This is a genomic window from Thiorhodovibrio frisius (assembly GCF_033954835.1).
Lineage (GTDB): Bacteria > Pseudomonadota > Gammaproteobacteria > Chromatiales > Chromatiaceae > Thiorhodovibrio > Thiorhodovibrio frisius.
This window is the reverse complement of sequence record NZ_CP121471.1, coordinates 4,063,374-4,174,516: the sequence shown is the minus strand read 5'-3', so window position 1 is coordinate 4,174,516 and position 111,143 is coordinate 4,063,374. Positions and strand designations below refer to the sequence as shown.

At 61.1% G+C, this 111,143-nt stretch carries 110 protein-coding genes, 2 tRNA genes and 2 pseudogenes (2 of these 114 cut by a window edge); 51 read left to right on the top strand and 63 right to left on the bottom strand.

Annotated elements, in window-relative coordinates:
- The 4 genes from Thiofri_RS19005 to Thiofri_RS18990 all read right to left on the bottom strand — a co-directional run.
- On the bottom strand, positions 1-395 hold the 5' portion of the coding sequence (locus Thiofri_RS19005; protein ID WP_009147303.1) for a DUF2878 domain-containing protein. Its footprint begins 181 nt before the window's first position; 395 of the gene's 576 nt are visible here — the first part of the coding sequence; its start codon is at positions 393-395; its stop codon lies off the left edge, out of view.
- A gap of 322 nt (positions 396-717) precedes the next feature.
- Positions 718-1,077 carry a hypothetical protein gene (locus tag Thiofri_RS19000; protein WP_040854630.1) on the bottom strand — a complete coding sequence of 120 codons (360 nt, stop codon included), beginning with the start codon at positions 1,075-1,077 and terminating at the stop codon, positions 718-720.
- A gap of 218 nt (positions 1,078-1,295) precedes the next feature.
- Entirely contained in the window at positions 1,296-1,748 is a 453-nt protein-coding gene (locus Thiofri_RS18995; protein ID WP_009147306.1) for a tetratricopeptide repeat protein, read from the bottom strand.
- Between the two features lie 55 nt (positions 1,749-1,803).
- On the bottom strand, positions 1,804-2,052 hold the full coding sequence (locus tag Thiofri_RS18990) for a toxin-antitoxin system HicB family antitoxin (protein ID WP_009147307.1): 249 nt from the start codon (positions 2,050-2,052) through the stop codon (positions 1,804-1,806).
- A 255-nt stretch (positions 2,053-2,307) separates the two neighbouring features.
- Here Thiofri_RS18990 and Thiofri_RS18985 point away from each other — a divergent pair, with 255 nt between their 5' ends.
- The 9 genes from Thiofri_RS18985 to Thiofri_RS18945 all read left to right on the top strand — a co-directional run bounded on the left by Thiofri_RS18985 (position 2,308) and on the right by Thiofri_RS18945 (position 8,083).
- Positions 2,308-2,763, top strand: a complete 456-nt coding sequence (locus Thiofri_RS18985) for a putative toxin-antitoxin system toxin component, PIN family (protein ID WP_009147308.1) — start codon at positions 2,308-2,310, stop codon at positions 2,761-2,763.
- Positions 2,756-3,001, top strand: coding sequence for a hypothetical protein (locus Thiofri_RS18980; protein ID WP_009147309.1), 246 nt, complete (start codon positions 2,756-2,758; stop codon positions 2,999-3,001). The genes Thiofri_RS18985 and Thiofri_RS18980 overlap by 8 nt, the downstream gene beginning before the upstream one ends.
- An 842-nt stretch (positions 3,002-3,843) precedes the next feature.
- Positions 3,844-5,193: a group II intron reverse transcriptase/maturase gene (gene ltrA, locus Thiofri_RS18975; protein WP_323705578.1), complete on the top strand. Its 1,350-nt coding sequence runs from the start codon at positions 3,844-3,846 to the stop codon at positions 5,191-5,193.
- Between the two features lie 451 nt (positions 5,194-5,644).
- The gene (locus tag Thiofri_RS18970) at positions 5,645-5,971 is read left to right on the top strand and encodes an XRE family transcriptional regulator (protein ID WP_009147312.1); all 327 of its coding nucleotides are present in this window, start codon (positions 5,645-5,647) and stop codon (positions 5,969-5,971) included.
- Between the two features lie 141 nt (positions 5,972-6,112).
- Positions 6,113-6,391, top strand: coding sequence for a type II toxin-antitoxin system RelE/ParE family toxin (locus Thiofri_RS18965; protein WP_009147313.1), 279 nt, complete (start codon positions 6,113-6,115; stop codon positions 6,389-6,391).
- Positions 6,392-6,407: 16 nt separating this feature from the next.
- Positions 6,408-6,704 (top strand): HigA family addiction module antitoxin, encoded by a 297-nt coding sequence (locus tag Thiofri_RS18960; RefSeq protein ID WP_009147314.1) that lies wholly within the window; start codon positions 6,408-6,410, stop codon positions 6,702-6,704.
- Positions 6,705-6,846: 142 nt separating this feature from the next.
- Complete coding sequence (locus Thiofri_RS18955; RefSeq protein WP_009147315.1) at positions 6,847-7,428, top strand: hypothetical protein; 582 nt, start codon at positions 6,847-6,849, stop codon at positions 7,426-7,428.
- A gap of 156 nt (positions 7,429-7,584) precedes the next feature.
- Positions 7,585-7,857 (top strand): BrnT family toxin, encoded by a 273-nt coding sequence (locus Thiofri_RS18950; protein WP_009147316.1) that lies wholly within the window; start codon positions 7,585-7,587, stop codon positions 7,855-7,857.
- Positions 7,817-8,083 carry a BrnA antitoxin family protein gene (locus Thiofri_RS18945; protein WP_009147317.1) on the top strand — a complete coding sequence of 89 codons (267 nt, stop codon included), beginning with the start codon at positions 7,817-7,819 and terminating at the stop codon, positions 8,081-8,083. The genes Thiofri_RS18950 and Thiofri_RS18945 overlap by 41 nt, the downstream gene beginning before the upstream one ends.
- A 140-nt stretch (positions 8,084-8,223) precedes the next feature.
- Here Thiofri_RS18945 and Thiofri_RS18940 read toward each other — a convergent pair whose 3' ends face one another.
- The gene (locus tag Thiofri_RS18940; protein ID WP_086014213.1) at positions 8,224-8,649 is read right to left on the bottom strand and encodes a putative toxin-antitoxin system toxin component, PIN family; all 426 of its coding nucleotides are present in this window, start codon (positions 8,647-8,649) and stop codon (positions 8,224-8,226) included.
- Positions 8,646-8,870 (bottom strand): AbrB/MazE/SpoVT family DNA-binding domain-containing protein, encoded by a 225-nt coding sequence (locus tag Thiofri_RS18935; RefSeq protein WP_009147319.1) that lies wholly within the window; start codon positions 8,868-8,870, stop codon positions 8,646-8,648. The genes Thiofri_RS18940 and Thiofri_RS18935 overlap by 4 nt, the downstream gene beginning before the upstream one ends.
- 864 nt (positions 8,871-9,734) lie before the next feature.
- Here Thiofri_RS18935 and Thiofri_RS18930 point away from each other — a divergent pair.
- A complete protein-coding gene (locus Thiofri_RS18930) occupies positions 9,735-10,433 on the top strand; it encodes an OmpA family protein (RefSeq protein ID WP_009147320.1) in 699 nt (232 codons plus the stop codon).
- Between the two features lie 65 nt (positions 10,434-10,498).
- On the opposite strand, the gene Thiofri_RS18925 is transcribed toward Thiofri_RS18930, so the two are convergent.
- From Thiofri_RS18925 to Thiofri_RS18895, 7 genes are all read right to left on the bottom strand, one after another.
- A complete protein-coding gene (locus tag Thiofri_RS18925) occupies positions 10,499-11,485 on the bottom strand; it encodes a tyrosine recombinase XerC (RefSeq protein ID WP_009147321.1) in 987 nt (328 codons plus the stop codon).
- A complete protein-coding gene (locus tag Thiofri_RS18920) occupies positions 11,478-12,206 on the bottom strand; it encodes a DUF484 family protein (RefSeq protein WP_009147322.1) in 729 nt (242 codons plus the stop codon). The genes Thiofri_RS18925 and Thiofri_RS18920 overlap by 8 nt, the downstream gene beginning before the upstream one ends.
- The gene (gene dapF, locus Thiofri_RS18915; RefSeq protein WP_009147323.1) at positions 12,203-13,033 is read right to left on the bottom strand and encodes a diaminopimelate epimerase; all 831 of its coding nucleotides are present in this window, start codon (positions 13,031-13,033) and stop codon (positions 12,203-12,205) included. The genes Thiofri_RS18920 and dapF overlap by 4 nt, the downstream gene beginning before the upstream one ends.
- 10 nt (positions 13,034-13,043) lie before the next feature.
- On the bottom strand, positions 13,044-13,730 hold the full coding sequence (locus Thiofri_RS18910; RefSeq protein WP_009147324.1) for a class I SAM-dependent methyltransferase: 687 nt from the start codon (positions 13,728-13,730) through the stop codon (positions 13,044-13,046).
- Positions 13,731-13,815: 85 nt separating this feature from the next.
- A complete protein-coding gene (gene lysA / locus Thiofri_RS18905; RefSeq protein ID WP_009147325.1) occupies positions 13,816-15,084 on the bottom strand; it encodes a diaminopimelate decarboxylase in 1,269 nt (422 codons plus the stop codon).
- A gap of 23 nt (positions 15,085-15,107) precedes the next feature.
- The gene (lptM, locus tag Thiofri_RS24880; protein WP_009147326.1) at positions 15,108-15,413 is read right to left on the bottom strand and encodes an LPS translocon maturation chaperone LptM; all 306 of its coding nucleotides are present in this window, start codon (positions 15,411-15,413) and stop codon (positions 15,108-15,110) included.
- An 80-nt stretch (positions 15,414-15,493) separates the two neighbouring features.
- The gene (locus Thiofri_RS18895; protein WP_009147327.1) at positions 15,494-15,679 is read right to left on the bottom strand and encodes a hypothetical protein; all 186 of its coding nucleotides are present in this window, start codon (positions 15,677-15,679) and stop codon (positions 15,494-15,496) included.
- Positions 15,680-15,965: 286 nt separating this feature from the next.
- Between Thiofri_RS18895 and coq7 the strand changes: the two genes are divergently transcribed.
- On the top strand, positions 15,966-16,622 hold the full coding sequence (coq7, locus tag Thiofri_RS18890) for a 2-polyprenyl-3-methyl-6-methoxy-1,4-benzoquinone monooxygenase (protein WP_009147328.1): 657 nt from the start codon (positions 15,966-15,968) through the stop codon (positions 16,620-16,622).
- A gap of 69 nt (positions 16,623-16,691) precedes the next feature.
- Here coq7 and speD read toward each other — a convergent pair whose 3' ends face one another.
- Together speD and Thiofri_RS18880 are read right to left on the bottom strand one after the other, a co-directional pair.
- On the bottom strand, positions 16,692-17,543 hold the full coding sequence (gene speD, locus Thiofri_RS18885; RefSeq protein ID WP_009147329.1) for an adenosylmethionine decarboxylase: 852 nt from the start codon (positions 17,541-17,543) through the stop codon (positions 16,692-16,694).
- Positions 17,544-17,615: 72 nt separating this feature from the next.
- Entirely contained in the window at positions 17,616-18,032 is a 417-nt protein-coding gene (locus Thiofri_RS18880; RefSeq protein WP_009147330.1) for an OsmC family protein, read from the bottom strand.
- Positions 18,033-18,247: 215 nt separating this feature from the next.
- On the opposite strand from Thiofri_RS18880, the gene crp reads away from it, so the two are divergent.
- Positions 18,248-18,910, top strand: a complete 663-nt coding sequence (gene crp / locus Thiofri_RS18875; RefSeq protein WP_009147332.1) for a cAMP-activated global transcriptional regulator CRP — start codon at positions 18,248-18,250, stop codon at positions 18,908-18,910.
- A gap of 29 nt (positions 18,911-18,939) precedes the next feature.
- On the opposite strand, the gene trpC is transcribed toward crp, so the two are convergent.
- Genes trpC through Thiofri_RS18860 form a run of 3 tightly spaced genes read right to left on the bottom strand, consistent with a single transcriptional unit; the run spans position 18,940 to position 21,424 of the window.
- Positions 18,940-19,740 (bottom strand): indole-3-glycerol phosphate synthase TrpC, encoded by an 801-nt coding sequence (gene trpC, locus Thiofri_RS18870; RefSeq protein ID WP_009147333.1) that lies wholly within the window; start codon positions 19,738-19,740, stop codon positions 18,940-18,942.
- 48 nt (positions 19,741-19,788) lie between these two features.
- Positions 19,789-20,808, bottom strand: coding sequence for an anthranilate phosphoribosyltransferase (gene trpD, locus Thiofri_RS18865; RefSeq protein WP_009147334.1), 1,020 nt, complete (start codon positions 20,806-20,808; stop codon positions 19,789-19,791).
- Between the two features lie 37 nt (positions 20,809-20,845).
- Positions 20,846-21,424, bottom strand: a complete 579-nt coding sequence (locus tag Thiofri_RS18860) for an anthranilate synthase component II (protein ID WP_009147335.1) — start codon at positions 21,422-21,424, stop codon at positions 20,846-20,848.
- 254 nt (positions 21,425-21,678) lie between these two features.
- On the opposite strand from Thiofri_RS18860, the gene Thiofri_RS18855 reads away from it, so the two are divergent.
- Together Thiofri_RS18855 and Thiofri_RS18850 are read left to right on the top strand one after the other, a co-directional pair.
- A complete protein-coding gene (locus Thiofri_RS18855; protein ID WP_009147336.1) occupies positions 21,679-25,806 on the top strand; it encodes a PAS domain-containing hybrid sensor histidine kinase/response regulator in 4,128 nt (1,375 codons plus the stop codon).
- 37 nt (positions 25,807-25,843) lie between these two features.
- Positions 25,844-26,761, top strand: coding sequence for a diguanylate cyclase (locus tag Thiofri_RS18850; RefSeq protein WP_009147337.1), 918 nt, complete (start codon positions 25,844-25,846; stop codon positions 26,759-26,761).
- Positions 26,762-26,863: 102 nt separating this feature from the next.
- Here the strand turns inward: Thiofri_RS18850 and dnaJ are convergent, their stop codons facing one another.
- From dnaJ to hrcA, 4 genes are all read right to left on the bottom strand, one after another.
- Entirely contained in the window at positions 26,864-28,012 is a 1,149-nt protein-coding gene (gene dnaJ, locus Thiofri_RS18845; protein WP_009147338.1) for a molecular chaperone DnaJ, read from the bottom strand.
- 19 nt (positions 28,013-28,031) lie between these two features.
- Positions 28,032-29,954 carry a molecular chaperone DnaK gene (dnaK, locus tag Thiofri_RS18840; RefSeq protein WP_009147339.1) on the bottom strand — a complete coding sequence of 641 codons (1,923 nt, stop codon included), beginning with the start codon at positions 29,952-29,954 and terminating at the stop codon, positions 28,032-28,034.
- A gap of 249 nt (positions 29,955-30,203) precedes the next feature.
- Positions 30,204-30,836: a nucleotide exchange factor GrpE gene (gene grpE / locus Thiofri_RS18835; RefSeq protein ID WP_009147340.1), complete on the bottom strand. Its 633-nt coding sequence runs from the start codon at positions 30,834-30,836 to the stop codon at positions 30,204-30,206.
- 80 nt (positions 30,837-30,916) lie between these two features.
- Positions 30,917-31,975 carry a heat-inducible transcriptional repressor HrcA gene (hrcA, locus tag Thiofri_RS18830; protein WP_009147341.1) on the bottom strand — a complete coding sequence of 353 codons (1,059 nt, stop codon included), beginning with the start codon at positions 31,973-31,975 and terminating at the stop codon, positions 30,917-30,919.
- Positions 31,976-32,275: 300 nt separating this feature from the next.
- Between hrcA and Thiofri_RS18825 the strand changes: the two genes are divergently transcribed.
- Both Thiofri_RS18825 and recN read left to right on the top strand, forming a co-directional pair.
- Entirely contained in the window at positions 32,276-33,325 is a 1,050-nt protein-coding gene (locus Thiofri_RS18825; RefSeq protein WP_009147342.1) for an NAD(+)/NADH kinase, read from the top strand.
- Positions 33,319-34,983, top strand: a complete 1,665-nt coding sequence (gene recN / locus Thiofri_RS18820) for a DNA repair protein RecN (RefSeq protein WP_009147343.1) — start codon at positions 33,319-33,321, stop codon at positions 34,981-34,983. Before Thiofri_RS18825 ends, recN begins: the two co-directional genes overlap by 7 nt.
- A 62-nt stretch (positions 34,984-35,045) precedes the next feature.
- Here the strand turns inward: recN and Thiofri_RS18815 are convergent, their stop codons facing one another.
- From Thiofri_RS18815 to Thiofri_RS18805, 3 genes are all read right to left on the bottom strand, one after another.
- Positions 35,046-35,333, bottom strand: coding sequence for a hypothetical protein (locus Thiofri_RS18815; RefSeq protein ID WP_143741787.1), 288 nt, complete (start codon positions 35,331-35,333; stop codon positions 35,046-35,048).
- Between the two features lie 93 nt (positions 35,334-35,426).
- Positions 35,427-36,524 carry an ACR3 family arsenite efflux transporter gene (gene arsB, locus Thiofri_RS18810; RefSeq protein ID WP_009147345.1) on the bottom strand — a complete coding sequence of 366 codons (1,098 nt, stop codon included), beginning with the start codon at positions 36,522-36,524 and terminating at the stop codon, positions 35,427-35,429.
- Positions 36,521-36,769, bottom strand: coding sequence for a thioredoxin family protein (locus tag Thiofri_RS18805; RefSeq protein ID WP_009147346.1), 249 nt, complete (start codon positions 36,767-36,769; stop codon positions 36,521-36,523). Before Thiofri_RS18805 ends, arsB begins: the two co-directional genes overlap by 4 nt.
- Positions 36,770-36,900: 131 nt before the next feature.
- Here Thiofri_RS18805 and Thiofri_RS18800 point away from each other — a divergent pair, with 131 nt between their 5' ends.
- The 6 genes from Thiofri_RS18800 (at position 36,901) to Thiofri_RS18775 (ending at position 42,497) form a co-directional block, all read left to right on the top strand.
- Complete coding sequence (locus tag Thiofri_RS18800) at positions 36,901-37,299, top strand: ArsR/SmtB family transcription factor (RefSeq protein WP_009147347.1); 399 nt, start codon at positions 36,901-36,903, stop codon at positions 37,297-37,299.
- Positions 37,300-37,438: 139 nt separating this feature from the next.
- Positions 37,439-37,990, top strand: a complete 552-nt coding sequence (locus tag Thiofri_RS18795) for an arsenate reductase ArsC (RefSeq protein WP_009147348.1) — start codon at positions 37,439-37,441, stop codon at positions 37,988-37,990.
- A 43-nt stretch (positions 37,991-38,033) separates the two neighbouring features.
- On the top strand, positions 38,034-39,113 hold the full coding sequence (pstS, locus tag Thiofri_RS18790) for a phosphate ABC transporter substrate-binding protein PstS (protein ID WP_009147349.1): 1,080 nt from the start codon (positions 38,034-38,036) through the stop codon (positions 39,111-39,113).
- Between the two features lie 13 nt (positions 39,114-39,126).
- A complete protein-coding gene (locus Thiofri_RS18785) occupies positions 39,127-40,146 on the top strand; it encodes an ArsJ-associated glyceraldehyde-3-phosphate dehydrogenase (protein ID WP_009147350.1) in 1,020 nt (339 codons plus the stop codon).
- A 16-nt stretch (positions 40,147-40,162) separates the two neighbouring features.
- The gene (gene arsJ, locus Thiofri_RS18780; protein ID WP_009147351.1) at positions 40,163-41,536 is read left to right on the top strand and encodes an organoarsenical effux MFS transporter ArsJ; all 1,374 of its coding nucleotides are present in this window, start codon (positions 40,163-40,165) and stop codon (positions 41,534-41,536) included.
- Entirely contained in the window at positions 41,529-42,497 is a 969-nt protein-coding gene (locus Thiofri_RS18775; RefSeq protein WP_009147352.1) for a permease, read from the top strand. Before arsJ ends, Thiofri_RS18775 begins: the two co-directional genes overlap by 8 nt.
- A 30-nt stretch (positions 42,498-42,527) precedes the next feature.
- On the opposite strand, the gene Thiofri_RS18770 is transcribed toward Thiofri_RS18775, so the two are convergent.
- Both Thiofri_RS18770 and Thiofri_RS18765 read right to left on the bottom strand, forming a co-directional pair.
- The gene (locus tag Thiofri_RS18770) at positions 42,528-43,400 is read right to left on the bottom strand and encodes a damage-control phosphatase ARMT1 family protein (RefSeq protein ID WP_009147353.1); all 873 of its coding nucleotides are present in this window, start codon (positions 43,398-43,400) and stop codon (positions 42,528-42,530) included.
- A 12-nt stretch (positions 43,401-43,412) separates the two neighbouring features.
- Positions 43,413-43,598 (bottom strand): hypothetical protein, encoded by a 186-nt coding sequence (locus Thiofri_RS18765; RefSeq protein WP_009147354.1) that lies wholly within the window; start codon positions 43,596-43,598, stop codon positions 43,413-43,415.
- Positions 43,599-44,929: 1,331 nt separating this feature from the next.
- Between Thiofri_RS18765 and Thiofri_RS18760 the strand changes: the two genes are divergently transcribed.
- Entirely contained in the window at positions 44,930-45,931 is a 1,002-nt protein-coding gene (locus tag Thiofri_RS18760) for a hypothetical protein (protein WP_009147355.1), read from the top strand.
- Between the two features lie 854 nt (positions 45,932-46,785).
- Here Thiofri_RS18760 and istB read toward each other — a convergent pair.
- Positions 46,786-47,649, bottom strand: a complete 864-nt coding sequence (gene istB, locus Thiofri_RS18755; protein WP_323705563.1) for an IS21-like element helper ATPase IstB — start codon at positions 47,647-47,649, stop codon at positions 46,786-46,788.
- 1 nt (position 47,650) lies between these two features.
- Complete coding sequence (gene istA, locus Thiofri_RS18750; protein ID WP_407702915.1) at positions 47,651-49,180, bottom strand: IS21 family transposase; 1,530 nt, start codon at positions 49,178-49,180, stop codon at positions 47,651-47,653.
- Positions 49,181-49,323: 143 nt separating this feature from the next.
- On the opposite strand from istA, the gene ltrA (Thiofri_RS18745) reads away from it, so the two are divergent.
- The 3 genes from ltrA (Thiofri_RS18745) to Thiofri_RS18735 all read left to right on the top strand — a co-directional run bounded on the left by ltrA (Thiofri_RS18745) (position 49,324) and on the right by Thiofri_RS18735 (position 51,597).
- The gene (gene ltrA / locus Thiofri_RS18745; RefSeq protein WP_223296674.1) at positions 49,324-50,604 is read left to right on the top strand and encodes a group II intron reverse transcriptase/maturase; all 1,281 of its coding nucleotides are present in this window, start codon (positions 49,324-49,326) and stop codon (positions 50,602-50,604) included.
- Positions 50,605-50,962: 358 nt separating this feature from the next.
- A complete protein-coding gene (locus Thiofri_RS18740) occupies positions 50,963-51,199 on the top strand; it encodes a hypothetical protein (RefSeq protein ID WP_009147358.1) in 237 nt (78 codons plus the stop codon).
- Positions 51,196-51,597 (top strand): type II toxin-antitoxin system VapC family toxin, encoded by a 402-nt coding sequence (locus Thiofri_RS18735; RefSeq protein ID WP_009147359.1) that lies wholly within the window; start codon positions 51,196-51,198, stop codon positions 51,595-51,597. The genes Thiofri_RS18740 and Thiofri_RS18735 overlap by 4 nt, the downstream gene beginning before the upstream one ends.
- Positions 51,598-52,239: 642 nt before the next feature.
- On the opposite strand, the gene Thiofri_RS18730 is transcribed toward Thiofri_RS18735, so the two are convergent.
- The 15 genes from Thiofri_RS18730 to Thiofri_RS18660 all read right to left on the bottom strand — a co-directional run bounded on the left by Thiofri_RS18730 (position 52,240) and on the right by Thiofri_RS18660 (position 63,556).
- Entirely contained in the window at positions 52,240-52,785 is a 546-nt protein-coding gene (locus Thiofri_RS18730; protein ID WP_190275769.1) for a transcriptional regulator, read from the bottom strand.
- Between the two features lie 673 nt (positions 52,786-53,458).
- Positions 53,459-53,917 (bottom strand): DUF1441 family protein, encoded by a 459-nt coding sequence (locus Thiofri_RS18725; protein ID WP_009147361.1) that lies wholly within the window; start codon positions 53,915-53,917, stop codon positions 53,459-53,461.
- Between the two features lie 199 nt (positions 53,918-54,116).
- Positions 54,117-55,034, bottom strand: a complete 918-nt coding sequence (locus Thiofri_RS18720) for a head maturation protease, ClpP-related (RefSeq protein WP_009147362.1) — start codon at positions 55,032-55,034, stop codon at positions 54,117-54,119.
- Between the two features lie 47 nt (positions 55,035-55,081).
- Positions 55,082-56,110: a major capsid protein gene (locus Thiofri_RS18715; RefSeq protein ID WP_009147363.1), complete on the bottom strand. Its 1,029-nt coding sequence runs from the start codon at positions 56,108-56,110 to the stop codon at positions 55,082-55,084.
- An 11-nt stretch (positions 56,111-56,121) separates the two neighbouring features.
- Positions 56,122-56,508: a head decoration protein gene (locus Thiofri_RS18710; RefSeq protein WP_009147364.1), complete on the bottom strand. Its 387-nt coding sequence runs from the start codon at positions 56,506-56,508 to the stop codon at positions 56,122-56,124.
- On the bottom strand, positions 56,505-56,927 hold the full coding sequence (locus Thiofri_RS18705) for a hypothetical protein (protein ID WP_143741788.1): 423 nt from the start codon (positions 56,925-56,927) through the stop codon (positions 56,505-56,507). Before Thiofri_RS18705 ends, Thiofri_RS18710 begins: the two co-directional genes overlap by 4 nt.
- 77 nt (positions 56,928-57,004) lie before the next feature.
- A complete protein-coding gene (locus tag Thiofri_RS18700; RefSeq protein WP_009147366.1) occupies positions 57,005-57,385 on the bottom strand; it encodes a hypothetical protein in 381 nt (126 codons plus the stop codon).
- A gap of 82 nt (positions 57,386-57,467) precedes the next feature.
- Positions 57,468-57,698 carry a sigma factor-like helix-turn-helix DNA-binding protein gene (locus tag Thiofri_RS18695; RefSeq protein ID WP_040854643.1) on the bottom strand — a complete coding sequence of 77 codons (231 nt, stop codon included), beginning with the start codon at positions 57,696-57,698 and terminating at the stop codon, positions 57,468-57,470.
- Positions 57,698-59,170 (bottom strand): DEAD/DEAH box helicase family protein, encoded by a 1,473-nt coding sequence (locus Thiofri_RS18690; RefSeq protein WP_009147367.1) that lies wholly within the window; start codon positions 59,168-59,170, stop codon positions 57,698-57,700. Before Thiofri_RS18690 ends, Thiofri_RS18695 begins: the two co-directional genes overlap by 1 nt.
- Positions 59,167-60,189 carry a hypothetical protein gene (locus Thiofri_RS18685; protein WP_009147368.1) on the bottom strand — a complete coding sequence of 341 codons (1,023 nt, stop codon included), beginning with the start codon at positions 60,187-60,189 and terminating at the stop codon, positions 59,167-59,169. Before Thiofri_RS18685 ends, Thiofri_RS18690 begins: the two co-directional genes overlap by 4 nt.
- Positions 60,186-60,746 carry a hypothetical protein gene (locus Thiofri_RS18680; RefSeq protein WP_009147369.1) on the bottom strand — a complete coding sequence of 187 codons (561 nt, stop codon included), beginning with the start codon at positions 60,744-60,746 and terminating at the stop codon, positions 60,186-60,188. The genes Thiofri_RS18685 and Thiofri_RS18680 overlap by 4 nt, the downstream gene beginning before the upstream one ends.
- Positions 60,739-61,248 carry a polysaccharide deacetylase family protein gene (locus Thiofri_RS18675; protein WP_009147370.1) on the bottom strand — a complete coding sequence of 170 codons (510 nt, stop codon included), beginning with the start codon at positions 61,246-61,248 and terminating at the stop codon, positions 60,739-60,741. The genes Thiofri_RS18680 and Thiofri_RS18675 overlap by 8 nt, the downstream gene beginning before the upstream one ends.
- On the bottom strand, positions 61,248-61,436 hold the full coding sequence (locus Thiofri_RS18670) for a MerR family transcriptional regulator (protein ID WP_040854645.1): 189 nt from the start codon (positions 61,434-61,436) through the stop codon (positions 61,248-61,250). Before Thiofri_RS18670 ends, Thiofri_RS18675 begins: the two co-directional genes overlap by 1 nt.
- Positions 61,437-61,661: 225 nt before the next feature.
- The gene (locus tag Thiofri_RS18665) at positions 61,662-62,240 is read right to left on the bottom strand and encodes a hypothetical protein (protein WP_009147372.1); all 579 of its coding nucleotides are present in this window, start codon (positions 62,238-62,240) and stop codon (positions 61,662-61,664) included.
- Positions 62,237-63,556 carry a tyrosine-type recombinase/integrase gene (locus Thiofri_RS18660; RefSeq protein WP_009147373.1) on the bottom strand — a complete coding sequence of 440 codons (1,320 nt, stop codon included), beginning with the start codon at positions 63,554-63,556 and terminating at the stop codon, positions 62,237-62,239. The genes Thiofri_RS18665 and Thiofri_RS18660 overlap by 4 nt, the downstream gene beginning before the upstream one ends.
- 946 nt (positions 63,557-64,502) lie before the next feature.
- Between Thiofri_RS18660 and Thiofri_RS18655 the strand changes: the two genes are divergently transcribed.
- The 11 genes and pseudogenes from Thiofri_RS18655 (at position 64,503) to Thiofri_RS18605 (ending at position 76,981) form a co-directional block, all read left to right on the top strand.
- On the top strand, positions 64,503-65,468 hold the full coding sequence (locus Thiofri_RS18655) for an RpnC/YadD family protein (RefSeq protein ID WP_009147374.1): 966 nt from the start codon (positions 64,503-64,505) through the stop codon (positions 65,466-65,468).
- Positions 65,469-65,617: 149 nt separating this feature from the next.
- Positions 65,618-66,052 (top strand): hypothetical protein, encoded by a 435-nt coding sequence (locus Thiofri_RS18650; RefSeq protein WP_143741790.1) that lies wholly within the window; start codon positions 65,618-65,620, stop codon positions 66,050-66,052.
- Positions 66,053-66,223: 171 nt separating this feature from the next.
- Positions 66,224-67,058, top strand: a pseudogene (locus Thiofri_RS18645) (hypothetical protein).
- Between the two features lie 629 nt (positions 67,059-67,687).
- Positions 67,688-67,831 (top strand): hypothetical protein, encoded by a 144-nt coding sequence (locus tag Thiofri_RS18640; RefSeq protein WP_009147377.1) that lies wholly within the window; start codon positions 67,688-67,690, stop codon positions 67,829-67,831.
- 202 nt (positions 67,832-68,033) lie between these two features.
- Positions 68,034-68,588: pseudogene (locus Thiofri_RS18635) on the top strand (hypothetical protein); the annotation flags it as partial.
- A 440-nt stretch (positions 68,589-69,028) separates the two neighbouring features.
- A tRNA-Arg gene (locus Thiofri_RS18630) sits at positions 69,029-69,105 on the top strand.
- Positions 69,106-69,262: 157 nt separating this feature from the next.
- On the top strand, positions 69,263-70,564 hold the full coding sequence (locus Thiofri_RS18625; RefSeq protein WP_009147378.1) for an MFS transporter: 1,302 nt from the start codon (positions 69,263-69,265) through the stop codon (positions 70,562-70,564).
- A 215-nt stretch (positions 70,565-70,779) separates the two neighbouring features.
- The gene (locus Thiofri_RS18620; RefSeq protein ID WP_009147379.1) at positions 70,780-71,934 is read left to right on the top strand and encodes a serine/threonine protein kinase; all 1,155 of its coding nucleotides are present in this window, start codon (positions 70,780-70,782) and stop codon (positions 71,932-71,934) included.
- A 173-nt stretch (positions 71,935-72,107) separates the two neighbouring features.
- On the top strand, positions 72,108-75,014 hold the full coding sequence (soeA, locus tag Thiofri_RS18615) for a sulfite dehydrogenase subunit SoeA (RefSeq protein ID WP_009147380.1): 2,907 nt from the start codon (positions 72,108-72,110) through the stop codon (positions 75,012-75,014).
- A 122-nt stretch (positions 75,015-75,136) separates the two neighbouring features.
- Positions 75,137-75,859 (top strand): sulfite dehydrogenase subunit SoeB, encoded by a 723-nt coding sequence (gene soeB / locus Thiofri_RS18610; protein ID WP_009147381.1) that lies wholly within the window; start codon positions 75,137-75,139, stop codon positions 75,857-75,859.
- 141 nt (positions 75,860-76,000) lie between these two features.
- Complete coding sequence (locus Thiofri_RS18605; RefSeq protein WP_009147382.1) at positions 76,001-76,981, top strand: dimethyl sulfoxide reductase anchor subunit family protein; 981 nt, start codon at positions 76,001-76,003, stop codon at positions 76,979-76,981.
- A 43-nt stretch (positions 76,982-77,024) separates the two neighbouring features.
- Here the strand turns inward: Thiofri_RS18605 and Thiofri_RS18600 are convergent, their stop codons facing one another.
- Both Thiofri_RS18600 and Thiofri_RS18595 read right to left on the bottom strand, forming a co-directional pair.
- Positions 77,025-78,107: a GGDEF domain-containing protein gene (locus Thiofri_RS18600; RefSeq protein ID WP_009147383.1), complete on the bottom strand. Its 1,083-nt coding sequence runs from the start codon at positions 78,105-78,107 to the stop codon at positions 77,025-77,027.
- A 75-nt stretch (positions 78,108-78,182) separates the two neighbouring features.
- A complete protein-coding gene (locus Thiofri_RS18595; protein ID WP_009147384.1) occupies positions 78,183-81,071 on the bottom strand; it encodes a valine--tRNA ligase in 2,889 nt (962 codons plus the stop codon).
- A 282-nt stretch (positions 81,072-81,353) separates the two neighbouring features.
- Here Thiofri_RS18595 and Thiofri_RS18590 point away from each other — a divergent pair, with 282 nt between their 5' ends.
- The 8 genes from Thiofri_RS18590 (at position 81,354) to Thiofri_RS18555 (ending at position 88,089) form a co-directional block, all read left to right on the top strand.
- Complete coding sequence (locus Thiofri_RS18590; protein WP_143741791.1) at positions 81,354-81,659, top strand: hypothetical protein; 306 nt, start codon at positions 81,354-81,356, stop codon at positions 81,657-81,659.
- A gap of 232 nt (positions 81,660-81,891) precedes the next feature.
- The gene (sat, locus tag Thiofri_RS18585) at positions 81,892-83,079 is read left to right on the top strand and encodes a sulfate adenylyltransferase (RefSeq protein WP_009147386.1); all 1,188 of its coding nucleotides are present in this window, start codon (positions 81,892-81,894) and stop codon (positions 83,077-83,079) included.
- A gap of 128 nt (positions 83,080-83,207) precedes the next feature.
- Positions 83,208-84,053, top strand: coding sequence for an adenylyl-sulfate reductase (locus Thiofri_RS18580; protein WP_009147387.1), 846 nt, complete (start codon positions 83,208-83,210; stop codon positions 84,051-84,053).
- Between the two features lie 24 nt (positions 84,054-84,077).
- A complete protein-coding gene (gene aprB / locus Thiofri_RS18575; RefSeq protein ID WP_009147388.1) occupies positions 84,078-84,560 on the top strand; it encodes an adenylyl-sulfate reductase subunit beta in 483 nt (160 codons plus the stop codon).
- Positions 84,560-86,422 (top strand): adenylyl-sulfate reductase subunit alpha, encoded by a 1,863-nt coding sequence (gene aprA, locus Thiofri_RS18570; protein WP_009147389.1) that lies wholly within the window; start codon positions 84,560-84,562, stop codon positions 86,420-86,422. The genes aprB and aprA overlap by 1 nt, the downstream gene beginning before the upstream one ends.
- Before the next feature lie 229 nt (positions 86,423-86,651).
- Positions 86,652-87,002 carry a hypothetical protein gene (locus Thiofri_RS18565; RefSeq protein ID WP_009147390.1) on the top strand — a complete coding sequence of 117 codons (351 nt, stop codon included), beginning with the start codon at positions 86,652-86,654 and terminating at the stop codon, positions 87,000-87,002.
- Positions 87,003-87,032: 30 nt separating this feature from the next.
- Positions 87,033-87,542: an FKBP-type peptidyl-prolyl cis-trans isomerase gene (locus Thiofri_RS18560; protein ID WP_009147391.1), complete on the top strand. Its 510-nt coding sequence runs from the start codon at positions 87,033-87,035 to the stop codon at positions 87,540-87,542.
- A gap of 124 nt (positions 87,543-87,666) precedes the next feature.
- Complete coding sequence (locus Thiofri_RS18555) at positions 87,667-88,089, top strand: HIT family protein (protein WP_009147392.1); 423 nt, start codon at positions 87,667-87,669, stop codon at positions 88,087-88,089.
- A 30-nt stretch (positions 88,090-88,119) separates the two neighbouring features.
- Here Thiofri_RS18555 and Thiofri_RS18550 read toward each other — a convergent pair whose 3' ends face one another.
- The 4 genes from Thiofri_RS18550 to Thiofri_RS18535 form a co-directional block, all read right to left on the bottom strand.
- Positions 88,120-88,431 (bottom strand): hypothetical protein, encoded by a 312-nt coding sequence (locus Thiofri_RS18550; RefSeq protein ID WP_009147393.1) that lies wholly within the window; start codon positions 88,429-88,431, stop codon positions 88,120-88,122.
- Positions 88,432-88,857: 426 nt separating this feature from the next.
- The gene (locus Thiofri_RS18545) at positions 88,858-89,373 is read right to left on the bottom strand and encodes a metallophosphoesterase family protein (protein WP_009147395.1); all 516 of its coding nucleotides are present in this window, start codon (positions 89,371-89,373) and stop codon (positions 88,858-88,860) included.
- A gap of 54 nt (positions 89,374-89,427) precedes the next feature.
- Positions 89,428-90,093, bottom strand: coding sequence for an adenylyl-sulfate kinase (cysC, locus tag Thiofri_RS18540; protein WP_040854652.1), 666 nt, complete (start codon positions 90,091-90,093; stop codon positions 89,428-89,430).
- A 123-nt stretch (positions 90,094-90,216) separates the two neighbouring features.
- Positions 90,217-90,303 (bottom strand) — tRNA-Leu (locus Thiofri_RS18535).
- Positions 90,304-90,537: 234 nt separating this feature from the next.
- Here Thiofri_RS18535 and recD2 point away from each other — a divergent pair.
- The 3 genes from recD2 to Thiofri_RS18520 all read left to right on the top strand — a co-directional run bounded on the left by recD2 (position 90,538) and on the right by Thiofri_RS18520 (position 94,949).
- On the top strand, positions 90,538-92,811 hold the full coding sequence (gene recD2 / locus Thiofri_RS18530) for an SF1B family DNA helicase RecD2 (RefSeq protein ID WP_040855175.1): 2,274 nt from the start codon (positions 90,538-90,540) through the stop codon (positions 92,809-92,811).
- 104 nt (positions 92,812-92,915) lie between these two features.
- Positions 92,916-93,944 (top strand): tRNA preQ1(34) S-adenosylmethionine ribosyltransferase-isomerase QueA, encoded by a 1,029-nt coding sequence (gene queA, locus Thiofri_RS18525; protein WP_040855179.1) that lies wholly within the window; start codon positions 92,916-92,918, stop codon positions 93,942-93,944.
- Positions 93,945-94,160: 216 nt separating this feature from the next.
- The gene (locus Thiofri_RS18520) at positions 94,161-94,949 is read left to right on the top strand and encodes a tellurite resistance TerB family protein (RefSeq protein ID WP_009147399.1); all 789 of its coding nucleotides are present in this window, start codon (positions 94,161-94,163) and stop codon (positions 94,947-94,949) included.
- A gap of 88 nt (positions 94,950-95,037) precedes the next feature.
- Here the strand turns inward: Thiofri_RS18520 and bioD are convergent, their stop codons facing one another.
- Genes bioD through bioB form a run of 5 tightly spaced genes read right to left on the bottom strand, consistent with a single transcriptional unit; the run spans position 95,038 to position 99,880 of the window.
- Positions 95,038-95,754 (bottom strand): dethiobiotin synthase, encoded by a 717-nt coding sequence (gene bioD / locus Thiofri_RS18515; protein WP_009147400.1) that lies wholly within the window; start codon positions 95,752-95,754, stop codon positions 95,038-95,040.
- A gap of 7 nt (positions 95,755-95,761) precedes the next feature.
- Entirely contained in the window at positions 95,762-96,643 is an 882-nt protein-coding gene (bioC, locus tag Thiofri_RS18510; protein WP_040855182.1) for a malonyl-ACP O-methyltransferase BioC, read from the bottom strand.
- A gap of 29 nt (positions 96,644-96,672) precedes the next feature.
- Positions 96,673-97,425: a pimeloyl-ACP methyl ester esterase BioH gene (bioH, locus tag Thiofri_RS18505; protein WP_009147402.1), complete on the bottom strand. Its 753-nt coding sequence runs from the start codon at positions 97,423-97,425 to the stop codon at positions 96,673-96,675.
- The gene (locus Thiofri_RS18500) at positions 97,422-98,864 is read right to left on the bottom strand and encodes an aminotransferase class I/II-fold pyridoxal phosphate-dependent enzyme (RefSeq protein WP_009147403.1); all 1,443 of its coding nucleotides are present in this window, start codon (positions 98,862-98,864) and stop codon (positions 97,422-97,424) included. The genes bioH and Thiofri_RS18500 overlap by 4 nt, the downstream gene beginning before the upstream one ends.
- Positions 98,861-99,880 carry a biotin synthase BioB gene (bioB, locus tag Thiofri_RS18495; protein ID WP_040854654.1) on the bottom strand — a complete coding sequence of 340 codons (1,020 nt, stop codon included), beginning with the start codon at positions 99,878-99,880 and terminating at the stop codon, positions 98,861-98,863. Before bioB ends, Thiofri_RS18500 begins: the two co-directional genes overlap by 4 nt.
- A 12-nt stretch (positions 99,881-99,892) precedes the next feature.
- Between bioB and Thiofri_RS18490 the strand changes: the two genes are divergently transcribed.
- Entirely contained in the window at positions 99,893-100,741 is an 849-nt protein-coding gene (locus Thiofri_RS18490; protein WP_223296676.1) for a ComF family protein, read from the top strand.
- A 14-nt stretch (positions 100,742-100,755) separates the two neighbouring features.
- Here Thiofri_RS18490 and dapB read toward each other — a convergent pair whose 3' ends face one another.
- The 3 genes from dapB to pyk form a co-directional block, all read right to left on the bottom strand.
- A complete protein-coding gene (gene dapB / locus Thiofri_RS18485) occupies positions 100,756-101,580 on the bottom strand; it encodes a 4-hydroxy-tetrahydrodipicolinate reductase (RefSeq protein WP_009147406.1) in 825 nt (274 codons plus the stop codon).
- 82 nt (positions 101,581-101,662) lie between these two features.
- Positions 101,663-102,544 (bottom strand): alpha/beta fold hydrolase, encoded by an 882-nt coding sequence (locus tag Thiofri_RS18480; protein WP_009147407.1) that lies wholly within the window; start codon positions 102,542-102,544, stop codon positions 101,663-101,665.
- Positions 102,531-103,979 carry a pyruvate kinase gene (pyk, locus tag Thiofri_RS18475; protein WP_009147408.1) on the bottom strand — a complete coding sequence of 483 codons (1,449 nt, stop codon included), beginning with the start codon at positions 103,977-103,979 and terminating at the stop codon, positions 102,531-102,533. The genes Thiofri_RS18480 and pyk overlap by 14 nt, the downstream gene beginning before the upstream one ends.
- Positions 103,980-104,518: 539 nt before the next feature.
- Between pyk and Thiofri_RS18470 the strand changes: the two genes are divergently transcribed.
- Positions 104,519-104,803, top strand: a complete 285-nt coding sequence (locus Thiofri_RS18470; protein ID WP_009147409.1) for an RNA recognition motif domain-containing protein — start codon at positions 104,519-104,521, stop codon at positions 104,801-104,803.
- Positions 104,804-105,112: 309 nt separating this feature from the next.
- Here the strand turns inward: Thiofri_RS18470 and Thiofri_RS18465 are convergent, their stop codons facing one another.
- From Thiofri_RS18465 to Thiofri_RS18450, 4 genes are all read right to left on the bottom strand, one after another.
- Positions 105,113-105,604 (bottom strand): hypothetical protein, encoded by a 492-nt coding sequence (locus Thiofri_RS18465; RefSeq protein WP_009147410.1) that lies wholly within the window; start codon positions 105,602-105,604, stop codon positions 105,113-105,115.
- Positions 105,605-105,610: 6 nt separating this feature from the next.
- Positions 105,611-106,687 carry a phytoene/squalene synthase family protein gene (locus tag Thiofri_RS18460; protein WP_009147411.1) on the bottom strand — a complete coding sequence of 359 codons (1,077 nt, stop codon included), beginning with the start codon at positions 106,685-106,687 and terminating at the stop codon, positions 105,611-105,613.
- A complete protein-coding gene (locus Thiofri_RS18455) occupies positions 106,668-108,206 on the bottom strand; it encodes a phytoene desaturase (protein WP_009147412.1) in 1,539 nt (512 codons plus the stop codon). Before Thiofri_RS18455 ends, Thiofri_RS18460 begins: the two co-directional genes overlap by 20 nt.
- 171 nt (positions 108,207-108,377) lie before the next feature.
- Entirely contained in the window at positions 108,378-109,694 is a 1,317-nt protein-coding gene (locus Thiofri_RS18450; protein ID WP_009147413.1) for a TRZ/ATZ family hydrolase, read from the bottom strand.
- A 307-nt stretch (positions 109,695-110,001) separates the two neighbouring features.
- Here Thiofri_RS18450 and mtnA point away from each other — a divergent pair, with 307 nt between their 5' ends.
- Positions 110,002-111,072 carry an S-methyl-5-thioribose-1-phosphate isomerase gene (gene mtnA / locus Thiofri_RS18445; RefSeq protein ID WP_009147414.1) on the top strand — a complete coding sequence of 357 codons (1,071 nt, stop codon included), beginning with the start codon at positions 110,002-110,004 and terminating at the stop codon, positions 111,070-111,072.
- Between the two features lie 24 nt (positions 111,073-111,096).
- On the opposite strand, the gene Thiofri_RS18440 is transcribed toward mtnA, so the two are convergent.
- Positions 111,097-111,143, bottom strand: the final stretch of a protein-coding gene (locus Thiofri_RS18440; protein ID WP_009147415.1) for a hypothetical protein. The gene runs 400 nt beyond the window's last position; 47 of the gene's 447 nt are visible here — the last part of the coding sequence; its start codon lies off the right edge, out of view — the gene reads right to left on this strand; it ends in the stop codon at positions 111,097-111,099.

Sequence of the window (111,143 nt, the reverse complement as noted above, 5' to 3'; positions counted from 1 at the left end):
GCGAGGAAGGCCAGCGGACCGCCAATGGCGCCAAGACCGGCGGCCAGCGCATAGCGGCCCTTCAGCCAACGCAGGGAGATATTCAGCAAGGTGGCGAACAGCACCCAAAGCCCGATCAGCCAGTGGGGTGCCAGCCAGGTTGCGAATTGCCCGGACGGGTAAGTTAGCCAGCCGAAGCCGGCCAAGGTGCCATCCCAGAGGGCACCGAACCAGCCCGTCAGCACCATGAGCAGTAACTCTGGCAAGGGGCGCGGCGCACGCACCAGATGCACGCCCACGGCGGTGGTCATTGCCAGCAGTGCCAGCATGGGCTGATCTTGAGCGCCGGCCATGACACACAGCAGCCAGGCGATCTGAAAAAGGACAAAATTGATGGCAATATCGGTCAGTCGCACGTTCGCACTCCGTAAAAACCTCGCGCGCCCAGATGGGCAGGCGGTTGTTTGCATCAGATGCTGCCCGAGGCCGCAGATGCAACCCCGCGCGCGCTCGTGTTGTCCCTGCCAGTGGGCCGCTGCGCTACCGCACGCACACCGCCAGCGCGCAAAAAAGGCCGCGCCGGCGAAAGCCACCCTCGACTCCGTCTCGAACGCCGTTCACCAGCAACACGGTCATCTCGGTGACCGGCAGGTCTGCGAAGCCCTCGGGCCCCGTCGCCAGCACCGCGCAGCCGTCACCAAGGCCGTTGAGTCATCAGTCGAGCCATCAACTGAGCGATCAATTGACTTGCTCTTCGGGCACCGCTGGCACAGTCATCCGCCGCATGACCACCGGCACCGTTACCGTCTCCCCAGCATAGCGGGCGATGTACTCGCGCAGCGCTTGCTTGATATGCACTGCAAGATCCTCGCTCGGCACCAATTTGACCCAAGCCTGGAGGTCGGCCTCTCGCTCGCGGTGCAATGAGATCGTCACTTGATCCCCATCCTCTTGGGATTCGGTTTCGTCTTGTTCGCCGCCTCCGCGATGCACCAGACACTCGGCCAGTCGCTCCTTGGCCTCAGCATGACCTTGCTTGGCGGCCTCCTCCAGCCAGGCAATGGCGTTTTGTGGGTGGCCGAGTTCAAACAACCGCAAGCCCAAACCATATTGAGCGCCGGCGTGCCCAAGCGGTTCCAGGCCAAGGCGCTGTCAACGTCGATGCGCGTGCGCATCTGGCTCTTGGTCGGGCCGACGGTTTTACTGGAGCCCGGGTGTTCGCGAATGCGACGCCACAGGCTTGAGCGACTCAGGCCGGTGATGGCCTTGGCTGTATCGAAGTGGATGGTCGGCATCCGAAACTCCCGGCGCTGGGGCTAAAGCCCAAGCCCCGTCATCTGCCCCTGCGCGATCAGATGGCCATGCGCGGCAGCCTGTTTGAGCCACGCAACGGCCTGGGCTTCATCTTGCTCCACGCCCTGACCGCGCGCATACAGCTGGCTAAGCCACTGCATGGCATCGGCCACGCCCCCGTGCGCTGCGCGTTGCAACCACTCCACGGCCAGCGTCTCGCGCCTATTTTCCAGCAGCCACAGGCCAAACTCGCATTCTGCCGCCGGCGTGCCCGCATCCGCGTCCAGGATCATTGCATAATTATCCGTAGGAAATTCCAGCTCCGCGATCCGCAGCACGCTGTCGAAATCCACCAGGGTTTTCACCTCGCTCTCTCGCTTTTCTGTGTTTAATTTGCCGTTTTCGATGTAGCGCCACAGGGTTCTCTTGGTCAATCCTGTCACGGCAGCCGCTGTTTTCAGACAGATAGCAGGCATTGATTCGCTCCTCACGCGGGTTTGGTATGGTCGAACATCCCCTTGCAACAGCAGGCTATGAACTCGCCGGCCACTCATCCCCCGCGAGCGGCGGGGCGTCTGGAGCCTGATCGAGCAGGTGCAGGAAATCCTCGCGCCGGCCTTTGGCTGCCTCGGTGCGCAAATAATCGAGGGTCAGCATCGCGGCCATTTTCTCGGCGGCGGCGCTGGCGATGAATTGGTTGACGGAGATCTCATCCCGAGCCGCCAGCTCTTTGATGGTTTGATGGAGGGAATCGGGCAAACGGACGGTCAGTGCGCTCATGGAAATGGATCCTCAAGAAACTCGAGAAGCTGCGCCGGTGTGACGAACCTGGATGCTGAATGAGTCGGCCCGTCGGAAGTCGCTCAGATTGTGCGTGACGATGAAACGGCTAATTTTAAGCCCAACCCGGCGCGGCTGACCCATCGGGCACGGATGCCCAGAGCCCAAGACAACCCCGCTCCTGAGTCATCGGGGCGGGTTTTTTTCTGTGTTCCCTTGCTTAATTCCTGAAGCAAAAGATGGGTATTGCTTGACATGCGCTGCATTTCTCATATGCTATGGCATATGATCGTCGTGCTGGATACAGATGTCGTCGTTTCGGCTGTTGTCAGTCCGACTGGAGCCTCCCGTTTTTTGCTGCATGAAATCGGTGTCGGTCGCTTGCCAGCGGCGGCGTCCGTGCCGCTGCTGCTGGAATACGAAGCCGTGCTCAAACGCCCTGAAACACTCGATCGTGCGGGAGGCACGCCGGGTGACATGGATGTCATTCTCGATCAGTTGGCCGCCGTCATGCAGCGGGTGCCAATCTGGTACTTGTGGCGTCCGCTGTTGCGTGATGCGAACGACGACATGGTGCTGGAGGCGGCTGCAAATGCGGCAGCGACGCATTTGGTCACCTTCAATGTCCGCGACTTCGGAATAGCACCGAGCCGATTCGGGATTGAGCTGTGCCGCCCGGCTGAGATTGCGAGGATTTTGCGCAATGAGTAAGAGTAACTACGCATTGAGCGCGCCACGGAGCATTCTGGAGGCGGCACGCCGCGCTGCCAAGCGTGATGGCGTAAGCTTGAACCAGTTCATCAATACCGCCCTGGCTGAGAAGGTCGCCACACTGGAGACTGAGACAGTCTTTACGCGCCGCGCAGCAAGGGCTGACCGAGCGCGTTTCTTGGATGTATTAGAGCGTCTGGGTCGAGACCCACCTCAACCGGGGGACGAACTCAGCTAGACGCAGTTCTAATTAATGGGCTAATGGGGCTCGAATTAATTTGAAATGCCACCTCGTGCCGCAGCCATGCCTCAATCCCATTGGGTGTAGAGCGGCTGAGTGACCTGAAATGCGCTGGCCTCTTTGATCTCATCCGGCGGCAGGCCTCGGCGTTTGCGCATTCAATCCAGCAACGCCGCCTCGGGAATCTGCAAATCCGCCACGAACGCCTCGGCATAGCCCCGAAGGTTACCGCCGAGCACGTCCCCCAGCGCGAGAATCACCGCCGTGGCGATTGGCCCGATAAAACCCCCGGCATTCCATGCAGCAGCAGGAATAAATGGGGCCAGTGCGGCCTGGCAAGGCCGCGTGTTCTAGCGGGTTAGAGTCCCGCCTGGGTAATCGTGAGCCGCGAGCCCGGTATCGAGCCTTACGGCGCGAAGGGCAACTGACGCGTCGGTGCGTAGGCACGAAAACAGGCGAGGTGCAAAGGTAACGGGTGAAGCCGACCCTGAAGGCGTAGAGCCCCGAAAATTACGTTGGAGAGTGCCGACGGGTTTGGCCCCCCGGCAGGCAACAATGCATGTCGCGTCATGGTCAGTGGCATGGATACTCCCCGGGGTCCGAGGCCGTGTCGAGCCTTATATTGAGAGCACGTGGTAACCAGGGAGATCCGTGCGTCGGTCTGCTGGAGGCAGGCACCTGCAAACAAGTGTAAAAGCGAGGACGCGGGTGGTGGTGTACGGAAGTCGGAGCCATCCATAGTAGCGATGAAGCTGGGTAATTCCGGTGGAGCAAAGGGGTGGCGGTTTTGAGATAACGTAAGAGGGAGACACGCCCCTACCCAGAGAGGACTGAAGAGCGTGACAACACGACTTGAACGTTTCACACTGAAGGCGCGCGAAGAGCCGCGAACGCGGTTCACCTCCCTGATGGGTCTATTATTCGATCCTGACGGATTGCGCGAAAGTTTCGGACGCCAAGACGGACGCAAGGCGGCTGGAATTGATGGGATAAAGAAAGAGGACTATGCCCAGGGTGTGCAAGCGCGCCTAGAGGACTTATCGGCACGGATACGCCGACTGGGCTATCGGCCGCAACCGGCACGGCGGACTTACATTCCGAAAGGGGATGGACGCATGCGTCCATTGGGCGTTCCGAGTTTCGAGGATCGTCTGGTGCAAGATCGCCTCAGCCAAATCTTGCAGGCCATCTGGGAGCCGGAGTTCTTGGAGTGCTCCTATGGCTTCCGCCCTGGGCGCAGTGCGCACGATGCGCTGCGTCGTGTGGCGGAGGTCATCACCAACGAACGGACGCAATGGGTGGTCGAGGCCGACATCAAAGGCTTCTTCGACCACGTCTCCCATGCCCACCTGCTGCGCTTTCTGGAGCACCGCATCGGCGATCCAAACCTACTGCGGATCATCCAGCGGTTTCTGAAGGCAGGCATCATGGAAGATGGCGTGTTCGCAGCCAGCGTCGAAGGGACGCCACAGGGCGGATTGGTCTCACCCGTGCTGAGTAATATCTACCTGCACTACGCCCTTGACCTCTGGTTTGAGAAGCGTTTTGCACGACAATGTGCGGGCAAGGCCTACCTGATCCGCTACGCCGATGACTTTGTGGCCTGTTTCGAGCGCGAAGCCGACGCCCGCGCCTTTCTCAGCGAGATGCGCGAGCGGTTGGCCGAGTTCGACCTGGAGATCGAGCCGAGCAAGACGGCGTTGTTGGAATTCGGCAGCGCCCTGTTGACCCCAAGAGGGCTCGGACGCCAGCGGGCGCAAGGCCAGGGAGCGCGCACCTTCAGCTTCCTCGGCTTCACTCACTACGTAGGGCGGAGCCGGACGGGGCGTTTTGTCGTTGGCCGAAAAACCGACGGCAAGCGCCTGCGCAAAAAGCTCAAGGCCCTCAACGCACGCCTGCGGGAGTTGCGTGGGGAGGGAGGGAACGCCATGGTGGCATTCCTTGCGCGGCATCTGCAAGGACACATTCAGTACTACGGTGTGAGTGGCAACAGTCGCGGGCTGTCGAGCTACGTCTACTTTGCCCAACGGCTGCTCTTTAAGTGGCTCAACCGGCGAAGTCAAAAGCGCTCGCTCAATTGGAAGCAATTCGCGGCGTACATCCGCCGCATGCTGCCCAAGGCTCGAATACTCCATAACCTTTATCCCGTCCGTTGGTGGATGCCTCAGACTGGGAGCCGGATGGTGTAACACTCCAAGTCCGGTTCTGCGAGGAGCCGGGAGTCAAGCTGCGCATGGTCAAGATATTGTGGCACCGCCGGGAAACTAGGCGGAAAACAGAGAAAACAAACGTTGACCTAAACACGGTGAGACCCCGGCTTACTCTCCGGTTCGGATTAATTTCTGAGCCACCCCAGCCGGGCGCAGCCTAAGCGCAACCCGGCGCGGCTGACCCCTCGGTCACGGACGCCCACCGCCCCAGACAACCCCGCTCCCGAGTCATCGGGGCGGGTTTTTTGCTGTGGTGGGGTGGTATTGTTGATGCGGACCAAAATTGATACAATACGCGCATGTCCGGACCCATACTCACCGTCCGTTTCTTCGCCACCGAAAGCGACAGCGAACCAGTGCGCGATTGGCTGAAGTCTTTGCCCGCCAATGAACGCCGCTTGATTGGTGAAGACATCATTAGGAACCTTCAATGAACCCGCATATTGGCAGTCGCTTCGATGATTTTCTTGCGGATGAAGCCATACTCAATGAAACGACAGCAGTGGCCGTCAAGCGCGTCATTGCATGGCAGATTGCTCAAGAAATGAAGTCTCAGCATCTGACGAAAACCGCTTTGGCAGAGAAAATGCACACCAGTCGAGCAGCGCTGAATCGTTTACTCGATGAAACCGATACCAGTTTGACGCTGACCACATTGAGCAGTGCCGCGAAGGCACTCGGACAACAATTGCGGATTGAACTGACACCTCTTTGTAATCCTTCAGGGAATTCTGGGAGCCTAACCCGGCGCGGCTGACCCTTCGGGCACGGATGCCCACAGCCCCAGACTACCCCGCTCCCGAGTTATCGGGGCGGGGTTGTGTTTTGCGCCCTTTGTAGGCCGTTCCTTGTTCACGACCCCGTTGTGAATTGTAGTGCATGACGCTACAATTCAGGCATGATTAAACACTTCCGGCACAAAGGTCTTCAAGCCTTCTTCGAGACTGGAAACAAGTCGGGTATCCGACCGGATCACGCGCCCCGTCTGGCAAGGCAATTACGGCAATTGAACGATGCCACGAGCCCGCGTGATATGAACATGCCCGGCTGGAGACTGCATCCGCTTTCAGGCGATCAGACCGGGCATTGGTCAGTGACCGTCAATAGCAACTGGCGGATGACCTTTGTGTTTGAGGGTGAAGACGCGATCCTGGTCGATTACCGGGATTATCACTGAGAAAAGGATCCCCGATATGGCAAGAATGCACAACCCACCGCACCCCGGTGAAACGCTGCGCGAGGATGTTTTGCCCGCACTAGAATTGACGGTGACCAAGGCGGCACAAGAACTTGGCATCAACCGAGTGACGCTTTCCCGCATACTCAACGGCAAGGCGGGTATCAGCGTCGATCTTGCCTTGCGTCTGGAGGCGTGGCTCGATGGCCCGAGCGCAGAAAGCTGGTTGAAAGGTCAGCTTGCTTATGATCTTTGGCAAGCCGAGCAGCGCGACCAAGCCAAAGTGGCCGTCCGTCACGCAGTAACGGCCTAAACACAACCCGGCGTGGCCGACCCCTCGGGCACGGATGCCCACAGCCCCAGACAACCCCGCTCCCGAGTCATCGGGGCGGGGTTTTTGCGTTATCATCAGCGTATTCCACTGATTGCGGTATAAACAAAAAGGAGCCAGTCCCATGACCGATGATGAACTCAAAGCACTGGTTGCCAGCCTCGCGGTTGCCCAGGCCAAAACCGATGACCAAATGGCAAAAACCGAAGCCCAAATGGCCAAAACTGACCGTAAGCTTGAAAAAATCGGCGAAATGATCGGCACCTTTGGTCGCAACCTGGGCGAGATCACCGAAGAGTTTTTCTTTAACTCCCTTAAAGACACCCAAGAACTGGGCGGGATTAGCTATGATTTTATTGATAAAAACCTAACCCGCAGCGCAGGAAAAATCGAAGACGAATTCGATATCTTGATGGTCAATGGCGAAGATGTCGCCATCATCGAAGTCAAATACAAAGCCCATGAAGCGGATTTAAACAAACTGCTCACCAAAAAATATGCCAACTTTCAAACCCTGTTCCCCATGTATCAAGCGTATCGACATCACCTCGTGCTAGCGACCTTCTCAATCTATGACGAGCTAAAACAACAGGCACTCTCCCAAGGCGTGACCGTCTTGCAACGCAAGGGCAAGATCATCGAAACCTTTGTACCGAGAGCGAACTTCGCCTCGATGTCCGCACCACCCCAGCCGCGTCCAGCCTAAGCCCAATCCGGGCGCGGCTGACCCCTCGGGCACGGATGCCCACAGCCCCAGACAACCCCGCTCCCGAGTCATCGGGGCGGGGGTTTTTCGTGTTTTCTTGACGTGGCCGACGCTCACTGGCTTGATTCCCAAAACGGAGGCAGCTAATCTCACTCCATGGACATCGAATTTGATGCGGGAAAACGCTCTAAAACCCTCATGGAGCGAGGTTTGGATTTCGCTCATGCCAATGAGATCTTTGCTGGACGGCATTTCACCGCTGAAGATGCCCACGAGAATTACAGTGAGTTGCGCTACATCACCGCCGGCAAATTGAATGACCGAATGGTTATCATAGTCTGGACACCTCGTGGAAAGACTCGGCGCATTATCAGTATGAGGAAAGCAAATGAACGCGAAAGAAAACGCTATAGCGAGCGGTTGGATTGATCCAGATGACGCACCTGAGTTGACGGACGATTTTTTTGCTCAAGCCGATGAGTATGTCGGTGATAAGCTGATTCATCGAGGTCGCTTCCAGACAAAAAACAAGACACAGGCATTAACGATCCGTTACGATATTGATGTGATTGAAGCATTCAAGGCGAGCGGCGAAGGCTGGCAGGTGCGGATGAATATCGCATTGCGCGATTGGCTTAATTCACATGTATTTTGACATCCTCGCCCCAACCCGGCGCGGCTGACCCCTCGGGCACGGACGCCCACCGCCCGAGACAACCCCGCTCCCGAGTCATCGGGCAGGGTTTCTGCTGTGGTGGGGATGGCGGCCAACATCACGAGCTTGATTCCGGGAGTTTATTGAGCCTGCAGCCAGTCGGCGAATTCTGCGACGGTCAGGATGGGAATTTGAAATTGCGCCTTGACTGCCTGAATATCGCCGTCGCCACTGACCAGTGCATCGGCCTTGGCTACAGCTGCGAGCACCAGAAAGATCACATCCTCGGCATCACGAATCTCCGGTAGACCTCCAGGCGTTGTCTCGATACTGACGGTTTCTACGAACGGCAGGAATTCGGCCAGCAGCGTTTCTTGCTCATCGTGACTCAGCTTGAACTTGGGATAGGCGAGAACGCGCAGCAGTTCGCTCACCGTGTCGCGACTGGCCAAGGCGACGAAACGTTTAGCCTGCCAGGCTTCCCGTAGCCACGCAAATTGGTCTCGCGAGAAAATTAGGGCAGAAACCAGGCAGTTGGTGTCGATGACGACCCGAGGCTTGCTCATGCGCGCTTTCTTGCCCAAGAGATTGCCTCACCCACATCATCTTGCGTGATGCCCAGTTCTTCCAGCTTGGCCCTTACTGCGTCTGCCTGCCGCAGTCGAACCGGCGATAGTACGATCTTGCCGTCCTGAACCGTGACATCGTAGTAGTCGGCCTCACCCACCGTCTGGACGATGGCTTTGGGCAAGGTGACCTGGTTCTTGCTCGTGCGCTTGGTGAGCATGACGACCTCAAAAAGTAATGAAGTAAGAAATGCAATTTTAGCGAGTTTTCAGGCCAATGCAACCAAGAGTTAATTGTCAAGTCCCGGGAGATTGTTAGGACGTTTTACGAATAGATCCGGCTGCTTTTCACTCCAAGCGAAAGCGGACAGACACAGCGGGAAATAATCGGCTGACGTCGATAGCAATCCCGATCCCGATTAGCTCCAGCCCTGCCTGGTGCGCCTGCTGAATCATTCGCTCGGCACTGAGGTTAATGGGACCAGGGTCGGCTTAATTCCCAGCATAGCCGGAAAACAATTCGACCCAGGCCGTTCGCAGTAACAACAGTAAGTCTAGCGGTTTAAAGTCCCGTCCGGGGAGTTGTCCGTACGCCTCGGTAGTATGAGGAAGCGGCGTCTTGGTAACAAGGGGTCGTGAGTTTCCACACAGCAAGAGTGCAGGCCGTAACGCAAGTGAACCTAGACGTAGCCTCGTAAACATAGGTTGGAGACGCCGACCCTGTGGTCAGAAGGGGAAGGCCGTTGGGTGGCCACTGGAAGAACGGAAGTGGTGGTCATCGTCTCTCGGGGTAGCAGGGGCGGCATGTGCTTGAAGACTTATCTGTCCAGTGCTGGAGATCCATGACGGCGGCATTTGCGCAGCCGTTGTCGAGTTCTTTTCTAAGGTGAAGAAAGATGTCTAAGGTGAAGAAAGATGTCTAAGGTGAAGAAAGATGTCTAAGGTGAAGAAAGAGGCCCACCGGGAAAAGGGCTCGCCGCAGCGCGCGTGGACGTGGCAGAATCTTGCAGTGAAAGAACTTGGCCGCCGGCAGCTCCAAGCGCTGGCGCGACCATCTGAAACAGGCTACCAAGGAGATTATCCCGATGCCCAAATTAATGAACAGCAAAACACTGATTGCTGCCACTGCCGTGGTGGCCCTGACAGGTTGTGCCACGACCGACCCCTATGATCCCTACAGCCGCTCAGAACCCACAGGTGCCGCCAAAGGGGCTGGCATGGGCGGATTGGCCGGGGCCGCAGCAGGTGCAGCCCTGGGCTCGCTCAGTGCCAACGCCGGGCGCGGTGCTTTGATCGGCCTGGTTGGCGGCGCCCTGGTTGGAGCCGCAGTGGGGGATTACATGGAGCAGCAGCGGCTCGATTTTGAGCGGGAGCTGGCCGATGAAATCCGTCGCGGCGACATTCGCGTGCGTAAACTCTCAGATGATCGTTTGATCGTCGGTATGACCAGCGCAACCACCTTCGACGTGGATTCCGCCCAGGTCAAGCCCGGATTCTACAGCACCATGGATAAGATCGCGTCCATCGTGAACCAATACGGCAAGACCCAACTCGCGGTGGCCGGCTTCACCGATGACACCGGCAGCGCGGAATACAACATGAAGCTATCTGAGCGTCGCGCCGATGCCGTGCGCAGCCGCCTGATGGGCGATGGCGTCACGCCGCAGCGGGTTAGTGCCTACGGCTATGGTAAGAACAATCCCATTGCCTCCAATGCCAGCGAGGTCGGCCGGAGCCTGAATCGTCGGGTGGAGATCACCATTATCCCGATTGTGGCCAGCTAAGGTTCCGGGGGGGCATCGCCCCGGCCACGCCGGAGGATGAATCAGCTGTTTCACGGGAAAGACGCCTATTTCTTGCGTTTGGCGCGCGGATGCGCCTGGTCGTAAACGCGTGCCAGATGCTGGAAGTCGAGATGGGTGTAGATCTGGGTGGTGCTGATGTCGGCATGGCCGAGCAGTTCCTGCACCCCGCGCAGGTCGCCGGAGGATTCCAGCAGATGGCTGGCGAAGGAGTGGCGCAGCATGTGCGGGTGCAGTGGGATGTCCGAGGTGCGGGCAATGGCCCACAGGCGCAGGCGCTGCTGGACAGTGCGCGGATGAATGCGTCGACCGCGGGAGCTGACAAAGAGCGCGGGTTCATCGCTGCTCGCAAATTGACCGCGCACGGCAAGCCAAAGCTCGATGGCCTTAAGGGCCTGGCGCCCAATGGGCACGCGGCGGGTCTTTGAGCCCTTGCCAGTGATGTTCAGCATGGGGTCGCGCGGGTTGATGTCACGGGTGTCGATGGAAATCAGCTCGGCCAGGCGCAGACCGGAGGAGTAGAACAGCTCGACCATGGCGGTATCGCGCAGGTTAAGCGGGTCTGAGTCCGGTGTCGATGCTGTCGCGGCGGCTTTTCCGGTTTCAGTGCCAGTCGATAGATCAGAGCCAGTTGCCGCGTTAGTGCCGGTGTCTGAGTCAAGCATGGCACTCAGGCGGTCGGCATCCAGGGTTTTTGGCAGCACCCGAGCCTGTTTAGGCGCACGTACGCCCTGGGCAGGATTGTGTTCAACGATCAGCTCGCGCATCAGGTAAACAAAGAGCCGGCGCAGCGCGGAGAGTTCGCGCGCCAGGGTATGACCGACATGGCCCTGGCGATGGCGCATGGCCAGATAGGCGCGGACATCGCGCTCCTGTAATGCTGGCCAGCTGGCCTCTGGTCTGAGCTCCTGGTGCCAGGCCAGGATGCGCTCGAGGTCGCGGCGGTAGGCATCCAGAGTGTGGGGCGAGAGTCGGCGCTCGTTGGCGAGGTGACTCAGAAAGCGCTCAAGCAGCGCGCGGGCAGTGTCAGTCATGGTGCGAAAGCGCAAGCTCAATCAACTTGGCGCCGATGATGTCGGCCAGGCGCTCAAGCGCGACCGTGCCCATGTCGGGGGTAAATCGATCCGGGTCGTGACTGGCAATGGCGAGCAGTCCGTGCATTTTTGGGGCCCGCAGCGGAATCAGCGCCGCCGAGCGCAGATTTTCCACCTGGCTACCGAATAGCTCGGCGTATTGGTCCGGATTCAGCGGGCCGCACTGACAGTGATCGAGCTCAAGCAGTTTGTCGATGTCTGTGGGGGCGGCAGCAGGGGTGTCTGGCGCAATCTCCTGGGGATCCTTTGGCGTTTGGCTCGGCGCATGCTTTGGCGCCTCGTCCGGCGGGGGTGATGGCAGCAGCGCGACTGCCTCGGCGCCAAACTCAATGCGCAGTTCCACATCTAGAATGTCCTGGACATGCTTGACGCTGCGAGCCAGGATCAGCTTGGTGGTCAGTTCGTGCAGATGCTCGGACAGGGACTCATACTCACGCGCGCGCTCGACTAAGAAAGCGAGGCGCTGGCGTTCCTGGGCGATCTGTTCGCGCAGCAGCGCGAGTTGGCGCTCAACCAAGGAGACGGCGCCGTCGCCCCCATGGGGAACGTCCATTTTGACCAGCAGCTCTGGGTGGTGAAGCAGCAGGTCAGGATGGCGGTCCAGATAGGCAACCGCCATGGCCTCGGTGATGGCGTCATCTGGTACGGTGTGGCGCTTCATAAGGTCATTTCTCCATCAAAGACCTGACAGGCCGGGCCGGTCATGGTGACAGTTTCCTGGTTTCCGGGCCAGCGTATGACAAGATCACCGCCGGGCAGGGTGACTCTCACCTCCTCGCTCAGCTCACCCCACAGGCGGCCTATCACCATGGCGGCGCAGGCGCCGCTGCCGCATGCCTGGGTCTCGCCAGCGCCGCGCTCCCAGACGCGCAGGCCAATGTGCTCATCGTCGAATACTTGCATGAAGCCGACATTGGTGCGTTGCGGAAACAGTGGCGAGTGTTCGATCTCCGGTCCCAGGGTGTCAACCGGAGCGGTTGCGAGATCGTCCACGGGTACCACTGCATGGGGGTTGCCCATGGACACCACGCCAATGCGCCGGGTCTGGCGGCCGGCGCCATAATTGTAAGCTGGTGCGCGCTGATCGGTCAGAAAAGGAATGGCCCGGGGCTCGAAATGCGGCACGCCCATGTCGACCCGCACCTGGCCGTCATCGAGCAGGTTCAGCTCTAGCAGACCGCTTTTGGTGCCGACTTGCAGCTGGCGTTTGTCGGTCAGGCCCTTGTCATGGACAAAACGCGCGAAACAGCGCGCGCCATTGCCGCATTGGCCGACTTCGGAGCCATCGGCATTGAAGATGCGATAGTGAAAGTCGGTTGTGGGCGTCTTGGGCGGCTCGACCAGCAGGAGTTGATCGCAGCCGACACCGCGGCGGCGCTCAGCCAGCCTGCGGGTCAGCTCCGCAGTCATGGCGACTTGCTGGTTGATGGCGTCGATGACGACGAAGTCATTGCCCAGTCCGTGCATTTTGGTGAATTTTAAGCGCATTCCGGCAGCCTCATTCCGGCAACTGGCCCCAAACGGCAAGATGACGATCGCTGACCACCCGCACCTCGAGCGTATCGGCAAGGCCGGCGGCGCGCAATTGCGCCTGCACCTCGGCCGGCTCAAAGGCGGCACGCAGCGAATGACGAAAATCCGCGCGCAGCACCTCGGGCTCCTTCGCGGCATAGGTTTGAAGCAGCGCCTCGACCCAACTCGGCTCGGGCGGGCGCATCAGGTCCATGACGAGCACAAAGGCACCCGGTCGGCCAAGCTGCCTGAGACTGTCCCAGAGCACCTCGGGTTGATGCAGATGATGCAGCAGGCTGTTGGATAGAATCAGGTCGAAGCACTGCTGTCCAAGGCTCGGGTCAGGAAGGGTTGCCTGCACCAGCCGGGCGTGGGTCTTCAGATCTTCTGCCGCATCGAGCAGGCGTTGGGCTTCGGCCAGCATTGCGGCAGCGCCATCAACGGCGGTGCATTCGGCCTTGGGCCAGGCGCGCAAAAAGCGCAGCACAATGTCTGCCGGACCGCAGCCAAGATCAATCGCTTTGCAACCCTCGCGGCGTGCCATGCCGCGTTCGGGCCAGTGCTGATCGAGCAGGCGCATAAACAAGTCGTTGGAGTTGCGAAAATCCGCCCGCGCATAGGCTTCGGCCTGCTCGGGGGTGTCCATGAGTTCGGGTTCGGGGCGGCGCTGCATGATCGACAGGAAAGGGGCTGGGGATAGATGGGCGAATCTGGTGGATGGTTGGTGGATGGTTGGTGGATGGCCTTGGCGGATGGGCTCAGTGTGGGGCGGGCGGTAGGCAGGATTCGCCAGCAAACAGATCGGCAATGCGCTCGCGCTCGCGTATCAGGTGCACCTGGTCGCCATCAACCATCACCTCCGGCGCGCGCGGGCGGCTGTTGTAGTTTGAGCTCATCACAAAGCCGTAGGCACCACTTGAGCGCACTGCAAGCAGATCGCCCTCGGCGAGCGCCAGGCGGCGCGCTTTGCCGAGAAAATCCCCGGTTTCGCATACCGGGCCGACCAGGTCGACGCTGTGGACCTCGCCGGGGCTGTCACCGTCGCGCTTGCACACCTGGACGATGTCCTGTTGCGCCTGATACAGGGCAGGGCGAATGAGGTCGTTCATGGCCGCGTCCACGATGGCGAAATGGCGCTCACCATTGTGTTTGAGATGCTCGACCCGGGTGAGCAGAATGCCGGCGTTGGCGGCGATGGCACGTCCGGGCTCGAGCAAAATCCGGTAAGGGCGCTCGCCGAGTCGCTCGAGCAGGGCGCTGACATAAGCGGCGGGCGAGGGCGGTTGCTCATCAATGTAGCGCACGCCCAGACCGCCGCCGAGATCCAGGTGTGCGATCCCGATGCCGAGGCGTTCGAGTTCATCGGCCAGTGCCAGCACTCGCTCGAGTGCGGCAACAAAGGGAGCAAGCTCGGTGAGTTGGGAGCCGATGTGGCAGTCGATGCCGACTACCCGCACCCCGGGCAATCTGGCCGCCAGTTGGTAGACGGCGACAGCCTCCCCGATGGCGATGCCGAACTTATTCTCAGCCAGACCCGTGGCGATGTAGGGATGGGTGCCGGCGTCGACATCCGGATTGACGCGCAGCGACACAGGCGCAATCAGGCCCTGGGCACGGGCGATGGCATCAATGCGTTCCAACTCCGCGGGGGACTCCACATTAAAGCAATGGATGCCCACCTCCAGCGCGCGGCTGATCTCATCCACGCGTTTGCCGACGCCGGAGAACACCACCCGCCCGGGATCGCCACCTGCGGTCAGCACCCGCTCAAGCTCACCGACCGAGACGATGTCGAAGCCCGAGCCCATGCGTGCCAGCACATTGAGCACGGCGAGATTGGAATTCGCCTTGACCGCGAAGCAGATTAGGTGATCGCGCTCGGCAAAGGCCGCATCGAAGGCGCGCCAGTGTCGCTCCAGCGTGGCACGGGAGTAGACATAGCAGGGGGTGCCATGGCGCTCGGCAATGGCTTGCAGCGGCACGGCCTCGGCATGGAGGTCGCCGGCTTTGCGGGTGAATTCATCCATCTGGCAGCAGGCTGGCAGCAGGGTTAGTCGCCGAGCAGGTCGGGGGAGGAGATGTCTCCAATGCCGGGATCAGGCAGGCTGTCGATGACCTCCAGGCTTTCGCCTGACTCTGTGGGCGCGACCGGTTCTGGCGCTGGATCTGGCGTTGGCGCTTGGGGCTGCGTTGCCTCTGGCTTTGGTTCGGGCAGATAGAGAGGCCCCTTCTGACCGCAAGCGGCAAGGCAGAGCAGCGCGAGCAGGATCAGCCCCAACAACCCCAGGCGCAGCCATGCAAGATGCCAAGGGTGCCGCGCTGGCCGCTGCGGGCATGCGATGGGAATGGCTGGCATGGGGCTGATCCTTTGGGGCGATCCAGTTGTGGCGCGACTGCGCCCTTGGTGCGTTGATTTGGGTAGTTAGCGATGCGCTGTCAGTGGGAGTCAGGCGGGTTGTTGGAGTCCTTGGAGCTGGTTTTGTCGGTCAGTTGGCCGGTCAGTTGGCCGATCAGTCCCATGACCTGCGCTTGAGCCTGTTTGGCCCAGTCTGGCTGCGCGACATTCCAGCCGATGACGGTGCCAACGGCAATCCAAAATAGAATCATCACAAGTGCTGCCATCTGTATATCCTCCGGAGTGTGGTCTGTGGTTGGTGGCTGATTGATAGTCGTGATCGCCGATGCATATCTAAAGCATGTCAGCGCCTCAATGAGGTGATTCTAACATTGCCAGTAGGGGTATCGGCGCGATTTTATGAGCAATTGCCAAGCGCGGGCAGCCGACCTGGCGCTCAGAATGTCCCATGCGCTACAGTGAGGTCTTGGTCGCTACCCGGCCTCTGAAGGAATCATCATTCCAGGCATTTTGGTCTCAATAACCTTATCAGGATCAGTTTACATCCGCACCATGAACCAGTCAGCTCCAGCCACGCCAGCATGCCCCATCGACCGCGCGATTGTGCAATTCGATTCCGCTCTGCGCACCCTGTTCGGCAAGCCACAGGTGACCGAACGCGACAATCCGGCCAAAACCTTCCCCGAGATTGAACTCAACGCCGAGGAGCGCCAGCGCGCCGGGCGCCTGATGCGCGTCAATCACGCGGGAGAGGTTTGCGCCCAAGCGCTCTATCAGGGCCAGGCACTGACCGCGCGCGATGCCGATGTGCGCGCCAAGCTTGAGCGCTCGGCACTGGAGGAAAACGATCATCTCGCCTGGTGCGACGAACGCCTGCGCGAACTCGACAGCCGCAAGAGCCTGTTCAACCCGCTCTGGTATGGTGGTTCGCTCACTTTGGGCGCCATCGCCGGGCTGAGTGGCGACCAATGGAGCCTGGGTTTTGTGGTGGAGACCGAGCGCCAGGTGGAGGACCATCTGGCCGCGCACATCGACCGCCTGCCGATTGCCGACCAACGCAGTCGGGCGATTCTCGAGCAGATGAAGCGCGATGAGATCCATCATGCCAATGTCGCCCGCGATGCCGGAGCGGCCGAGCTGCCGGCGCCGGTCAAATGGGCGATGAAGGCCGTTTCAAAGTTGATGACGCGCGGGGCTTATTGGGTTTGACGGGCAAGAGCCCGGCTGCTGGCGCCTGCGGCTGGCAACCTGCGGCTGGCACTTGGTCTCGCTGGCCGCTCAGTTTTCCGGCGGCGTCTTCCGACCTGGCGTGGTCCAGCGTTCAATCTCCCGGTTCAGGTTGCGGCCGTAGAAGATTTCCATCATCTCCCGGCGCACCAGGCGCTGGATGCGCTGGTATTCCTTATCGGACAACTCGGCGGCGTCGACGCAGAACAGATAGTCACCCAGGCGGAACTCGTTCACCACCATTTTGGTGTGAAATAAATTCTCTTGGTACACGTTCACGTCGATCATCTGATAATTATTCTTGGTATCGCGCGACAGATAGTTTTGAATCGAGCTGATATTGTGATCGATAAAATGCTTGCGACCTTTCACATCCCGCGTGAAACCGCGCACGCGATAATCCATGATGACAATGTCGGATTCAAGCGAATGAATCAGATAATTCAACGCTTTAAGGGGTGAAATCAGCCCGCAGGTCGACACATCGATATCGGCGCGGAAGGTGCTGATACCATTGTGCGGATGGCTTTCTGGGTAGGTGTGAACCGTGATGTGGCTCTTGTCGAGATGCGCCACCACCGTCTCGGGCAGCGGGCCCGGGGTGGCCGAGTTACAGATGCTCTCGCCGCCCGGGTGCTCCTCGGCAATCAGCATGGTGACTGATGCGCCCTGTGGATCATAGTCCTGACGCGCCACATTGAGCACATTGGCGCCAATGATATTGGCGACCTGGGTCAGAATGCCGGTCAGACGCTCGGCGTTGTAGGCCTCATCAATGTAGGCGATATAGGCCGCACGCTGCTCGGGTGAGTCTGTGTAACACACATCATAGATGTTGAAGCTCAGAGACTTCGTCAGGTTGTTGAAGCCATGCAGCTTCAGGCGCTTTAGTGACTGCGGCATCGACCCCCTCCCAAAAGAGCGCGAAAATTACTCTCCCCGGCGCGGCTAATCAAGAGGATTCGTCAGTTTCGCTCAAGCCGGGCGGATTTCGAAATCGTGCGTGACCGCGGCGCTGGCCCCGAGCATGATGGAGGCCGAGCAATATTTCTCGGCACTGAGTTTGATCGCGCGCTCGACATGACGCTCGCTCAAGTCATGCCCTGTGACGATAAAATGGGCATGTATGCGGGTGAAGATTTTCGGATCGCTCTCGGCGCGCTCGGCCTCAAGTTCCACCACGCAGTCGCTCACCTGCTGGCGAGCGCGGGTTAAAATCAGCATCACGTCAAACTGCGTGCAGCCGCCCATGCCAAGCAGCAGCATTTCCATCGGACGCACCCCGAGATTGCGACCGCCAAACTCGGGCGGGCCATCCATCACCAGTGCATGGCCGGATTCGGACTCGGCCATCATCGCCACCCCTTCGATCCACTTCACGCGCGCCTTCATTTGTCTAACCCTCTGTGCAATATATGGTTTTTAATGGATTTAAGCTTGTCAGCCGATTTTGGTTGAGCAAAATATCGGCAATTGCGCAATAGTTGTCGCTGAAGGGTGCGTCTTTGCGGATGCCGGATACCAGATGCCGAATCAGGCAGGATGCCCCCCAAACCACCCAGAGCATGTGTCCCACAAACTCACACAGCCACCGCCCAGGAATCCTGATGTCAGACTACGCCCCTCCGCGCCAGCCCGAATGGCTTACTCCTTTTTTGAGCTATTGCCATATCAAAAGCTATCCCAAGCGGGTCGATGTGCTGCGCCCGGGCACTCCAGCCGAGACTATGTACTATCTGATCGAAGGATCGGTCGCTGCGCTCATTGAGGACGACGATAATCATGAAATCACCCTCGCCTACATCAACCATGGCGAGTTCATCGGCGAAATGGGCCTGTTCTCTAACCCGGTTTCAAATCAGGAGCAACGCTCGGTGACGGTGCGCACTCGGGTGCCCTGCCGCATTGCCGAGGTTTCCTATCAGCGCCTCATCCAGCTGCTTGAGCGCGAACTCAAACCCCATGCTGTTGGCCTGCTGTTCGCTATCAGCCGCCAGCTCTCGGCTCGACTGCGCCAGACGAGCCGCAAGGTGGGCGATCTGGCCTTTGTGGACGTCGCCGGGCGCATTGCCAGTGCGCTGCTGGACCTCTGCAAGCAGCCCGATGCCATGACCCACCCTGACGGCATGCAGATTCGTATCACCCGCCAGGACATCGGTCGCATGGTCGGCTGCTCGCGCGAGATGGCCGGGCGGGTGCTGAAATCGCTCGAGCAGCAGGGATTTCTCAGCGTCTCGGGCAAAACGATTGTGGTGTTCAATACCCGCTAGGCGCGCGTCGACGATCTAATATCCGCGCCTCAGGCAAAGAGCGTTTTGAGCTGTGCGCCCGGGTCCGGCGCACGCATGAACGCCTCGCCGATCAGAAAGGCATGGATGCCCTGCTGGCGCATCAGCTGCACATCCTCCGGTGTGTGAATGCCGCTTTCGGTCACCAGCAGGCGTTCGGGCGGCACCTGATCGCGCAGCGCCAGGGTGGTTTCAAGCCGCACCTCAAAGTTGCGCAAATCGCGGTTGTTCATGCCCAGCAGACAGGCCGGCGGCAGCGCCAGCGCGCGTTCCAGTTCGGCGGCATCATGCACTTCCACCAGCACATCGAGCTTCAGCTCCAGCGCTAGGGCGGCCAGGTCGCGCAATCGCGCATCCTCGAGACAGGCCGCGATCAGCAGCACGCAGTCCGCACCCAGGGCACGCGCTTCGGTGATCTGATAAGGGTCGATGATGAAATCCTTGCGCAAGACCGGCAAGTCGCAGGCCGCGCGGGCTTCGATCAGATAGTCATCGGCTCCTTGGAAGAAATCCCGGTCTGTTAGCACCGACAGACAGGTGGCGCCGCCGGCGGCATAGCTTTTGGCGATGGCAGCGGGGTCGAAGTTCTCGCGCAGCAGCCCTTTGCTGGGACTGGCTTTCTTAATTTCGGCAATTACCGCAGCCTTGCCGGCTTTGACCTGCGCTTGCAGGGCGGCAGAAAAACCGCGCGGGGGCGGGACATCGCGCAGGTGGGCGAGCAGTTCTGGTAGCGGCCGGCGGGCCGCGCACTCGGCAACCTCGGTGACCTTGCGCGCGACGATGGTTTTTAGGATGTTAGGGGTCTGTGGCATGTGGTTGGCAGCGAGGGGTCAGCAGTTGGCGGCTAGGGTTGGCTCTTTTCAGAACCCTTGGGTGAGATCGATCAGTCCTTGCAGCCGACGTCCCGCCTCGCCGTCTGCCAGCCGGGCGAGCGCCTGTTCGACTCCGGCGCCAATGCTGTCGGCGCGCCCGGCGGCGTAGATGGCTGCCCCGGCGTTGAGGGCGACAATGTCGCGTGCCGGGCCGGGCTCGTTGGCGAAGACAGCGTGCATGAGCTTGAGACTTGCCTCGGGTCCGTCGACGCGCAAAGAGTCAAGAGAGGCGCGAGTGAGTCCGACATCCTCGGGCGCCAGTTCGTAGTCGCGAATGCCATCGACGGTCAACTCCGCGACCCGGGTGGCTGCGGCGATGCTGATTTCATCCAGTCCATCGCGCGAGTGCACCACCAGCGCGTGGCGGGCGCCCAAGCGTTGCAGTACCTCGGCCAGCGCCGGCACCAGATCATCGGCAAAGACGCCGAGCACTTGATTGGGCACTGCGGCGGGATTGGTCAGCGGCCCCAGCACATTAAACAACGTGCGCACGCCAAGCTCCCGGCGCGGGCCGATGGCATGCTTCATCGCGGTGTGATGCGCGGGCGCGAACAAAAAGCCCACGCCAAGCTCGCGCACGCAGCGCGCGACCTGATCGGGTGTCAGGTCCAGGCGCACTCCGGCGGCCTCGAGCACATCGGCACTGCCGGAGCGCGAAGACACCGAGCGATTGCCATGCTTGGCCACATGACAGCCGGCGGCGGCGGCGACGAACATGCAGGTGGTCGAGACATTAAAGAGCCCGGCACAATCTCCGCCGGTGCCGACGATGTCGACGGTGAAATCCAGACCGGAGAGGTCTACACCAACGGCCAGCTCGCGCATCACGGCAGCAGCGGCGGCGATTTCCTCCACGCTCTCGCCCTTCATGCGCAGGGCCACTAGCATGCCGGCTACCTGAGCGTTGGTGGCAGCGCCCGTCATGATGGCACGCATCACTGAGGTCATCTGATCCGCGTTCAGGTCCAGGCCGTCGATAACGCGGGCAATGGCTTGTTTGATATCCATGAGGCTCCTACTTTCAGCGCGTCAAATGCTGTTGGTTTCAGTCTGCAAGAAAATTCCGCAGCAGCTCATGCCCCTGCTGACTTGAAATGGATTCCGGATGAAACTGCACCCCTTCCACCGGCCAGTCACGATGGCGCACGGCCATGATCTCATCGCGTTCGCCCCTGGCGTGCTCGGTCCAGGCGGTCACCTCCAGGCACTCAGGCAGGCTTTCAGCCTCAATGATCAGCGAATGATACCGCGTCGCTGTGAGCGGATTGGCCAGTCCAGAAAACACGCCCTGACCGGCATGATGAATCGGCGAGGTCTTGCCATGCATCACTTCCCGCGCCCTGACGATGCGCGCGCCAAAAGCTTGCCCAATGGACTGATGCCCCAGGCAGACCCCAAGCAGCGGTACCCGACCCGCCGCAGCATGAATCAGCGGCACCGAAATCCCTGCCTGATCCGGCGTACAAGGCCCGGGCGAGATCAGAATGCGCTCGGGATTCAGCGCCAGTGCCTGCTCCACGCTGATTTCATCGTTGCGCGCCACACGCACTTCCGCCCCCAACTCCCCCAGGTACTGCACCAGGTTGTAGGTAAAAGAATCATAATTGTCGATCATCAAAATCATGCTGGCACCAATGAGCTGGCCTGGCCGCGCGTCTGGCGGGCAATTATACCTGTGGGGGCGATCCGTTGGTTGCTCGGTGCAAACCGACAGAATTGGCGGACAGTGTTATGCTTAACCTCAGCAGTGCACCAGGATGCCAGACCTGCACCCAGACCTGAACCGGTCGCAGCCAAATGCCGCCATGGGCTGCTCGTACCTGGGGCTTGGCTTGGCCAAACCCCTGATAACCTGAGGCCAAGGGCACAAGCTAAGCCATGACCGCCGCCCAAAATCCGCAACAACCGGATAGCCCTAGCCCTAGAAAAGCCTCGCACACCACGGCGGCAGTCACCCCCTTACAACAGGCTCTGGTGCAATTTGTCACCGCGCACCCTGGGCTTGCAACCCCGGCGTTGGCCGACGCTTTCGGCCTGCCGCTGGCGCTCTGCCAGCAGGAGTGCACCAGCCTTCAGGCCAACGGCCTACTCGCTGATCATCCTCTGGGTGGTTGGCGCGCCTCGTCGGGCCGTCCAGACAGCGCCGAAACCAAACTGCCAACAGGCGTCAACCCGCGCTATCTGGCTATGCTGTTTGAGCAGTCGCTCGACGGCCTGTTTTTCATGATGCTTGATGAGCCAGTCTGCTGGGATGACAGCGTCGATAAAGAGCGGGTGCTCGATCAGGTGTTTGAGCACCAGCGCCTGACCCATGCCAACCAGGCCATGTGCCGCCAGTACGCCGCGCAACCGGAGCAACTGATCGGACTGCGACCGGCGGATTTTTTCGCCCACGATTTGGCTGAGGGTCGCCGGCAGTGGCGGCAGCTCTTTGATACCGGCCGCCTGCACACCGAGACCGACGAGCGCCGTTTTGACGGCAGCCCGGTGTTTATCGAAGGCGATTACCGCTGTCTGTATGACCATCGCGGACGCATTCTCGGGCATTTCGGCGTGCAGCGCGACATGACCGAGCGCAAGCTCGCCCAGCGGCGGTTGGCTGAGAGTGAGGCACGCTTTCGCGACATCATTGCCAGTACGGCCGATTTCATCTGGGAGGTGGATCGCAGTGGCCGCTTCAGCTTCGTCGCCGGCGAGATCGAAGAACTCCTCGGCTACCGCCCGGACGAGCTGATCGGCTGCGCTCCCTTTGAGTTCATGGACGCCGATGAAGGCGCGCGCATTCAGTCGATTTTCGAGGCGGCGCGCGCCGAGGGTCGGGCACTCGGCAAGCACGAGAACTGGCTGAAAACCAAGCAGGGCGGCGCGCGCTGCTTCGCGTTTGCCGGTGTCCCGGTGTTTGACGATCACGGCGAGCTGGTCGGCTACCGAGGTCTCAACCGCGACGTCACCGAGCAAAAGCAGGCCGACGAGTCCCTGCGTCTGTCCGAGCAACGCCTGCGTGCCCTGTTTGAAATGTCACCCGAGAGCATCGTCATTCTGGACCCGGAAACGACGCTGCCGCTCCAGTTCAACCGCCTCGCGCACGAGCGTCTTGGCTACACGGCGGACGAATTCGCCCGGCTGCCAATCGCCGCCTATGAGGCGAATGAGGACGCCGAGGCTGTGCGGGCCCATGTGGAGCGTATCGCCCGCACTGGTCGCGACGATTTTGAAACCCGCCATCGTTGCCGCGACGGTCACATTATGACAGCCATGGTCTCGGTTCAACTCACCGAGATCGCCGGTAGTCCGTTCTTCTACGCGATGTACCGCGACATCACCGAGCTACGCGGCCTGAGCGAGCGCCTGCTGCTCGCGACCGGTGCTGGCGGGATTGGCATCTGGGAATGGGAAATCAATGGCGAAACCCTGTCCTGGGACGAGCAGATGTATCGGCTCTACGGCCTGCCCGTCGGCGACGGCCAAGAGCCTTACACCCGTTGGTATTTCGCGCTCTGCGCCGATGATCGCGCGCGCATGGATGCGCAGCTCAAACAAGCGCTAGACGCCCAAGACGGGTTCGATTCCGAGTTTCGCATTCTCCGCAACGGCGAGTTGTGCTGGCTGCGCGTCGCCGCGCGCATCATCAGAGATGCCAATGCCAAACCGGTGCGCATGATCGGTTGCAACTGGGATGTGACCGACACCCGCTTGGCCGAGGAGCGCATGGCGCGCGAGGAGGCACGCTTTCGCGGCGCCTTCGAGATCGCCCCCAACGGCATGGCGCTGGTCGATGGCGCGGGTCGCTGGCTGCAGGTCAACCAGGCGCTGTGCGACATCCTCGGCTACAGCGCCGAGGAACTTCTGGCACGCGATTTCCAGTCCATCTCCCACCCCGACGATCTGCCGGCTGATCTGGTTGCGCTTGAACAACTGGTCAGCGGCGCGACCGATCAGGTGCATCTCGATAAGCGCTATCTGCACAAGGACGGCCACATTGTCCCTATTCTGTTGACTTCCTCGGCGGTACGCGATGAGTCAGGTCGATTGACCTTCACCGTCAATCATGTACTCGATCTCACCGAACGCCGTGCCAGCGAGGCGGCCATGCTCGCCGCCAAGGAAGCGGCCGAAGCCGCCAACCGCGCCAAAAGCGAATTCCTGGCCAACATGAGCCACGAAATTCGCACCCCGCTCAACGCCGTGATCGGCCTGACAGAACTCACGTTGAGCACCGAACTCGATGCCCGCCAGCGCGACTACCTCGATAAAGTCCGCCACAGCTCACGCGCGCTGCTCGGTATTTTGAACGACATTCTTGACTACTCAAAAATCGAGGCCGGTCGGGTCATGCTCGAGCAGACCCAGTTCCGGCTCGAGGACCTGCTTGAGCAGCTCACGGCGCTGTTTCAGGCTGCGGCCGAGGCCAAAGGGCTGGACCTTTTTTATCGCATCGCCCCTCAGGTACCGCGTCAGTTGATTGGCGACCCCATGCGCCTTGGGCAGGTGCTCAATAATCTGGTCGGCAACGCGGTCAAGTTTACCGAACAGGGCCAGGTGGAACTGGCCATTCGGGTGGTGAGCGAGCGTGATGAGCGCATTGAACTCAGCTTTAGCGTTCGGGACAGCGGCATCGGCATGGCTGCGGACACCATCGAGCGGCTGTTTCAGGCCTTCACCCAGGCCGACGGCTCCATCACCCGCCGCTATGGTGGCACCGGGCTCGGGCTGACCATCAGCCAGCGTCTGGTGCGGCTGATGGGCGGTACCATCAAGGCGCGCAGCGCTCCCGAGCAAGGCAGCACCTTTTGTTTTCATGCCGAGTTTAAACTGCCCGAACGCGCCGCTGCGCGCATTGGTGCGCCGCCGCACGCAATCGGCCAAAGCCGCATCTTGATCGTCGACAAACGCCCGGCCGCGCGCCAGTTGCTTGCTGAGATTCTGCAATCCTGGCGCATGACACTGCTCGAAGCGAGCAGCTGCCCCGGCGCTCGTCAGGCCATTGCCCAGGCCGCAGCTGCCGGTCAGCCGGTGGATTTGGTGCTGCTAGAAGCCAAACAGTGTCTGGACTGTCGCTTTTGTCCGGTCGCCGCGCCGCCGGCGCCGGCCGAAGGCCTGCCGCCGCGCGCCCTTGGCGATCCACCCACGCCCGTGGTCCTGATGGTGAGCAGCATTGAGCAGGCCCAGCTCCTTGCGCGTGGCGACAGCTCGGAGCTGCCGCGCCTGCTCGCCAAGCCGGTCACTCCCTCGGCACTCTTCGATGCCATTGCCAATGTGACCCAGGCTCAGCGCCCAGTGCGCGCTTACGCAGCGGAAGCCAATCCGGGGAGCCTCTCTCCCTTGCAAGGGGTTCGCGTTCTGGTCGCCGAGGACAATCGCATCAACCAGATGGTGGTCGAGGGCATTCTGTGCCAGATCGGCGCTTCCGTGACCCTCGCCACCAATGGGCGGGAAGCGGCAGACCTGGCACTGCAGCAGGACTTCGACGTTGTGCTGATGGACCTGCAAATGCCGCTGATGGACGGCTATGCGGCCACCGAGGCCATTCGCGCCCACAATCCGGATGTGCCCATCATCGCACTCACCGCCGCCGCCCTGGAGACCGACCGCGAGCGCTGCCTGGCCGCCGGCATGAACGATCACCTGAGCAAGCCCGTCATCCCAGCCCACCTGATTGAGGTCATGACGCGCTGGATCAAGCTTGCCAACACCACTGGCAAGCTTAAGACGGGCAAGCAGGCGACAGCAGAAGCGGCACGCGATGAAACAACGCAACCCCCCTTGGCGGAGCAGGATGTTGCGCTCGGCATCGACCCGGAACAACTCACCAGGCTGCGGCAGTTGCTTGCCGACAGCGAGTACGTCTCCCCGGAATTGCTCGGCGTCCTGCGCCAGAATGCCAGCCCCGCCGCGCTGCGCATCCTTACCCGTGTCGAGCAGGCACTGGATGCATTCGACTACGAGAGCGCAGCTGATACACTAGCCGCCCTGACCCCAACAAGCCGACGCAGGCAGCGGACCTAGAGCATACCGATTTGCCCCGAACGACCAACAACGATTTATGATGCACCAAGCTTCTGTATTAATCGTCGACGACGTGCCGGCGAACATCCAGCTTCTGGCCGAAGCGCTAAAATCCGAGTATCGCATCAGAGTGGCCAATCAGGGCGCCAAGGCGCTTGAGGTCGCGCGCTCCGAGACACCGCCCGATCTCATCCTGCTCGACATCATGATGCCTGGCATGGACGGCTACGAGGTGTGCCAACAGCTGAAGGCTGACCCCACCACCAGCGCTATCCCCATCATTTTCGTCACTGCCAAGACCAGTGTCGATGACGAGGCGTACGGGCTCGATCTGGGCGCGGTGGACTACATCCCCAAGCCCTTTCACTTGCCGGTGGTGCGCGCACGGGTCAAGACCCACATCAACCTCAAGCTCAAAACCGACCTGCTCGAGGAGCTGGCCCTGATCGACGGTCTGACCTATATCCCCAACCGGCGCCGCTTCGACCAATCGCTCGTTACAGAATGGGAGCGCGCGCGCCGCGAAGGGCAATGGCTGGCATTGGCCATGATCGACGTGGATCATTTCAAGGCCTACAACGACAATTACGGACATGGCGCCGGCGACGACTGCCTGCGCCAGGTGGCAAACGCTCTCAAAGCCAGTTTGCAACGCCCGGCCGACAGCGTGGCCCGTTATGGTGGGGAAGAGTTCGTCCTGCTGTTGCCTAATACTGATCGCTCAGGCGCTTGCGCCACAGCCGAGCGGGTGCGCGAAGCCTTGTTTGCAAAAAATCTGCCGCACGCCCATTCCGACAGCGCGGATCGCGTCACCATCAGCTTGGGCGTGGCCGCGACTGAAGTCGACCCAGACCAACCCGAACGACAACCCGAACGCTTGCTTAAAGCGGCTGATGAGGCGCTCTACCAAGCCAAGCGAGCGGGCCGCAACCGGGTGGAGTGCGTGACAGTCTGACTGTGGTCATTCTTCGGGGTGCCCATCACCCGGCCCAAAACCGACAACCAATTTGCGATTGGTATAGCCGGCGGCCAGTACGCAATGACCAGTCGATGCTTATTACAGGCCCATTTTCTCAAAAAAGCTCTTGGCTCGGTCTAGCCAGGATGTGGAATGCGGGCTGTGGCGGTCGCCTCCCGCCGTGAAGCTCTCGTCAAGTTCCTGCAGTAATTCCTTCTGCCGCTCGGTGAGGTTAATGGGCGTCTCTACCATCACCCGGCAGATCAGGTCGCCGACGGGACCGCCTCGCACCGGCTTGATGCCCTTGCTGCGCATGCGGAACATCTTGCCGCTCTGGGTCCCGTGGGGCACCTTGAGCATCACCTTGCCGTCGAGGGTCGGTACCTGGAACTCGCCGCCAAGGGCGGCGGTGGTGAAGCTGATCGGCACCTCGCAGTAGAGGTTATTGTCATCGCGGGTAAAGATCGGGTGCTCTTGCACCTGAATCTGCACATAGAGATCGCCCGGTGGGCCACCCTTGTCGCCGATTTCTCCCTCGCCCGCCAGGCGGATGCGATCACCGTTGTCGACCCCAGCAGGCACCTTGACAGAGAGGGTTTTTTCTTCGCGCAGCCGGCCAGAACCCCGGCAATGGTGGCAAGCATCCTCAATGATACTGCCTGAGCCGCGACACTGAGGGCAGGTCTGCTGAACGGAGAAAAAACCCTGCTGCATGCGCACTTGCCCAAGGCCCTGACAGGTCGGGCAGGTCTTGGGTTGGGTGCCTGGCTTGGCACCGCTACCACCGCAGTGGTGACATTCCACTGCGGTGGGGATGCGGATTTTGACATCCTTGCCAGAGACGGCCTCTTCAAGCGTCAGGCTCAGGTCGTAGCGCAGGTCGCTTCCGCGATGCACGCGCCGCCCGCCGCCGGGGGCGCGACCACCGCCGAAAATGTCGCCGAAGACTTCGCCGAAGATATCCGAGAAGCTGCCGCCGCCAAAGTCGCCAGGCCCGCCGCCGCCAAAGCCGCCCTGAGCGCCACCGACCCCGGCGTGCCCGAACTGATCGTAAGCAGAGCGTTTGCGCGCATCGGTTAAAACATCATGCGCTTCCTTGGCCTCCTTGAACTTGGAAATGGCTTCGGAATCGTCCGGATTGCGGTCCGGGTGGTGCTTCATCGCCAAGCGTCGGAACGCCTTTTTGATGTCCTGCTCGCTCGCGTTGCGGCTGAGGCCCAAGACCTCGTAGTAGTCGCGTTTGGCCATGGTGTGAGCTCAAGATCCCTTATTTCTTGTCGTCCTTGACTTCCTCGAATTCGGCATCGACCACGTCATCGGCAGTCGCATCGGCCGTATCGCCAGCGCCATCACCCGGCTCACCACCCTGCTGGTTGGCATAGAGGCGCTCGGCCATCTTGGAAGACGCCTCGCCCAATGCCTTGGTCAGGGACTCGATGCGGTCCTTGTCCTCGCCCTTCATGGCCTCTTCGAGGTCCTTGATGGCGGAGTCGATGCGGTCCTTCTCGCCGGACTCGAGCTTGTCCTCGCCGATTTGCTCCATGGACTTGCGCGTCGCATGGATCATGCTGTCGGCCTGGTTGCGCACGCCGACCAGCTCCTGGAAGCGGCGGTCGTCCTCGGCATGGGCCTCGGCGTCCTTGACCATGCGGTCGATTTCCGAATCCGACAGACCAGAGGATGCCTTGATGACGATGGACTGCTCCTTGCCGGTCGCCTTGTCCTTGGCCGAGACATTGAGAATGCCGTTGGCGTCGAGATCGAACTTGACCTCGATCTGAGGCACGCCGCGCGGTGCGGGCGGAATGTCGGACAGATCGAAGCGGCCCAGCGATTTATTATCGGCCGCACGCTGGCGCTCGCCCTGGAGCACATGCACGGTCACGGCGGTCTGGTTGTCGTCGGCAGTGGAGAACACCTGCTCGGCCGAGGTCGGGATGGTGGTGTTCTTCTCGATCAGCTTGGTCATGACGCCGCCGAGGGTCTCGATGCCCAGCGACAGCGGGGTGACGTCGAGCAGTAGCACGTCTTTCACGTCGCCGCCGAGCACGCCGCCCTGGATGGCCGCGCCGATTGCGACGGCTTCGTCCGGGTTCACGTCTTTACGCGGCGCCTTGCCGAAGAACTCCTGCACCTTGGCCTGTACCTTGGGCATGCGGGTCTGGCCGCCGACCAGGATGACCTCGTCGATATCGCCAGCGGTGACGCCGGCATCCTTGAGCGCGGTGCGGCATGGGCCGAGGGTGCGATCCACCAAGTCGTCAACCAGAGACTCCAGCTTGGACCGGGTCAGCTTGATATTCAGATGCTTAGGACCGTTCTGATCGGCCGTGATATAGGGCAGATTGATGTCGGTCTGCTGACTGGAGCTGAGCTCGATCTTGGCCTTCTCGGCGGCTTCTTTCAGGCGTTGCAGCGCGAGCGGATCATTGTGCAGATCAACGCCCTGGTCCTTTTTGAACTCATTGGCCAGGAAGTCAATGATGCGCAGATCGAAGTCCTCACCACCGAGGAAGGTATCGCCATTGGTAGACAGCACTTCGAACTGGTGCTCGCCCTCGATCTCGGCAATCTCAATGATGGAAATATCGAAGGTACCGCCGCCGAGGTCATAGACGGCGACTTTCTGATCGCCGCGCTGCTTGTCCATGCCGTAGGCCAAGGCAGCAGCCGTGGGCTCATTGATGATGCGCTTGACTTCCAGCCCGGCGATGCGCCCCGCGTCCTTGGTGGCCTGGCGCTGGGAGTCGTTGAAATAAGCCGGGACCGTGATGACAGCTTCCGAGACTTTCTCGCCCAGGTAGTCCTCGGCGGTGCTCTTCATCTTCTGCAGCACTTTGGCCGAAATCTCGGGCGGGGCCATCTTCTTGCCGTTCACCTCAACCCAGGCATCGCCGTTGTCAGCACGGACGATCTGGTAAGGCACCATGTCCTTGTCCTTGGAGACGACATGGTCCTCGTGCCGCCGGCCAATCAGGCGCTTGATGGCAAACAGGGTGTTTTTTGGATTGGTAACCGCCTGCCGTTTGGCGGATTGGCCGACCAGCACCTCACCGTCGCTTGAATAAGCAACGATACTCGGCGTGGTGCGATCGCCTTCGGCATTCTCGATCACTTTCGGCTTGTCGCCATCCATCACTGCCACGCAGGAGTTGGTGGTGCCGAGATCGATACCGATGATCTTTCCCATGTTGAGTTCTCCGATTTTAACGATTTAAAAAGGGTCTAATTCGTGATTTGCGCAGACCTGATCCAATGCCGCGCGGTGACAGGCGCCGCATCCGAGCCAGATTCGCAGTCTGTTTCGGGCCGTGGACTCCGACCGACATGTTCTCGCAAGTGAGGCAAAACCCTGCAAAGTTCAAGCCTTAACGCCGATGCCTTGATCGCCCCGCGCGGCCGTCTCGAGCACTGCCCGAGGTGTTGGCTGCGGTTGCGTTCAACCCTGCTCAATCGCCTGCGACACCATCACTAGCGCCGGGCGCACCAAGCGGCCGTTTAAGGTGTAGCCGCGTTGAATCACGGCTACGACCGTATTGGGCGCGACATCCGCACGCGGCTGCATGGACATGGCCTGATGAAACTCCGGGTTGAATGGCTGATGCATGGGATCGACCCGCTCAACACCGAACTTGGTCATCACATCGCCAAGCAGCTTAACGGTCAGGTCCATGCCCTCGCGCAGCTTGACCACATCGGCATCGGACTCGCTTGCCGCAGACTGGCCGAGTTCCAGGCTGTCGCGCACCTGAAGCAACTCGCGCACGAAGTTCTCGAGCGCAAATTTGTGCGCGTTTTCAAGCTCCTTCGCCTTGCGCCGGCTGATGTTTTCAACCTCCGCCCGGGCGCGTAGTAGTTGATCGCGTGACGCCTCATTGCGCGCGCGCTCCTGCTCGATCATGGCGATCAATTCGCCCGGGTCTTCCGGCCAGGGTGATGCCGCTGCTTCGGCGCCGCCCTCCGCCGACTCAGGCGCCTGCGCTGCTTTCAAGCCGGCCCCCTCGCCAGTTTGGGCCGCGAATTCTTCCGCATCGCCCTGTGGTTGTTCCTGACCTTGCTGGTCCATCGTCATGCCCTTTACCTCCGCGGTAGTCCGACCGCCTCCGACTCTCCCTGACAGGAGCCGCCGCAGACGCGCGAACCACATCTTGATCAATTGTGTTGTCTTAGCGCCGCTGCTAGCAGCCGCGCTGTCACATCGACGACCGGAATCACCCGCTGATAATCCATACGGGTTGGGCCGATCACCCCAAGCACCCCGAGCACCTCGCCATCCACCCGGTAAGGCGTGGTTACCAGACTGCAATCGTCAAGCACCTCATAGCCCGACTCGCCACCAAAAAAAATCTGCACACCCTCGGCCTGGATGCAGCGATCAAGCAGATAGAGGATCTCCCGTTTTTCGTTAAAGGCCTCAAACAGGGCCTTCAAGCGGTCCATGCTGGCTAGTTCGTCAAACTGCATCAGGTTGGTCTGACCCGATACCCGCAGTTGATCCTTGTGCTCGGCTGATTCCATCACCCGCTGCGCCATTTCCAGGGCGTGACGCAACAAGGCGTCCATCTGTTGGTGCGTGATCCGCAGATCCTCAAGCAAGCGTTTGCGCACCTCCCCCATGTCCTGACCGGTAAACAGTTCGGTCAGAAAGTTGGATGCTTGCACCAGTTGCGCCGGGCTGATGGGGCGCTCCGTGTGGATAATCCTGTTGTGAACCTCTCCTTCCCCAGTGACCAAAATGGCCAACACTTTTTTACCCGAGAGCGGCAGCAGCTCAATCTGGCGAAAGACATCGCGCTCATGCCGGGGCAGCATCACCACGCCGGCCAGATGCGTCACGCCAGAGAGCAGACGCGAGGCGGTATCCACCAGGGCTCCCGCATCGTTTAAGGGCTCAAACTCGGCCTGCAACGCCGCCACGTCAATTTCATTGAGTGGCTTAATGGTCAACAAACTATCGACAAAGAGACGATAGCCAAGCAGAGTCGGCACCCGCCCAGCCGAGGTGTGGGGCGAGGAGACCAAGCCCATGTCCTCAAGGTCGGACATCACATTGCGCACAGTCGCCGGGCTCAGGTCCAGTCCTGTTTCCTTTGCCAGTGTGCGTGAACCGACTGGCTGCCCGTCGCGGCTATAGTGCTCGACCAGCGCCTTGAGAAAATGCGACGCTCGCTCACTGACTTTTGTTTCTTTGTCGCTGCGCGTCCCAGCCATCGCAACCTCTTAAGTCAACCTGGAGAACGAACAACCGTCCGATGCCGCCCGGAGGCGGCCTGATCATGGCAAGCTAGAGTCTCTTGTTAGCACTCACAAGACCAGAGTGCTAACGGCCTGCCAATTTAGGGACATAGCTCCCGACTGTCAAGCCGGGCGCTGTTGGCCTGCCGTTGCCCGCTGCTTCTTGGTCGATTCCGCACAAGCCTTACCTGGCGCGCCACCGGGGCGCGCCACCGGTATAATCGCAGACGGCTCGGTTATTGGGGCCGCAACCACCGGCGTGGCAGAAACATCCGCATGAGCGCTTTCCAGACTATTGGCATTATCGGCAAACAGGAGCCGGACACCCGCGTCGCGGCGGCCCTGCGGCGACTGCTCGCGCATCTCGAGCGGTGCGGTTATCAGGCGCTACTGGAGCCGGCCACAGCCAGGCTTCTCAGCGACAGTGCCGATCTGTGCCCGCCCTCGGTCCAACCGCAAGCGAGTGCAACAATCCATCAATCCGGGATTGATCCTGATGATTCAGACCACCGCGATGCTCATGCGAGTCCCTACGCCCGGCTGGCCGTCCAATGCGACCTAGTCATCGTCATTGGCGGTGATGGCACCTTCCTGCATGCCGCGCGCGATATTGCCCCGACCGGCACGCCCCTGGTTGGCATTAATCTCGGGCGCCTCGGCTTTCTGGTTGATCTCTCGCCCGACTGCATCGAGACTCGCCTCAATGACATGCTTGAGGGGCAGTTCGACACCGAGTATCGCAGCCTGCTCGAGACCCGTCTGCTGGGGATGACCGAGGGCGTGAGCGAGGGTGTGACCGAGGGTGCGACCAACGGTGGGATCGGCGGCGCATCGGGCAGCGCGCCAGCCTGGCCGGGCCGGGCGCTAAACGAAGCCGTGATCGCCAAATGGGATACGGTGCGCATGATCGAATTCGAGACTTACATCGACGGCCAGTTCGTCAATGCCCAGCGCTCCGATGGTCTGATCGTCGCCACCCCCACCGGCTCCACCGCCTATGCCCTCTCAGGCGGGGGGCCGCTGCTGCACCCGGGGCTCGATAACCTGCTGCTGGTGCCCATCTGCCCCCATACGCTGAGCAACCGGCCGCTCGTCGTTGGCGGGGACAGCGAGATCGAAATCCGCCTGTGTCATCATCATCCTGAAACAGCGCGCCTCACCTGCGACGGCCAGGTTGCCTTTGGGCTGGCGAACACCAGGTCCGTTCGCATCCGCCGCAGCCCGACGCGATTGCGGCTGCTGCATCCGCGCGGGCATGATCATTTCCAACTGCTGCGCGCCAAACTCGGCTGGGGCGGACAAGTCCAGGAAGGTACAAGGTGTTAACCGATATTCAGGTTCAGGATCTGGTCATTGTCAGTCGCCTGGAGCTAGAGTTCGGCCCCGGCATGACCGCCCTGACCGGCGAGACCGGCGCCGGAAAGTCCATTCTGATCGACGCCTTGGGGCTAACTCTGGGCGAGCGTGCCGATGCCGGCATGATCCGCGCCGGGCGCGACAAGGCTGAGGTCAGCGCCCATTTCGACTTGAGCGCCTGCCCGCAGGCGCGCGAATGGCTTGCCGAGCAGGAGCTGGACGAAGATGGCGACTGCGCCATCCGCCGCGTGCTGCAAAGCAGCGGCCGTTCGCGCGCCTTCGTCAACGGTCGCACCGTCAGCAGCAGCCAGCTCAAAGCCCTTGGCGAACGCCTGGTCGATATTCATGGTCAGCATGCCCATCAATCCCTGCTGCGCGCCAGCGCCCAGCGCGATCTGCTTGACGGCTATGCCGATCATGGCCCATTGCGCGCTGCCGTGGCCCAGGTCTATCGCCACTTTCGTGACTGCGATCAGCGCTGCCAGCGCCTGACCGCCGAGCGCGACCAGCGCGCCGCGCGACTCGACCTGCTGCGCTTCCAGCTGGCTGAACTCGACGACCTGGCACTGAGCGAAGACGAACTCGAACAGCTCGACACTGACCAGCGCCGCCTCGCCAACCAGGGCAAGCTGCAAGAGACCAGCGCCAGGATTTTACAACTCATCTACGACGGCGAACCCGCGCTGCACGACCAGCTCAGTCGCGCCGGTGGTGAACTCGCCGAGCTGAGCGCCCTCGATGCCCGGCTCGGCCAAAGCGTCGAGCTGCTTGAAGGCGCTGCCGTGCAGATTGAAGAAGCCGCCTCCAACCTGCGCCACTATCTCGATACGCTCGAGATGGACCCGGCGCGGCTGCAAGAGATTGAAGACCGTCTGAGCCGTATTCACGAGATGGCGCGCAAATACCGGGTGCTGCCGGCCCAGCTCCCGGACCTGCACCGCGACATCCAAAGCGAATACCATCAGCTCGGACAGGCCGATGCCGACCTCGACAGCCTGGCCGCCGAACGCGAGCAGGCGCGCGCCGCCTACCTCAAGGCAGCCGGGGATCTGACCACCTCGCGGCGCGCCGCCGCCGAGCGTCTCAGCACCACGGTCACCACCTCAATGCAGGAACTTGGCATGTCCGGGGGGCTCTTTGCTATCGATATTCAAACCCAGGACAGCGCCGCCGCAGCCGCGCACGGGCTCGATCAGATCAGCTTTCTGGTCAGCGCCAACCCAGGCCAATCAGCGCAGCCGCTGGCCAAGGTGGCATCAGGCGGCGAGCTTTCACGCATCAGCCTTGCAATCCAGGTCGCCACCGCCAACTGCATCAGCATCCCGGTGCTGGTGTTCGATGAGGTCGACGTCGGCATCGGCGGTGGCGTGGCCGAGATCGTCGGGCGCCAACTGCGCCAGCTCGGCGAAGAGCGCCAGGTGCTCTGCGTCACCCACCTGCCTCAGGTCGCCGCCCAGGCCCACCAGCAGCTGCGCGTGCATAAGCACACCAAAGACGGCCAGACCTTCGCCGAAATCACCGCCCTCGGCACCGCTGAGCGCATTGAGGAAATTGCCCGCATGCTCGGCGGCACCGACATCACCGCCACTACCCGCGCCCATGCCGAGGAGATGCTGGCAAGGCCGTGATGGCACTAAGGTAAGCGATGGCTCATAGTCATGAGCTGGATACGGCTTGGTTCTCTTCCGTGTCAGCCATTGTCATGGTCGCACCATCGACCAGGCGTATCGGGCGATTCCACGCATGCCACCGGTTCGGTGTGCCCGCACCGATCATTCAACGCTTGGCTTTGCGTACTGGCCGAGACATTGCCTCGAACTGCCAAATCCTTACAAAGGGTGCGGATGCGATCAGCGCCAATGTCATCGCTGATGGGTTCGAGGCGCAAAACGGCGTCATGGTCGGCGGCTGACACCACGCTGGAAAGCAGCAAGGGCGCGAGCATCGTCAATCGGAAGCCATGGTTTCTTTTTCGCATGATGTCGGAGTGGTCTTACTGGGTTGGTCGCCGACAGGCTAGAGCCAGGACGGCCGCGATGACGGGAAAAACAACATCCTCTCTGGACAGGGTTCAAACTGCCTGAGTTGGCAGGCCAGTGCGACCTTCGTACCAAGCGCGGGTGCGATTGACCACCGCCACCGCTGCCAGCATGACAGGGACTTCGATCAGTACCCCAACCACGGTCGCCAGCGCGGCGCCGGATTGAAAGCCAAACAACGCGATGGCCGTCGCTACCGCTAGCTCGAAGAAATTGCTGGCGCCAATCAGAGCCGAGGGACCGGCGATGCAGTGCGGTGAGCGTACGATGTAGTTGAGCAGATAGGCGAGTCCGGAATTGAAAAACACCTGAATCAGAATGGGCACCGCAAGCAGCCCAATCACCAGCGGCTGGGCGATGATCTGCTCGCCCTGAAAACCGAACAACAGCACCAGAGTGACCAATAAGGCGACCAAGGACAGAGGCCCTAGCGCGGCGATGAAAGCCTCCAGTCGCTTAGTCCCATGAGCGCCGCGCAGCAAGAGCGTGCGCAGCACTTGGGCCATGATCAGCGGTACCACAATGTAAAGAAGCACCGACAGTAGCAGCGTCTCCCAGGGCACGCTGATGGCCGAGAGCCCCAGCAACAACCCGACGATGGGCGCAAAAGCGACCACCATGATGCTATCGTTCAGCGCGACCTGGGTCAGGGTAAAATGTGGCTCCCCGCGGGAGAGATTGCTCCAGACGAACACCATGGCAGTGCAGGGCGCGGCCGCCAGGATAATCAGCCCGGCAATGTAGCTGTCGATCTGTTCCGTTGGTAAGTAAGGTCGGAACCACCCGCCGATGAACAGCCAGGCCAAGAGCGCCATCGAAAACGGCTTGACCGCCCAGTTGACGAACAGGGTCACGCCCACCCCGCGCCAGTGCGCGCGCACACCGGAGAGGGCCTTGAGGTCGATTTTCAGCAGCATCGGAATGATCATCAGCCAGATCAGCACCGCCACTGGCAGGTTGATCTGGGCGACTTCCAGCCCGCCGATGAGATGAAAGACGCTGGGGAAGCGCTGCCCGAGCCCGATGCCAACCAGGATGCACAAAAACACCCAGAGGCTCAGGTAGCGTTCGAACAGGCTCATCGGCGCCCCGGTGGCCTGTTGTCCCGTGGTGGCGCATTGGAGGCTCACGCTACTGTCTCCTGGCGGAACCAGCCGCGCACCTGATCCGGCCCTGGCACGCTGCCCGAATGGACGAGCTGGCCATCGATCACCACGCCCGGCGTGGCGAGGACGCCGAAGCCCATGATCTCGGTGATGTCAGTCACCTTGGTCAGGTCGATCACCACGCCCGCCTGTTCGGCGGCGGTGGCGATCAGCTTCGCGGTGATCTCGCAGTTGCGGCAGCCGGAGCCGAGGACTTTGATTTCATGCATGTGCTCATTCTCCTGTTCAAGACATTGTTTTGCCGTGGGACTTGACCCGCGCGGCGGTTGGCGAGATGGTGCGATGGCGGCAATCTAGGGGCCATCCGTGTTACCGTTCGATTCCAGGAAACAGACCACCCGTGCTTGACACCCCGCCTAGAAACTTCTTCGCCGCGCTTGCCAACCAAACCAGGCTGCGCATTCTGGTGCTGCTCGCTCACGCAGGCGAACTTTGCGTCTGCGAATTGACCCAGGCCATCGGCGTCTCCCAGCCCCACATTTCGCGCCAGCTCGCGCAGTTACGCGAGTCGACGCTGGTTGCCGACCGTCGCGCCGGCACTTGGATTTACTATCGCATTCACCCCGAACTGCCCGACTGGGCGCGACGCGTCCTGCGCGAGACGGCCACCGCGCTTGTTTCGACGGACCCGTTTCGGTCGGACGCCAGCAACCTGGCCACCATGGTGAATCGCCCGGATGCACCACGTTGCCAAAGTGGTCTGGTCGCGGCTGATGCCTGGGACACAGCCCCCACCTGAACGCGCTCAGGCGCTTGAACCTTAAACCATGCCGCTGGCGCGATTGCATGCTGTCATTGAAATATAACAAAAACTATATATCCTGTCCTGCATTGAACATCCCAATTCGCTTCCATGGGTTCGAGCGAGGACAGGTTTCATGGCTGACCCCCTCTACAACATCCTCTTCCTCTGCACCGGTAACTCGGCGCGGAGCATCTTTGGTGAGTGCCTGATCCAACGCTGGGGCCAGGGCCGGTTTCGCGGCTTCAGCGCCGGCAGCCATGCGCGTGGCGAGGTGCATCCGCTCGCGCTTGAGGTGCTGCGCAAGTACAACCATGCCACCGATCATCTGCGCAGCAAGGACTGGGCGGAGTTCAGCCAACCCGGCGCGCCCGAGATGGACTTCGTTATAACAGTGTGCGACGCCGCTGCCGCCGAGCTTTGCCCGACCTGGCCTGGGCAGCCGCTGACTGCCCACTGGGGCATCACCGACCCCGCCGCAGTCACCGGTGATCGCCTGACTCGACTGGCCGCTTTCCGGACCGCGTTTCGCGAACTGGACAACCGCGTCAAGATTTTCACCGCACTGCCCATCGCCTCCCTGGATCGGCTCAAGCTCCAGCGCGAAATGGATCGCATCGGCGGGTTGAGTGCCGAGGATCCGGCGAGTGCCGACGAGCTCCCGGGCATCACCACCGCTGACATCTGACTTACCTTGCCGAACATCCCTACCGATCATCGAGGTTCCGCTGATGAAACGAATGCCTTACTTGCCCGCCGCGTTGCTGCTTGGCGCCAGCCTGAGCGGCTGTGGTCCATCCGGCCCTGCCGATGATGCCCCATCCGCCGCCCCGGACACCACGCCAGCCTCGGCCCTGACCGCCGCGGGTTCCAGCTTCGCCGCGCCGCTGATGAGCCAGTGGATGAAGACCTACGGCGAACAGCATCCCGATCTGGCCCTGAGCTACGCCTCGGTCGGCAGCGGCGAGGGTATCAAGCGCTTCATCGCCGGAGAGGTCGCCATCGGCACCACGGATGCGCCGCTCAAGCCTGAGGAAGCCGCACAAGTTCAAGGGGCTTTTGCGCAAATCCCCATCACCGGCGGGATGATCGCGCTGGCCTACAATCTGCCGGGAGTCGCCGGCCCGCTGAACCTGCCGCGCGCCGTCTATGCCGATATTTTCCTCAACAAGATTCACCGTTGGGATGATCCGCGCATCCAGGCGGCCAACCCTGGGCTGGAGCTGCCGAGCAAGCTAATTCAGGTGGTCGCGCGGCGCGACAGCAGCGGCACCACCTTCGCTTTCACCAACCATCTCGCCAGCATTTCGCCCGAGTGGGCGGCAAAGTACAGTGCCGGCAAACAAATCGGCTGGCCCGAGGGCACCATTCTCGCCTCCGGCAACGAGGGCGTGGCCCAGCGCATCAAAATTACCCATGGCGCCATCGGCTATGTCGAGGCTGGCTTCGCCAGCCGCCTGCACCTGCCGCTGGCGTGGTTGGAAAACCGCAGTGGCGGGCTGATCGCGCCCACGGCCGAGACTGGCCAGCGCGCCCTGGTCGATGGCTCGGATGCCATGCCCGATAATCTCACGGTTACCGTGCCTGATCCCGCGGGCGCCCGTTCCTATCTGATCGTCACCCTTACCTGGGCGTTGGTGCGGGCCGCGTACCCGGAACCCTTCAAGACCCGCGCGGTACATGAGTTTCTGCACTGGATACTGACCGAGGGGCAGGAGCAGGCCGATGGGCTCGGCTTCGTGCCGCTGCCGACGACCTTGAGCAAGGCCAGTTTGTTGGAACTTGATCGGCTAGGCGGCACTGACCGCTAGGATGAGGAAAACCATGACCATTCACATCGGCATCAACGGCTTCGGCCGCATGGGGCGGCTCGCTCTGCGCGCGGCCTGGGATCGGCGGAGCGAGGGCGAGCCGGCACTGGCCTTTACCCGCATCAATGAGATCGCCTGCGACGCCGCCGGCAGTGCCCATCTGCTGGAATTCGACTCGGTGCACGGGCGCTTCGGCCATGACTGCTGTGGCGAGGATGACCGCCTGCTGATCGACGGCCAGTCCTTTTCCTACAGCTCGGCCAAGACCATCCGGGATGCTGACTGGTCAGGCTGTGACATCGTCATCGAGGCGACCGGCAAGCACCACAAGCAACCGGAGCTGCTTGAGGGCTATTTCGAGCAGGGCGTGAAGAAAGTCCTGGTCGCGGCGCCGACCAAGGGCGGCGCCCTCGATATCGTCTATGGTGTGAATCACGACCGCTACGACCCCGATCAGCATCGTCTTGTCACCGCCGCCTCCTGCACCACCAATTGCCTGGCCCCGGTGGTCAAGGTGATGCACGAGCAGGTCGGCATCCGCCACGGCAGCATGACCACTCTGCACAACATCACCAATACCCAGCGCATTGTCGATCTGGGCCATAAGGATTTGCGCCGGGCGCGCGCTTGCGGGCAATCGCTGATCCCGACCACCACCGGCAGCGCGCGAGCCATCACCAAGATCTTCCCGGAATTGACCGGCAAGCTGAATGGCCATGCGGTGCGGGTGCCGCTGCTCAATGCCTCGCTGACGGACTTTGTCTTCGAGGCCGAGCGGGCGGTGAGCGCGGAGGACATCAACCGATTGCTGAGAACCGCCGCCGAGGGCGAATTGGCCGGTATTCTCGGCTACGAGGAACGCCCGCTGGTGTCGGTTGATTATCTGAACGACCCGCGCTCGTCCATTGTCGATGCCCTCTCGACCCTGGTGGTCGATGACACCCAGGTGAAGATCTACGCCTGGTACGACAACGAATGGGGCTATGCCAATCGCATGGTGGACATTGCCCTGATGCTCGCGCGCTCCCTTTGATGCGCTTGGCACCCTCATGAACAGCGCGACTCGCAATTATCTCACGGTCACCGCCGGCTACTGGGCCTTCACCATCACCGATGGTGCCATCCGCATGCTGGTGGTGCTGTATTTCCACCAGCTCGGCTATTCCCCCTTTGAAGTCGCCATGCTGTTCCTCTTCTACGAGGTCTTCGGCATCCTCACCAACCTGGTCGGTGGCTGGTTGGGGGCACGCATTGGGCTGAATCTCACCATGCACATTGGCATGGCGCTGCAAGTCGCCGCGCTGCTGATGCTGACGGTGCCCGACCCCTGGCTGTCGGTGGCCTATGTGATGGCCGCCCAGGCGCTGTCAGGCATCGCCAAGGATTTGAACAAGATGTCCGCCAAGGCCTCGGTCAAAAGCCTGACCGGACAGGGCGCGGGGGCGGAATCCAAGCTGTTCAAGTATGTCGCGGTGCTGACCGGCTCGAAGAACGCGCTCAAAGGGGCGGGCTTTTTCGTCGGCGCGGCGCTGCTGCAAGAGATCGGCTTTCGCGGGGCGCTCCTGGTGCTGGCGGGCGTGTTGTTTCTGGTGCTGGTGGTCACCGCCTTGCTGCTACCCGCGGGCGTCGGCAAGCTCAAGGAGAAGGCCAAGTTCAGCCAGGTCTTTTCCAATACCCCGGCGGTCAACTGGCTGTCGGCGGCGCGCTTTTTTCTGTTTGGCGCGCGCGATGTCTGGTTCGTGGTGGCCCTGCCGGTGTTTTTGTATGAAGTGCTCGGCTGGTCCTACACCCAAGTCGGCGCCTTTCTGGCGCTCTGGGTGATCGGCTATGGCTTCGTGCAGGCGGGCGCGCCGGCGCTGTTGCGCGGGCGTGTGATTCAGTATTCCGATGGACACCGCTCACGTACCAGCCCCGGCGGCGCCTCGGTCCGCGGCTGGGCGCTGGTGCTGGCCCTGATCCCGGTGGGCATGGCGTTGGCTATGATCTATGGACCGGAGAGATTTCCCGCCTTGGTCGAATCGCTGGCCGCGCGCTCGGGGCTGGATTTGAGCTGGCTTGCCTCCCTCACCACCGGGCAACTTCAGGGAGACATCCTGATCATCGGCCTGCTGCTGTTTGGCATCGTCTTCGCCATCAACTCCGCGCTGCATTCCTATCTGATTTTGGCGTACTCGGACTTTCAGAAAGTCTCGATGAACGTGGGCTTCTATTACATGGCCAATGCCGGCGGGCGGCTGATTGGCACGGTGCTTTCGGGGCTGATTTACCAGACCCAGGGGCTAGTCGGCTGCTTGTGGTGGTCGGCGGGTTTTGTGCTGGCGGCGTTGCTGTTGTCCATTCCGCTGCCGGCGGTTGCAACGGTCGAGTCCGAGTCCAAGCCGGCGCCGCAACCCCTGCCCAAGGACTCGCCCGCGCATGTGTGACGGGCCTTTCGCCCTGCTCGGCGACGCGGTGGCCTATCGGCTCCTGGGATTGGCGCCCGACTCCCATCTCGGCGCGGCGGCGCAGTTCTTCGTGATGGACACCGCCAAGATCTTTGCCCTACTGGTGCTGGTGATCTACCTGATGGGCCTGCTGCGCGCGCTCATGTCGCCGGAGAAGGTCAGAGCCTATGTGCGTGGCAAGCCGGCCTGGGCGGCGCGGGCGAGCGCCATCGGACTGGGCGCCGTCACGCCCTTCTGCTCCTGCTCCTCGGTGCCGCTGTTCATTGGCTTTGTCGAGGCCGGCATTCCGCTCGGCGTCACCTTCTCCTTCCTGATCGCGAGCCCGATGATCAATGAAGTCGCGGTGGTGATCCTGTTCGGGCTGCTCGGCTGGAAACTGACGCTGCTCTATGTCGGCGCCGGTCTCCTGGTCGCCTGGTTTGGCGGTCTGGCCATGGAGAGCTTCCGACCCGAACGCTGGGTGGAGGATTATGTCTGGACCATTCGCGTCGGCGAGGCCCGGACCCAGGCTCCGGATACCTCACTTGCCGGCCGCCACCGCTATGCACTCGGCGAGGTGCGCGAGATTCTGCGCCAATTGTGGAAATGGGTGTTGCTTGGCATCGGCGTCGGCGCGCTTTTTCACGGCTATGTGCCGCAAGACTGGGTGGCGACGCCTTTGGATGCCAGTGCTTGGTACAGCGTGCCTGTCGCCGTGGTGCTGGGCGTGCCGCTTTACTCCAATGCCACCGGTGTGATCCCGGTCGCCGAGGCATTGCTCGGCAAGGGCGTGGCCATCGGCACCGTGCTGGCCTTGATGATGAGCATCGCCGCGCTTTCTTTGCCCGAGCTGATCATTCTGCGCAAGGTCATCCGCTGGCCGGCGCTGGCGCTCTACGTCGCTGTGCTCGCCGTTTCATTCATCCTGGTCGGCTGGGGCTTCAATGCGCTGGCGAGCTAGCCCCCCAGAAAACCACAGCAAGAAGACGAATTATACGAAGGGCTCCTGGGCTCCCCGCAGCGCGTTGGTGGCCTGAATAATGACGCTCCCTGTCGGAACACCAATATCCCCGGCAATCACCGAGCACTTGGCTTGCAGCAGAAAGCAGATGGGCGCATCGACCCCGCTCAACGTTTCGTAATTGGCCTGGCCCTTGGCGATGATCAGCCGGGCACGGTTGAAGCGCTCGCGGAAAGCCGGAGAGCACAGCCGTAGCGGTGCGCCCATGGCATCGCAGCCGGTATCGATGATGTCCGCGACCTGATCCAGCCCGGCGGCGATGGCGTCCTCGCGGGTGGCGTCGTTCAGCACCGGGCCTGCCTTGACGGCATAGGTCACGGGAATGGATAGCGTCTCGATCAGCACGCGGTCGAAGACCGTCTCGCCGGCGTTGTCGGCCAGATACAGCACCTCATCAACGCGCTCGAGCGCGCCGCGCAGCGCCGCCAGATCATTGATGGGCGGCGTGGCGTCAAGCACCCGCCCGAGGGTGTCTTCCAGATCGAAGGTCTCGGCGACACCATGGTCGATGATGTTGCCGGCGATGGCGATGCGCACCGCGGTGTGGAGAGGATCATCGGACGCTTCAACCCTCTGCCGTAGCGTCGGCAGCAGGGCCAGAGCCTGCCTGGTGGCCTCGCGTTTCACCTCCAGGTAGGGGTCTGGAGCCCGCGCGCGCTCGCGCACTAGCCGATGAATGCGCTCGCCCATCTCCGGTGGGGTCGCGTCGCCGCCAAGTTCGCGCAGCGCGGTCATGGTCTCTTCCAAGATCGCGCGCTGCAATTCAGCCGAGGCGCCAGCGCGGCGGGCCGCGCTCAGCGCCTGGCGCAGGAAGCAGGGCCAGCAGTCGAGATAGATTCGCATGGCGCGCCGGTCCTAATGCTGACGCTTTTGCTGCAAAAGTTGGTCGTGGTGAGAGCCCTCGCGCAGCAGCTTGGCGCCACATTGGGGGCGGCGCTCATCCTGGCAGGGGATGCCCGCGCGATGCGCGCCGCGATAGTCGCACTTCGGGCAGATGCAGGCGCCGCCCGCTCCCATGTTGTGGCGTTGTTGCTGGGGCATGCTAGAACCTCCGGGTCGCTGTATCCGATCAATCTAGTCGGGATTATCCGGGGTGGCGGGATTGGAGGCATTGATAAGTCGCGTTTCAGAAGGCCGTTTGCGGAAGGATATTGCACTTTGGCGGATAGTGCAGTGCCGATCCAGGAACGCATCAGTGGTTCTCGGTTGTTCAGCACGCCGTGAGAGGCAACCGGCGGATCATCAGCCAGCCGAGCAGGGCGCCGGTTGGAATGGTCACCCAGCCAAACAGAAACAAACTCGGAATTCCGGGGACAGTGCGGCCTGGCAAGGCCGCGTGCTCTAGCGGGTTAGAGTCCCGCCTGGGTAATCGTGAGCCGCGAGCCCGGTATCAAGCCTTACGGCGCGAAGGGTAACTGACGCGTCGGTGCGTAGGCATGAAAACAGGCGAGGTGCAAAGGTAGCGGGTGAAGCCGCCCCTGAAGGTGTAGAGCCCCGAAAAGAATTTGTCGGAGAGTGCCGACGGGTTTGTCCCCCCGGCAGGCAACACTCCATGTCGCGTCAAGGTCAGTGGCATGGAGACTCCCCGGGGTCCGAGGCCGTATCGAGCCTTACATTGAGAGCACGTGGTAACCAGGGAGATCCAACAGCCGGTCTGCGGGAGGTGGGCACCGATGAACAAGTCTAATCAACGAGGACATCGGCGGTGGTTGCTGGAAGTCGGAGCCACTCGTATGAGCGATGACGCCCGGTAATGCGGGTCGAGCAAAGGAGTGGCGGTTTGGGAGATTGCATTGGTCTAACACGCCCCTACACCGAGAGGACTCTGCGCGTGAAAACGAGAGCCGATGCGATTCACACCAATGGAGCCAAGCGCGAGAAACATGGGTGGTCTGATGGAAGGAGGGCTTTCTGTGTTGATGGGTTGAGACAGCCCATTCCTTGGTGAATGACCTGAACTGGGAGCCGGATGGTGTAACACTCCAAGTCCGGTTCTGCGAGGAGCCGGGTAACGAAGCTGCGCACGGTCATAATATTGTGGCACCGCCGGGAAACCAGGCGGAAACAGAGAAAACAAACCTTGACCTAAACGCGGACAAGTTCCCGGCTTACTCTCCGTATACTTAATTCTGAGCAGCCAGCGCCGAGTCCTCCCACTCCCACCCCATCGAACCCCGCTTCTCACAAGGAGGCGGGGTTTTTCTTTGGAGTTCCGAGGAGAGCTTACTGAATTGCTCTCCCGATCCTGCCTGACCGCAGGCTTTCACCGTCCAGTCCCCGGGGTTCGCGCCTTGGGGGCGTTTTTGTGCGGCTGTCTTAGCCAGCGCTGCCGTCCCTACCCGAACCCCCGGCCAATCGGCTAGACTCCGGGCATGAGCAAAGAGCAACGCATTCCCTGGCACAAACTCTTGGGCCAAGCCCTGGCCGACGCCCTGATCGGGCTGCCCTATCAGGTTAGCACCGAAGAAGAACTGGCCCTGCGCAGTCAACGCCTGGATGTGCTGATTATCGAGCAGGGCGAATCACCTAATACAACAGGCCGACCCGCCGAAGATCGCCCGGATGGCCTGGAAGACCTGACCAAGCACAACCTGCTGAGCTTCAAAGCCGCCGATGAGCCCTTCAGCGCCTGGTCTGCCGAAGAATTGCTCAGTCATTCCGTCACCTACCGCAAAGTCGCCTCCCTGCGCGCCCTGCGCGCGCGTCAGTCAGACAAGGAGCAACCGCTGGAGGAGCCCAAGGAGCACTACCGGCTGTTACCCGCCGAAGACTTTCGCTGCTACGCCATCGCCACCCGCTTTCCGCGCCAATTGGTCAAACAACTGCGACCCGGCAGTTGTCAAAAGACCAAGAAAGCGGGAATCTATCGCTTGCGCTTTGGCACCCGCGATATGCGCTTGGTCGTCATCAACCAACTCGAACCCCACCCGCGCAATGCGCCCTGGGGCCTGTTCGCCACCGATGAAGCCCACTGGCGCGCGGCCTATGCCAGCTATCGCTCGCACAGCGACATCGGCATTCACCTGCACAACCTCATTGGTTATTTTCGCCTGGGAGAAGGACAAATGGCCTACACGCAAGACGACATGCACCGCGATGCCCGGGAATGGCTCAAGCACGCGCTGAGCGAGCTTGACCCAGAAGAGGTTCTGCAATGTTACGCCCCTGAGGATCGGTTGAAGGGGCTTGATCCCGAGGATCGGTTGAAGGGGCTTGATCCCGAGGATCGGTTGAAGGGGCTTGACACAGACGAGGTGCTCAAGCGCTACGATCCGGAGGATCGGCTGAAGGGGCTTGATGCGGAGGAGCGGCTCCGGGGTCTTGATCTAGCCACCATCGAAGCCTGGCTGGCCAAGGTGCGCCGCGATCACTGAGCTAAACCTTGCTCCAGGCTGTTAGAAATCTAACGGGCCAGGCTCGAAATCAAACGGGTCAGTGCGGCCTGGCAAGGCCGCGTGTTCTAGCGGGTTAGAGTCCCGCCTGGGTAATCGTGAGCCGCGAGCCCGGTATCGAGCCTTACGGCGCGAAGGGCAACTGACGCGTCGGTGCGTAGGCACGAAAACAGGCGAGGTGCAAAGGTAACGGGTGAAGCCGACCCTGAAGGCGTAGAGCCCCGAAAATTACGTTGGAGAGTGCCGACGGGTTTGGCCCCCCGGCAGGCAACAATGCATGTCGCGTCATGGTCAGTGGCATGGATACTCCCCGGGGTCCGAGGCCGTGTCGAGCCTTATATTGAGAGCACGTGGTAACCAGGGAGATCCGTGCGCTGGTCTGCTGGAGGCAGGCACCTGCAAACAAGTGTAAAAGCGAGGACGCGGGTGGTGGTGTACGGAAGTCGGAGCCATCCATAGTAGCGATGAAGCTGGGTAATTCCGGTGGAGCAAAGGGGTGGCGGTTTTGAGATAACGTAAGAGGGAGACACGCCCCTACCCAGAGAGGACTGAAGAGCGTGACAACACGACTTGAACGTTTCACACTTATCCAATGTCAACTATCTTGGCCGGTCAGCGTCAATTATCTTGGCCGGTTAATGTCGTTGTGCTTTAGATGCGGTATCTCCTAATTTACAGGGTGGTTGCGGGTGGATCTGGCGGGGCCGAGTACGGGAAGGAGCCCGTAGGGCGACTGGGAGTGCTCGGCCCCGCCAGCGGCGCGGCGGCGCGTGCGCCAGAATAGTTGTCGCGGGCATTCGCGCCTGCAAGAGAGCGACAATTGCCCTGGCGGTTTGTCATCCCGAGGGCGCGGACTCAGAGTCATCATCGCGACAACCCACCGAGGTTGTCGTCGATGGCGAGGGTAACGTGATCGTTGGCGCTGGCGTTGGTGTCAGGCTCCCGGGCTCAGCGGCGATCTGCCCCAGGGCCTGCTTGCGCCGGTAACTGTCGCTACTGAGGTCGATAATTGTCGCGTGATGCACCAAGCGATCGACGGCGGCGACGGTCATCATCTGATCCGGGAAGATGCGATCCCATTCGGCGAACGGTTGGTTGGAGGTGATGATCAGGCTGGCGGTCTCATAGCGATGGGCGATGAGCTCAAACAGCACCTGGGTTTCCGTCTCGGATTTTTTCACGTAGCCGAAATCATCCAGGATCAGTACGGCGTAGCGCTCGAGCTTGTGCAAGGCATCCTCCAGGTGCAGCTGCGTGCGGGCCAGCTGCAACTGCTGCACCAGGGCGGTGGTGGCGAGGTAGCGCACGCGCACCCCCTGCACGGTGAGTCCGTGACCGATGGCGGCGGCCAGATGGGTTTTGCCCACACCGCTGGGGCCAAACAGCAGCAGGTTGCGCGCCTGGCGCGTCCAATCCGCGCTGCCGGCCAGCGCCTCGATCTGTTCGCGGGCCAGGCCAGGGACTTGGGCGAAGTCGAAGCTGGCCAGGCTCTTGCCGACCGGCAGGCGGGCGTCTTTGCTGTAGCGGGCGATGCGCCGGCTGTCGCGATCAGCCAGTTCCTGCTCGCATAAGGCGCTCAGGTATTGGGCGCTGTCCCAACCGTGGCGCTGGGCGTGGTCGAGGAAGCCCTGCCAATGCTGCGCGATGCTCGAGAGGCGCAGCTGCTTGAGCATCAGGGGTAAGGTGGCGGTTTGAACCATCTCAGCACACCTCCATCGCTGGGCGCTGGGAGGGCAGAAGTGCGTCATAGGCCGAGAGCGGGTGTTGAACCCCGCTTGGGAGAAAGGCCTCGGCCTCGCCGCGCTGGGCAGGATCAAAGCGCTGCTCCAGTTCGTGCAGGCTAGGGAGGCGCCCGGCCTCAATGCATCCGCGCAGATACTCACCCAGGGCCTGCTCGCACTCGGCGCGAGCGGCCAAGGCGAGGATGCCGACGATGGCTTTGCACGCCGCGCGCGCCTCCAGGTGGGCGTCGAGATACTGCCAGATCGCGCGGTAGGTGGCGTTCGGCAGCAAGTCATCGCGCAGTTGCGAGTAGCGGAAGGCCTGGGGTTTACGCACCAGGGTGGCGATGAGGTGGCGGTAGTCGATACAACGCGCCCGCTCGTGCTTGACGCTGTAGACGCGCGTGAGGCTCACCGCTGGGGTGGCACCGAGATAGCCCTCAATGCGATCATCAAAAATGTGCAGACGCAATCGCTCGCCGATCAGGCGCGCCGGGACGCTGTAGAGCACCCGCTTGACCTCAATGGTGCTGGAGGTCGTCACCGACACCACCTGCTCGCTGTAGTCGGTGGTGCGCCGCGCCGGTAAGGCCTGAAGCTGCGCACGCTCGATGGCCAGGGCGTCGGCGCACCGCCGGTTGAAACGACCCACCAGCGCGTCGAGCCACTGGCGATAGTCCTCCAGGGTGGGGAAGTCGCTCGATGCGCGCAGCAACAAGGCTTGGGCCATGCGCCGCTTGAGGTGCCCGTGAGGCGATTCCACAGCGCCGTTCTCGTGACTGACACCGCGGTTGTTGCGCGTGGCCGTCATGCCGTAGTGCCGGCACAAGGCATCGTAGCGCTCAGTGAGGTCGGCGCGTGCGTCCTGCGAGAGGTTCTTGAACGCGGCCGATAAGCTGTCGGTGCGGTGCTCCAAGGGCGCTCCGCCCAGACGCCAGAGGGCCGCTTGTAATCCTTCGGCCAGGGCGCTGAACGATTCCCCGCCCAATACGACGCTGACGTGGCTCCAACCACTGAAAGGCAGGCGGAAGTGGTAGAGACGGTGCGCGAGCACCTCCCCGGCAATGGTGACGGTGATGTCCTTGAGTTCGGTGAAGTCCGAGAAGCCTTGCCGACCCGGTTCCTGCACTTGGCGGAACATGACTTCCTTGTCCGGGCCGTGCAGCGCTTTCCAAGCTTTGACCCGGCGCTGAAAGGTGCGCTTTTTGCCATTGCCAAACCGCTGTGGATACCGCTCTTGGAGATCCTCAAACAGGGTGGTGGCGTCCAGACGCGGTTGCTGCTCCAGCAACGGCACAATGTCGCTGTCCCATACCTCGGCAAATGGATCCTTGCGGGTTCGCCAGTGCCGCTCCTTGCGCTCTGTGACGCGCGTCCCGGCGCCATCAATGCGACGTCCGCTGCGCTCGGAGATGCCAACTTTGGCACTCGCCTGAATCTGTGTGCGACCTTGCGTTCTGCTGCTCATGTATAACCTGACCTGCTCTGCTGTGAGTCGTTTGCCCGACATTCGCCCGCCTTTGGGTTGCGAAAATGTCGGCTACCTTAGCTTTGGGAAGCGGCCAAGATAGTTGTCATCGACCGGCCAAGTTAATTGTCACTGAACACACACTGAAGGCGCGCGAAGAGCCGCGAACGCGGTTCACCTCCCTGATGGGTCTATTATTCGATCCTGACGGATTGCGCGAAAGTTTCGGACGCCAAGACGGACGCAAGGCGGCTGGAATTGATGGGATAAAGAAAGAGGACTATGCCCAGGGTGTGCAAGCGCGCCTAGAGGACTTATCGGCACGGATACGCCGACTGGGCTATCGGCCGCAACCGGCACGGCGGACTTACATTCCGAAAGGGGATGGACGCATGCGTCCATTGGGCGTTCCGAGTTTCGAGGATCGTCTGGTGCAAGATCGCCTCAGCCAAATCTTGCAGGCCATCTGGGAGCCGGAGTTCTTGGAGTGCTCCTATGGCTTCCGCCCTGGGCGCAGTGCGCACGATGCGCTGCGTCGTGTGGCGGAGGTCATCACCAACGAACGGACGCAATGGGTGGTCGAGGCCGACATCAAAGGCTTCTTCGACCACGTCTCCCATGCCCACCTGCTGCGCTTTCTGGAGCACCGCATCGGCGATCCAAACCTACTGCGGATCATCCAGCGGTTTCTGAAGGCAGGCATCATGGAAGATGGCGTGTTCGCAGCCAGCGTCGAAGGGACGCCACAGGGCGGATTGGTCTCACCCGTGCTGAGTAATATCTACCTGCACTACGCCCTTGACCTCTGGTTTGAGAAGCGTTTTGCACGACAATGTGCGGGCAAGGCCTACCTGATCCGCTACGCCGATGACTTTGTGGCCTGTTTCGAGCGCGAAGCCGACGCCCGCGCCTTTCTCAGCGAGATGCGCGAGCGGTTGGCCGAGTTCGACCTGGAGATCGAGCCGAGCAAGACGGCGTTGTTGGAATTCGGCAGCGCCCTGTTGACCCCAAGAGGGCTCGGACGCCAGCGGGCGCAAGGCCAGGGAGCGCGCACCTTCAGCTTCCTCGGCTTCACTCACTACGTAGGGCGGAGCCGGACGGGGCGTTTTGTCGTTGGCCGAAAAACCGACGGCAAGCGCCTGCGCAAAAAGCTCAAGGCCCTCAACGCACGCCTGCGGGAGTTGCGTGGGGAGGGAGGGAACGCCATGGTGGCATTCCTTGCGCGGCATCTGCAAGGACACATTCAGTACTACGGTGTGAGTGGCAACAGTCGCGGGCTGTCGAGCTACGTCTACTTTGCCCAACGGCTGCTCTTTAAGTGGCTCAACCGGCGAAGTCAAAAGCGCTCGCTCAATTGGAAGCAATTCGCGGCGTACATCCGCCGCATGCTGCCCAAGGCTCGAATACTCCATAACCTTTATCCCGTCCGTTGGTGGATGCCTCAGACTGGGAGCCGGATGGTGTAACACTCCAAGTCCGGTTCTGCGAGGAGCCGGGAGTCAAGCTGCGCATGGTCAAGATATTGTGGCACCGCCGGGAAACTAGGCGGAAAACAGAGAAAACAAACGTTGACCTAAACACGGTGAGACCCCGGCTTACTCTCCGGTTCGAATTAATTTTCCAGCCTCTCCTTTGAAACCCTAACCCCACGGTCAAGGACGCCCGCACCCTTACCAACCCCGCTCCCGTTCATTCGGGGCGGGGATTTTCGTGTTTGGTCGGCAAGGCAGGGCGCGCTGCTCACGCTCAAACCCTCCCCTTCCCACCCCCAAATCGGCTAAACTCGGCCCATGACAGCCGACACCCAAGCCACCGAGTCGCCCGATGAGACGCGCAACCATTACCCTTCCGGATGATATTGACCAGGCGCTTGTGCAATTTGTTGCTGAGCAGCCGGAGCCAGTCCAACTCAGCACGGTTGTTCAGTCGGCCGTGCGGGAGTTCCTCGGCGAGCGCGGTTATCTGCCAAGCTCGGCGGCCTTACGCATCCGACCGTCTCAGCAAGGTAGTGGCCATGACGATGTCAGCGTTTTGCACGACCGGTATTTGTCTGGCGCATGATCCGGACCGTCCTTGCCGATACGGGGCCGCTCTATGCGGCGGTTGATCCAGACGACCAATACCATGATCGTGCCCAGGAGCAGATGACGAACCTGGCCGATGCGGGCGTGTCGGTCGTGATCGTCTACCCGATCCTCTCGGAGGCCTATTCCCTGATCCTGTATCGACTAGGTTTTCCAAGTGCATCCGCCTGGCTCGATGATGTGCGAGCAGGTAGTGCTTGGATGAATCCAAGCCCTCAGGATTATCGCGACGCCACCGTGGTTGTCGGTCGTTATCAAGATCAGACTATCACGTTGTTTGATGCGACCCTTGCGACTGTGGCGTTACGGTTGAGCTTGCCGGTGTGGACTTATGATCACCACTTCGACACCATGAGAGTTCCTGTTTGGCGCTGATTGTGTTGTTCTGCTGCGTTGGCAAGCAACGCTTTAAGCTCCATTCTCATCAACCCGCCACCCCCAACCCCGCCATCTCCAACACCACATCCGCCAGCGCCTAGGCCTCCGGGTTGTGGCTGATGAAGAACTTGCGGTGGTAGCCGCCGAGTTCCAGCGCCGCGCGGTCCATGTGGTGAATGGCTGCTTTCTGGCCCTGGCTCTACCCGAGTGGCGCGGGGTTGGCTATGATTTGGCGCTTGATGTGCCTTCAATCATAGAGTTGGGAATTCCGGAATTCCGGGGACAGTGCGGCCTGGCAAGGCCGCGTGCTCTAGCGGGTTAGAGTCCCGCCCGGGTAATCGTGAGCCGCGAGCCCGGTATCAAGCCTTACGGCGCGAAGGGTAACTGACGCGTCGGTGCGTAGGCATGAAAACAGGCGAGGTGCAAAGGTAGCGGGTGAAGCCGCCCCTGAAGGTGTTAGAAAAACTGCTTTCAGCGCAAACGGTTAGTCGTTATCTTTCGCGGTGGGGCTACGCTTGGGCTACACTCACGAATAGTGTAGTGCGACGATGATGGCCGCGTCAGCCGGTAATTTTCTACCGGGCAGTGCAATCGGAAGTGCACCGGCGCCAGTGCAAAGATGCGTTGGCCTGGGGACACTTACCCCACTGGGGGATGTGCTGGGCAGGTTGGCCCACGTGCTGCGCTTTTCAGCCGGGAGACTTCAGCCTTTGCCATATCGCGCTCGCGTTCGACCGCTGCGCGCATTGTCTTTTGATGCTCAATCTGAGCATCCCGGTTTTTCAGATGCGCGCGGAGCTCGCGAGCTTCTTTATGGAGCGCTTCCTCGGTTTGGAGCAACCCGGAAACAGTGCTGCGCAAACGCTTAACCTTGGCATCATGCGGCAGGGTGTCGTTACCCTGTAACGGCTCGGGGTGTCCGTTACTCGGTAACGCGCTAGCTGTCAGCTTGCCATCATGGAAGGCGTTTTGCTGCTCGCCGGTAAGGGTGTTGATAATGCGTGCCTGAGACTCGATCAGCGCTTGCTCGAGTGCTTGGCGCTGGGTTGTGCCATGCCAGCTTGCCAGCCGGTTAAGCGCAGCCTTGGCTTGCACAGTGACCACCAGGGCGATGCGCTCACCTTGGGCGTCGACGTCTTTCAGGTGCCGCTCGCGATAGCGGCGCTGGCGTTCTGCGTTGGTCATGCCCATCTGCTTACCCTCTTTTGTTACTCAGTAACAGTGAGGATAGTCTGTTACTCAGTAACGGTCAAGCGTTATTCAGTAACGGGCAGCTGCGCCCACGCGCGCGGGGGAACTGCGCAGATTTGCGTAATTAGATCGGCGCCCATGGCCTTTTCGCCGAATCTGGCAAAAACGACCGCACAGCTTGCCCGCTGGGGCGGTTTCAGCCTGGGGATGGCTGGCGCAATGAGCGCGGCGCCGGGCGGCCGTACTTTCCCCACTGGGGGATGTACCGAGGCGGATGTTCTCAAGAGTTTAGACAAGCCAATTTTGGCTTGTCCAACTACTTGAACAGCCAAGGAAAATCCATGCCGATGGTGACGATGGTCGAATCTGTCCATCGGTCGGTGCAATCGGATAGCATCGGTCCGAACCGACCATGGATCAGGTCAGCATTCCGACTGTTCTCAAGGATTTAGAGAGCCGAATTTTCGGCCCTCTAACTACTTGAGCAAACAAGGAAAATCCATGCCGATGGTGGTGCTGTCGCGTGTAATGTGGGATTTTCCCGGATTACACGGGGCTAGGTTCCCCTGGGGCGCCCGGCCTGCCGGGTGTTCATGCGCGAACCAGCCACCAGAAGCAGCGGCTTGCCGGTGGGGTTGAAGGCGGTGCAATGATCGTTGCAGAGGTGTCACTCACCAGCCGGTAGCGGATCGCCGTCGGCCAACTCAGTCAGCACTTCCCATATCGCGTTCTTCAGCAGCCGCTCGGCTTCGCGAGGCTCACTGAGCCCGGCCAGGTCATAGCTCAGGCGCGTCGGCAGTGCCATGAACCGGCCTTTGGCGACGGATACCAGGCGTTCCCAAGTCTGAGTCACTGCATCCACGTCGATCAGATCGCCGCGCTTGCGCTCGAGCTCAACTTCGGCAATATCCGCGCGCACCTTGTCGAGCCGGGCCTTCTCTTGCTGTCCGTCAAGGCGGTCGCCGTCCGGGTTGCCGCTTCCGAAGATCAGGCGCAAGGCGACAGCGCTTTCGTATTCGTGCGCGCGGTTGGGGCCGGGCTTGTGGGGCAGGTCAGCCAGCCGACGCTTGACGGTTCTGCGGTCGAGCCCGGTCCATTCGCTCAGTTGATTGATTGAAACTTGCATCGGTTGTGGTGGAGCTTAGGCGGGTCTGTGGCTGGTGAACCATCGCGGCCGGAAAACCCGCAAGTAAAAAGGCGCCAAGGGGGAACCACGGACAAAAATCAGTTGCCGGTATCGCCCACGCGACCGGCGGCGCGTCTGCTACCAATGCGCGTCCAGAGATTGCGCATCGGATAGGGCATTGGACGCCATGCCAATTCGATTAGGCGATGCGCTCTAGCAGGCGTTGCCAGTCGGGCTTGCCGCCCTCCCCAAGCCCGGCGCTGTGATGGCCGCGAATCTCGGGACCGCCGCGCTTTACCCATTCATCCTCCAGCCGGGCTTGTGCCTCGGGCGTGCGGCCTGGGGTTGCCATAGTGGCCAGAATGCGCTCGGCGCTTTCAGCGGTGATATGTGGGTCGCTGGCGAGCTCCATCGCAGTCTGGCCGCGTGCGTCGGTCAAGCCTAAGGCGCGGATAATGGCCAGGATGCGCTCGCGCTCGGCGACGGCCGATGGCTCGGGCGCGACAGCCTCTGGTGGTGCTGGTGCACGCGCGCTCACGGGGGTGGCCTGTAGCTTGGCCATGGCGTTGGCCACGGCGCCACGTGCGAGCGCAACAGCCTGGACGCGCTCGCCGCTGTGCTGTGCCAGGGCGGGCAAGGCGGCGTCGGCATAACCGGCGGCAATAATCTCGGGGCCGTAGTAGAAGGTTTCCGCCTTCAGCTCGTTGGCGATCTCGCCGCGCGTGCGCTTGGTGCGTGCGGCGTAGCCGTCGACCATGATCTCGGCCAATGCGGCCAGCTGCTTGCTGGCGCTAGCGAAGTCGGCCGCTGTGCCGATGGCGGAGCTATGCGGCTCATGTACCATCCAGACGGCGTTCTCTGGCACGCTCACATGATGCGCGGCGGCGGCGATGTAGGTAGCTGCCGAGGCGCAAATGCCATCGACAACAGCCTCGATGCGATGCCCAGCGCGGCGATGTTCGGCCAGCAGGTTATGCAGGGCGATGCCCTCGTAGGCATCGCCGCCTGGGGAGTTTATGCGGAGCTCGATGTCGGTGGCGCCCTCCAGCGCGGCACGGATGCCCGAGGCGGTGGTGTCCGCGCCAATGACGCCTTCAATCAATACTTTCTTTGCCATGGGGTGTCTCCGGGTTGGACGGCTCAAAATTGAGCCGTCCAGGGCGATTAGTCGTCAATGACCTTCGCGCATAGCGATGCGTTGGGCTGAACCGGGATGATGAGCGGCGCCGATTGGGTCAGCAGATACCTGACACTTGGGTCTTCGTCGGTCCAGCTCTTGCTCGCGAAAGGTTGCGCGATAAACCCAAGGTCATGGTCGCGGATCGCACCAAAGGCGCGGGTGCCCTCGAGCGCTGGCGCGGCCATGATGACTTTGTTGGTCGGGACAATCAGCGATTCGTCGCCGGTGTCGGGGTCGATGTACCAGTCAACATGCACGTAGATCGGCAGTCCGTCGAGTTCGCCCATGTAGGACAAGCCAGGGGCCTCGAGGATCGGGCCACCACGCAGCTCGGTGCCGAGCAGGCGCCGGGTCTCCAGGCGCTCTTGCACGTCCGCATGCTCAATCATGGCCTGATAGGCGCCCAAGCCCATGACGGCGGCGCTGGGGCGTTGTCCGCACGCCTGGAGGATCAGCATTGACCAGTCTTGCAGGTCGTTTGCCGGGGTGCTGGTGGCGGGCTCTGCCCAGTCGCCGGCGCCGGTGGCGATATTGACGGTGTGCTCGGCTTTGCGCCCGAAGTCCACCACGTGCGTCGGGTATTGATCGCCGCTCACGGTGACTTGGCCTGACACCAGGGCCTCGGCGGCCATGAGCTCCAGGCGCCGATGGATCATGTCGACGTGATCCTTGGCCAACATGGCGACCAGCGCTTGCTCGCGTTCAGCGGGGTGAACGGAACCGCCGATGGTCTCGCCGGCTTGGCGCTTGAGCGGGCGGGTGTTGTCGACCACGGATTTTGTCTTGATGTACGCCGGTGCGAATTTCTTGGTGGTGTAACCGCGATCGGTCATGACCTTGCCAGCGACCAGCGGCGAGACAAAGGGCGCGATGCGGCGCGAGCCGTCGCGAATATCGAAAGCAATTTCCTCACTCGGGCTGGTTTGGACGTTGGGGAAAAACAGGTCCAGCAGCGCGCTCGAGGGCGTTGGGATGTTCTCAATCAGGCGAGCGAGCGATGTCGTGTCATACATGGCGGGTGTCCTTATTCAGCGGCGATCAGGTAGATATTCAAGGCGCGGAGCGCGGCCTTGACGGTGGCGGCATTCAGGCTGCTATCAGCGGCACAGGCGCCCTCGATAAAGTCGCCACGGGTATACATCAGCGCGCTTTGATCGGCGGTGCTGGCATCGACATCGTGGGCGAGGATGCCTACCGGATCATCGCGGCCATCGGCTACCGGATCGCCAGCCAGGTCGTTTAAGGATGCGGTGTAATACTTGCTTGCGGCGCCCTTGCCGAGGATGGCGCCGGCGGTCAAGGTCTGGCCACTGGCGACAGTGACCTTTTCGGCAAGCAACATGTGGGTGTTGCCATGCACCAGCTCTTGCGGGGCGTAGGCATCGGATGTTTGGGAAACATGAATGGTCATGAGCGATGGGCCTCAATGCGGGAGTGGATAGCGGCCAGCTCGGCTTGCAGGCTGGCAATTTCGGCCTCGAGCGCAGCCAGGCGGGGCTCGCGGTCGGCTGGCGGATCGGGGAGATTGGGCGCGGAGCGGCGGATGGCGTCCTTCATCCGGTCGCGGAGTAGAAAGGTCAGCAGCTCGGCATCGGGGCCGGTGAACAGGCGCAGCGGCGGCGCGTGCGGTGCGCTCAGACTGGTGAGCTTGCCCTTGAGCCGTTCGGGGCAGCGGGCGGCAACGACATCGACTGCGGCATCGGCAGCGGCGATAACGTCATCACGCGAACGGCGCACGCGGCGCAGGTCATCGCGTTCGCACTTGGCGGATTCGATGCGGGCGGTCAGACGCTCGATGGCGCCGGGGATGTCGGTGGGTTGTTTGGCCATGCTCAGTTTGTTGTTGGGCTGCGATGCCACAAGCATGGGTTAGGGTGCGGATCATAACCACCATGGGGGTTTTGATCTCAGCCGAGGATGCGGCGCAGCTGGGGAACCGACTCGGGCAAGCTGGCCCATCGCTCAGCCTCGGCAAGGTGGCGGTCGACTTCGCTGGTGCGGCGCCCTGGGGCCCGGCGGCGATAGCGACTGATGGCCAGTTTTAGCGTGCTTGCGTCCATGCCAGTCGCGCGCAGGTGTTCATTGCGCTGTGCAACGCGCCACTGCCGTCCGGCGGTGGGGCGGGATGGCTCACGCACGCCAAGGGCCACGTCCATGCTTTCGCCGTCCTTCAGGTGTGAGGCGATGGCGGCCAGCAGATACAGGCGCAGATCGGGCGGCAATGGCGCGTTGGGCGCCGTCACCAGATGCTCTATCAGGCTGAAAAAGTCGATGCGCGCTGGGGTCATGGTGGTGCTCGATAGGTAATACTACAACTCGATTTCGCGAGCCACGCAGAATGTGAACGGCGAGCCCCGAACAACCCTCTGGCTAGGTGTCCAGGGGGGAACCGAGCGCCAGCAACAGCCGATGCTCGCCTTGCAGGTCGGGGCGCTCTGGAAGCTCTGGCGCGGCCACCTTGCCGCTGTGGATCATGCGCCTTAACTTGGCGATGGCCTGCCGCTCGATTGCAGCCACGCGGCTGGGCGAGATGCCGAGCTCGCGCGCGACTTGCTCGCAGGTCATGCCCTCCCTGGCATCATCGGTCTGGAACTCCGTCATCAGGATGCCGCTCTGAATGCCTTGGCCTGCTTGATGCGGTGATGCCGAATCCATCGCGACTGCTCCCATGTCGGCTCGAGCGGCGGCAGGTTTTGCCATGACCAGGCGGGCTTGGCGTTGAACTTGGCTTGAAAGGCGAAAAATGCCCAGCCGCGTTTGATGCCTCGGGATTCTGCTTCCCACAAAAATGCCTGATACCAGGATCTCCGGTCAGCTTGATCCTCGGTGCCGGTGGTCGGCTTGCCGTACTCTCCGAGGCGCCCATCGATGTAAACCACGTCAGCAGACCGCAGCGGCCGGTCGATGCCGCAATGCGGGCAGGTCTCGGAGCCGGGCTCGATCACCGCATGGCAGCTTTTGCAGGTGGCCATGGTCTTTTGCTTGCGCTTTGTCTTGGCGCTTTGGTGCTCGCCTTGTCCAAGGTCCGGGATGACAAAGTGCTCGGGGAGTCCGAACCGAATCGTATTGCCTGCATGGTCGAGGATGATGGCGTCCTGCTTGCCGGGTGCGGTGCGGATGACGCGTCCGAGTTGCTGCATGTGGAGCGCTTCACTCAGCGTCGGGCGTGCCAGAATGCCGCACGATGCGCCAGGATAATCAAAGCCAATGCCGAGCACGTTCACAGAGCTAAGAACGCGGATCTCGCCGGCTTTGAATCGCGCGATGATGTCCCTTCGTTCCTCGGGCTTGGTGTATGCGTCCAGGTGTTGGGCGGCGATTCCTTCGTCCAGAAAGTCGCCGATGATGGCTTTCGAGTGAGCGATGTCGACTGCGAACACCAGCGTCGGACGGTCAGATGCTCTGGCCTTCCACTCCGAGATGACGTCGCCGACAAGCTCTTTGCGCCTGAATGCCTCAGATAACTCAGACTCCACAAAGTCGCCAGCGCGCACCTTGACCGACTCCAGCGCTGCGTCGATCTTTTCTTGCATCGGGCAGTAGGCTTTGACCGGAGTCAAGAATCCATTTTCAGTCAGCCATGCGACCGTTGGGCCTCTTACCAAGTTGCTGAAGTGCTGGCCGAGATCAGGGCGCAGCGGTGTTGCCGATAAGCCGATGAATGGAACCCGATCCCATCTGCGCATCAGGTCGACGTGTGCTCGGTGCAAGATGTGCGCTTCGTCGATAACCACGAACCCAGCCGGCGGCGCTTCCCTTGCGCGGATGGTCTGAATGCTGGCGACGATGCATTCGTCGTCTGGGTGAAGGCGCGTGTTGTCGCCCTGAAGTACTCCTACTTGAAGCCCGATCTCGGTAAGTGTCCGTGCGGCCTGACCGACCAACTCGATGCGGTCGACGATGAACAGCGATGTCCTTCCTTTTTGCGCGGCGCTGTGGATTGCATGCGATGCCACCACGGTTTTGCCTCCACCAGTCGCGAGTCCACAAAGTTGTCGACGATGGCCCTTGGCGTGCCCTTGGCGCAGTTCGTTCAAAATGTCTTTTTGGAATGTATGAAGGGCGAATTTCATGCGCTTGCCCTCCCAGTCCACGGTGCCGAGCAAAATGCGTCCGCATCTCCGAGCACTTCGATCAGGTCTCGGATGCTGCGGCCCTGGCAATGTCCATGATGACAGTGAAAACCTGGCCACTTGCCCGGGCCGTTCTCAAAAATGACGGTATCCGAGCGGCCGCGCGGGGTGCTGTGCTCTGACTCCCATGGGCAAACAATGGCATGGGTGCCGCTGCCGAGCTCATGCCTGTAGAGCCCGTGTGAGCGCGTCAGAGCCACCACGTCCAAGGTGGCATAGTCACCATGCCCTGAGACTCGCGGGCGGCTTTCAGGGCGATTTAGCGGCGTTTGCGCTGGCGTCTGCGACCGTGCGAACCGATTCGCGAGGCGGTCAATCAGCCGGTGGTTGACTTGGCTCCATGGCCTGGGAATGTCGCAAGTCGCCAGCCGATGCGGCCGTTCGGCTGTATGCGGTCCCTTGCGGTTGCAGGTGCCGTAAAGTCGAAAGATTCGGCCGGGATTGCGAACCGTCTTGTCGAATCCGACTTCATCGTCGCCGAACTCGAGCGCAAGGCCGGTGTAGATCGCGCGGAACTGCTCGGCTGTCTCCGCGCTGCTTGGAAGCCGGCATCGGAACTGCGCATGGGCTCCATTGCCTGAGCAAGCGACCAGGGGCCTCGGCCATCCAGACTTGCGCAGCATCGCCACCAGGGCGTCACGGCGCTGGAGTGCTGAATCTAGCTCGGTCTGGGTCGAACAGACTCCGACCGGGCGAACCGGATCGAAGTCGAACGGGATTCGGGTCAGCCAGCCGATGTCATCATTCCGAACCGGATCTCCGGCCATGGCGTTCGGGCAGCGGCGAGGCTTAGGTGCGTTCAGGCTGGTGTAGAGATTTCCGCGCGAACCAAGGCGCTGAATCTCGCGAACCATGGGCTCGATCGCGTCGAACCAGCCGGATCTCCAGCGCCCATCGGCTTGATGCCGGATCTCGACCGCGCCATTGTCGGTGAGCAAGCGGGAAAGGTAGTCGTTCACGATCCACCTCCCAGCCGGTTCGCCAGATTGTGGATGGTCGCGACTTGGGCCGTTTTGCCCTGTCCAATGCCCCTGTCGGCTTTAGATTTAGTACTTGGGGCTTGGGTAGGGGCTTGGTAAGGGGCTTGTAAGGGGCTTTCCTCGGGCGTGAAGATAGGCCACGATTCGAGAAACAAGCCGACCAAGTGTGAAGGCGGAAGGCTTGCAATATGCCGCTTGATGGAAACTGTCTTCCAGTCTCTTGATGCGCGTTCTGTGTCCCTCCATTTACCGAACTGGCGAGCGCAGTAGCCTGGGAGATAGACCAACTGCCACTCCGGGTCGCGCAAAAGAAGGCCAGCACGGTCGAGATTGTCGAACGCCAGGTCAACCAGATCAGTCGGCTCCTCGATCATGCTCGCGACCGCTGCGCTGGTGATGAAATACAGCCCGCTTGGATGCGACTCTGGCGCTGTCTCACAAAAAATCAGCGTTTTGAACTCCACGCTTCCGAGGCGGATTGCGGTTCGGTAATCCTTCATCCAGCGGGCCGGATCGATGGTTGCGTAACTACGCATTGCCCGCCCCTCCCTGGCTGCTATAATCAGAACCGAAAAGATCGTTCTGCTCTGCGCTCGTACCGGTGCCGGCCGGTCGAGCGCTTTCCATTTGCTGAATCCGCTCCATCGCCAGCTCGGCTATGGTGCGCAGAAAAGAGCCCGCGCCAGTCATCGGCGAATCAGCCGAATCAATCTCGGCGGTGTCATCGATCAACTGACAAAGATCGTCGACGTTGCCGGTCTTGCGCAGAACTTCGAGCGTCTGATCGACCAGCGCGTTTTGATGCGCGATAACCTCATCAAGCTCGCGATGCCAGCTCGCGTCACTCATCTTGATGTGCCCTTCCCGAATGCCGTCGGTCAATTCAGCGAACAGGTCTGACCGAGGATCGGTCCACCAGTCGATATAAGCCGAGTCGACGTCATCTCTGTTGCGAATTACCGCAGTTGGATAGCCAGCCGCTTCAATTCGCGCGATGTCGTCGCGAACAGCGTTATCAATTCGCTCCATTGCATCCATTACGCTGCCCTCCCTTGCGCTGCCTGCTCGAGCCATTGCTGCTCGGCTGCCTGGGTGATGCGCAACTGGCCACCAATGCGGATGCATGCGGGCATTGACGCGCGATGCCGATAAAAGGTCGGTTCGCTGATGTCGTAGCGCTGGCAAAAGGATTTGACGCTTGATGCTGTAGGCTTAGCATCAGGCATTGCGTTTCGTAGGTGGGTCTTCATTCGCTTCAATCTCCATCGCCTTATCCGGTGCTAACGGTTGTTAGCGCTTGTTTGCCGGTGGCGATGGTTGAAGTAAATCCCTGTTCTGATTCGGATAAAACTGGATAATATGGACAAAACAATTTGTCCGAATTTGTCCGAACGGCAGGCAATAAAAAACCGCCATGGCGGCGGTTTGGTGTTGGTTAGCTTTTGCGTCGCTTATTCGCGTTCGCGCTTTCGTCGGTCTGATGCTGTGCGGATGCTGTCAGGCTTATCAATGCAGAACTTCTCGGCCACTTCTTTCGTTGCCGCTTCAATGATGATGTTTTGACTGCGAAGGCGGTCGTATTCGTCGAGCGCTTCAGGCGGTATCTTAGCCGGTCGACCGGGCGACTTGCGCCTAACCTGCTCGGCTTGCCGCTCCATCGGCTCCCGCTGTACCTGGGGCTCCATCTCGATACCATGCTGGCGTGCGAGCTCGATCATGTCGGATTTTGTGACCGAGGCGATGGTTCGCTTGATGACTCGCCTTGATGACTCGCGCGGTGTGTTGCGGGCATGGTCGAACCATGTTGATTGGCGGCGCACAATTCGCGGTCCGGTTGGAGCGGATGGGGTTTCATGCTGAATGATTGGCTCCAACTCCCGCGCTGCCCGCTGGCGTGCGCGGCGAAAGTCGAGGCTATCAGGCGAACCAGGCTGATAACCGTGATAGATCGCCAGCCAGACCGTTACCGCTTGGTCGAGGCTATAGCGTCCGTCGGGCGGATTCGCGAGCGCGGGCGGCAGCTGGATCATGCTGCACCTCGCAGACTGACCACGTTATCGTCACGCTGCTCGGCATGGCGCAGAATAAAATCCTCCACGCGCTGCATGATGGGGCGCAGATCCTCAGTCGAGACTTGCGCGTAATGCTTGCCGGTCACGTCATCGCCTGACTTGTGATTGAGCGCGGCCTTGATGCCGTAACTGCCGGTTCCGCACTTGTCCGCCATGCTGGCCCATGTGCGGCGCAGGTCGTGCGGGCTGATGCGGATGCCGGTCTGCTTCTCGATCAGATCCACGTTCCGATTGACCTTGGTGCTACCGATGATGAACGGGCTGTTCGGGTCCGCTTGGCGGCGCAACTCCAGCAGTTGGCGCACGCGCGCGGTAATGGGCAAGGTGTGGTCGCTGCCGTTTTTGGTATCGCGCGCGATCATGGTTCCGCGCGCCAGGTCCACGTCTGCCCAGCGGATAAATGCCGCTTCCCGGCGGCGCAGTCCGGTTAGTAACATCATCTCCATATAAACGGCCACGCGGGCATATTCGCCGCTGCATCGGCGCTGATGGTTCGGCAGGTCGCGCACCGCTGCCAGCCAAGGGGCAAGATCATCGGTCGTCAGTCGCCGCGTCCTGGCCTCGGTCTTGGCCCAGCCGGTGAAGATTTTATTGACCTTGGCAACCGGGCAGCGGCCGAACGGCAACTCGTTGTCGTCGTCGCCGTAGTATTCCGAGGCGAACCGGTGAATCGCGCGAAAGACCTTGACCACGGTCGCGGCCGTGTTGCTCGAGCGTTTGGCAAGCTCCGCGAACCTGCTCACGGCCATTTGCCCGGTGATCGAGGCGAGCGGCTTGTCCTTCCAGTCGGCTAAGTCGCGATTGATAGAAAGCCGGTAATACTCGAGCGTCCTGGGGCCGATTGGTTTGGTGGCCAGATAAAGCTCGAACGCTTCGCCAAGGGTGACATTCGAGATGCGATCCTGCTCGGCCTGGCGGCGCTGCTCGGCTTGCTGCTCGCGGCGGTGCTCGTTGGGGTTGATGCCCTGGCGCAGCTGGCCAAGGATTTCAGCAGCGCGCGCACGAACGCTTGCATCGCCCTTGAGCGCGGTCATGGGTAATTCGCCCACTTCGCAGATATTCACGCGCACGGGCGCGGCGATGCCCTTGGCGCGGGCGTAGACTTGCAGGACGCGGCGGCCGTTGGGGTAGCGCTGGCCAGATGGATGAACGACACAGACTAGACCGCGCTGCTCGGTGTCGCGAACCTGATAGCGCGCGGCCGCTGGCTTGAGCTCCTTCAGACGCGCGTCGGTGAATTTGAACGGCGGATGGGGTATCTTTGAGTCAGTCACGGCTTTGCCTCCTGTCGGCGGTTGTGACAGAAGCTGGGCAGGTGTTGGCAGCACCGCTCGGCTTCGCTTTTTCGGTCGCGAGTTTCTAGGCTACTCCTAGGCTACAGAATTGTGCAAATACCTGCGACCGATTGAGACTCAATGATAACGCTTGATAAACCGAAAAACAACGAAAAAACAGGCGCCTAGGCAATTTTTCTTGTAAACACAAGCGGTTGCAAAGTCACCTTTTCAGTACTGAAGGTGTAGAGCCCCGAAAAGAATTTGTCGGAGAGTGCCGACGGGTTTGTCCCCCCGGCAGGCAACACTCCATGTCGCGTCAAGGTCAGTGGCATGGAGACTCCCCGGGGTCCGAGGCCGTATCGAGCCTTACATTGAGAGCACGTGGTAACCAGGGAGATCCAACAGCCGGTCTGCGGGAGGTGGGCACCGATGAACAAGTCTAATCAACGAGGACATCGGCGGTGGTTGCTGGAAGTCGGAGCCACTCGTATGAGCGATGACGCCCGGTAATGCGGGTCGAGCAAAGGAGTGGCGGTTTGGGAGATTGCATTGGTCTAACACGCCCCTACACCGAGAGGACTCTGCGCGTGAAAACGAGAGCCGATGCGATTCACACCAATGGAGCCAAGCGCGAGAAACATGGGTGGTCTGATGGAAGGAGGGCTTTCTGTGTTGATGGGTTGAGACAGCCCATTCCTTGGTGAATGACCTGAACTGGGAGCCGGATGGTGTAACACTCCAAGTCCGGTTCTGCGAGGAGCCGGGTAACGAAGCTGCGCACGGTCATAATATTGTGGCACCGCCGGGAAACCAGGCGGAAACAGAGAAAACAAACCTTGACCTAAACGCGGACAAGTTCCCGGCTTACTCTCCGTATACTTAATTCTGAGCAGCCAGCGCCGAGTCCTCCCACTCCCACCCCCGAATCGGCTAAACTCCTCGCATGACAGCCGACACCCAACCTGCTGACCGCAGGGAGAAACCCGACTACGACAGCCCCTGGAAAGAAGCCCTGGAGCAGTTCTTCCCGGAGTTTCTGGCGCTGCTGTTCCCGGCCATCCATGCCGAGATCGACTGGTCAAAGGGCGTGCAGTTTCTCGACAAGGAATTCCAACAGATTGTGCGCGAGGCCAAGACCACCCGGCGCTATGCCGACAAGCTCGTCGGCGTCACGCGCCGCGATGAGACGCCCGTGTGGGTGCTGGCCCATGTGGAAGTGCAAGGTGATCCGGAAAGCGACTTTGCCGAGCGGATGTTCACCTACAACGATAAAATCCGCGATGCCTACCAGGTGCCGGTCGCGAGCCTGGCGGTGCTGGCCGATACCAATCGCTGTTTCCGTCCCGAGTCCTACAGCGCCGCGCTATGGGACTGTCGGGTGCAATTCGACTTCCCGATGGTCAAACTGCTCGACTACGCCGAGCCCGAGCGCTGGGCGGAGCTGGAAGCCAGCGACAACGTCTTTGCCCTGGTCGTGATGGCCCAAATCCGCGCCAAGCTCACCGACGATGCTGAGACACTGAAACGCTGGAAATTTCGCCTGATGCGCCTGATGTATGATCGTGGCCACGAGCGCGCGATGATTGAAGAGGTGTTACGCCTCATCGACTGGATGATCCGCCTTCCCGCGGCACTGGAGGCGGAGTTTCGCCAGGAACTTTATGGTTACGAGGAGCAACAACAGATGCCTTATGTCACCACGTTTGAGCAAGCCGGGATTGAGAAGGGTTTGCAGCAGGGTTTGCAGCAGGGCGAAGCCCGGACAATCCTTCGCTTGCTTGATCAAAAATTTGGCCCCGAGGTGGTGCAAGCGCACCGCGAGCGCATTGAAACCGCCGAGCTTGAGCAATTGGATGCCTGGTTGGACCGGGTTCTCACCGCCGAGACCCCGGAGACTATCTTCCACTGATCTCGGTGCGGGCGATGCCGCCACCAGCGGCCGAGCTCTTTCGTCAAACCTCTCTACCAAGTCGCACCGGAACTTTATTCAGTGGAATAGGGCTACCTTTAATGAGAATGCCATCCGTCCAGGTTGATCTTGACTGCTTGCATCGATACTTGACCGCCGTCCGGGAAAAACAGCCATTGAAGGTGGATCAACCGGAAAATGACCAGGAATTAGATGTCATTAAGCGGGATCTGACGCATGTCGTTCGTCTTTCCTGGCGGATCGGCATCACGGTTGCCGCCTCGCGGGTCGGGTCGTTAATGGCCAATTCTCAGGATTGTTTCACGATCTTGGAGGATGAATGTGTCATCACGAAGGATCTTGCCGATGTGCTCCGCGCGGCGGTCGGATCGTGGAAACTGTTTGCGACGGATCTTGAAGAAATTAACGCAACCGTTACATCGCATTTTTGCAGGTGTTTTTTGGATGACTTCGACGCCTATTTGCAAGCGATGCGGGAGTACCAGTCGCAACCAAACGGGCCAACCAAACGGGCCAGGGTCGAATTAATTTCCAGCCCAAGCCCTAACCTCCACAAGAGGTAACCCCATCGAACCCCGCTTCTCACAAGGAGGCGGGGTTTTTCGTGTTTGGGTTGGCGGGCGCACCGCTCGCGGCCAAAGCCGCGCCCACCCACGGCATCGAATCGGCTAAACTTCCGGCATGACAGCCGCTACCCAAATGCCCGATACCGGCGCGCGCTGCCAGAGGCAACCATGAACCACGATCAAAACTTCAAGAACCTTATTCTCGACTACCCACGCCAGGCCATTGAGTTTGCCGCCGCGCGAGGAGCAACTCAAGGAACGCTTGGGTGATCGCTTTCGCGAGCTGGATGTGCCGCTGCTGCTCGAATGGCCTGATGGACGCCGCCAGGCGCTGCTGTTTGTCTTTGAGGAAGAAACCGAGCCCAAGCGCTTCTCAATCCATCGCCTGGCGCATTATTGCCTGGACTTGGCCGAGCTCTACCACACCGAGCGCGTGGTGCCGGTGGTGATCTTTCTTCACCCCGGCAAGTTCGATGAAACACTCACCCTGGGCAGCGACACGCGCGACTATCTTCAGTTCAGCTATCTCGCCTGGCCGTTATTTGGGCTCAAGGCCCGGGATTATTTCGACAGCTCCAACCTGGTCGCGCGCTTGAACTTGCCCAACATGCGCTATGCGCCCGAGGAGAAGGTTGAAGTCTACGCCCAAGCGGTGCGCGGACTGCGCACCCTGGAACCCGACCGCGAGCGCCAAATCAAATACCTCGACTTTGTCGACATCTATGCCGACCTGGATGAGACTGAACGCCAGCGCTACCAACAACACTATGCCGAGGAGACTGAAACCATGAGCGCGTTTGCTGATCGCTTTATTGACCAGGGAGTGCAGCAGGGAGTGCAGCAGGGCGAGGCCAGGACGCTGCTTCGCCAACTTGATCAAAAATTCGGCCCCGAGGTGGTGCAAACGCACCGCGAGCGCATTGAGCAGGGGGAGCTTGAGCAACTCGACACTTGGCTGGGGCGCATCCTCACCGCAGAGACGCCGGAGACGATTTTCCACTAACGAAGGCGCGGGCCGAGCTGGTAACCTCATCTCGCCCCTTTCAATTAAAGGGGCCGTGTTCGAATTAGTTTTCGAGCCCGCCGGGCAAGGACGCCCAGCCCCGTAACCGATTGCACCTGATCTCAGGTTTCACCATCCAGCCCCCGGGGTTCGCCCTCGGGGGCTTTTTTGTGTCGGCCTCGGCGCCGCGAGCGGCGGTGAGGATCGCCGGAACGCAGACGATCAGCTAAACTCCCGGCATGACGGCCGACACCCAAGCCACCGACACCGCGGTCAGCGACTACGACAGCCCCTGGAAAGCAACCAAACGGGCCAGGGTCGAATTAATTTTCTTATCCTGCGTCAGCTTCGGATTGATCCTAGGATAGAAAAAACCACGGGGCAATTGGCGATCTACCTTGATGACACCACCAAGGGAGCGCCGCTGGCTCAGGGCAGGGCCGAGCGCTGTCCATCAGCCCGTACCGAACCGACAGTGTAGCGTCGGGCGTCTGCCAAAGCCTGCGAGGTAGAAAGAACAGCAGCGGGGACGAGGGCAAGAGTTCCGCGTGAATGCGGCTTGACAAATTAGTATTCGCTTATATACTAACAATCATCAACCACATCCACACTTCGTCAGGAGGCTAGATATGTTGGCTCCACTCGCACTCGTTGCCCTGTTGATCGGCGGTAGCCAAGCCGTGCTGATTGTCTCTGAGGATGACGCCGCTGAAAATGACCATCCGCAAGTCGCACAGGTCGAAACGGTCAGGTCCCCATTCGATCCAAACTGAGTGACCGCGGCTCTGGGCCCGGAGCGACGCGACCAAACGGGCCACAACCAAACGGGCAACCAAACGGGCCAGGCTCGAATTGGTTTTCAGCTCAAGCCCTAACCTCCACAAGAGGTAACCCCAGCGAACCCCGCTTCTCGCAAGGAGGCGGGGTTTTTCTTTTCTACGGGCTCCTAGGAGCCGTGCTCGAATGCTCGAATAAATTTTCGAGCCACCTGGGCAGTTCCGCGAGACGCTCAGCCTGGGCAGCGACACGCGGGTGTATCTCCAGTTCAGCTATCTGGCCTGGCCGTTGTTCGGGCTGAAAGCGCGCGACTATTTCGACAGCCCCAACCTGGTTGCTCGGCTGAATCTGCCCAACATGCGGTATGCGCCCGAGGAGAAGGTCGACGTCTATGCCCAAGCCGTGCGCGGCCTGCGCACCCTGGAACCCGACCGCGAACGCCAGATCAAATATCTGGACTTTGTCGACATCTATGCCAACCTTAACGAGAATGAACGCCAGCGTTACCAGCAAGACTATGCCGAGGAGATCAAGACCATGAGCGCGTTTGCCGATCGGTTTATTGAGCAGGGCAAGCAGCAGGGCATGCAGCAGGGCGAAGCCACGATCTTAATGATGCTGCTGGAAGAAAAATTCGGCTCAGCTTCGCTCGAAGCGCACCGCGAGCGCATCGTGGCAGCCGACCCCGAAGAACTCCTGCAATGGTCCAAACGCATCCTCACCGCCGAGACGCCCGAGACCATCTTCCACTGAGGTTCGGGCACTGCTAGCAGAATCAAGCGGCAATCAATTAAGGGAATAATTAAAGGGGCCGTGTTCGAATTAATTTCGAGCCACCTGGGCAATGAATTAAAGGGGCCGTGTTCGAATTAGTTTTCAACCGAGCACCAAAGCGGCCATGGCAAAAAATCCACCAAAGGAGCGCTGACCTGATGAGCAAGAAAAAGGACAAATGCTGCAAGAGCTACAAGAAAGGCAAGCGTTGCAAGGACTGCCCCAAGCGCAAGTGACAAGACCCTGCGGCCAGGATCATCCTCTGCTGTTTCAGTTTGGGCTTGTCTCCAGCCCCTCAGCCCAGCGCATCAGTCCTGTCCCCACAGCCGCGCATCGGCGGAGTTCGGGCGGGGCACCCCGCTCAATCCGGCAAGACGCCGGCGCCACTCTTTGTTAGGATTCCGAGGTTATCCCCACTTGCCCTCGTAGCTCAGTAGGATAGAGCGGCCGCCTCCTAAGCGGCAGGTCACAGGTTCGAATCCTGTCGAGGGCGCCAAACCCGCCTGTTGCAAGAAAATATTGTGAGGCAGCAATCAGCTGCTTAACGCGCCGGCGAACTTTTTTTCTCGTTGGTCAGGTGGTGTAGCGCCTTTATTGGTCACTCTCGCCCTGCAACACCTCCATGCAACACCCATGATCAGTCCTTCCAGACCATGAATGATATTAACAACTACCACATTGGCCCGATTCAGCTCGCCCCCGGCATTCTGCCGCGCCATGGCTGGAGTTTCCTGGCGGTCGGCTTTTTGTCTATCGGCCTGATGACCTTTATCGCTATCGGCCAGACTTACATTCTGAACGAGCATCTGGGCATCCCTGAGTCCGAGCAGGGCGGTATTAGCGGCAAACTGGTATTTTTGACTGAGATTGTCACCCTGCTGTGTTTTTTGCCGGCGGGTATTCTGATCGACCGGCTCGGGCGGCGGTCGATTTACGCGGTCGGTTTTCTGCTGCTGGCGCTAACTTACATTTTGTATCCGCTGGCGCAATCGGTTGGGGATCTGTATTACTACCGCGTTATTTACGGGCTCGGCGTGGTGACTGTGGCTGGTGCCTTGTCGACCGTGATGGTGGATTACCCGGCCGAGCAGTCGCGCGGCAAACTGGTGGCCATCATCGGGGTCTTGAGTGGTCTTGGTATTGTGTTCACTAACCAAGGCTTTGGCTCTGTGCCCGAGGCGCTGGTGTCGGCCGGTTACAGCGGCGAGCAGGCTGGGCAGTGGACCCACTTTATGGTGGCCGGGCTTTGTGTGTTCGCTGCCGTGCTGGTGATGCTGGGGCTCAAGCCCGGTATTCCCATCCAGCGGGAGGCGCGTCCGAGCGTGGGGACGCTGTTCAAGAGCGGCTTCGCGGCGGCGCGCAATCCGCGGGTTGCTCTGGCCTACTCAGCGGCCTTCATCGCGCGCGGTGACCAATCCGTCAATGCGACATTTCTGATTCTCTGGGGCACCCTGGCTGGCAAGGCAGCGGGCATGGATGCTGGCGAGGCGGTGAAAAATGGTACCCTGATTTTTGTTATTGCGCAGATCTCGGCGCTGGTCTGGGCGCCCATTTTGGGGCCGCTGATGGATCGGATTGATCGCGTCACCGCGCTGGCCGTGTGCATGGTGCTGGCGGCTGTCGGCAATCTGTCCCTGTTGCTGCTTGATGATCCGCTGGGCAAATATGGTCTGATTTTTTACATCCTGCTCGGCATCGGTCAGATCAGTGTGTTTTTGGGTGGTCAGTCGCTGATTGGCCAGGAAGCCCCGCGCGAGAAACGCGGGTCGGTGTTGGGTGCCTTTAATATCTCGGGTGCCATCGGGATTTTGCTCATCACTCTGGTCGGCGGCTATTTGTTCGACAAAGTCGACCCGCGCGCGCCCTTCGTGGTGGTGGGCGCCATTAACATTGTGCTATTTCTCGCCTGCCTGGCCGTGCGACTGCGCACCGGGCCGGTGCTGGTGCGATGCTGAGCATATTGGCGGTGTCAATGGCGTGCTGGCTTTCCTGTGCGCCAGTGTGGGCGTTTCATGCTATTGTCGCGCCCGGATTCTTTGCCGTAAAACAGTAGATTTATTGTCCGGGGTGACCGGGCCATGTGAGCGTTACGGTGAAACAGCCGCTTCATTCTCCGGGGTCGCTGGGACGTGGCTGGGACCATGAGCGTTAAGCAAAACGGGTGAAGGCGATGGGTCGACAAGCCTCTGCGAGTGCACTGCCACCGGGTACGCAATTGCGTGAGTTGCGCATTCGTGAGCACCTTGGCGGCGGCGGTTCTGGTCTGGTCTATCTGGCCGACCACAGCCTGCTGGGTGCTACCTATGTGGTCAAGGAGTTTCTGCCGCGCGATCTCGCCACCCGCGCGAGCGATGGTCAGGTCGCGCCCCTGCCAGGCAAGGAGGAGCAGTTCGAGCATTTGCGCAAGAAGTTCCTGCAGGAAAGCCGCATGTTGCAGGAACTTGCTCGGCCGCGTCCACATCCCAATCTGGTCATCATTGCCGATGCCTTTCAGGAGAATGGCACCGTCTATCTGTGCATGGTCCATGAGGCATCCAACACCCTGGGGGATTTTCTGGCTGGCAAGCCCAAACTCGATGAAGAACGGATCAGCGCCTGGCTGTTTCCGCTGCTTGACGGTCTCGCCCATGCTCACGCGCGCTCTATCTGGCATCGCGATATCAAGCCGAGCAACATTCTGCTGCGTGACGATGGCAGCCCCCTGCTGATTGACTTCGGTGCCGCCCGCTGGGTGCATCCCGACAGCGAAAAGACCCTGATCCGCCAGATGACGCCCCAGTTCGCCGCACCTGAGCAGGTTCTGCACGGTGAGCTTGGCCCCTGGACCGACATCTACGGCATGGCGGCGACCTGGTATTACGCCCTGACCGGTCGACCACCCATGCAGCGCCCGCTACCTGATGATTGGCAAACGCCCTATCTGGAGCGCTGTAGCGAGCGCTTTCTTGATGCCATTGACGCTGGGCTGGCATTGGAGTCCGGGGGGCGCCCGCAGAGCATCACCGCCTGGCTGGCACTCTTTGGCGTTGCGCCGAGTTCTCCGGTTGCCGCCGGGTTGCGTCCCGCCAAGCCGGTCGATATCAAGCCACGTGCGAACCCCACCTGGGGCATGGATACAGAAGCCATCACGCAACTCGGTGGTGACATTGATCCTGGCGAAGGCGAGCCGATGGGCGCGAAGTCAGATCAGTCGGCGGTTGCATCATCGGGCTTGATGGATGCAAGACAACCGCGCCAGGTTTCGCGCTTGGCCATGTTGCTCGCGGTGGGGCTGGTTGCCATCCTGCTGGCGGCTTTGGGACTGTTTGTCTGGCTCAATTCCTGAGTTTGGTCCTGGGGCCAACCTCTCGCCCGACAACGCCCGCCTGACAACACTCGCCTGACAACACAATGCCGACTGAAAACCTGGTTTGAATGCGGTTTGTCACCAGTCGCTCTGGCCAAGTAGAATAGCGGGCTTTGCTTAATTACTTGGCGCTGCCTCTAGGGGTTCCCTCCATGCAAGACCCGGCCTCCCGTTCCGATCAGTCCATCGGCCATCATGAAGTCAAGGAAACCACCTGCTACATGTGCGCCTGCCGCTGCGGCATTCGCGTGCATCTGCGCGACGGCGAGGTGCGCTACATTGAGGGCAACCCCGATCATCCGCTGAACAAGGGCATTCTTTGCGCCAAGGGCTCCTCGGGCATCATGAAGCAGGTCTCTCCGGCGCGCTTGAGCAAGCCGCTGCGGCGCAAGGCCAATGCCAAACGCGGCGAGTCCCAATTCGAGGAAATCTCCTGGGATGAGGCCATGACCATGCTGGCCGAGCGTCTCGGGCGGCTGCGTGCCGAAGACCCGAAAAAGTTCGCGCTCTTCACTGGTCGTGACCAGATGCAGGCGCTGACCGGTATGTTCGCCAAGCAGTTTGGCACGCCAAATTACGCTGCCCATGGCGGATTCTGCTCGGTCAACATGGCCACCGGCATGATCTACTCCATCGGCGGTTCCTTCTGGGAGTTCGGCGGGCCGGATCTCGACCACGCCAAGCTCTTTGTGATGATCGGCACGGCGGAGGATCATCACTCCAACCCGCTCAAGAAAGCCCTGTCCCAATTCAAGCGCCAGGGTGGGCGCTTTATCGCCATTAATCCGGTGCGCTCCGGCTATGCGGCCATTGCCGATGAGTGGGTGCCGATCAAGCCCGGCACCGACGGGGCGCTGTTCCTGGCGCTGATCAACGAGATTCTCAAGACTGGCCTGTTCGACCGCGATTTTCTGGTTCAGTACACCAATGCCGCCGAGCTGGTGATTGATGATCCGGAGCGCGACGATCACGCCATGTTCTACCGCGATACCTCCATTGATGTGACTCGCGGCTGTACCGATCCGCAGGACAAGTTCTGGTGGGATCGCAACACCGGTGAGGTGTTGTCGCATACCAAGGGCGCCGATCCGCGCCTGCTTGGCGCCTACACCATGAAGGACGGCACCCCGGTCAAGACCTCTTTTCAGTTACTCAAAGAGCGGGTCGAGCCGCACACGGTGGAGTGGGCCGCTGGCATTACGGGTATTCCGGCTGAGACCATTCGCCGTCTGGCCCATGAGATGGGCATCATGGCGCGCGACCATAAAATTGAATTGCCCATCAGTTGGACCGATGCCTGGGACAACGAACATGCCTCGGTGACCGGCAATCCGGTGGCTTTCCACGCTATGCGCGGTCTGGCGGCGCATTCCAATGGTTTCCAGACCATTCGCGCGCTGAGCATCCTGATGACGGTGCTCGGCACGATTGACCGGCCCGGCGGTTTTCGCCACAAGGCACCTTTTCCCAAGCCGATTCCGCCCTGTCCCAAGCCGCCTAACAGCCCGGATGCGGTGCAGCCCAACACCCCGCTCGATGGGCTGCCGCTTGGCTGGCCGGCGCAGCCCGAGGATCTGTTCGTCGATGCCGACGGCGAGCCGGTGCGTCTTGACAAGGCCTTCTCCTGGGAATATCCGCTCGCGGCCCATGGGCTCATGCACAATGTCATTACCAACGCTTGGCGCGGTGATCCCTATCCTATCGATACCCTGTTCCTCTTCATGGCCAACATGGCTTGGAACTCGTCGATGAACACCGTCGAAGCGCGCAAAATGCTGGTCGACCAGCACGAGAATGGCGAGTACAAAATCCCTTTTCTGGTGGTGTGCGACACCTATGCCTCAGAAACAGTCGCCTTTGCCGATCTGGTCTTGCCGGACACCACCTATCTGGAGCGCCATGATGTGCTCTCCATGCTCGACCGGCCGATCTCCGAATTCGACGGCCCGGTCGATGCTGTGCGTCTGCCCATTCTGCCGCCCAAGGGCGAGTGCCGGCCCTTCCAAGATGTGCTGATCGAACTCGGCGCGCGCCTTGGCCTGCCAGCCTTCATCAACGAGGACGGTACTGCCAAGTTTCGCAACTACCCCGACTTTGTGGTCAATTATGAGACCTCGCCTGGCTCAGGCATTGGCTTTTTGGCGGGTTTTCGCGGCAAGTTCGGCGACAAGGCAATGAAGGGCGAGCCGAACCCCAACCAGTGGGAGCAGTACGCGGCCAATCACTGTTTCTTCCACTATGAGTTGCCGCGCAGTTACCAGTTTATGCGCAACTGGAACAAGGGCTACCTGCACTGGGCGCGCGCGCATGGCATGACCAAATGGGCCGAGCCCATCCTGATTCATATCCATTCCGAGGTGCTGCAACGCTTCCGTGCCGCAGCCCAGGGCAAACGGCCCGGCCGGCGCCCGCCCGAGCGCTACCGCGAGCGTATCGAGACCTTCTTTGATCCGCTGCCCTTCTACTACGAACCACTCGAAGCCCAGCGGGTTGATAAAAACCACTATCCGCTCACGGCCCTGACCCAGCGGCCGATGGCCATGTATCACAGTTGGGACAGCCAGAACGCCTGGCTGCGGCAGATTCACAGCCACAATTATCTCTTTGTGAACCCGAAGGTCGCCATCGCTCAGGGGATTAAAGACGGCGACTGGATTTGGGTCGAATCCCATCTCAATCGGGTCAAATGCATGTGCCGCTATTCCGAGGCGGTCGAGCCTGGCACTGTCTGGACCTGGAACGCCATCGGCAAGGGCGCTGGCGCCTGGGGACTGAGCGCCAATGCCGATGAATCCAAGAAAGGCTTCCTGCTCAATCATGTGATTGGCGAGGAACTGCCGGTGGTATCACGCGACGGCGGTCAGGTGCTTTCAAACTCCGATCCGCTAACCGGGCAGGCGGCCTGGTTCGACGTGCGGGTGCGCATCTATCCTGCTGAGCCTGACAGCAAGAAAATCACCGAGCCGCAGTTTACGCCGATGAAGGCGCTGCCCGGGCAATTGACCCGTCCACGCAGCCGCTGGCAAGCCTATGTGGCCGGCGTGTTTGGCAAGAAATAGCGCGGCGCGGCGACATGCCATTTGGTCTTGATTTTGCGCTTATTGATATTGCACTTGGGGCAACCGGCCTGGTGCTTCCCATGACAGGTGCCCCGATCCGGGTGCACTGAGTAGGTACAGCGATGACTCAACTCGCCCTGGTAATCGATCTAAACGTCTGCGTGGGCTGTCATGCCTGCGTGACCTCGTGCAAGCAATGGAACACCTCGGGCTGGGCGGGTCCGATGGTGGACGAGAATCCCTATGATGCGGATCCCACCGGCACTTTCTTTAATCGGGTGCAGACCTTCGAGGTGGGCAGCTATCCGAACACCGAGACCGTTCATTTCCCCAAGAGCTGCCTGCACTGCGAGGACCCGCCCTGCGTTCCTGTGTGCCCAACTGGCGCCTCCTACAAGCGCGAGGACAACGGCGTGGTGCTGGTCGATTACGACAAATGTATCGGCTGCAAATACTGCTCCTGGGCCTGCCCCTATGGCGTGCGCGAACTCGACGCCCAGCAAAAGGTGATGAAAAAATGCACACTGTGCATTGATCGCATCACCGACCAGTCCCTGCCGGAGGCTGAGCGCAAGCCGGCCTGTGTGCTCGCCTGTCCGACCAGTGCGCGCCTGTATGGCGACGTGCATGATCCGGATTCGGAGGTCTCGGTTGCTATCCGCGAGCGCGGCGGCTATGCGCTGATGCCTGAGTGGGGCACCCAACCGGCAAATCACTATCTGCCGCGACAGAAGAACCGCATGCACATCACCGAGGAAGATTTGCAGCGCGTCGATAATCCGCTGAAGAAGGAAGACCTGACGGTTTACCACGGCGAGGAAACGCTCGAGGATGTGACCTGGTAAGGCCAATGCTACTGCCGGCGCGCCGGGGATTGGACTTCACCAGCTTCCCGCCGCCCTTTCCTTCTCGTCGTTTTCTGTTTTTCAGGCGATTCGTTTCGAGCTTTCTTCTTAAACAAGCTTCCAAGAGCCAGGGCCAAGACCATGCATCCTGCCTTTTCCGTGATTTTTCTCACCACCCTGCTCGGTGCCGGCCAGGGGCTGTTTCTGGCGCTGGTGACCGGCCAGGTGTATTCGCGCATTCACCTGATTGATGCGCAGAGTTCCGACTATTACCTGTTCGGCAGCCTGATCGCGCTCGCGCTGCTGCTGTTCGGGTTGGTCGCGTCCTTCTTCCATCTCGGGCGACCCGAGCGAGCTTGGCGGACAGCCAGTAAATGGCGCACCTCCTGGCTGTCGCGCGAGGTCATTGTGCTGCCACTGCTGATGGTATTAGTGGCGACCTTTGGTCTGATTCAATGGATGGGCTGGACCACGCCCTTTGTTGTTGCGGGCGACAATGCCCTGCCGGTCGATGCCAGCCTGGTGGTTGGGGTGCTGGGTGCCGTGGTGGCATTTGCGCTCTTTGTCGCCACGGCGATGATCTACGCGAGTGTGAAGTTCTTGCAGGAGTGGTCCTCGCCGCTGACGGTGTTTAACTTCACCTTCTTTGGCTTGGCGTCCGGCTTCATGCTGGCGGCTGCTTACTCCGCCTTCCTCGGCAACGATCTGGTCACCTTTTTTGGTACCTGGGCGGTTATTTTCACCGCCGTTGCCTTCCTGTCGCGCGGCGCCTCACTGCTGCGCAATCACCGCATCAAATACCGCAGCAATATCAAAACCGCCATCGGCGTGCGTCATCAAGGCATTGCGCAGACATCCCAGGGGTTCTCGGCGGGTTCCTTTAATACGCGCGAGTTTTTTCATCACCGAGGACCGGACACCCTGAAAGTGATCCGCGTGCTCTTCATGGTGCTGGTCTTCCCTGTGCCCGTGTTGCTGATTGGCCTGGCCTATGTCACCAAATCGCCCAACCTGCCGATTCTCGCCTTCCTGATCCAATACCTTGGCCTGGTCGCCGAGCGCTGGTACTTTTTTGCCGAGGCGCAGCATCCGCAGAATCTCTACTATCAGCGCGTTTCCTGATGACGCCTGATCTTTCTCCATGGCGCCTGTGCGCCGATGGCGGCTAGAAAAAATCCACCCCGCCGCCGTCGGCGTGCGCTTGGGCGTCCTTGATCAGTCCTGCGCTGATCAGGTCGGAGTAGAAGCGCACCTGGTTACGGCCATTCTCCTTGGCGTAATACAGCGCCTTGTCGGCTTCGTCGATCACCATCGATACGCCTTCCTGGTTGCAGATTTCAGTGACGCCGATGCTGACGGTGACCGAGCCGACAGCGGGGAAACTGTGATTGGCGATGGTCTCGCGCGCGCGTTCGCAGACGTGATCGGCGGTTTCTGGACCGGGTGCCTGAAAGAGCACGACAAATTCCTCGCCGCCATAGCGGAAGATTAAATCCTCCTGGCGGAAAATCTTTTCGAGTAGGCGCGCGAGCAGAATCAGCACCTCGTCGCCGTAGAGATGGCCCCAGCCGTCGTTGATGCGCTTGAAGAAATCGATATCCACCAGCGCGAGCCAGGCCCCTGTCCTATCGGCGTTGCGCCGCTGAGCGTAGGTTTGCTCGTCAACCTGGGCATGAGCAATGATGCGCTTGGTAATTTCGGTGTCGAGTGTCTCGCGGTTTAGCAGGTGGGTCAGGCGGTCGCGGTGGCTGTCGTCGAGCAGCGCGAGATAGTTCGAGTAGATACGCAACAGCCCGTAGGTGAGGCGCTGGTTGTTGAAGCCTGGTTCGGCTGTGAGTTGCAGCAAAACGCCGTAGACGTCATCGTTTTTGTCGTAGAGTGGATAAACAATGTGGGTCATGCCAGCGCGTTGGTCTGGCGTTTCGACCACGTTGCGGCTGTCGATGGCCTCGGCAACTGCTTCGAGCAGGGGCTCGGAGAGTTGGCGCTGCTCCTGATTTAGCTCGGAGATAATGACGCCATCTCGGGAGTAGGCCGCCAGAGCCGCCTTGATTCTGTCCTCGGACATGACGATCTGAAACAGGCGAAAGGTTTCCGCCGGGAAAAGCTCGGACAGGGTGATGGCCAGGCTGCGTTCGAGCAGTTCCCGGTCCTGGTGGCGGGTGATCTCGGCGAGCGAGTCGACGATGGTAATGGTCGAGATGGGGCGCGAGCCTTTCGAGCTGGCCTGGCGTTTGGGCAGATCCACGATTGGTCCTGATGGTTTTTGTTCGAGAGGACTGATTGGCTAAGAATGAGTGTAGGCTTTCCGTGCCGCAACTTGCTAAAGCCGACTGATCCGCTCACGCTGGGCGCTGAGCTGCTCTAACGCGGCTTGCTGCTCGGCGAAACGCTGGCGTTCTTTCTCCACCACCGGCGCTGGCGCTTTGTCGCGGAAGTTAGGATTCTCCAGCTTGCCGCCGATGCGTTTGAGATCAGCCTCCAGCCGGGCGATGTCCTTATCCAGCCGCGCCAACTCGGCGTCCTTGTCGATCAGGCCGGCCATGGGGATGAGGATTTTCATCTCGCCGACGAGCGCCATGGCGGCTTCGGGGGCAAGTTGTTCGTCATCAAGCAAGGTAATGGACTCGACCCGGGAGAGAAAGTCCAGATAGGCGCGGGCCGATTCCAGCCGCGCGCGATCTGTCGCGCTCGCGTTAGCAATCAGCACCGGCAGTGGTTTGCCCGGCGGGATGTTCATCTCGCCCTTGATGCGGCGCACGCCAAGGATAAAAGCCTGCACCCATTCGATTTCGGCGCTGGCCCCGATATCGGCTTCGGAGTCGGCCAGTTTTGAATCAGCGGCGGGGTAGGGCGCGAGCATGATGGTCTCGCCCGGCTGGCCGGCCAGTTCATGCACCTTCTGCCAGATTTCCTCGGTGATGAAGGGCATGATGGGGTGCATGAGGCGCAACAGGGCCTCGAGCGTGCGCACCAGGGTCTGGCGGGAGCCGCGCTTGGTCGCATCGCTCGCCTCCGGATTGTTCAGCACCGGTTTGCACAACTCCAGATACCAATCGCAAAAGTGGCTCCAGGTGAATTCATACAGCGCCTGGGCGGCGAGGTCGAGGCGGTAGTTCTCCAGTGCGCCGCGCACTTGCACGGTGGTGGCGTTCAGCCGCGTGCGAATCCAGCGGTCGGCGGCGGTCAGTTCGACTGGCTCGTTCGGCTTGCCGGGTTGGGCTGGGGTACCGCAGTCCTGCCCCTCGGTATTCATCAGAATGAAGCGCGCCGCGTTCCAGAGCTTATTGCAGAAGTTGCGATAGCCCTCGATGCGCCCGAGGTCGAATTTAATGTCGCGCCCGGTGGAGGCGAGTGCGGCGAAAGTAAAGCGCAACGGGTCGGTGCCGAAGCTGGGGATGCCTTCGGGGTAGTCCTTGCGGGTCTGCTTGGCGATCTTCTCGGCGATGTGGGTCTGCATCAGCCCGCAGGTGCGCTTCTCGACCAGGGGTTCGAGTTCGATGCCGTCAATCAGGTCAATGGGGTCAAGCACATTGCCCTTGGACTTGGACATCTTGTTGCCCTGGGCATCGCGCACCAGGCCATGGATATAAACGTCGCGGAAGGGCACGGCGTCCATGAACTTCATGCCCATCATGATCATCCGTGCGACCCAGAAGAAGATGATGTCGAAGCCGGTAATCAGCACCGCGGTGGGGTAGAAGGTTTGCAGGCGTTCGGTCTGTTCCGGCCAGCCCAGCGTCGAGAAGGGCCAGAGCGCGGAGCTGAACCAGGTGTCGAGCACGTCCGGGTCCTGGATTAGCTCAAGCTCGGCAGCCAGGCTGTGGCGTTCGCGCACCTCGGCCTCGTTGCGACCGACGTAGATGTTGCCATCGGCATCGTACCAGGCCGGGATGCGATGGCCCCACCAGATCTGGCGGCTGATGCACCAGTCCTGGATGTTGCGCATCCATTCAAAATAGGTGTTCTTCCAGTTGTCCGGATAAAAGCGAATGCGCCCGTCCTCGACCGCACGAATGGCCGGCTCGGCCAGCGGGGCGACGCGCACATACCATTGGTCGGTTAGGAAAGGCTCGATCACCGCGCTGGAGCGGTCGCCGCGCGGCACCATCAGCCGGTGGTCGCGGGTGGCGGCTAGCAGACCGGCGGCGTCGAGATCGGCGAGAATCCGCTTGCGCGCCTCATAGCGGTCAAGGCCGACATAGTTCGGCGGAATCAGCGTGCCTTCCTCCGGGTTGTTCTCGCGAATCGCGGCGCTCGCGGTCAGCACATTGATCAAGCCGCCATGGGGCTGATCGGCTATCGCGGTCTCGTCGCGATGGCGCAGCCAGACCTCGTGGTCGTTGAAGTCATGCGCCGGGGTAATCTTCACGCAGCCGGTGCCAAGCTCCGGGTCGGCATGGGGGTCGGCGATGACCGGAATACGCCGCCCGGTCAGCGGCAGTTCAACGAACTCGCCGATCAGATGCTTGTAACGCTCGTCCTCTGGGTTGACCGCCACCGCGCAGTCGCCAAGCAGGGTCTCAGGGCGGGTGGTGGAAACGGTCAGATGGCCGGTGCCATTGGTCAGCGGGTAACGGATGTCCCACATATGGCCGGATTCTTCCTCCGACAGCACTTCGAGATCTGACACGGCGGTGTGCAGGATGGGATCCCAGTTCACCAGCCGCTTGCCGCGATAGATCAAGCCTTCCTCGAACAGACGCACGAAGACCTCGCGCACCGCAGTCGATAGCCCCTCGTCCATGGTAAAGCGCTCATGCACCCAGTCGAGCGAGGAGCCAAGCCGGCGCAACTGCTGAGTGATCTGCCCGCCCGATTCGGCCTTCCAGTCCCACACGCGCTCAATAAAGGCCTCGCGGCCCAGATCATGACGGGTCTTGCCCTCGGCCCCGAGCTGCCGCTCAACCACCATCTGGGTGGCGATGCCGGCATGATCCGTCCCCGGCTGCCACAATGTCTGCTCGCCCGTCATCCGCCGATAGCGGATCAGCGTATCCATCACGGTATTGTTAAACCCATGCCCCATGTGCAGACTGCCCGTCACATTGGGCGGCGGGATCATGATGCAGTAGGGCTGTTCGGACGCGCCGTCGCGCGCCGGATCGGGCGCTGAACCGGGGCTGGATTGGGGCGCGAAATAGCCGGCGGACTCCCAGCGTTGGTACCAAGACTGTTCGATCTGCTGGGGGTTGTAGTTCTTGTCAAGCATTTTGAGTGGAAAACTGCGTAGTTGGAAAACGGGCTGGAGGCTGAAACCGGTGAAGGGGGCAGAGTATAACCGACCCGTCCCGAGCTTGAGTCGGGCGGGAAAACGCCCTCAAGCAATCACATTCAAGTAGGATCATTGTTGATATCATTCTACTAATGCGCTACCTGCTGGACACCGATGTTCTGGTCGCCGCTTTTCGTTCCCGGGGCGGGGCAAGTCACGCCCTCTTTCGTTATTCCGTGCTTGGTGAGTCGCCCTTTGTTGTTCATCAAGAACTGGTCCATGAATATCGTGATCTCCTGGCGCGTCCCGCGACGCTGGCGGGAACGGGTATTTCCTTTTTGCGAGGCCGAGTTGGTGCTGGCGGGCTGGCGGGTCTACGATAACTCCGGGTGCTTTCCAGGGACAGCCTGCTGGAAGCCCTTGCCTTCGACCTCGTCCAGGCACCCAAACAGGATTCACTACATCCTCGACAAGATCGCCAACGACGAAGGGCTCAAGGATTTACGGGTGGCCTTTCTGATCGACGAGGCCCCATCGCTCGCAAGAAGGCAGCACGGCCACCGCCATCCGCACGCCCTTTCATAACGCGCCGTCGGCCGAGATGAGTGAGTCGCATCGATTCGGTCAAAAAAATCCCGCCTATGTCAACCTGCATTTTCTGGTATTTTTCCGGGTGGCCCGGACCTGGCCTTTGCGCCTGGCCCCGGGCAGATTGGTTTTAAACAGCGCTGAACCTGGGTTTTCGGGCGTTCGTCAGTGCGGACGCAGGCGACCCGCCGGTTGGCGTTTCCAACCCCATCGCCCCGGGAGGCCATGCATGATCAAACCCATCGGCTCCGATGAACTTAAGCCGCGTTTTGTCTATGACCCCGACGAGCACCACCGCCTCGCCCTTGAGGCCGAGTCGCTGCCCTCGGTGATCGTGAGTTCCCAGACTGCCGGCAATGCGGTGATGCTGGGCGCTGGTTACTTTAGCCCGCTTGAGGGCTTTATGAACCTGGCCGATGCTCTGAGTGTCGCCGAGACCATGACCATGACCGATGGGCGTTTCTTCCCTGTGCCCATCATCTGTCTGCTCGAAACGACCGAGGGTATTGCCGGAGCAGACCGCATCGCGCTCCGTGATCCCAATGTCCAGGGTAACCCCGTCCTGGCGATTATGGACGTTGCCGCGATCGAAGAGGTTTCGGACGCCCAGATGGCGCTCATGACCGATAAGGTCTATCGCACTGCTGATCCCGAGCATCCGGGGGTGAAGACCTTCAACAACCAGGGTCGCTTGGCGGTTTCCGGGGCCATCCGGGTGCTGAATTTCTCTTACTTCCAGAGCGATTTCCCGGATACCTTCCGCACTGCGGTCGAGATTCGCAACGAGATCCAGGAGCATGGCTGGGAGAAGGTCGTCGCCTTCCAGACCCGCAATCCGATGCATCGCGCCCACGAGGAGCTGTGCAAGATGGCGATGGAAGCGGTCAAGGCTGACGGCGTGGTGATTCACATGCTGCTCGGCAAGCTCAAGCCCGGTGATATTCCGGCGCCGGTGCGTGATGCCTCCATTCGCAAGATGGCGGAGCTGTACTTCCCGGCCAACACTGTGATGATCACTGGTTACGGCTTCGACATGCTCTACGCCGGCCCGCGCGAGGCGGTGCTGCATGCCTATTTCCGCCAGAACATGGGCGCGACCCATTTCATTATCGGGCGCGACCATGCTGGCGTTGGTGATTACTACGGTCCCTTCGATGCCCAGAGCATTTTCGATGAGGAAGTGCCAGCCGGCGCGCTGGCCATCGATATTTTCCGCGCCGATCACACCGCCTACTCCAAGAAGCTCAACCGCGTGGTGATGATGCGTGACGCCCCGGATCACAGCAAGGAGGACTTCATCCTGCTGTCCGGCACCCGGGTGCGCGAGATGCTGGGCAAGGGCGAGGCGCCGCCGCCGGAGTTCTCGCGCCCTGAGGTGGCCCAGATTCTGATGGACTACTATCAGTCGCTGGCCTGAACTGCCGTCGATTTGACCCACGCCAACTCCCGCGAGTCATTTAGTTGATCTCGGTCGATAGGCATTTCGTTATTTCGTAATAAAATAATGTTGCGGCAACCGCATGCAGCTAACGGAGACCCACAAACATGATTAGTAGCAATCCCTTCGCCGAGCTTCCAGCTCTCATCACGCCCGGTGCGATGAAGGCCTATGTCGTCCTCATGGTCCTTCTGGTTATCGGTGGCGTCATACTCGACATCAAGCACAAAAGGAGCGCGGAGTATTTCTTCGAGAAAGGTCGGGCGCTGAAGAAGCTGGCCAAGCGCGAAGTCAGCAGTGGCGAGAAGATGAGCCTCGCGGTTGGCACCCTGGCCAACGAAGTGCTGGCTTCTGGCGAGTTTGAGAACCCGGACCGGCGCAAGTCCCACCTGATGATGATGTACGGTTTCATCTTCTTTGTGCTCACCACTGCATCAATGATTTTCAGCCTGCCGCTGGCCGAAGGCGAGAAAGCTTCTTTCATCACCGGCTTGTTGTGGCACCTGAGCGCCGCCTCAGTCTGCGTTGGCGCTTACTGGTTCTGGTTCAAAATCCGTGCTGATGTCCGCTCCGAGGGCCATGAGTGGTACGACGTGCATTTATCGGATCTGTTTGTCGTCTCTCTGTTTCTGATGGCCGCTGGTGCCCTCGCGTGGTCGATCTTCCAGGGCAGCATGCTGGGCGGCCTGGCATTTTTCATCTTCATCGCTGCGGCCACCACGCTGTTTAGCACCGTACTTTGGTCGAAGTTTGCGCACATGTTTTTCAAGCCCGCAGCGGCCTTCCAAAAGAAAGTGGCCAAGGCCGATGGTTCGCTCGACAAACTGCCTGAAGTGCCCGAGTTGACTGACCCGGTCGTCAAGGAACGCTTCCCGGACATCCCCGAGTACATGGGTGATAAGCCTGAGTACATGGGCCTGGGAATTAAGCGCGAAGCGCCGAGCCACTACTGAGCAAGTCACGAAGAGGACGAAAAGATGCCAACTTTTGTTTATATGACCCGCTGCGATGGTTGCGGCCAGTGCGTTGATATCTGCCCATCAGACATCATGCACATGGACTCCGTTGTCCGTCGTGCCTACAACATCGAACCCAACATGTGCTGGGAGTGCTACTCCTGCGTCAAGGCCTGTCCGCACAACGCCATTGACGTGCGCGGCTACGCCGACTTCGCTCCGCTCGGTCACTCGGTGCGGGTGCAGCGTGACGAGGAGAAAGGCGTGATTGCCTGGCGGATCATTTTCCGCAATGGCGAAAAAGACATGACCCTGCTCGCGCCCATCACCACCAAGCCTTGGGGCCAGGCGATTCCGCAACTCGCCGACGAGTCCGAACCTAGCCAGGAGATGCGCGACAGCCAGCACCTGTTCAACGAGCCCAAGTACATCCGTCTCGATGATGGTGGTCTGCACACGCTTGAGTCCAATGGCCTGAAACTGAAAGCAGGGGTGTACTACTGATGGCTTACAAGACAATCATCGAAGACGGGATTGACATCCTGGTCGCCGGCGCCGGCTTAGGTGGCACGGGCGCGGCTTTCGAGTCTCGCTACTGGGGTAAGGATAAGAAAATTGTTGTGGCCGAAAAGGCCAATATTGATCGCTCAGGTGCTGTGGCTCAGGGTCTGTACGCGATCAACTGCTACATGGGCACCCGCTTTGGCGAGAACAACCCCGAAGATCATGTGCGCTATGCGCGTATCGACCTGATGGGCATGGTGCGCGAGGATCTGCTGTTCGACATGGCCCGCCACGTCGACTCCACCGTGCATCAGTTCGAGGAATGGGGCCTGCCGCTGATGCGCAACCCCAAGACCGGCGCCTACCAGCGCGAAGGCCGCTGGCAGATCATGATTCACGGCGAGTCCTACAAGCCGATCGTCGCCGAGGCCGCGAAGAAATCAGCCGATAAAGTGTTCAATCGCGTCTGCCTCACCCATCTGCTGATGGATGAGAGCAAGCCCAATCGCGTCGCTGGCGCGGTAGGCTTCAATGTACGCACGGGCAACTATCACGTCTTTAAGTCCAAGGCCGTGATCGTCGCCGCAGGCGGTGCTTCCAATATCTACAAGCCGCGTTCGGTGGGTGAGGGTGCCGGTCGTGTCTGGTATGCGCCTTGGTCGTCCGGCTCGGCCTACGGTCTGCTGATCGGCGCCGGCGCCAAGATGACCCAGATGGAAAACCGCATCGTACTGGCCCGCTTCAAGGACGGTTATGGTCCGGTCGGTGCTTACTTCCTGCACCTGAAGACCTATACCCAGAACTGCAACGGCGAGGAGTACGAGTCCAACTGGTGGCCACAGCTCCAGGAAATGGTCGGCAAGGAATATCTGGACCCCGAGGCGTCGAGCCTCACCCATCGCCCCATCCCGACCTGTCTGCGCAACCACGCACTGATCAACGAGGTCAATGCCGGTCGCGGCCCCATCCACATGATCACCATGGAAGCCTTCCAGGACCCGCACCTGGAAGAGATCGGCTGGCACAACTTCCTCGGCATGACCGTTGGCCAGGCTGTTCTTTGGGCGGCCACCGATGTCGACCCGAAGAACGAGAACCCCGAGCTGACCACCTCCGAGCCTTATGTCATGGGCTCGCACGCCACCGGTTGCGGTGCCTGGTGCTCTGGCCCCGAGGACATTTCCCCGCCCGAGTACTTCTGGGGCTACAACCGCATGACCACAGTCGAGGGCCTGTTCGGTGCCGGTGACGCCGCTGGCGGCACCCCGCATGCGTTCTCATCCGGTTCCTTCACCGAGGGGCGTCTGGCGGCCAAGGCGGCTTGCAAGTACATCGACGATGGCAAGGCCGAGGGCATTCGCATCTCCGACGAGCAGATCGAGCAGCGTCGCGCAGAGATCTACAAGCCGATGGAGCACTACCGCGTCTATCGCAACGAGATCACCGCCGGTTCGGTCAACCCCAACTACATCAACCCGCGTCAGGGCCTGGATCGCCTGCAAAAGTTGATGGACGAGTACTGCGGCGGTGTGACCGTCAGCTACATGACCAACGACAAGCTGCTGCACATCGGCTTGAAGAAGATGAAGGTCTTAGAGGAGGACCTCGAGAAGATCGCTGCGGAAAACATCCACGAGCTACTGCGCGCCTGGGAGTTGAAGCATCGCCATCTGACCTCCGAAGCGGTCATGCAGCACACATTGTTCCGCAAGGAAACCCGCTGGCCGGGCTACTACTACCGTGGCGATGCCATGAAGGTGGACGACCAGAACTGGCATGTGCTGACCGTCTCTCGTCGCGATCCCGAAACCGGCGAGTACACCATGGAAAAGGCACCTTGCTACCACCTCGTCGAGGCCTAGTCTCACTGGTGTCTTAAACGGCGGGGCTCCCGGGTAAGCCGGGAGCCCCGTTTTTTTTTTCCAAGATGGCATGGTTTTCTGGCCCAAAACGAAAGGCTTCTGCTTGATCGGCAGATGCAAAAAGCTGGACTGCGCTTGTCGGTCTTTCAGGCGCGGGTTAACCTTGTGGTTTTGCTCCTGGATGCCTTAGCGCAAGGTGCCTTGGGCGCGCGATTGATGGCGATGTGACATGAACATTATCGATCTGACCGACGAAGAAATCACCGAGTTTGCCCACCCCATGTGGGACGATCTGATTAATTACTCGAACAAGGGCCAATACGGCAAGTTCATCCGGCATTTCTCGTACAACCTGCTCCTCGGGTTAAACGAGGTCGAAGTGGGCAAGCAGTTCGCGCACAGTGAGTTGGCACGGAATCTGGTTGAGGAACGGGACTTCCTCGGGCTCATCCGTCGCGGGGAGCATGTGACGGCGCTCTACCGGGTGCGCAGCAAGACGCGTGAAGGTGAATGGCTTGGGCGCATGGTTCTTGGCTTTGAGAAAGGGGAAGTGAAAATCTTCGCCGCGTCCATTTTCTGATCCAGCTGCGAGTTTTTTCTCCTCAAGACTATGAAACAGACCATCCAGCACAACAAGTTTGTCGAGCTGACCTACCGGGTGGTGGATCAACAGACCGGCGCGACTCTGATTACCGTCGAATTCCCGATCGGCTATGTGCATGGCAGCAATCAAGTGCTGGATTCGCGCGTGATGACGGAACTGGAGGGAAAGGGGCCGGGCGATACCATCTCGGTGCCCATTGATTGCACGGACCTCTATGGCACCCGAGATGAGTCCCTAGTCGTGACCGACCGGATCGAGAATGTTCCCGAGGAGTATCGGGAAATCGGCACCCGCATTATGATGGAAAACGACAAGGGCGAAGCCAAGAGCTTTCTTGTCACGCGCATGGATGAAGAGACCCTGACCATCGACGGCAACCATCCGCTTTGCGAGCGGGAAGTGATTTTTGAGCTGGAAGTCCTGAGCGTGCGCGATGCCACCGACGAAGAGGTCCTTGCTGGAGGCAGGCTCGAACGCGGACCGGACCTCGGTGGGCTCGAAACCAAGCCGATCTGATGGTCGCGGCAAGCCGCAGCCTGGTCAACGCCGCTGTTACCATGACATGCCAATGATCAAAAGCTTTGCGGGCTGCTGATCACCGACAACTGGCCATTTCTTACCAAGCCACCATTAGCAACTCATGAGTAATACAGATTCAAACGCACAAGCCGGCGGTGAAGAATGCCGCTTTTGCGTCTCCAAGCCTGGCAGGGAATTGATGCTCGAGAGCGAGTATGGGTTTGCTGCCTATGATCGCCACCCGGCAAGCCCCGGGCATTTTCTGGTGATCCCGTTTCGGCATTTCGCGAGCTACTTCGACATCAACGACCAGGAGCTTGTTGATCTTTGGGGGCTGGTGGCGCGCGGCAAGGAGATTGTCGAGGCGAAATTCCATCCCGATGGCTACAACATCGGCATCAACGTCGGTCACTGGGCAGGTCAGTCCATTCACCACCTGCATATCCATGTGATCCCGCGCTACCAGGGCGACGTCGAGAATCCCAAAGGCGGCGTGCGCGGCGTGATTCCGAGCAAGAAGCTCTATAACCTTGCGCCGGATTAAGGCTGGATAAGGTGTCTCTCGCACGACTTATCATGAGGGGAAAAGCTTCCTCATGGCGCCGTACACCTGCTCATAGGTGTATGAGTTTTCACCGCAATGAATCAACTCATCATCCCCGGTGCGGAACGTCAGGTAGGGGTGGACCTCTGTGCCGTCTGCCTCGATGCCGGAGAGATCGTCAATTACGCCGGCGATGCTCAACGCAATACTCGCGGTGAGGTCTTCGAGTTTGTCCTGCGCCACGCCACCTTCGAGCAACTTGATCTTGATGCGTTCGACAATCTCGGCGATAAAAATCGCCTGATGTTCGCCGAATGGCTCGCTTTCCAGCCTCAGTTTCATCGCGATGAGGGGCCTTTTGTCTTTTGGCCAATTGCGAGCCGGCGCAGCGCCGGCTCGCGGCGAACATACCCCTTAGGACAAAATGTCCCGTGCCGTTAAAACATCCGTTTAGAGGGTGTAAAGAGATTTTAAGGGCGCTTTTTCAGGGGCGTTTGGGGGTCTGGTAGGGGACTTCTTTCTGGAACTGTTCCCAGATGACATCGTAGCCAACATAGCCTTTTTCATTCGCTGGCTTTTGGCGGGTCATGACAAATCGGCTATGGCCGTCGGGAACCTTTGGGCGGGTTTTTGGTGCATCGCTCATAAGTGACCTTTCTTGCTGTGCGTCAATCAAATCAAATCATTTCAGGACAAGGACCATGGAACTTATCGCGCGCCGCTCAGACTGTCAAGCACTGGCGATCGAGACGGAACAGAACCCGCGCTTCAGCGCTCGAGCTCCTGCAGATCAAAGTCCATGCTGTCCAGATCGGCGAAAATCCAGGTGGCTGCCGGTGCACCCAATCCGGCGACGGTGCCCGGATTGACTAGCCATGTCTGACCACCCTTGACGGTGTCCAGGCAACGGATTGCTGGCTCATGGCTGTGTCCGCAACAGACCAGGTCGTAATCTCCGGCGCAGGCGAACGCCTCGCCGATGTGGGGATAGTGGGTCATGAAGATGCGGCGACCGTGCAGCGTCAGGTCGGCGTCATTGCCATGGTACTGAAGTTGCCCGTCCGACCGGCATGCCAAGCGCGAGATAGAAACCGGATCGCCAAGGTTATTGCCGTGAATGACATGGATGGGCAGATCCAGCTTCAGCGATGCCAGCAGGGTGTTGGTGCCGATCAAGTCGCCGCAGTGCAACACGCACTCGGCACCGCGCGTCTTGGCCTCCGCGATCGCGGTTGCCAGCATCGGCCCGCGATCATGGCTGTCGGAAAGAATGCAGATTTTCATCGCATTGGGCTCGGAGTGCGGTTGGCGCCAGCAAGCTCTCGCAAACCAGTACCTTTATGCGGCCGCCGGTAGAATGGCGCGACGGACCAGATAATCGATCACTTCCTCCGCCAAGGCCTCGGGCGTGCGTTTGCCATCTGCGTGAATGACCAACTCTGGTGACTCCGGGGCCTCGTAGGGATCATCAATCCCGGTGAAATGCTTGATTTCTCCAGCGCGCGCCTTCTTGTAGAGCCCTTTGGGGTCGCGCTCCTCGCAGACTGAAAGTGGCGTATCGACGAAGATCTCAATGAAATCCTCCTCGCGCATGCTCTTTCTGACCCGGTTCCGATCAATGCGATAGGGGCTGATGAAAGCCGTTAGCGCAATCAGACCGACCTCGCAAAACAGCTGCGCCACCGCGCCAATGCGGCGGATGTTCTCTTCGCGATCAATTGCCGTGAAGCCAAGGCCGAACCGCTCGGCGAATTCATCGCCGTGGGTCTCCCGCAGCATGTTCGTCCCGGCATTTAGGGCGTGGCGAACATTATCGCCATCAAGCACGGCCGTGTGAGCGCCGCGCTTGCTTAGCATGTGGTCGAGCACATTGGCCAGGGTGCTCTTGCCGGAACCGCTCAGACCGGTAAACCAGATCACACAGCCGCGATGCCCGTTCAGGCGCTCGCGATCCTCACGGGAGACACGATGCTCGTGCCAGGTCACATTAGTGTCGTTGCTCATGTGGGGAATCAATTGGGTTCGATTAGGATTGGGATTGAAAGCGCACCTTAGCTGTTGCAGCCTGTGCGTGCCGTGATGATTGAAGGGAAGGAGGGGTGAGTTGCCACTCATCCCCTCGTAGATTGGTACCGGGAGCCGGACTCGAACCGGCACGGTGTTGCCACCGTCAGATTTTGAGTCTGATGCGTCTACCAGTTTCGCCACCCCGGCAAGGAACCTGGCTGTTGGCATCCTCTGAATGGGATGCTGCTTGATCAGCGCTGACAAGCATAGCTCAGGCGGCGTTGGCAGACAATGGGGGAGGAGAAGGCTGGTGTTGGTTCGTTGGGCCTTTTCGGGGCGAAGGGGTGGCGGAGGGTGGGGCTGTTACACTGGAATCTGGCGTTATTCATTTGGCGTTGAGGGGCCGGAGTGTTGGAGCAGGATCAGAAACGGCTGTCCGGCATGGTCGATCGGTCTGACACGGTTGCGCTGACCGGCACCGTCGAGAGCATTGGATTTCACAATCCCGAATCGGGCTTTTGCGTGCTGCGGGTACGCACGCGCGATGATTGGGAGCCGGCGGCGGTGGTGGGGCAGGCGTTGCGGGTGAATGTCGGCGAGTGGGTCGAGGCGCGCGGGCGCTGGGTAACGGACAAGCGCCATGGCCGGCAGTTCAAAGCCGACGAGCTGCGGCTGAAGCCGCCCGGCACGCGCGCGGGCATTTTGCGCTATCTGAGTTCCGGGTTGGTCGAAGGGATCGGACCACACCTGGCCAAGACCCTGGTGCGGGCTTTCGGCGAGCAGGTGTTCGAGGTGATCGAGCAGCAGCCGGAGCGCCTGCTTGAGCTGCCGGGTATCGGGCGCAAGCGCCAGCAGCGGGTGCTCAGGGCCTGGCGCGAGCAGCATGGGGTGCGCGACATTGTGGTCTTCTTGCAATCCCATGGCGTTGGCACGGCGCGCGCGGTGCGCATTTACAAGACCTATGGCGATCAGGCAATTGAACGGGTGCGAGAGAATCCCTATCGCCTCGCGCTCGACATCAGCGGCATTGGCTTTCAGACCGCCGATCAGCTCGCCAATCGTTTAGGAATCGCGCGCGATGCGCCGGTGCGCATTCAGGCCGGGGTGCGGCATCTGTTGTGGCAGGGCGCCGCAGCCGGTCATTGTGCCGACTGGCGCGATGAATTGACCGCTCGCGCATCGGCCTGGCTGGGGGCCAGTGCGGTGGCTGTCGATGCGGCACTCGCTAACGAGCTGGAGGCCGAGCGCCTGATCAAGGAGACGGTTGCTGGGCGCGAGCTTTTGTTCCTGACCCATCTGCACCGCGCCGAGCTGGGCGTGGCCCGCCATATCCGGCGCCTGCGCGAGGGGCGCCTGCCTTGGGGGATTCTGGGGGGAACCCTGGATGTCGATCAAGCCTGGCCCTGGGTGGAGCAGCGCGCGGGGCTCATACTGGCGACCTCACAGCGCGCGGCCATTGCTGCGGTGCTTGACAACAAGGTCAGTATCATCACTGGAGGCCCTGGTGTCGGCAAGACCACAGTGGTCAATGCGCTGCTGCTGATGCTGCGCGCCAAGCGCATCAGCATTCGCCTGTGCGCGCCGACCGGCCGCGCAGCCAAGCGCCTGGCCGAGACGACCGGGCAGGAAGCCAAGACCATTCATCGCTTGTTGGAGTACGATCCGCGGCGTCAGGGCTTCAAGCACGACGCGCGCGAGCCGTTGGATACCGACCTGGTCGTCTGCGATGAGGCCTCCATGGTGGATGTGAGTCTGATGCACAAGCTGGTGCAGGCGCTGCCTGATCATGCCGCGCTCTTGCTGGTGGGCGATGTCGATCAGCTCCCGTCAGTCGGCCCGGGTGCCGTGCTGGCCGATCTGATCGCCTCGGGCGCCGTCACCACGGTGCGCCTGCGCGAGATTTTTCGTCAGGGCCAAAGCTCGCGCATTGTGCTGAATGCGCATTGGGTGAACGCGGGACAGCTGCCCGAGGTGCCCGAGCCCCAGCCGCCGGACGGAGATTTCTTTCTGATCCGTTGCGAAAAGCCTCCGCAGATCGGCGAGCGACTGCTACGCACCGTGACCGAGCGCATCCCGCAGCGCTTCGGGCTCGATCCGCTGCAAGACATTCAGGTGCTCACGCCGATGAATCGCGGCGATCTTGGCACCCGCGCGCTCAATGCCAGCCTGCAACGGGCGCTGAACGGCGCTGCCGAGCCGCGCGTCGAGCGCTTCGGCTGGGTCTTTGCTCCGGGGGACAAGGTGATACAGACGGTCAATAACTATGATAAAGAGGTGTTCAACGGCGATATCGGCCGGATTCTCAGCATCGACACCGACGCACGCGATCTGCGCGTGGCTTTTGACGGCCGGGTGCTGATCTACGAATTCGGCGAACTCGACGAACTGGCGCTGGCCTATGCCATCAGCGTCCATAAAGCGCAAGGCTCGGAGTATCCCGCCGTGGTCATCCCGCTATCGAACCAGCATTTCATGATGCTACGGCGCAACCTGCTCTACACCGGCATGACGCGTGGCAAGCGCCTAGTGGTTCTGATCGCCCAGCCACAGGCGCTGAGCATGGCCGCTGAGCAGACCGGGGAGGCGCGCTTGACGCGCCTTGCCGCGCGCCTCACTTCTAAAGTCCCGGATGTCCCAGAAGACCAATTTGTGCAATTTTCACCCACTGCCCAGCAAAGCAACCCAACTGGCGAATCGGGAGAATGCGTATCGTGAGTAGCCCCCTCGCAATTGAGCCCGATGCCGAGTTCGGCGAGCAACCAGTAGTCGCCGGGCCTTGGGATCGACCAGCGACTGAATCCGAAACCAGGCAGCGCCCGCTGCAGCGCTCCGACTTTCATTTCGACCTCCCGCCCGAGCTGATCGCCCAGCGCCCGCTGCCGGAGCGCGGTGCCAGCCGTCTGCTGGCGCTCGATGGCCAGACGGGCGCGCTGCGCGACCTGCACTTTGGCGATCTCCCGAGCCTGCTGCGTGCCGGCGATCTGCTGGTGTTCAACAACACTCGCGTCATCCCGGCGCGGCTTTATGGGCAAAAGGAAACCGGCGGCAAGGTCGAGGTGCTAATCGAGCGCCTGACCGGCGTGCGCGACGCCATCGCGCAGGTGCGCGCTAGCAAACCACCACGGCCCGGCACGCGCATCCGGCTCGCCGATGGCCAGACCCTGATTGTGAGCGCCCGCCAGGACAGCTTCTACCAGCTTCAAGCCGAGCAGGAAGACCTCACCACGCTGCTCGCACGCCACGGCCATGTGCCGCTGCCGCCCTATATCGAGCGCGCGGACGACACCAGCGACCTCGAACGCTATCAGACGGTCTACGCAAGTCGCGCCGGTGCCGTGGCGGCGCCAACCGCCGGGCTGCATTTCGATGACGGGATGCTAAAGCAGCTTGAGGCCATGGGCGTCGACTTTGCCGAGCTAACGTTGCACGTCGGCGCCGGCACCTTCCAGCCGGTGCGGGTGGACAATCTCGACGAACATCAAATGCACGCCGAATGGCTTGAGGTCAGCAGCGAAGTGGTCGACGCGATTACCCGCACCAAAGCCAAAGGCGGACGGGTAGTTGCGGTCGGCACCACCAGCGTGCGCAGCCTGGAAACTGCTGCCGCCGATGGCCAGCTCAAGCCTTTCTGCGGCGACAGCAGGCTGTTCATCCGCCCCGGCTATCGCTTTCGCGTCATCGATGCCATGGTGACCAACTTTCACCTGCCCGAGTCCACGCTGCTGATGCTGGTGTCCGCCTTTGCCGGATACCGGAATATCCTGGCCGCCTACCGGCACGCCGTCGCTGAGAGGTATCGCTTTTTCAGCTATGGGGATGCGATGTTTCTGACACCGACAGAAAGATAGACCCAACGGGCATGAAGGTTCGGCTTGTTGGCAGGCAACCCAGGTCGATTGGGCGTGCCCAAAGACTGGTATCCTGAAAGACCCGCTTCGGGTCGCACTGGTCGTTATCATCGCCATTCTTTGATTTCACCAAGGCCCTGATCATGAGAAACCTGCATAAGCCTGTTGCCTGGAAAATCGAGACTTCTCATCACTTAATCGACGGAGGCTGCCAACATGGCGAATTTTGCTGATCTGTTAGGATCTGTCATTCAAAACAACCTTGGCCCATCGGGCCAGCAACGCATGGGCAATGCGCTGCAGGACTTGCAATCCAGCTTTGGGCAGCTGAGTGGAGGTGGCGCGGCGGGTGCGAGTCAGGGTGGAATGCTCGGCAGCCTTCTTGGCGCAGCCAAGAATTCGCTGGCGGGGGCCTCGAATAATCCGCTTCAGGCCGGCGGTGTTGGTGCCGTGCTGGGGTCTTTGTTTGGAGGCGGCGGGGATTCTGTCAAAGGCGCTTTGTCGGGCGGGGCGCTGGCGATGATCGCAGGCGTTGCCTACAAGGCCCTGATGAATGCCAATCAGGGCGGTGATGCGCAAGCGCCTTTCAGCGGTGGCAATCTGCCTCTGGGTTTGCAGCCGCCGCAAACTGCTGCCGAGGAGCAGGTGGTTGAACAAAAAACCCAGTTGATCATCAAGGGCATGATGAATATCGCCAAATCGGACGGGGAGGTGAGCGGCGACGAGATCCAGCGCATTCTTGGTAAGGCTCAGCAATCGGGCGTGGGCTCGGATGAGCAGGCATGGCTGATGACGGAGCTGAGCAAACCGCTCAATCTGGACGCCTTCGTGGCGGAGATCCCGAATCAGGAGGTTGCCGCCGAGGTCTATGCTGCCTCCTTGCTTGCGGTCGAGGTCGATACCGATGAGGAGCGCGACTATCTGCGCCAGTTTGCCGAAAAGACCGGCCTGCATTCAAGCGTGGTGCAGACGATCCACCAGACTTTGGGGATTGCTGCCCTTTGAGCCAAGGTCGCCAGAACCTTCAGCAACAATCAGCAGCTGATGCAACCCCCGGGTCCTGGCATGGCGCACTGCTTGGGGGGTTGCGCCATTACCCGCATTGGCTCGGTGCCGATCCCGCTTGCAGTGGAGCGCAATCCAAATGGCTCGCGACGGCCTCGGGTGTGGGGTTTGGCAGATTAGGGATGCATCCAAGGCAGGGAGCCGATAAGCGGGATCTTAGCGCGGCGATATTGGCTTCGACGGCTAGCATCTCGGGGTCGGTCTGGGTGGCGACCCAAGCAGCCAGGTGGCAGCCGTCGGCAGCGATGGCGGCGGCGGTTAGCAGAGCGTGATTGATACAACCGAGCCGCAGACCAACCGCCAGCACCACGGGCAGGGGCTCGGGGTCGCCAAGCAGCGCGGGCAGATCGCGCACCATCAGCTGTTCGCTGAGCGGGACATGCCAGCCGCCGACGCCTTCCACCACCACCCAGTCGGCCTGGGTGCCGAGCCAGCGGTAAGCGGACAGGATGCGGTCGGGATCGATCCGCTGTCCGCTGGATTCCGCCGCAAGGTGCGGCGCGATGGGTGGCGCGTACGCGATGGGATTGACCCGGTTGTAGGGCAGGGGCTGGGAGCTGGCGGCCAGCAGAGCGAGGGCATCGGCGTTGCGCAGGCCCTCTCGGGTCTGTTGGCAGCCCGAGGCGATCGGCTTCATGCCAAGCGCGCTGGCGCCCTGGGCTTGCAGGGCGCGCAGCAGACCAGCGGCGACCAGGGTCTTGCCCGCGCCGGTGTCTGTGCCGGTGATGAAAAGGCCTCTGCTCATCGAGCTGTTATCCAGACATGGGGCGGCGCCCAATGGCGCTGACTGGGATGGCGACGCCCTGGTCGGTCAGCTGCTGCGCGGGCACTTTCTCTGCTGCCATCCATGCCTGTCCGTAGATCACCTCCCAGGTCGAGGGTAGGCGACCATCCTGGCGTTGCCGCTCGTAGGCGGCGGTCATGCGGCGCAGTCGCTCGCGGCCGGTCAGTCCGCGCTGGCGGCTGTGTAAGCGGTTTTGGGTGCCGAGAGATTTCATGTCGGCCATCAGGTCGGTGACCTCTGAATAGGTCAGGGTCAGACGTTCGCAGTCCATCACGGGGTCGGCAAAGCGCGTGCGCACTAGCATGTCGCCGATGTCGTGCATGTCCATGAAAGGGACGACATGCTCGCCGCCGTCGGCCTCGGCCCAGGCGCGGCGCAGTTCGATCAGGGTGTCCGGGCCGAAGGTGGTGAACATCAGCAGCCCCTTTGGCCGCAGGACGCGGTAAAGCTCGCTGAAGCAGGCGCTGAGGTCGTTCGACCATTGCAGGGTCGCGTTGGAGAACACCAAATCGACGGAGTTGTCCGCCAACGGCAGCCGGTCGATGTCGGCGCACAGGGCGCGCGGGCGGTTGCGCCAGTGGCCGCAGCGTCGGGCGCGCGTGAGCATGCCGGTGGCAAAATCCAGGCCGATGACGCGGGCGTTGCGATAGCGTCGGCACAAGTCATTGAGTGCCAGGCCGGTGCCGCAGCCGAGATCCAACACAGTGGCGGGTTGTAGACGCACATAGTCCAGGCGCTCGAGCAGACGCGCGCCGACTTCTCGCTGTAACAGGGCGGCGGCGTCATAGCTGCTTGCCGCGCGTTCAAAGGAGCGGCGCGCGGCGCTCTTATCGATGGCGCCGGTTGACATCTTCGTCTGCTGTTGGCTGGGTGGCACGCTCAACTGACCACCTCGGAAAGAAAACCATGGATCAGCTCACTCACGGCCTGGGCATGCGACAGAAAGGGCGCATGCCCGGCGCCTTGCAGGCACTCGACCTGCGCCTGCGGATGCAGGATGGTGATGCGCTTGGCCACGGCGGCTGGCACCAGGGTGTCGCGCTCGCCAAACAACCAGAGCGTGGGTTGGCGGATGTCTGGCAGCGGGCCGCGGAGGTCTTCATCTCGCAGCAAGTCTAGCCCGATGCCCAGCGCCTCGGGCTGGGCGACGGGCGCGGTTTTGAGCGCCAGGCGGAGCTGCTTGAGCAATTTTGGCGCCTCATCGCTGCCGCGCACCTGCAAAGTGAGAAAGCGCTGAAGCGTAGCGTTCGTATCCTCGAGCAGGGTGCTGTGAAACTGTGCCAGCGTCTCCTCCGGCATGGCGACTTGCCAGTCAACGGCCCGGGTGAAACGCGGCGTGCTGCTAATTAGAATCAATGCCTTGACCCGCTTGGATGCTTGGCGTGCGGCCTGGAGCGCAACCAGACCGCCAAGTGACCAGCCAAGCCAGATCGCCTGCTCGGGCGCCTGCGCAAGACAGGCATCGGCCCAATCGGGCAGCCTGGTCCAGTCGGGTTGCCAGGGAGCACCGGCATGGCCGGGCAGGGCGAGCGCACAGCGCTCGCGCCCGGCGGCCAGGCTGTCTGGTAAGCTGGACCAGATGGCCGGGTTCATGCCCCAGCCATGCAATAAAACGAGCGGGTCAGGGCTCATGTGGCTGGTGCTCCCTGCTTGGGGTGATCAGTGCTTGGGTGATCGGTTGTCGGTAGTGCTGCCAGTGCTTCAAGTAGCCGGTCGATATCCTCAATCCGGTGGCTGGCCGAGAAACTGATGCGCAGCCGGGCGTGGCCTTGCGGGACGGTCGGCGGTCGAATGGCGGGCACCAGCAACCCCCGCGCCTCAAGCCGGCGGCTCCAGTCGAGCGCGCGCGCGGAGGAACCTGCCAACAGCGGCTGAATGGGCGTGATCGAAGGCATCAGCGGCAGGCCAAGCTCGGCAGCGCCCTGACGGAAGTAACGCACCAGTTGGCCGAGATGGTCCCGACGCCAGGGCTCGGCCTGCATCAGCTCAAGTGATGTTAAGCTGGCTGCCGCGACCGCAGGCGGCAGGGCGGTGGTGTAGATGTAGCTGCGCGCGCGCTGAATCAGGGTTTCAATCAGTGCGTCGCTGCCGGCGACAAAGGCCCCGAAGGTGCCGAAGGCTTTGCCCAGGGTGCCAACCAGAATGGGGACTTGCTGCTCGCCAAGCGTATATACCGAACCCCTTTGAGATTTCGGCTCGTTCTGGGCCGGGTGACGGCCACGGGGGACGCCGTGAATACCTCCCTCTAGGCTTCCCGGCGGCGTCCTGCCGCCGAGACCCCCGTGGCCGTCACCCGACCCAAAACCGACAACCAGTTTGCGATTGGTATCGTTCGCATCCCGCGCGGATGTGGCCTGCGCCTCGATTTCTGCCAGGGTGCCGCGCCCATCCGCTCCGATCACACCCAGACCATGGGCGTCATCGATCAGCAGCCAGGCATCTGCCTGTTTTGCCGCTCGGGCCAGCTCGGGCACGGGCGCCAGGTCGCCGTCCATGCTAAAGACGCCGTCGCTTATTATCATGGCCGTGGCTTTGTCACTCCGGGCGCTGGCTAGCAGGCGCTGGAGATCGGCCGGGTCCGCATGGCGATAGCGGCGTGGACGCGCGCCACTCAAGCGCGCGCCGTCGATCAGCGAGGCATGATTGAGCCGGTCGCACAGAATCTGCTCGCCGCGCCCTGCCAGTGCGCTGATCACCCCAAGGTTGGCCATATAGCCTGTGGAAAAGAGCAGCGCCCGCGGTCTTTGGGTGAAGTCGGCCAGGGCTTCCTCAAGCTGGTGATGGTAGCGGCTATGGCCATTGATCAGATGGGATGCGCCGCTGCCGACGCCGAACTCGCCAGCGGCGCGGGTAAAGGTTTCGATCACCCGCGCATCGGCGGCCAGGCCGAGGTAGTCGTTGCTGCAAAAGGTCAGCAGAGTGCGCCCCTCGACCTCCATCAGCGGAGCCTGGGGGCTTTCGCACAGCCGTCGGCGCCGATAGAGTTGGCGGTCGGCGAGTTCCGCAAGTTGCGAGCCGAGCGCGCGAGCCCGATGGGAGGGCTCCGGGTCGGCAGGGATTGCGGCAGTCATTTAAAGCAGCCGCCGGGCTCGTTGCGCCCCTCGTGCGGCATGGCTTCAAACGCAAGGCCCAGGCGCTCAAAGAGGGCGAGATCGCGGTTGGCGCCGGTGTTCTCGGTTGTCAGCAGGCGCTCGCCATAGAAGATGGAGTTGGCGCCAGCCAGGTAGCACAGAGCCTGGAGTTCGTCGCTCATGGTCGCACGTCCGGCGGATAGTCGCACATAGGAGGCCGGCATCATGATTCGTGCGGCTGCAACGGTGCGGACGAATTCAAAGGGGTCCAGCGCGGGCGCGTCTGCTAGTGGCGTGCCCTCGACCTTGACCAGCAGGTTGATGGGCACGGATTCCGGATGCGCCGGCAGATTGGCAAGCTGGCACAGTAGCCCGGCACGATCAGCGCGCGCTTCGCCCATGCCGAGAATACCGCCGCTACAGGTCTTGAGACCGACGGCGCGGATATGCTCCAGGGTGTCGAGCCGTTCCTGATAGGTGCGGGTGCTGATTACTTGCCCGTAAAATTCGGGCGAGGTGTCCAGGTTGTGGTTGTAGTAATCCAGCCCAACGTCTTTCAGCCGTTGTGCCTGGGCGAGGGTCAGCATGCCTAGGGTGACGCAGGTTTCAAGCCCGAGATCATGCGCCGCCGCGATCATGGCCATGACCTGCTCAAGATGGCTGTCGCTTGGGTTGCGCCAGGCTGCCCCCATGCAAAAGCGGGTGGCGCCGGTGGCCTTTGCCGCGCGCGCGGCCTCGGTGACCTCATCAAGCGACAGCAGGCGCTCGCGCTCAAGCCCGGTGTCATGTTTGGCGCTCTGGGAGCAGTAGCCGCAGTCCTCCGGGCAGGCACCGGTTTTGATGCTGAGCAGGGTGCTGACCTGCACCCGATTGGGCTCGAAATGCTGGCGATGGGCCTGCTGGGCGGCGAACAGCAGATCATTTAAGGGCTGACTCAGCAGGGCTTCGGCATCCTGCTGCGACCAGTCATGGCGCAAGTCTGTCGGGTGCGAATCTGGGGCGAGATCCAATGGCATGGTGGAAATTCCGTGAATAGGCGCCCGGAGCAGGGTGCGGAGAAAGGGCCGCGCCTCGGGGCAAAAGCAGACAAGCTTAAGGCCATTGCCGAGGCTGTCAACCATGATGGCCTTCGGCGGTTGACAGCGGCCCGGCGACTGGCTCAGCGATTGAGCAGGCAACTGCTGCGATTGGCGTTTGAGAGCGCTTATCCGCCGACTTGCGTGCTCTGTGGCGCTGCGGGTTTTGGCGAGCTGGATCTGTGCCTGGGGTGTCTGGCGGACCTGCCGGATGTTGCGCCAAGTTGCGAGCGCTGTGCGCTGCCGCTCCCGGCTGGTACGCCAGATGGCATTGTCTGCGGAAAGTGTCAGCGCCAGCCGCCGGCCTATGATCGATGCATTGCGCTCTTTCGCTATCAGGGTGCGGTGGCTCGGCTGGTTGGCGATTTTAAATTTCGCCAGCGGCTGCACCTGGGGCGACTGTTCGGTCAACTCCTGGCTGAGGCGGCACGCTGGCAACCCGATGCATCATTGCCGGACCTGTTGGTGCCGGTTCCGCTGCATCCTTCACGGCTGCGCCAGCGCGGTTACAACCAGTCGCTGGAAGTAGCGCGGGTCGCAGGCCGCGCGCTGGGGATTGACGCAGACCGCAGCGGGGTCGAGCGGGTGGTCGCGACGCCGCCGCAGCTCACGCTTGCGCGCGAAGAGCGCCAAAGCAACGTGCGCAACGCCTTTCGCGTGCGACGGCCATTGATGGCGCGCCATGTCGCCATTATCGACGATGTGGTCACCACCGGCGCCACGGTTGGAGAGCTGGCGCGGGTGCTGCGCCAGGCAGGCGCCGAGCGTGTCGATGTTTGGGCGGTTGCGCGCACGCCCTGATTAATGTCTGACGCTCAGCCAGAAGCTCGCTCGCGCAAACCGAGCACATCCTGCATGTCGAACAGGCCGCGCTCGCGTTCGCTGATCCAGAGCGCGGCGCGGGCGGCCCCGCGGGCAAAGGTCATGCGGCTGCTGGCCTTGTGGGTGATTTCGATGCGCTCGCCTTCGGTTGCGAACCAGACGCTGTGCTCGCCGACGACATCGCCCGCGCGGACGGTGGCAAAGCCGATGGTCTGGCTGTCGCGCGCGCCGGTGTGTCCTTCGCGCCCGTAGACGGCGACTTCTTCGAGATTTCTCCCCAGAGTGTTGGCGATGACCTCGCCCATGCGCAGGGCGGTGCCGGAGGGGGCGTCGACCTTGTGGCGGTGGTGCGCCTCGATGATTTCGATGTCGGCGTCCTCGCCCATGACTTGGGCGGTGAGTTCCAGCAGCTTGAGCGACAAATTGACGCCGATGCTCATGTTGGGGGCCACCACCAGGGCGATGTCAAGGCTGGCCTCGCTCAGGGTTTCGCGCTGATCGGGTGTCAGTCCGGTGGTGCCTATGACCATGCGGCAGCCGGCATCACGACACAGCTGCAGATGGTGCATGGTGGCTTTGGGGGAGGTGAAGTCGATCAGCACGTCGAAATCGGCCAGGACTTCATCCAGGTCGGGTCGAATGGGCGCGCCAACCGGGCCGATGCCGGCGACTTCTCCGGCATCGACGCCGATCAGGCCGCTGCCGGCCAGCTCGGTGGCGGCGCCGACGCACAGCCCCTGAGTGTCATGCACCGCCTGGATCAGGGTGCGTCCCATGCGACCGCCTGCTCCGGCGACGGCCACGCGAATATCGGTCATAAAATGCTCCTGCGCCTGTCATGGCAGGCGGGGTTAGTTGGGTTCAATTCAGGCGCATTCTGACCCCAAGGGGTGCAGGCGATCAATCATCCGCGATCAGGCCACGCAGTATTCGCTCGCCAAAATGAATCGGCAGCGAGAAATGCCCCTGATCAGGGAGGGTGGTGAGATTGGCACCGGACAGATGGTCGCGATACCAGCGGGCGTGAGCCGGAGGGACAGTGGCGTCGGCCTCGCCGTGCCAAATGCTGATGGGCGCATGGATGGCGTCGCAAGGGATGCGCCAGTCGTGGGTGTAGAGATGCAGATCGCGTCGGGCTCCGCGCGCGCCCCGGGCCATGGCATCGCCGATGGTGCTGTTCAAGATGGCTTGATTGTCGCCCGCGGACAATGCGGTCAGATCCTTGGACGGGAGGTTCAGGGTGCGCACGTGCTCAACCAGCCCGGGCCAGCGCGCGAGCAGCCAGGGGGTTGGTCCGCCATAGAGCCGCTGGGCCAGCCAGGGCGAGCGTTTGGCCAGGGCCAGGCTGGAGCGGGCCGGTCGATGCATGGCGGCGAGTACCTCTTGCAGGTACACCGGACCGAGTGGGCAGACCAGGATGCGCGCGCTGAGCCGTTCGGGCAGTCGCCAGGCGCAGGCAAGGGCATAGGGACCGCCGCCGGAGAGGCCGAGCAGGGCGAAGCGTTCGATGCCCAGATGATCGGCCAGTGCGGCAAGATCGGTTGGCCAGTCGCGCAGTTCAAGGCCCGGCTGGTCATCGGAGCCGCCGTAGCCGGGTCGATCCGGGGCGATCAGGCGCAGGCCGAGCGCTGTTGCTGGCTGGTGCAGCAGCGCGGCTTCGCGCCCGGAACTGGGGAATCCGTGGCAGTAAAACACCGGGCGGCCGTCGGGCTGACCGAACTCGTGCCAGGCAATGCGCCGGCCATCGGCGTTGCGGAAGGATAAGACGTTACTGGCAGGCATGGGCGGTAGCTCGGTCGAGTTCGATCAGCTCCAGGCGATGGTTGCCGCAGGGATGCTCATCCGATGGGCCCTGGGTCAGCAATACCAGGCCATCGAGGATGCCCATGTCGCGCAGCCAGGCGCGCACGAACTCGCCCCACTCGGCGCGATCCTCGCGCACATCAATCGGCTGGATACCGTAGGAGAATTCCAGCGCCTGGGCGGTAGCGGGCAGGGGGCTGAAGGCGACAATCCAATGCGGCAGACGGAAGCGGGCGATGTTGCGCGCGGTGTTGCCGTTGCGGGTTGGGGTGATGATGACCTGGGGCGCGCTGCGTTCGGCGGTGTGATAAACGCTGCGCGCAATCAAATCCACCGCGCGCAGGCTGCCGTCGCTGCCGTAGGCGCCCAGTGCTGCGGCTAGGGCGCGGTTGTCGCGTTCGGGCTCGGTGGCGGCGGCGATGCCTGCGAGCATGGCGACGGATTCAACCGGGAAGCGGCCCATGGCCGATTCGGCCGAGAGCATGACGCAGTCGGTGCCGCCAAGGATGGCATTGGCTACATCTGTGGCCTCGGCGCGCGTCGGGCGGCGGAACAGCACCATGGATTCAAGCATCTGGGTGGCGGTGATGACCGGTTTACCGCGCATATTGGCGATCTCGGTGATGCGCCTTTGGGCGACGGCGATGTTCTCGATGGGGATTTCCACGCCCAGATCGCCGCGTGCCACCATGATGCCGTCGCTGGCCTCCAGAATGGATTCCAGTTTGTCGAGGGCATCGGCGCGTTCGATCTTGGCGATGAGAAAGGGCTGGTAGTTGAGTTCAGCCGCCGCTGCGCGCACTGCTTGCATATCCTCGGCGTTGGCGACGAAGGATTGGCTGATGGCATCCACGCCCTGCTCGGCGGCAAAGCGCAGCCAGTCGTGGTCTTCCTCGGTGAATGCGCTGATGCCAAGATCAATGCCGGGCAGGTTGAGCCCTTTGCGCGAGCGCAACTCACCGCCTGCGCGCACATTGCAGACCACTTCGGTCGGGCTGACCTCCACCACTTTCAGCAGAATGAAGCCGTCGTTCAAGAACAGCCGGTCGCCGGGCTTGACCGCCGCAGGCAGGTCCTTGAAGGTCACGCTGGCGCGTTCGACGTTACCGAGAATGTCCTCGGTGGTCAGGGTAAAGAGGTTGTCGCGCACCAATTCAACCGGCTCTTCGGCGAGGTCGCCGATGCGCATCTTGGGACCGGGCAGGTCGCCCATGATGGCCAGCCGCTGGCCGGTTTCTAGCGCGGCCTGGCGCAGGCGCGCAATGCGCTCGGCGTGGGATTGGGGGTCGCCATGAGAGAAATTAAGCCGGGCGATGTTCATCCCGGCTTTGAGCATCTGGCACAGTACCTCCGGCTGATCCGATGCGGGGCCGATGGTGGCAACGATTTTGGTTTTGTGAGAACGAAACTGCATGACGGATGGTGTTCCAATTGGATTGTAGGTGAAGATCTAGGTAAAAAGGGCCGGATTCGCGGGAGAGCTTCTCTGCGACCTCGGGGATTTTGGCAAGCCATCTGGGATAGCATGCCATCCTGATATGACCGATGCGTCAATAGGAGATTTGACTGCTGTCACGCGTTTGAATGAGTTGACAAAGGCAGAAAGATTCCCTTTGCACCTGCATGGTTTTCGCGTAATATGCGCCGGAACCGCCTGCTGCTATTTCGGTGACCGATCCTCCCGCCTGGCTTATTCCCCCTCCCGCTCAATCTGTTCCGTTTCGATCTCGCTCAGACTTGGTCGCTGCCGGTCCCACGCCGCCCTGCGATCAGATCTTCGCCCGTTGGAACTGACTGCGCATTTCACCTATTGAGCGCGGGGCGCAACAGGACAGGAGACGGATCATCGATCCTCGGCGAGCGCATCTGGCAGTCCGATCTTCGTCCGGTGAGTGCATTGGCCGGGCGGAGGCGCCCGTTCCGCAATGCACATCTTTTTGATGAGAGAGACTGATGAATATTTACGTTGGCAACCTCGCCTATGGCGTGACCCAGGACGAACTGCGCGATGCCTTTGCTGCTTATGGCGATGTCGAAAGCGCGAATCTGATCACCGACAAATTTACCGGCCAGTCCAAAGGGTTCGGCTTTGTTGAGATGCCGAACAATTCCGAGGCGGATGCCGCGATCAAGGCCCTGAACGAGACCCCGCTGAAGGGTCGCCCGATTCGCGTCAATCAGGCCAAGCCCCGGGCTGAGCGGGCCCCCCGCAGTGGCGGTGGTGGAGAGCGCTGGTAAATCCTTGCGATCCAGTTCCTGAAATCCTTTCAGAACTCGGCCCGATCTGGGCCAGACCTCGGTCAGGGATGACTGAGGATGGCCTTGGTTACGCTCGGGCCTGGCATCTGACCTTATAGTCGCACGGATTGCTCGCATCATTCCCCATGGTCTTCGGCCAAATGGGGGAAATGCGGACGATTTGCGCTCTTGGGTTATCAAATAAGGATCAACCCAAGGCGCTAACTGCGTACTGTGGTGCTGAAAGCCGATCTGCAAGGCGATGTGCCAAGCGTTCGGCCTTATGGCGAATGAATTCGCCTTGTAGACCTAGCTTTCGTTCTGGCTGTCGCCTTTGCTATCCGTGGGTGCAGCCTCGGGCGTGCTTTCGGCTTGGGCGAGGAGCGAGCTGTAGTAGGTTTTCATTAAAAACATGCCGGCGAAGAAGGGAATGCTCAGAGCATCGAAAAGGGACAGTCTCCCTGGCCCTTTCGCCACCATGGCGATGGCGCCCACGGCAAGCGCCAACAGAAAAAAGCCCGCAGCCGCCACAGGTGCGCAGCCACTCGCTACGCTTTGTATCTCTTGGCCGCGGCGGCGTCGAGCGGCGATGAACAACTCCTGTTCTGATAGACCATCCTCGCCTGATTGAGCATCCTCGTCTGATTGAGCGCCCTCGCTGCTCTGGGGCGCTTCTTCGCTGCTTTGGTCGGCGTTTTCTCTCGCTGCGTGCAGTTTCAGTGCAATACCGCGAGTTTTGAGCGCCTGAAACAAAAAGAAGGCGCCAATGAGTGTCAAGCTAATTCCGATGAATGAAGGCATGGTGTATTACCCGTTGCTAACCGCAGTGGTTGGGCCGAATTCGGCATTAGCGGCGCGCTCGCGTTCCTCAAGTTGTTGAAATAGTTCTAGCACCCAAAGTACCTTGGCGCTTACGGCACCGTCCACCTCGCCTGGATCGGGGACGGCGAGTGCGTCGACCAGGAAGCGATTTTCTTCCAGGGGGGCGGCGGTGCAGACGGCCTTGATGGGTAAAGGCGTTACGGCCATGGCGCGGCCAAGCAGGGTCAGCTTGCGCGTGGGGCTGACGAAGGCGCGCTGAGAGACAGAGTCGTAGCCATTGCGCGCGATTTCCTGCCCGATCTCGGCATAGAGCAGGCGCGCGGCATAGATACCCGGCCGACAGGTGGTGGGTAGCTTGGCGATGCCGGCTTCGGCGCGTTGGTAGAGTGTCTCGGCGGTGTCGAGCAGACGTTTGACGATGTCGCCAATCACCTCATTGAAGACTGGGCGTTGCAGCCAGGCGTCGGGATCAAGACCGGCTTCGCGCAGCCACTCGAGTGGCAGATAGATGCGACCGTTGCGCGCGTCCTCGCCCACGTCGCGGCAGATGTTGGTGATCTGCATGGCGGTGCCGAGGTCGCAAGCGCGGGCGAGCTCCGATGTCGAACGCGCCCCCATGATGGCGGCCATCATGCCGCCGACGGCGGCGGCGACCCGGGCGGAGTAAGCATAAACGCCGGACAGATCCTGGTAAACCCGGCCTTCGGCGTCCCATTCGAAGCCTTCGAGCAGGGCCTCGGGCAGTTCGCGCGGGATGTCGAAGCGCTCAATGGCGCCGGCAAAGGCGCGGTCGGCGGGATCATCAATCGGGTTGCCGCGATAGGCGCGCTCGAGGCGCTCGCGCAGGCCGGCGAGGGCGACCTGATGGTCCTCGGGATTGTCGTCAATGGCATCGTCGGCCAAGCGACAGAAGGCGTAGAGGGCTGTGGCAGGCTCGCGCAGCCGCTTGGGCAGGAAGAAGGACGCGGCGTAGAAGGACTTTGAGCCGTTGCTTAGCAGTTTGCGGCAGGCAAGCAGATCGGCCGGATCGGCAAAGCTGGAATCACGAATGAACAGAGGCATCTGGGACCACCCTATCGAGCACGCGCGCGGAGGAAATGACACCCGGCAAACCGGCGCCGGGATGGGTGCCGGCACCGACAAAATACAGTCGGTCGACTTCCTCGCTCAGGTTGTGGGGACGGAACCAGGCGCTCTGCAGGAGCACGGGTTCCAGGCTGAAGCCAGCACCCATAGTCGAGAGCAGGCGTCGTTCGAAATCTTTTGGTGTGGTGACCCGGGAGACGGCGATGGCGTCGCTCAGGCCAGGCAGCACGGTGTTTTCTAGATACTGGGCAATGGCCGCGCGGAAAGGCTCGGTGCGCTCGTCCCAGTCGACATCGGCGCCTAAGTGGGGCACGGGAGCCAAGGCGTAGAAAGTGTCACAACCCTCGGGCGCCAGGGATGGGTCGGTTGCGGTGGGCCGATGCAGATAGAGGCTGAAGTCCTCGGCCAGTACCTTGCGATTGAAAATGTCGTCGAGCAGACCGCGATAGCGCGGGCCAAGCAGAATGCTGTGGTGCTTGACCTCCGGGTACTGACGCTTGGTGCCGAAGTACCAGACGAAGAGCCCGTTGGAGTATTTGGCGTTTTTGAGTTTCTTGTCGGTCCAGTGGCGGCGCTTGATGGACGGCAGCAGGTGCTGGTAGGTCCAGGCCACATCGGCGTTGCACACCACCACCTCGGCCGGTACATAATCACCATCGGTCAGGCGCACGCCGTTGGTTCGAGGCTTGCCCTTGCCGGGGCCTTGGTTCTTGGCGGTGGTGATTTCAGCCACCTCGGTGTTGTAGCGGATGCTGCCGCCCTGGCCATTAATCAGTTTCACCATGCCATCGACGATAGCGCCGGTGCCGCCCATAGCTGAATGCACGCCCCAGTGGCGCTCCAGATAGGAGATGAGCGTGTAGATCGAGGTGACTGACAATGGGTTGCCGCCGATCAGCAGTGGATGGAAGCTCAGCGCCACGCGTAGGCGTTCGTCCTTGACGAAGCTTGAGACCATACTGTAGACGCTGCGGTAGCTTTGCAGCGCGACCATCTTTGGCGCAATGCGCGCCATGTCGGTCCAGTGGGTGAAGGGCAGATGGCCGAGTTCCTTGAACCCAACATCAAAAATCTTCTTGCTTGTCTCAAGAAAGCGCTCGTAGCCCTCGACATCCTCGGGCGAGAAGCGGCGCACTTGCTCGCGCATGGCCTCGGCGTCGCCATTGGTGTCGAAGGTGTCGCCGTTGTCGAAACGAATCCGATAGAAAGGATCCATCGGGCGCAGGTCGATATCGTCTTCGAAGCGCCGCCCGCACAGTTGCCAGAGTTCCTCAAGCAGGAAAGGGGCGGTGATGATGGTCGGCCCGGCATCGAAGGAGAAGCCATCGATATGATGCACATAGGCCCGCCCGCCTGGGGCGTCTAGCTTCTCGAGCACCGTGACATGGTATCCGCGCGCACCCAGTCGAATGGCTGCCGCCAGACCGCCGAAGCCGCTGCCGATGACCACGGCCAGAGGTTTTGCCGAGGATGAAGCTGGTGCGGCGTCGGCCAAGGTGCTGCTCCCGTAGCTCACTTAAGATAAGATGAATTAAAGTGTCAAGTCGGATAGATGTCAATCTGTCCTGACAGTATAGCAGCACAAAAGCGCGCAAGGCTAGATCTTCAGCAGCTTCAGAAACTCCGCAGTTGGAAGTGGCTTCAGTCGTGGCTGGCTGTTGCAGCGCTAATCTGCCTCTGCGATGCGCTTGCCCCAGGCGCGGGCCTCGTTTAGTACGCGTTCGGGCTCGAGCGTGAGGGGGTTGCCATCGCGAATCACCTGCTGGCCGCTGATCCAGACATGGCGCACCTGATGGCTGCTGGCGGCATAGACAATCTGCGAGCAGGCGTTGTAGAGCGGCTGGGTGTGGGGGTCGCGCAAGTCCAGCGCCACCAGGTCGGCGGCCTTGCCGGGTTCGAGCGAGCCGGTTTCTTCATCCAGGCCAAGTGCACGCGCGCCATTGAGAGTGGCCATGCGTAACGCGGTCGCCGCGGGCAGGGCTGAGGCGGATTGGGCCACGCCCTTGGCGAGCAGGGCGGCGGTGCGCATTTCACCGAGTAGATTCAGATCGTTGTTGCTGGCGGCCCCGTCAGTACCCAGGGCGATATTCACCCCGGCCTTGAGCAGCTTGGTGACCGGGCAGAAGCCGCTCGCGAGCTTGAGGTTAGACTCAGGACAATGCACCACCTGGGCGCCGCTCTGCGCCAGGCGGTCGATTTCCTCATCGTTGAGCTGGGTCATGTGGATGGCGACCAGCAGCGGGCTTAGCAGGCCCAGATGATCGAGTCGCGCGAGGGGGCGCTCGCCATGATCGCGCAGCGACTGGGTGACCTCATCGCGCGTCTCGTGCAGGTGGATGTGCACCGGCACTTGCAGTTCTTCGGCCAGGGTCGCGATGCGTCGCAAGGGTTCTTCGGAGACGGCGTAGGGCGAATGGGGTGCGAAGGCGGTGCGGATTAGATGATGGTCGCGATAGCGCTCGTGCAGCGCCAGGCCGCGACTGAAATATTGCTCGGGATTCTCGGCATAGCGGGTGGGGAAGTCGACCACAATCATGCCGATCACCGCGCGCATGCCGGCCTCGGCGGCGACCCGGGCGGTGACCTCCGGAAAAAAGTACATGTCGTTAAAGCAGGTAATGCCGCCGCGTAGCATCTCGAGCAGCGCGAGCCGGGTGCCGTCAGCGACAAAGTCCGGATCGACCCAGCGTCCCTCGGCTGGCCAGATATGCTCGTGCAGCCAGGTCATCAGCGGCAGGTCGTCGGCCAGCCCGCGCAGCAACGCCATGGGGGCATGGGTGTGGGCGTTGATCAGGCCCGGGATGAGCGCATGGCCCTCGAGCTTTAAGGTGGTCTTGGCCTGGATCTGCTCGTGCGCCTCGGCACTGGGTAGTAGCGCCGCGATGCGCCCGCGCTCAATCGCGATGCTGTGCTGTGCGAGCGTTCGGTCCTCGGCATCGACTGGCAAAATCCAGTCTGCATGGATGAGAAGTTCAACGTCCATTCAGGCCTCTTATGGGTTGCTTGACTGGTGGGGATGATTGCCGGAGAAGCGACGGGCTTGAGAAGCACCAGTATACCGAAACCCTTCGAAATTGCGGCTCGTTCTGGGTCGGGTGACAGCCACGGGGGGCGCCGTGAATACCTCCCCCCATTGCATTCAGGGAGGCTTCCCGGCGGCATCCTTGCCGCTGAGCCCCCCCGTGGCCGTCACCCGGCCCAAAACCGAAAACCATTTGCGATTGGTACAAAAGGATCGACAATGGCGCGCTTTGGGATCAGCCTGTTAATTTGTCACAAAGGTCGGAAACATGGAAACCACAAAAGCTTTGGTCGCTCATCCGGATCACGCCGTCCTCTGGCATGATGAGCGGCTGTATTTGCTCGATCAGCGCCTGTTGCCTGAAACGACAGCCTTTGTCGCCTGCGAGAGCGTGCAAGACACGGCTCAGGCCATCACCGATATGGTGGTGCGCGGCGCGCCAGCCATTGGCGTGGCGGCGGCCTATGGCGTGGTACTTGCGGCGCGGGCGCGCGTCGCCGATGCTGGCAATCACTGGCGCGAGCGTATTGAGGAGGACTTGCAGCGGCTCGCTGCCGCGCGTCCGACGGCGATCAACCTCTTCTGGGCCATTGAGCGCATGCGTGCCTTCATGGCGCCGCTCGACCATCTCGACCCGGTGCCGGCGCTACTGGCCGAGGCCAAGCGCATCCATGCCGAGGATCTGGCTGCCAATCAGCGCATTGGCGAGCTTGGTGCGGCCTTGATCGCATCCCCCACCGCCGTGGTCACCCATTGCAATGCCGGCGCCCTGGCCACTGGTGGCTATGGCACCGCGCTTGGGGTGGTGCGCAGCGCCCACGCCGCTGGCAAGATCACCCGGGTCTATGCCGATGAGACTCGCCCCTGGATGCAGGGCAGTCGCCTGACCGCTTGGGAGCTGATGGAATCCGGCATTCCCGTCACCCTGCAGGCCGACGGGGCCGCCGCCAGCCTGATGGCAGGGGGCGAGATCGGCTGGGTCATTGTCGGTTCGGACCGTATCGCGGCCAATGGCGATGTGTGCAACAAAATCGGCACCTTTGGGCTGGCGATTTTGGCGCGCCATTTTGGGGTCAAATTCATGGTTGCGGCGCCGACCTCGACTATCGACTTGTCGGTCGCCAGTGGTGCGGACATTCCTATTGAGGAACGGGCGGCGGCGGAGGTGCTCGCCTGCGGCGGCAAGCGGTTGGCCCCACAGGCGGCCGAAGCGCGCAATCCTGTGTTTGACGTGACCCCGGCCGCGCTGGTCGATGCCATAGTGACCGAGCGTGGTGTGATTGAACGGCCGGATGGAGAAAAGATTGCGCGCTTGATGGAGGGGGAGTGTGATTCGTGAATTATGGCCGGAGGTGGCTTAGTGTCATACCTCGAGGATGTAGGCCATGGTTTTATAGAAAAACTCCATCC

Excerpts from the sequence above, each read along its gene's own strand:
- Thiofri_RS18995 (WP_009147306.1), bottom strand. The coding sequence starts at position 1,748 with ATGCCTGCTATCTGTCTGAAAACAGCGGCTGCCGTGACAGGATTGACC.
- Thiofri_RS18990 (WP_009147307.1), bottom strand. The coding sequence starts at position 2,052 with ATGAGCGCACTGACCGTCCGTTTGCCCGATTCCCTCCATCAAACCATC.
- Thiofri_RS18985 (WP_009147308.1), top strand. The coding sequence starts at position 2,308 with ATGCGCTGCATTTCTCATATGCTATGGCATATGATCGTCGTGCTGGAT.
- Thiofri_RS18980 (WP_009147309.1), top strand. The coding sequence starts at position 2,756 with ATGAGTAAGAGTAACTACGCATTGAGCGCGCCACGGAGCATTCTGGAG.
- Thiofri_RS18970 (WP_009147312.1), top strand. The coding sequence starts at position 5,645 with ATGAACCCGCATATTGGCAGTCGCTTCGATGATTTTCTTGCGGATGAA.
- Thiofri_RS18965 (WP_009147313.1), top strand. The coding sequence starts at position 6,113 with ATGATTAAACACTTCCGGCACAAAGGTCTTCAAGCCTTCTTCGAGACT.
- Thiofri_RS18960 (WP_009147314.1), top strand. The coding sequence starts at position 6,408 with ATGGCAAGAATGCACAACCCACCGCACCCCGGTGAAACGCTGCGCGAG.
- Thiofri_RS18955 (WP_009147315.1), top strand. The coding sequence starts at position 6,847 with ATGACCGATGATGAACTCAAAGCACTGGTTGCCAGCCTCGCGGTTGCC.
- Thiofri_RS18950 (WP_009147316.1), top strand. The coding sequence starts at position 7,585 with ATGGACATCGAATTTGATGCGGGAAAACGCTCTAAAACCCTCATGGAG.
- Thiofri_RS18945 (WP_009147317.1), top strand. The coding sequence starts at position 7,817 with ATGAACGCGAAAGAAAACGCTATAGCGAGCGGTTGGATTGATCCAGAT.
- Thiofri_RS18940 (WP_086014213.1), bottom strand. The coding sequence starts at position 8,649 with ATGAGCAAGCCTCGGGTCGTCATCGACACCAACTGCCTGGTTTCTGCC.
- Thiofri_RS18935 (WP_009147319.1), bottom strand. The coding sequence starts at position 8,870 with ATGCTCACCAAGCGCACGAGCAAGAACCAGGTCACCTTGCCCAAAGCC.
- Thiofri_RS18930 (WP_009147320.1), top strand. The coding sequence starts at position 9,735 with ATGCCCAAATTAATGAACAGCAAAACACTGATTGCTGCCACTGCCGTG.
- Thiofri_RS18925 (WP_009147321.1), bottom strand. The coding sequence starts at position 11,485 with ATGACTGACACTGCCCGCGCGCTGCTTGAGCGCTTTCTGAGTCACCTC.
- Thiofri_RS18920 (WP_009147322.1), bottom strand. The coding sequence starts at position 12,206 with ATGAAGCGCCACACCGTACCAGATGACGCCATCACCGAGGCCATGGCG.
- dapF (WP_009147323.1), bottom strand. The coding sequence starts at position 13,033 with ATGCGCTTAAAATTCACCAAAATGCACGGACTGGGCAATGACTTCGTC.
- Thiofri_RS18910 (WP_009147324.1), bottom strand. The coding sequence starts at position 13,730 with ATGCAGCGCCGCCCCGAACCCGAACTCATGGACACCCCCGAGCAGGCC.
- lysA (WP_009147325.1), bottom strand. The coding sequence starts at position 15,084 with ATGGATGAATTCACCCGCAAAGCCGGCGACCTCCATGCCGAGGCCGTG.
- lptM (WP_009147326.1), bottom strand. The coding sequence starts at position 15,413 with ATGCCAGCCATTCCCATCGCATGCCCGCAGCGGCCAGCGCGGCACCCT.
- Thiofri_RS18895 (WP_009147327.1), bottom strand. The coding sequence starts at position 15,679 with ATGGCAGCACTTGTGATGATTCTATTTTGGATTGCCGTTGGCACCGTC.
- coq7 (WP_009147328.1), top strand. The coding sequence starts at position 15,966 with ATGAACCAGTCAGCTCCAGCCACGCCAGCATGCCCCATCGACCGCGCG.
- speD (WP_009147329.1), bottom strand. The coding sequence starts at position 17,543 with ATGCCGCAGTCACTAAAGCGCCTGAAGCTGCATGGCTTCAACAACCTG.
- Thiofri_RS18880 (WP_009147330.1), bottom strand. The coding sequence starts at position 18,032 with ATGAAGGCGCGCGTGAAGTGGATCGAAGGGGTGGCGATGATGGCCGAG.
- crp (WP_009147332.1), top strand. The coding sequence starts at position 18,248 with ATGTCAGACTACGCCCCTCCGCGCCAGCCCGAATGGCTTACTCCTTTT.
- trpC (WP_009147333.1), bottom strand. The coding sequence starts at position 19,740 with ATGCCACAGACCCCTAACATCCTAAAAACCATCGTCGCGCGCAAGGTC.
- trpD (WP_009147334.1), bottom strand. The coding sequence starts at position 20,808 with ATGGATATCAAACAAGCCATTGCCCGCGTTATCGACGGCCTGGACCTG.
- Thiofri_RS18860 (WP_009147335.1), bottom strand. The coding sequence starts at position 21,424 with ATGATTTTGATGATCGACAATTATGATTCTTTTACCTACAACCTGGTG.
- Thiofri_RS18855 (WP_009147336.1), top strand. The coding sequence starts at position 21,679 with ATGACCGCCGCCCAAAATCCGCAACAACCGGATAGCCCTAGCCCTAGA.
- Thiofri_RS18850 (WP_009147337.1), top strand. The coding sequence starts at position 25,844 with ATGATGCACCAAGCTTCTGTATTAATCGTCGACGACGTGCCGGCGAAC.
- dnaJ (WP_009147338.1), bottom strand. The coding sequence starts at position 28,012 with ATGGCCAAACGCGACTACTACGAGGTCTTGGGCCTCAGCCGCAACGCG.
- dnaK (WP_009147339.1), bottom strand. The coding sequence starts at position 29,954 with ATGGGAAAGATCATCGGTATCGATCTCGGCACCACCAACTCCTGCGTG.
- grpE (WP_009147340.1), bottom strand. The coding sequence starts at position 30,836 with ATGACGATGGACCAGCAAGGTCAGGAACAACCACAGGGCGATGCGGAA.
- hrcA (WP_009147341.1), bottom strand. The coding sequence starts at position 31,975 with ATGGCTGGGACGCGCAGCGACAAAGAAACAAAAGTCAGTGAGCGAGCG.
- Thiofri_RS18825 (WP_009147342.1), top strand. The coding sequence starts at position 32,276 with ATGAGCGCTTTCCAGACTATTGGCATTATCGGCAAACAGGAGCCGGAC.
- Thiofri_RS18815 (WP_143741787.1), bottom strand. The coding sequence starts at position 35,333 with ATGCGAAAAAGAAACCATGGCTTCCGATTGACGATGCTCGCGCCCTTG.
- Thiofri_RS18805 (WP_009147346.1), bottom strand. The coding sequence starts at position 36,769 with ATGCATGAAATCAAAGTCCTCGGCTCCGGCTGCCGCAACTGCGAGATC.
- Thiofri_RS18795 (WP_009147348.1), top strand. The coding sequence starts at position 37,439 with ATGGCTGACCCCCTCTACAACATCCTCTTCCTCTGCACCGGTAACTCG.
- pstS (WP_009147349.1), top strand. The coding sequence starts at position 38,034 with ATGAAACGAATGCCTTACTTGCCCGCCGCGTTGCTGCTTGGCGCCAGC.
- Thiofri_RS18785 (WP_009147350.1), top strand. The coding sequence starts at position 39,127 with ATGACCATTCACATCGGCATCAACGGCTTCGGCCGCATGGGGCGGCTC.
- arsJ (WP_009147351.1), top strand. The coding sequence starts at position 40,163 with ATGAACAGCGCGACTCGCAATTATCTCACGGTCACCGCCGGCTACTGG.
- Thiofri_RS18775 (WP_009147352.1), top strand. The coding sequence starts at position 41,529 with ATGTGTGACGGGCCTTTCGCCCTGCTCGGCGACGCGGTGGCCTATCGG.
- Thiofri_RS18770 (WP_009147353.1), bottom strand. The coding sequence starts at position 43,400 with ATGCGAATCTATCTCGACTGCTGGCCCTGCTTCCTGCGCCAGGCGCTG.
- Thiofri_RS18765 (WP_009147354.1), bottom strand. The coding sequence starts at position 43,598 with ATGCCCCAGCAACAACGCCACAACATGGGAGCGGGCGGCGCCTGCATC.
- Thiofri_RS18760 (WP_009147355.1), top strand. The coding sequence starts at position 44,930 with ATGAGCAAAGAGCAACGCATTCCCTGGCACAAACTCTTGGGCCAAGCC.
- istB (WP_323705563.1), bottom strand. The coding sequence starts at position 47,649 with ATGGTTCAAACCGCCACCTTACCCCTGATGCTCAAGCAGCTGCGCCTC.
- istA (WP_407702915.1), bottom strand. The coding sequence starts at position 49,180 with ATGTCGGGCAAACGACTCACAGCAGAGCAGGTCAGGTTATACATGAGC.
- ltrA (WP_223296674.1), top strand. The coding sequence starts at position 49,324 with ATGGGTCTATTATTCGATCCTGACGGATTGCGCGAAAGTTTCGGACGC.
- Thiofri_RS18740 (WP_009147358.1), top strand. The coding sequence starts at position 50,963 with ATGAGACGCGCAACCATTACCCTTCCGGATGATATTGACCAGGCGCTT.
- Thiofri_RS18735 (WP_009147359.1), top strand. The coding sequence starts at position 51,196 with ATGATCCGGACCGTCCTTGCCGATACGGGGCCGCTCTATGCGGCGGTT.
- Thiofri_RS18730 (WP_190275769.1), bottom strand. The coding sequence starts at position 52,785 with ATGACCAACGCAGAACGCCAGCGCCGCTATCGCGAGCGGCACCTGAAA.
- Thiofri_RS18725 (WP_009147361.1), bottom strand. The coding sequence starts at position 53,917 with ATGCAAGTTTCAATCAATCAACTGAGCGAATGGACCGGGCTCGACCGC.
- Thiofri_RS18720 (WP_009147362.1), bottom strand. The coding sequence starts at position 55,034 with ATGGCAAAGAAAGTATTGATTGAAGGCGTCATTGGCGCGGACACCACC.
- Thiofri_RS18715 (WP_009147363.1), bottom strand. The coding sequence starts at position 56,110 with ATGTATGACACGACATCGCTCGCTCGCCTGATTGAGAACATCCCAACG.
- Thiofri_RS18710 (WP_009147364.1), bottom strand. The coding sequence starts at position 56,508 with ATGACCATTCATGTTTCCCAAACATCCGATGCCTACGCCCCGCAAGAG.
- Thiofri_RS18705 (WP_143741788.1), bottom strand. The coding sequence starts at position 56,927 with ATGGCCAAACAACCCACCGACATCCCCGGCGCCATCGAGCGTCTGACC.
- Thiofri_RS18700 (WP_009147366.1), bottom strand. The coding sequence starts at position 57,385 with ATGACCCCAGCGCGCATCGACTTTTTCAGCCTGATAGAGCATCTGGTG.
- Thiofri_RS18695 (WP_040854643.1), bottom strand. The coding sequence starts at position 57,698 with ATGACGGAGTTCCAGACCGATGATGCCAGGGAGGGCATGACCTGCGAG.
- Thiofri_RS18690 (WP_009147367.1), bottom strand. The coding sequence starts at position 59,170 with ATGAAATTCGCCCTTCATACATTCCAAAAAGACATTTTGAACGAACTG.
- Thiofri_RS18680 (WP_009147369.1), bottom strand. The coding sequence starts at position 60,746 with ATGCGTAGTTACGCAACCATCGATCCGGCCCGCTGGATGAAGGATTAC.
- Thiofri_RS18675 (WP_009147370.1), bottom strand. The coding sequence starts at position 61,248 with ATGGATGCAATGGAGCGAATTGATAACGCTGTTCGCGACGACATCGCG.
- Thiofri_RS18670 (WP_040854645.1), bottom strand. The coding sequence starts at position 61,436 with ATGCCTGATGCTAAGCCTACAGCATCAAGCGTCAAATCCTTTTGCCAG.
- Thiofri_RS18665 (WP_009147372.1), bottom strand. The coding sequence starts at position 62,240 with ATGATCCAGCTGCCGCCCGCGCTCGCGAATCCGCCCGACGGACGCTAT.
- Thiofri_RS18655 (WP_009147374.1), top strand. The coding sequence starts at position 64,503 with ATGACAGCCGACACCCAACCTGCTGACCGCAGGGAGAAACCCGACTAC.
- Thiofri_RS18640 (WP_009147377.1), top strand. The coding sequence starts at position 67,688 with ATGTTGGCTCCACTCGCACTCGTTGCCCTGTTGATCGGCGGTAGCCAA.
- Thiofri_RS18625 (WP_009147378.1), top strand. The coding sequence starts at position 69,263 with ATGAATGATATTAACAACTACCACATTGGCCCGATTCAGCTCGCCCCC.
- Thiofri_RS18620 (WP_009147379.1), top strand. The coding sequence starts at position 70,780 with ATGGGTCGACAAGCCTCTGCGAGTGCACTGCCACCGGGTACGCAATTG.
- soeA (WP_009147380.1), top strand. The coding sequence starts at position 72,108 with ATGCAAGACCCGGCCTCCCGTTCCGATCAGTCCATCGGCCATCATGAA.
- soeB (WP_009147381.1), top strand. The coding sequence starts at position 75,137 with ATGACTCAACTCGCCCTGGTAATCGATCTAAACGTCTGCGTGGGCTGT.
- Thiofri_RS18605 (WP_009147382.1), top strand. The coding sequence starts at position 76,001 with ATGCATCCTGCCTTTTCCGTGATTTTTCTCACCACCCTGCTCGGTGCC.
- Thiofri_RS18595 (WP_009147384.1), bottom strand. The coding sequence starts at position 81,071 with ATGCTTGACAAGAACTACAACCCCCAGCAGATCGAACAGTCTTGGTAC.
- Thiofri_RS18590 (WP_143741791.1), top strand. The coding sequence starts at position 81,354 with ATGAATATCGTGATCTCCTGGCGCGTCCCGCGACGCTGGCGGGAACGG.
- sat (WP_009147386.1), top strand. The coding sequence starts at position 81,892 with ATGATCAAACCCATCGGCTCCGATGAACTTAAGCCGCGTTTTGTCTAT.
- Thiofri_RS18580 (WP_009147387.1), top strand. The coding sequence starts at position 83,208 with ATGATTAGTAGCAATCCCTTCGCCGAGCTTCCAGCTCTCATCACGCCC.
- aprB (WP_009147388.1), top strand. The coding sequence starts at position 84,078 with ATGCCAACTTTTGTTTATATGACCCGCTGCGATGGTTGCGGCCAGTGC.
- aprA (WP_009147389.1), top strand. The coding sequence starts at position 84,560 with ATGGCTTACAAGACAATCATCGAAGACGGGATTGACATCCTGGTCGCC.
- Thiofri_RS18565 (WP_009147390.1), top strand. The coding sequence starts at position 86,652 with ATGAACATTATCGATCTGACCGACGAAGAAATCACCGAGTTTGCCCAC.
- Thiofri_RS18560 (WP_009147391.1), top strand. The coding sequence starts at position 87,033 with ATGAAACAGACCATCCAGCACAACAAGTTTGTCGAGCTGACCTACCGG.
- Thiofri_RS18555 (WP_009147392.1), top strand. The coding sequence starts at position 87,667 with ATGAGTAATACAGATTCAAACGCACAAGCCGGCGGTGAAGAATGCCGC.
- Thiofri_RS18550 (WP_009147393.1), bottom strand. The coding sequence starts at position 88,431 with ATGAAACTGAGGCTGGAAAGCGAGCCATTCGGCGAACATCAGGCGATT.
- Thiofri_RS18545 (WP_009147395.1), bottom strand. The coding sequence starts at position 89,373 with ATGAAAATCTGCATTCTTTCCGACAGCCATGATCGCGGGCCGATGCTG.
- cysC (WP_040854652.1), bottom strand. The coding sequence starts at position 90,093 with ATGAGCAACGACACTAATGTGACCTGGCACGAGCATCGTGTCTCCCGT.
- recD2 (WP_040855175.1), top strand. The coding sequence starts at position 90,538 with ATGGTCGATCGGTCTGACACGGTTGCGCTGACCGGCACCGTCGAGAGC.
- Thiofri_RS18520 (WP_009147399.1), top strand. The coding sequence starts at position 94,161 with ATGGCGAATTTTGCTGATCTGTTAGGATCTGTCATTCAAAACAACCTT.
- bioD (WP_009147400.1), bottom strand. The coding sequence starts at position 95,754 with ATGAGCAGAGGCCTTTTCATCACCGGCACAGACACCGGCGCGGGCAAG.
- bioC (WP_040855182.1), bottom strand. The coding sequence starts at position 96,643 with ATGTCAACCGGCGCCATCGATAAGAGCGCCGCGCGCCGCTCCTTTGAA.
- bioH (WP_009147402.1), bottom strand. The coding sequence starts at position 97,425 with ATGAGCCCTGACCCGCTCGTTTTATTGCATGGCTGGGGCATGAACCCG.
- Thiofri_RS18500 (WP_009147403.1), bottom strand. The coding sequence starts at position 98,864 with ATGACTGCCGCAATCCCTGCCGACCCGGAGCCCTCCCATCGGGCTCGC.
- bioB (WP_040854654.1), bottom strand. The coding sequence starts at position 99,880 with ATGCCATTGGATCTCGCCCCAGATTCGCACCCGACAGACTTGCGCCAT.
- dapB (WP_009147406.1), bottom strand. The coding sequence starts at position 101,580 with ATGACCGATATTCGCGTGGCCGTCGCCGGAGCAGGCGGTCGCATGGGA.
- Thiofri_RS18480 (WP_009147407.1), bottom strand. The coding sequence starts at position 102,544 with ATGCCTGCCAGTAACGTCTTATCCTTCCGCAACGCCGATGGCCGGCGC.
- pyk (WP_009147408.1), bottom strand. The coding sequence starts at position 103,979 with ATGCAGTTTCGTTCTCACAAAACCAAAATCGTTGCCACCATCGGCCCC.
- Thiofri_RS18470 (WP_009147409.1), top strand. The coding sequence starts at position 104,519 with ATGAATATTTACGTTGGCAACCTCGCCTATGGCGTGACCCAGGACGAA.
- Thiofri_RS18465 (WP_009147410.1), bottom strand. The coding sequence starts at position 105,604 with ATGCCTTCATTCATCGGAATTAGCTTGACACTCATTGGCGCCTTCTTT.
- Thiofri_RS18460 (WP_009147411.1), bottom strand. The coding sequence starts at position 106,687 with ATGCCTCTGTTCATTCGTGATTCCAGCTTTGCCGATCCGGCCGATCTG.
- Thiofri_RS18450 (WP_009147413.1), bottom strand. The coding sequence starts at position 109,694 with ATGGACGTTGAACTTCTCATCCATGCAGACTGGATTTTGCCAGTCGAT.
- mtnA (WP_009147414.1), top strand. The coding sequence starts at position 110,002 with ATGGAAACCACAAAAGCTTTGGTCGCTCATCCGGATCACGCCGTCCTC.